Source organism: Rhizobium sp. Root274 (assembly GCF_001429245.1).
Lineage (GTDB): Bacteria > Pseudomonadota > Alphaproteobacteria > Rhizobiales > Rhizobiaceae > Allorhizobium.
The window spans coordinates 189832-301960 of the sequence record NZ_LMJE01000009.1 but is presented as its reverse complement, the minus strand read 5'-3'; the positions used below and the strand labels follow the sequence as shown (position 1 = coordinate 301960).

Here is a 112129-nt window from a genome sequence, read left to right as displayed (position 1 = left end):
CCCTCCTTCTCCTCAACCTCGATCACGTTGACATCAACGACGAGATTGCTGGCGAATGCCTGCTTTCCGGCGGCTTCGAGAGCTGCGACCGCTTCGGCGTGACGCGCGACAATGGCGTCCTGCAGGCGCTCGGTCCACTGCCCGCTGGCGTCCAGCCAGACGGCAATACCATCGGTCAAGCGGTTGGCGGTCAAGACGTGATCAACCATGGTCAGTTCCTCGCGGTTTCCAGTTCGGCCGACAGTCTCAGCCCGAGTGGTTCGGAGCGGCTGAAATCGGCGCCGGCGACAGCATCGCCGATGATTACCATGACCGGACCGGTGAGCTCCGCACGAGCCTCCAGTCCTGGCAGTTCCTTCAGGGTGCCGTGCAAAAGACGGCTGTCGCGGCGGCCGGCATTTTCGACGACAGCGACGGTCGTATCCTCGGCAAGGCCACCGGCCATCAGCCTTTCTGCGACCGAGGCGGCCACCGTGCGGCCCATATAAACGGCGACGGTGGCACCGGACAGTGCCAGGCGCGCCCAATCCGGCAGGACGTTGCCCTGCAGATCGTGCCCGGTGGTGAAGACCAGCGACGAGGAAACGCCGCGCAGGGTCAACGGCAGTTCGAAATCTGCGGCGGCGGCGAGCACCGAGGTCACCCCGGGTACGATCTCATAAGGGATGCCGGCGTCACGCAGCGCTGCCATCTCCTCTCCCGCACGACCGAAGATCAGCGGATCACCGGATTTCAACCGGACCACTCGCTTGCCCTGCCGGCCAAGGTCGACCAGCAGGTCGTTGATCTCAGACTGGGACTTCGAATGGCAGCCCTTGCGCTTGCCGACCGGAATGCGTTCGGCATCGCGGCGGCCCATGTCGACCACTTCGCGCGGGACAAGTGCATCGTAAACGATGGCGTCGCATTCCATCATCAGACGATGGGCGCGCAGCGTCAGCAGATCTTCGGCGCCCGGGCCGGCCCCCACGAGGAAAACGCGACCTTCAACGCGGTCTGCGGCGGCGCCCTTCAGGAGCCGGGTGGCCTCGCGCCGGGCCAGGCTGATCTCATCCGATTCGACATGATCGGCGACCTTGCCCTTGAAAAAGTCGCGCCAGAAGAGGCGTCGGGGCGCGCCGCGAGGCACGAGGCGATCGACGGCGCGGCGATAGGAGTTGGCGAGACGTCCAAGCTTACCGAGCGACCGCGGAAGCAGACGGTCGACATCCGCCCTGATCATCTGCGCAAGCACCGGGCCGACACCTTCGGTCCCGATCGCGACCGCAATCGGGGCGCGGTTCACAAGGGCCGGTGTGTAGAAATCGCACCAGTCCGGCTGGTCGACGGCATTGGCCGGGATGCGCGCTGACCGCGCCGCGGAAACGATCTCTCTGTCGAGAGCTGCATCGCCGGTCGCAGCGAACACGAGGCGAGCGTCCTGAACCTGGGAAGGATCGAAAGGACGCGCGACCCGTCCGATGTGCTGGCTCGCGAGAAACGCCGCATAGTCCGGCTCCGGATCAACAGCATAAGCGACGATGCGCGCCTCGGTATTCTTCAGAAGACGGACCTTGGCATAGGCTTCGTCGCCCTCGCCGAAGACGGCGACGACTGCATTCTCGACCTTGAAGAAGGCCGGGAAAACGGAAAGCTGTTTCTCGTGATCTGCCATGACTGCCCAAATTCCAGTGGGTCGCATAATGGCCTTTATAGGCCAGCCATTGAAGAAACAGAAATCCCCTACCCTCCGTGCCAGCGTATTTCTTTCCTAGGCATCCCGTTCTGGCGAGCAAAACTCACCGCAGTGGCTTCGCCTCGTTATCCCTGACTGACACCTGTGGGGAATGTGGAAAAACCTGGAGACGGCCAATCATTTTGCTTCGGCGACCGTCGCGCAGGCGTTAGAGTCGAGGCATACTGGCCCTGGAGCAACACGTGACCTCAACAGAACTCACCCGCCGACTCCTCGACGTCATCGAGCATGACATCCTCCCGCTGACTGCCAAGGGCGTTGCTGCCGGCAACAAGGTGTTCGGTGCCGCCGTGCTGCGCAAGTCAGACCTGTCGCTGGTCGTGGCCGAGACCAACAATGAGTTGGAAAATCCGCTCTGGCATGGCGAGGTGCATACGCTGAAGCGGTTCTATGAGCTCGGCGAGCGGCCGGACACCAAGGACCTGATATTCCTTTCGACGCATGAACCCTGCACCATGTGCATGTCGGCGATCACCTGGGCAGGCTTCGACAATTTCTATTATTTCTTCAGTCACGAAGACAGCCGCGACGCCTTCGCCATTCCCCATGACCTGAAAATCCTGAAAGAGGTCTTTGGGCTAGAACCGGGCGGTTACCGACGCCAGAACGCCTTCTGGCTGAGCCATGCGATGATCGAGATGGTGGCTTCCGCCAGCGACGCAGAACGGCCAGCGCTCTTCGAACAGGTGAGCCGTATCAAGGCGGCCTATGAGCGGCTGTCCGAAACCTATCAGTCCTCCAAGGACGACAACGCCATTCCGCTCAACTGAGCCATCGGCGTTTCTGGGGGGCTGCAATCGAGGATTTCTGCACATGCCAATGATCGACCATATCTCTCTCGCGATAACCGATCTTGGACGGGCACGCCGCTTCTACACGGCGGCTCTTGCGCCCCTGGGTGCGGTGGAGGTGGCGGTTACCGAAGTTTCCGCCGGCTGGGCCGTAGACGGTGCGGACGATTTTTACGTCAATCTGGTGGAGCCGGGCTCAGTCACCAACAATCCGAAGACCCACTACGCGCTCTCGGCCCCCACGAGGGCTGCCGTCGATGCATTCCATGCTGCGGCTCTGATCCATGGCGGAACGGATGATGGGGTCCCTGGCCTGCGTCCTCGATATCACCCCAACTATTATGCGGCCTTCGTCATCGATCCGGATGGACACCGCATCGAGGCTGTGTGCCATCGCGCACCCGAATAAACGAAAGCAGTTCAATGGAAGCTTCACAGGACATTTCCCGCCTACTCGAAATCATGGCAGCGCTTCGCCAGCCGGAGACCGGCTGCCCCTGGGACATCGTCCAGACCTTCGAGACGATCAAACCCTATACAATCGAGGAAGCCTATGAAGTGGCCGACGCGATCGAGCGGCAGGATCCGGACGATCTGTGTGAAGAACTCGGCGACCTGCTGCTGCAGGTGGTGTTTCACGCCCGGATTGCAGAAGAGGCAGGACAGTTCAGTTTCGGCGACGTGGTCGAGGCGATCACCCGAAAAATGATCCGCCGGCATCCGCATGTCTTTGCGCGCTCCGATGCCGATACGCCCGAGGCGGTGAAAGCGCAGTGGGACAAGATCAAGCAGGAGGAAAAGGCGGAACGGGTCGCCCGCCGCGCAGCACGCGGATCGGCCGCTGATCCGGATACCGGCTATCTCGGCTCAGTCCAGCGGTCTTTCCCGGCACTCACCGAGGCGCTGAAGCTGCAGGAGCGAGCCGCCAAGGTCGGCTTCGACTGGTCGGAAGCGGCCCCGATCCTCGACAAGATCGAGGAAGAAATCGGCGAGCTGCGCGAGGCGTTGGCTGAAAACAGGCCTGAGAAGGTCAAGGATGAGCTCGGCGATCTGATCTTCGCACTCGTCAACATCGGGCGGCATGTGGGGGCAGAACCGGAGCAGGCGTTGCGCGGGACGAATACAAAGTTTCGAAATCGATTCAAATATATTGAGACGAAACTTCAAGCAAATAGTGAGGATTTGCGCGATGCTGGCCTGGAGCGGATGGAGGAGCTTTGGCAAGCTGCCAAAGTGATCGAACGGCAGATCGGTTGAACACCCATGCGGCTCGACAAGCTTGACGTTGCCATTGCCGGAGCCGGGATCGGCGGGCTTCTTCTCGGCAGCATTCTTGCTCGTCGCGGAGCACGGGTTACCGTTTATGATCAGATGGACGCGCCCCGGCCCGTGGGCTCGGGATTCGTTCTGCAGCCGACCGGCGCGAAGGTTCTTGATGCCTTCGGACTGCTCGCCCAGGTCGCCGCTCGCGGGCGTCGCATCGAACGCATGGTCGGGCGCCTGAAGGACGGCGGAAAGCCGGTGCTCGACGTGCGCTACCGGTCGGGTCAATTCGGTATCGCTGTTCAGCGCGTCGCTCTCTTCGACGCCCTCTTTGATGCGGCACGGTCAGCCGGGGTCAATTTCGAAGCATCGGCGCGAATCGCGGACATCGAGACAAGCGCCCGGCCGCATCTGGTGACTGTCGCCGGCCAGCGCCTGCCAGACGCCGATCTGGTTGTCGATGCCATGGGGGCGAATTCCCCCCTTGGCGCGCGACCCGACACAGAACTTGCTTACGGCGCGCTTTGGGCGACCGTGCCCTTCGGGGAAACCGGACCTTTTCGGGGTAACCTGCTTGAGCAACGTTACGACCGTGCCTCCCGGATGGCCGGCGTGCTCCCGGTCGGGACCGCCCGAGAAGGAGCGCCCGAAATGGCGACCTTCTTCTGGAGCCTGCGCATTTCGGATTTTGCCGCATGCCAGAAGGCCGGCCGTGATACCTGGCTGGAGGCAGTGGGCAGCCTCTGGCCCGAGGCTGTGGCCCTCGCGGCCGTGGCCGAACCCGTCTATGCGCGTTACCGCCATCTGACGCGGCAACCCGTCATTGGACGTCACGCGCTGAAGATCGGTGATTCCTGGCACGCGACGAGCCCGCAGCTCGGCCAGGGGGCAAACATGGCATTGCTTGATGCAGCCTCGCTTGCCTCGGCACTGGTGCGGGCGGAGGATGTCTCGAGCGCCATTTCCCGGCATCTGCGGCAAAGGCAGCTGCATGTGCGCACCTACCAGCTCCTCAGCCGAGTGCTGACGCCGTTCTATCAGTCGGATAGCCAGATCCTGCCTGCCTTGCGCGATCACCTGATCGCTCCGGTGACGACTCTGCCCGGCATCCGATCCATCATCTCGACCCTGGTGACCGGCGATCTTCTCGATCCGGTTGGCCAGCTCCGGCTTTCCGAAAGCTTCGCGCACGCGGCCGGGGGCCGGCAGACGGTCTGATCGTCCATTCACAGCAATCGTCACCACGTGCCGAGCAGCGAGGATGTGACACGGTGACATGACTCGCGGTCAGGGTGGCAAAGAGCCGCTCGAAGACAGCACCGTGCCAGGGGCAGCCGGGGGTGGCAAGCGGGTTTGACCGGATTGCGAGGCGAACTACGGGCTGCCGCCACGCCTCCACGTGGCCGGAGAACCGGCCGCTTCCTGCAAAGGTCCAGGAATGGGCGGCAATGGCGCGAACGAGGATACGTGTCGAGAGACCCGGCGGCAGACGCGGCAACAGCCAACGGGCCGGCTTGGGAATACGACGCGTGAGAAGGTAGTGACCGGTGCGGTGGCCGGCGTCGGCTAGTACCTGGATTGATTCGATCGGAGCAAGGTCGTCGCAAAGGACGGTGAAAAGCCGGCGCGGTTCGGCCTCATCAAGCATGGCCTGCGGCGGGGTCGTGTAGCGATCTATCAGACCGGCGCGCTCAAACAGAGCGCGCGCCGTGTTCTCACCGAAGAGGGCCGACAGCGCCTGCCCCGTCTGAATGAGCGCGTTCGGGCCGGTCCTTGCGGTCACTGTTGGCGAACGTGGTTCTGTCGCAGAGGGCGTCTCCAGGGCCGCTGGTGACAGATCCGCATCCTCCTTTTCTGTCTCGGCCAGGCCGACCCAGGTCTCAGAGGCGGGCTTCATAGGTCTCGGCTCCGCCACCGCAGGCAAGCACCGGCTGCGCGGCGCCTGCCCTTTTTGCCTTTGCCTGACTAGCCCGATCGGCCGCCGCCTGCCAGTCGTCGAGTTGGGCAGGCGCAATCTTGCGGGACATGTCGAAGCCGAAATCGACCTTGTCCTTGGATTGCGGGCCCCAGTAATTATGCTTGCCGAGGTCGTAAAACTTGCGTTCGAAGCCGGCCTTCAGGAAGGCCTTGAGGCAGCCCAGCAGGTAGCGCCGGCGAAAGCCCTTGCCGCGCCACGGATAGTGGAAGAGCGCCTTGATCATGTAGAAGCGGCGGTAATTGTTCATCACGCGGTCGAGCAGTTCGGCGCGGTCCATGGCGTCCGGCTTCATGATCGGGGTGACGAAGTTGTATTTCGAGAAATCGAAGATCTCGACCTTGTCGCCCAGCTCCTGGAACAGCGGCGAGAAGGGCCAGGGCGTGTACATGGCCCAATTGGCGAGATCCGGGTTCCAGTCGCGCGCCATGCGATAGGTTTCTTCCAGCGTCTCCGCCGTCTCGTTTTCCAGCCCGACGATGAACTGCGCCTCGGTAAAGATGTCGGCTTCACGAAGCAACCGGATCGCCTTCTTGTTCTCGGCGACCTTGGTTTCCTTGTTGAAGCGGTCGAGCTTCAGCTGGGCGGCAGCTTCCGTGCCAAGAGAGACGTGAACAAGGCCGGCCCTGCGATAGAGGGCCAGATATTCCTCGTCCCTGATGATGTCGGTGACGCGGGTGTTGATGCCCCACTTGACCTTGTCCGGCAGGCCGCGGGCGATCAGCTCCTCGCAGAAGGCGATGAACTTCTTGCGATTGATGGTGGGCTCTTCGTCCGCGAGAATGAAGAAGCCGACCTGGTGGTCGTTGACCAGCTTTTCGATTTCGTCGACCACCTTTTTCGGATCGCGGATGCGATAGTCGCGCCAGAACTTCCATTGCGAGCAGAAGGAGCAGGTAAAGGGGCAGCCGCGTGCCATATTGGGGATGGCGACCCTGACACCAAGCGGCACATATATGTATTTCTCCCATTCGAGCAGGGTCCAGTCGGGTTCTACCGCGTCAAAGTTCTTCACCGTCGGTGCGGCGGGTGTCGCGATGATCTTGCCATCGTCGGTGATATAGGCGAGGCCCTTGATGCCTGCCCTCGCCTCTTTCAAGTTGCCGGCGGCAAGCGCCCTGGCCAATTCGACAATGATCTCCTCCCCTTCGCCGCGCACGATGACATCGACGTAGGGCGCTTCGGTCAGCACCTGCTGGTACATGAATGTCGCGTGCACGCCCCCCAGAACGCGCAGTGCCTGAGGGCAGACGTCCTTGGCTATCTCCAGGCAGCGTTCGGCCATGTAAATCGACGGCGTGATTGCGGTGCAGCCGATGAGATCGGGTTGAAGACGCCGCAGTTCCTCTCGCAGCCGATCCTCGGTCATGTCATTGGTCATGGCGTCTAGGAAATGGATGTCGGTGAAACCGGCAGACTTCAGCGCCCCGCCGAGATAGGCGACCCAGGCTGGCGGCCAGTTGCCGGCGATCTCGGCGCCGCCGGAGTGATAGTTTGGATGAATGAAGACGACGCGCATGACCACCTCCCATGTGTGTAAACTCAAGTTGACACACGGTGGGGATGGGCGGTTTGATGTGGATCAAACGATCCAACGCTGTATTGTGATGCGAGAGACTGCGAGGTGGCGCGTTTAGCGCTCCCAGTCTTCCTTGCCCGTCGGCTTCCGACTGCCGAGCTTGCGCTCAAGTTCATCGGCCTGACGGTCGGTGAGACGCACGTCGAGGCTGACGCTGCCGTCTTCGTGATCCTCGCGACCACTCACGACGGCGTTCTCATAGAGCCAGGAGATGACGGCGTGTTTGTCTGCCGGCACGGTGATCGTTGCTTCCGTCAGAACACCGGAAAGGCGCTGCGAGATGACGTCGAGAAGGGTGTCGATGCCCTCGCCGCTGATGGCGGAAACGGGCAGGACATTCTCGCGGCCGGCAGCTTTCTGAAGGATGCCGTCATGATTTTCCGGATCGAGACGATCGATCTTATTCCAGACCTCGATGATCCGTTCCGACCGTTCCTTCTCATCGATGCCGAGATCATCCAGGATGCGCAGGACGTCCGCCGATTGGGCTCCATTGTCCGGATCCGACATGTCGCGGACATGCAGGACGAGATCGGCTTCCAGCACCTCCTCCAGCGTCGCGCGGAAGGCGGCGACCAGATGGGTCGGCAGATCGGAGATGAAGCCGACGGTGTCCGACATGATCACCGTGCGGCCATGCGGCAGCTTCATCCGGCGCAGCGTCGGGTCGAGCGTCGCAAACAGCATGTCTTCGGCGAGCACGCCCGCACCGGTGATGCGGTTGAACAACGTCGATTTGCCGGCATTGGTATAACCGACCAGTGCGACGATCGGATGGGGAACCTTGCGGCGCTTGGCACGATGGAGCTGGCGAGTGCGGACCACCTGTTCGAGCTCGCGCTCAAGCTTGATGATCTTGTCCTGCAGCATGCGGCGGTCGGCTTCGATCTGGGTTTCACCCGGACCACCCATGAAGCCTGCACCACCGCGCTGACGTTCCAAGTGCGTCCAGGAACGTACGAGTCGACCCTTCTGATAGTTCAGATGCGCGAGTTCGACCTGCAGCGTGCCTTCCTTTGTGGAGGCGCGGCGGCCGAAGATTTCGAGGATCAGGCCCGTGCGATCGATGACCTTGGCGTTCCATTCCTTCTCGAGATTGCGCTGCTGGACCGGGGTGAGCGGATGATCGACAATCACGAGACCCGCATCGAACTCGTCGAGCAGAGCCTTCACCTCGGCGATCTTGCCCGATCCCATCAGCGTTGCCGGACGCGGCTGGTTGACCGCAACGATCAGCCCCTGGACGATGGTCAGATCAATGGCGCGGGCAAGGCCCATGGCCTCTTCGAGGCGCGCATCGTTCGAGCGGCTCGGGGCCGGTGGCGCGCCTTCGGGCAGCGGCTGCGGCCGTCCCTGCTTGAGGACCGGGACAATGACAATCGCCCGCATGTCATCCCGGGGCTTTTCGTCCTCCGGGATGATCGAATCGTTCTTTGTATCTCGGCTTGTGATGATCTCAGTCCTGTCCGGAAGCGTTGTCTTCGCTCTCGAACATCTGCATCGGCTGGCCCGGCATGATGGTCGAGATGGCGTGCTTGTAGACCAGCTGTGAGTGGCCGTCGCGACGCAGCAGAACGCAGAAGTTGTCAAACGACGTGACGACACCGGTCAGCTTGACGCCGTTGATCAGGAAGATCGTCAGCGAGATCTTCTGCTTGCGTACGGTGTTGAGGAAAAGATCCTGCAGGTTCTGAGAACGTTCCGCCATGGCGCCGCTTCTTTCTTTCTTGCCGGTCTTTTTCGACCGGTGTGATTATTGTTCTTGCTGGCAAGGTGGGGAATAGGTCCCCTCGCCCCTCCACCGGAACAAGGTGGTATCAAATCACCGTCTTTTCCGCAACGTCGAAAAAGGCGGATCGGATACGCTCCGACATGGCACCCGGATGGCCGTTGCCGATCGTCTGGCCATCGATCTCGACGATCGGGAAGCAGATGCTGGTGGCAGCGGTAATGAAGACTTCGCGGGCCGCGAGCATTTCCTCGCGGGAGAATTCCCGCTCCGCAACCGCTATCCCCAGTTTTTCCGTCACATCCATCAGGCCGGTGCGGGTAATGCCGCGCAGGATGCCGTGTTCGGCTAAACGAGTGACGAGCACACCGTTCTGGTCGACAATCCAGACATTGGTGGCAGCCCCTTCCGTCACCATGCCACGGGCATCGATGTAGATGGCCTCCTGGGCACCCTTCTCCTTGGCCGCCTGACGCGCCATGGCATTGGGGAGCAGGCCGACCGTCTTGATATCGACCCGGTCCCAGCGATTGTCCGGCAGGGTGATCGCCTTCAATCCGACTTCGTTTTTCTTTGCGATGATCGATGGATCGGTGATCTTGGCGGTGATCACCAGGCTTGGCGGCGTATCGGCAGAGGGAAAGACATGGTCGCGGCGGGCAACGCCACGGGTCACCTGAAGATAGAACAAGCCATTCTTCACCCGGTTACGTCGCGCCACCTCGCGGATGACCTGGGTGAGAGCCGCCCGGCTCATCGGGCTTTGCATTCGCAGTTCCGAGAGCGAACGGTCGAGGCGATCAAGATGCCGGGTGAGATCGACAATCACGCCGTGGCGGATCTCGCAGACCTCGTAGACACCGTCAGCAAACTGGTATCCACGATCCTCGATGTGAACCGCCGCTTCCGAATGGGGGAGATAGCGTCCATTGACATAGGCAATCCGGGGCATGGGGAAGTGACCTCTAGAAATACTGGATCGATACGCGGAAAAGCTGCTCGACATGCCGCACGGCGTCCGCGGCAGCAAAGAGCACGACGCGATCCTTGGCCTTGATGCGGGTATCACCACTGGGGCGCAGAACCGTCTTGTCGCGGTAAATCGCGCCGATGCGCAGTCCCGGCGGCAGTTCAAGGTCGCGGAACGATTTGCCGACGAGCGGCGAGGTTTCCAGCGCCTCTGCCTCGATTACCTCGGCCTTGCCCTTCTGCACAGCATAGACGGCGCGAATGCGGCCTTTGCGGACATGCTGGAGGACGCGCGATATTGTCACGGCACGCGGGTTGATATAGGCGTCGATGCCAATCGAGCCGGCAATGTCGTGGAAAGACGGGCTGTTGATCAGGGCCATGCCGGACTTGCAGCCGAGGCGCTTCGCCATGGCGGCACTGAGGATGTTGGTCTGATCGTTGTTTGTCAGCGTCACCATCAGATCCGCATCCTGGATGTCAGCCTGATGGAGGATGTTCTGGTCGAGTGCAGACCCGTGCAGCACGATTGCATCGGGCAGCTGGTCAGACACCGAAAGCGCCCTGTCACGGTCGTTTTCGATGATCTTCAACCGTGTCTTCGGCGACATCTGGCCGATAGTGCGGGCGACGTAGTGGCCGATATTTCCCCCGCCGGCGATAACGATCCGGGCGGCTTCCTGCTCCTCGTGGCCGAATAGGCCGAGCGTACGGCGGGCATGATCCTTCTGGCAGATAACATAGGCGAGATCGCCGACCTGCAGATGGTCCTGCGAGCGTGCAACCAAAAGCTTGCCGTTGCGCCATATGGCGCAGACGGTCGCCATCAGGTCGGGAAACAAGTCGCTCAACTGATTGAGCGGCGTGTCGACGACCGGGCAGTCCTCCATGCATTCGATGGCAAGCATGGCGATATGATCGTCGGCGAAGCGGACGATGTCAGTTGCTCCAGGGAACGAGATGCGGCGGAGCACCATCTTGCCGACCTCGATCTCCGGCGAAATCGTCACGTCGATCGGCAGGTTGTCTCGGCTGAACAGGTCGGAGTATTCCGGCAGCAGATAGTTCTGCGACCGGATACGGGCGATCTTTGTCGGCACGTTGAACAGAGAATGCGCCACCTGGCAGGCGGTCATATTGATCTCGTCATAGAGGGTGACCGCGATCAGCATGTCGGCCTGGTCAGCGCCTGCGCGCGCCAGTACGTCCGGATGGGCGCCGTGACCCACATAGCCGCGGACGTCGAGCGTCTCGGTGATGTGGGTAACCAGCGACGCGGACGTATCGATGACGGCAACGTCATTGTCTTCCTGCGACAGCCGCTCCGCGATCCCGTAGCCGACCTGCCCCGCACCGCAAATAATGACCTTCATGGCATGTTTCCTGCGCTCGCCCGATCGGCAGACCGGACTCGTTTGCCTCGGTTATACGCCAAGCGATTTGAGTTTGCGATGCAGAGCGGAACGCTCCATGCCGACGAATTCAGCCGTGCGGGAAATGTTGCCACCGAACCGGTTGATCTGGGCGATCAGATAATCCCGCTCGAACATTTCGCGAGCTTCGCGCAGCGGCAGCGTCATGATGTGGGTGTCGTTGCTCGCCGATACCTTCGGCAGCATGTCGGAGAGATCCTGCGGCAGCATTTCCGCGGTGATCGCCGATTCGGGGCTGTCGCCCTGGGCGAGGATCATCAGACGCTCGATGTTGTTGCGCAGCTGCCGGATATTGCCCGGCCAGTCATTCGCCTGCAGAACAGCCATGGCGTCCTCGCCGATCTTGCGCTGGCGGATGCCGGCCTGTTCGGAAATCTGGCGCATGAACATGTCGACGAGGAAGGGGATATCCTCGCGCCGCTCGGCAAGTGCCGGCACCTTGACCGGGACAACGGCCAGGCGATGGAAGAGATCCTCGCGGAAACGGCCCTCGGCGATCATGCCCTCGAGATTATAGGCGCTGGACGAAATAATGCGCACGTCGACCTTGACGCGCTTCGACCCGCCGACACGCTCGAACTGCTGTTCGACAAGAACGCGGAGGATCTTGTTCTGCGTCTCACGCGGCATTTCGCCGATCTCGTCCAGATAGAGGATGCCGCGATGGGCCTCTTCGAGGGCGCCGATGCGCCTCGGCTGGCCAGGCGTTCCCTCGGTGCCGAAGAGTGCCACTTCCATGCGATCAGGGGTGATCGCCGCAGCATTCAGCGACACGAAGGGGCCGCCCGAACGGCTGGATCGCTTGTGGATCATGCGCGCCACGAGCTCCTTGCCGGAGCCGGAGGGGCCGAAGATCATGATTCGGCTGTTGGTGGGCGCGATCTTCTCGATGGTCTGGCGCAATTGCGAGACGGCAACCGAGGTACCGATGAGCTCCACCGCATCGCCCGTACGGCGCTTGAGGTCCGAGACCTCACGTTTCAGCTTGGAATTCTCCAGCGCGCGCTCGGCAATCAGGATTAGGCGGTCGGCCTTGAACGGCTTTTCGATAAAGTCGAAGGCGCCGCGCTTGATCGCCGATACGGCCGTTTCCACATTGCCGTGGCCGGAGATCATCACCACGGGCAAGTCAGGGTGGCGCAGCTTGATCTCGTCAAGCAACGACAGGCCGTCCAGGCGGCTGCCCTGCATCCAGATATCGAGGAAGACGAGACGCGGCACGCGATCGGATATGGCGGCCAGCGCGCTGTCGGCATCATGGGCCGTGCGGGTTTCGTGGCCTTCGTCGCTCAGGATGCCGGACACGATCTCGCGGATGTCCTCTTCGTCGTCGACTACCAGAATATCAGAGGCCATAGACCTTTTCCTTGTCGTTCTCGCTATCAATGGCCGTCGTCTCGGCGCGGGGGAGGATGATCCTGATCATCGCGCCCCTGCCCCGGTCGAAATCGGCCGGAGCATCATGCAGCTCGAGTTGTCCGCCATGCTCTTCAATAATCTTCTTGACGATGGCGAGACCGAGGCCGGTGCCCTTCTCTCGCATTGTCATATAGGGTTCGAGGATCCGGTGCCGGTTCTCGGTCGGCAGGCCGCGGCCATTGTCGATGACGTCGACCGCAAAGCGGTCATGGGCATGATCGAAATAGGAGCGGACGAGGATCTTTCCCTTGCCAAGCTCTTCGACAGGCACCGCCTCAATCGCCTCGACCGCATTCTTGACGATGTTGCTGACGGCCTGAGCCAGCATGCGGGCGTCGAAACTGCCCTCCAGCGGCTCGTCGCCAAAGTCACGCTGGAACTCGATCTCCGCACTGCCGATTTCCCTGAGGAATACGGCGTCTGTGAGGATCTCGCGCAGGTCGGCCCGCTGTTTGGCTGGCTTTGGCATGCGCGCAAAGGCCGAGAACTCGTCGACCATGCGGCCGATATCCTCCACCTGTCGGACGATGGTATCGGTGCACTGGTTGAAAACCGCCTTGTCGTCTTCGGCAATCTGCTTGCCATAACGGCGCTTGAGGCGCTCTGCGGACAGCTGGATCGGGGTCAGCGGGTTCTTGATCTCGTGGGCAATGCGCCGTGCCACATCGGCCCAGGCGGTCGAGCGCTGGGCCACCACGAGGTCGGTGATGTCGTCGAGGGTGATGACATAGCTGTCTTCGGAACCTCTCGTTTCCTCGCGGGTCACCTGAACGTTCAAGGTGCGTTCCTTGCCGCCCCGGATCATGTTGATCTGCTCGCGGTATTCGCCGCGATGGCGCACCGTCGCTTCGGTGAGCACGCGATCAACCTCGGGTGCGACGAGCGAGAGTTTTTCACCGATCAACTGGTCGGACGGCAGGGCGAGGAAGAACTCGGCCGAGGGATTGACGATGGTGACAATGCCATTGTCCTCCACCCCGATGACGGCTGCGGTGACACCGGATAGCACAGCCTCGATAAAGCGTCGGCGGTCATCAACCTCATCCTTCGCTTCCAGAATTTCGTCGCGCTGCGAGCGGATCTGCGACACCATCTTGTTAAAGGTGCGCGACAGGCTGCCGACGTCGCCATCGGCGGCGCGCACTGGGACAAGGACGTTCAGATTGCCGGATGCGATGCTGTCGGCAGCACCGATCAGCAGGCGGATCGGGCGGACGATGCGGTCGGCGACGGCGATGGCAGTCCAGATGGCAGCGAGCAGCACGATGAGCGCAAAGCCGAGATAGAGGATGGCGAAGGCGATCTGCAACGTCGTTCGGCCATCTTCCATCGACTGGTATTCGGCGTTGTTTTCTTCCATCAGGCGCATGGCCTGCATGACCTTCGGGTCTACAGCTCGGATCGTATAAAGGAATGTGCCCGAGATGGAATCGAGCTTGATGATCGCGCCGACGAGGTTGGTCACCCCTGGCGGGATGAGCGTCGGCTGACCCGCAGCTGCACTTTCAAGTGCGTCGCGCGGGATGGCTGGCAGCGGCTTTTCCGTCTCGATATCGGCCTTGGTGATGGCCGAGCCATCTTCGCGTACCAGGAAGGCACCCAGCATGCCGCGACCGCGCGCCTGACGGGTCATCAGTTCGACGAAGCCGGTGCGGTCCAGATAAAAGAGTGCGCGGTTCCGCTCCAGGTCGTTCGCCATAGAGATCGCCTGACCCTGCAGGTAGCTGGCATTTTCCAGCATATAGGCTTGGGCGACGTTCATCGATGACGATACGATCGACTGGGTGCGGATCGAGAACCAGCGGTCGAGACCGACATTGAGCGTAATGGATGCGAAGATTGCAACCAGGATAGCTGGCGTGATGGCGATGACCGAAAACAGTGCGACGATGCGCACATGCAGCCTGGCTGCGGCACGCCCTCTGTTGCGCGCCTTGAACAGGCGCAAAACTTCCCGACCGATCAGGAACATCAGGCCGACGATGAACAGAGAATTGATGACGGCAGACGCCACGAGCACGCGTGAGGTCGGCTCGATCGGTGTCAGACCCAAGAGAATCGGCAGAGTGAAGCTTGCGCAGAGCAATGCGCCACCGGCGAGCAGCAGGCCAGGCAGCGCAAAGGATGCCCTGCGGTCCTGCGCCATCGCCGCTTCAACATCGGCGGCGGAGGCTCTCCTCACCCTTGCCATTCATTTCCCCCGGATCCGCCTAAAGCGGATGTCTTCACGATGTCCGACCTGATGGCCGGTACTTCTTGTTGTGCTGCACGACGACAGCGCCGGCCAACCCAAAGGTCAGACGGCGGTTGCGGTGACACGTGGCTTTTGAGCAACGCAATGTGGCGAAATTGCAACGGAGCCCGTCGCGATGTCAAGCCGAACGGGAACTGCGATAGACCGAGACGCCAAGTTCACGGATCTTCTTGCGGAGCGTGTTGCGGTTCAGGCCGAGGAGGTCGGCTGCCTTGATCTGATTGCCGCGGGTGGCGGTCAAAGCCGCGAGAATCAGCGGATACTCCATCTCGGTCAGCACCCGGTCGTAAAGGCCGGACGGAGGCAGCGCTTCGCCGAAGGAGGCGAAATAGGTCCGCATATTCTCTTCCACCGCCTGGGAGATGGTCATGGTGCCGCTGACGACACCGACCTTGGCGATCGGGCTGTCGGAAATGTCGGCGCGCAATTCCTGTTCGACGACTTCGCGGGCGATCACGTCCTGTGGATAAAGCGCCATCAGGCGGCGCACGACGTTTTCCAGTTCGCGGACATTGCCGGGCCAAGCATAGGACTTCATCACTTCCAGCGCTTCCTGATCGAAGCGCTTGGCGTCCAATCCTTCCTTTTCGCCCTGCTGAATGAAGTGGCGCACGAGATCCGGGATGTCTTCTGCCCGATCCCGCAGCGGCGGGAGGCGCAGCGGCACGACGTTCAGCCGGTAATAGAGGTCCTCGCGGAACAGGCCCTGGTTGATCGACTGCTTCAGGTCCTTGTTGGTCGCAGCGACGATTCGTACATCGGTGCGGATCGGGGTTCGGCCGCCGACCGTCGTGTATTCACCCTGCTGCAGGACGCGCAGCAGTCGGGTCTGGGCATCCATCGGCATGTCGCCGATTTCGTCGAGGAACAGGGTGCCGCCTTCGGCCTGTTCGAAACGGCCGGTCGAGCGGGTCTGGGCACCGGTGAAGGCGCCCTTCTCGTGGCCGAAGAGTTCCGATTCGATCAGATCACGCGGGATGGCGGCCATGTTGATCGCGACGAAGGGGCCGTTGCGGCGCTTGCCATAGTCGTGGAGTGCCTTGGCAACCAATTCCTTACCGGTACCGGACTCGCCGGTGATCATCAGCGTCAGGTCCGTCTGCATCAGGCGGGCGAGCACGCGGTAAATTTCCTGCATCGCAGCCGAGCGACCGACCAGCGGCATGCCGTCCTGCATGTCGTCGTCGAGACGAGCCGGACGCTTCTTTGGCTCCGACAGTGCTCGGCCGATAATGGCGATCAGTTCGGTCAGATCGAACGGCTTTGGCAGGTAATCATAGGCGCCCTTCTCCGACGCCTTGATGGCGGTCATGAAGGTGTTCTGGGCACTCATGACAAGAACCGGCAGATCCGGACGTGCCTTCTTAATGCGCGGCAGAAGGTCAAAGGCGTTTTCATCCGGCATCACGACGTCGGTGACGACGAGGTCACCTTCGCCAGCGGAGACCCAGCGCCAGAGTGTCGCGGCGTTTGAAGTGATCCTCACATCATAGCCTGCCCTGCTCAGCGCCTGGTTCAGCACCGTGCGGATCGCAGCATCATCATCTGCAACAAGGATGGTCGCCGTCATCAGTTCGTTCCCGTGGAATTGGAAAGTGGCGCATCGTCGAACGCCGTCTCTTTCGACATGGGCATGAGGACCCGGAAGGTGGTGCGGCTCGCCTGGCTGTCGCATTCGACGATGCCGCCATGGCCGCCGATGATCTTCGCCACGAGGGCCAGGCCCAGGCCGGAGCCATTGGTCTTCGTCGTGATGAACGGATCGAAGAGATGCGGCAGAAGGTCGGACGGCACGCCGGGGCCGTTGTCATGGACGCAGAATTCGAGCGGCAGCGAAATCTTTTCGCGCGAGCCGGCAACCGAGAGGCGAATGCCGGGACGGTAAGCGGTCGTCAGCTGGATCTCGCCATCCGACCGCTCGCCGATCGCTTCCGATGCGTTTTTCACGAGGTTGAGGAAGACCTGCACCAGTTGGTCTCTGTTGGCAAACACCGGCGGCAGCGAGGGGTCGTAATTCTCGGTGATGCGGATGTTGCGGGCGAAGCCCGCCTTGGCAACCGCCTTCACCTGATCGAGTACGGAATGGATGTTGATCGATTGACGATCGACCGGCCGCTCGTCGGAGAAGACTTCCATGCGGTCGACGAGGGAAACGATGCGGTCCGTTTCGTCACAGATCAGGCGGGTAAGCGCCCGGTCTTCGTCTGTCACCGCTGTCTCGAGGAGCTGGGCTGCCCCGCGAATGCCGGAAAGCGGGTTCTTGATCTCATGCGCCAGCATGGAGGCAAGACCGGTGACGGAGCGAGCCGCTGCGCGATGGGTGAGCTGGCGATCGATCTTGTCGGCCATGGAGCGCTCCTGGAAGACGACCACGACATTGCCGGGCTGCCCGAGAACTGGCGCAACATAAAGGTCGACCAGCTTTTCCTGACCGAGACGCGGCGACGACAGGTCGACGCGGTATTCATTGACCGGCGCACGGCGCTCGCGCACCTGCTCGATGAGGGACAGGAGCGGACTGCCGAACGGAATGAAGGTGGAGATGCGGTAGCGTGCCAGATGAGACGCGCTGGCGCCAAAGAAGGCTTCCGCCTCCCAGTTGGCAAAGGCGATATGGCCGTTCGCATCCACCATCACCACCGGGTTCTGGATGGCATTCAGTACGGCCATGGCAAGACCGTTGCCGCTGCTGCCGGTGTGGTCGTTCGCCGTCATGCGGCCTCCTGTCTGGAGCCGGCATCACCGCTGGCCGAGAGCGCTTGCTCCAGAGCCTTTGCAACGAAACCGGCGTCCTTCGATGTCATGATTGCGGCCTTGGTTTCGCTCGCAAGATCGGGGGCGTGGCGATCCAGGTACCACCCGAGATGCTTGCGCGCATGGCGTACGCCGACGTCGGCGCCGTAATGCTCCAGCATCATCTTATAATGGTCGACGACGAGGCCGGGGATCTCGGACGCATCAGGGCCAGCATGCCCGGCGAGCACACCGGCATGCCAGGGCCTGCCCTGGCAACCACGACCGACCATCACCGCATCGGCGCCGGAGCGGCGCAGGATCTCGTGGGCATCCTCGACCGTCTCGACGTCGCCATTGGCGATCAGCGGAATGCGGATTGCATCCCGGACGGCTGATATCGCGTCCCAGTTCGCACGCCCCTCGTAGAACTGCATGCGGGTGCGACCATGCACGGTCACCAGCTGGACGCCTGCGGCTTCCGCCCGAGCGGCAATATCGGGCGCATTCATCGAGGTCTCGTCCCAGCCGAGACGCATCTTGACGGTCACCGGGATTTTTACGGCCTTGACCGTCGCCTCGATCAGGGAGAGCGCATGATCTGGCTCGCGCATCAGGGCGGAACCGGCATAACCGCCAATCACCTTCTTCGCCGGGCAGCCCATGTTGATGTCGATGATGTCGGCTCCATTGGCCTCGGCGATGATGGCCGCGTCTGCCAGCCATTTCGCTTCACGGCCGGCGAGCTGCACCATATGCGGCGTGAGCCCAGCCCCCTTCAGCCGCGACCAGCTTTCGGCGGCGTTGAAAACAAGTTCGCGGCTTGCCACCATCTCGGTTACAACGAGCCCCGCACCGAAACGGAACGCCAGCTGGCGAAACGGCAGGTCGGTTACGCCGGACATCGGCGCAAGCACGATCCGGTTCCGGATCGGAACGGAGCCAATGCTGAAGGGCGTGTCCAACGCGACGGAAACCAAATGATTATCTTTCAGGCAAAGAGCGCATTTGCATGATTTTTAGACAGTTGGCTCACGCTTGCCAAGAGGCAAAGCTCACGCATCGACAAAAAATCGCGCAAATGCTGGAAAAGCCGATGCCGAGCCGATAGAGCACGGTTGCGAAAATAATGTGTCATGGACCAGGCGGGGCGATGGAGCAAGAGCTGAGCGGAACAATCGGGGTCGTGGTCGTGGCTGCCGGACGCGGAGAGCGCGCTGGTGCCTCGGTCGAGGGGCCGAAGCAATATCGCCGCATTGGCGGAAAGCCGGTCATCTGGCACACTCTCAAACGGTTTTGCGACTGGCCCAAATCCGGCCCGATCGTTGTCGTCATCCACCCCGACGATCGGGTCCTGCTCGATGCCGCGGTCGCCGATCTCGGCGACAGTCGTGAGCTCGTCGTGGTGACCGGAGGGGCAACACGGCAGGAGTCCGTGCTGAAGGGATTGCAAGCATTGCGGGGTCGCAGTGTTGATCACGTGATGATCCAGGACGGTGTCCGGCCTTTTGTCGATGTGGACCTGCTCGACAGGATTGCGGTCGAGCTTGCCTCTGGAAAAGCCGCCGTCCTCCCTGCCCTTCCCGTCTCGGACACGATCAAGCGCGGCGACAAAACCGGCGTCGTAACCGGAACCGTTCCGCGCAAGGATCTCTATGCGGCCCAGACGCCGCAGAGTTTCCATTACGAGACCATCCTCAAAGCCCATGAACATGCAGCGACCGATCAGGCGACCGACTTCACCGACGACGCCTCGATTGCGGAATGGGCGGGTATTCCGGTGCATCTGGTCGAAGGCTCGATCGACAATGTCAAACTCACCGTGCAAAGGGACATCGCCATGGCGGACGAGAAATTGAGGGGCGCGACCCTGCCAGATGTCAGGACCGGAAATGGCTATGACGTGCACCAGCTTGAAGCGGGCGACGGGGTGACGCTTTGCGGCATTTTCATCCCGCATGATCAGAAGCTCAAAGGCCATTCCGACGCGGATGTCGCGTTGCATGCGCTGACGGACGCCCTGCTGGCGACCTGCGGGGCCGGCGATATCGGCGATCATTTCCCACCCTCGGACATGCAGTGGAAGGGGGCGCCGTCGCGGATCTTCCTGGAGCATGCAGCAAAGATCGTTCGAGACGCCGGCGGCACGATCATAAATGTAGATATTTCGCTTATTGCCGAAGCACCTAAGATCGGACCGCATCGCCAAGTCATGCGGGAAAAGTTGTCGGACATCCTCGGCATCTCGCTTGACCGCTGCTCGGTGAAGGCGACGACCAACGAGACGATCGGCTTTGTCGGTCGCCGTGAGGGGATTGCGGCGATTGCCACGGCGACAGTGGTGTATCGGGGAGCGGATTGATGGGGATTTACCCGACTGACATCGAACAAGCTGCGGCGGCGATCCTCGCGGCTTATCGCGACCGCGGCTGGATGGTCGCCACGGCAGAATCCTGCACCGGTGGCCTGATCGCAGGGGCGCTGACGGAAATTGCCGGCTCTTCGGCCGTCGTCGACCGCGGTTTCGTCACCTATACCAATCAGGCGAAGATGGATCTGATAGGTGTATCGGCTTCGACACTAAACGTCTTCGGGGCTGTCTCGAAAGAAACCGCGTTGCAGATGGCGCATGGGGCGCTGATGCGGTCCGATGCCGAGATTTCGATCGCGGTCACGGGCATTGCCGGGCCGGGTGGCGGATCGGTCGAAAAACCCGTCGGGCTCGTCCACCTCGCCCTCAAGTCCCGTCGCGGGGTCGTCGATCATCGGGAGATGCGCTATGGCGACATCGGACGCGACCAGGTGCGGCTAGCAACTGTCAGAACCGCCCTCGACATGCTGTTGAAGGCCGCTCAGGCGCCGGCGTAGATCTTGTCGGCGCGGGTCTCGAAAGCTTCGGAGAACATGCGGAAGGCGCGGTCGAACATCGAGCCCATCAGGGCGCCGAGGATGCGGTTCTTGAACTCGTAATCGATGAAGAAGTGGACCGCGCATCCGCCATCGGCCGCCTCTTCGAATCGCCAGCGATTGTCGAGATATTTAAACGGACCCTCGATGTATTTGACGTCGATCGTCCGCTCGGACGGCGTGAGCAGGACCTGCGTGGTGAACGTCTCGCGGATCGCCTTGTAGCCGACCGTCATATCGGCCAGCAGCAGCTCCTTGCCGTCGCGTTCGCGGCGCGAGCGGATGGTCAGGGCTTCGCAGAGCGGCAGGAATTCCGGATAGCGCTCGACATCTGCGACGAGCGCATACATGCGGTCTGGCGAGTGCTTGACGAGGCGGCGGGTTTCAAACTGAGGCATGATCCGGACTTAATGAGGAAGCCCCGCAAGATCAAGCAGCTGCGCCATTTCGCCATGGGATTTGAGGGTAATGACGGGCACGGTGGGACCGTGTTTTTCAATCTCGTGGATGATCATCGGGGCAAAGCGACGTTCGAAGTTCCAGATATAGGAAAGGAATTCGCGGTTGGGCCTTTTTTCGACGCAGCCGTCCGCCATCTCGGGGCGATGCTTTCCGACGAATTTCGCCGCCCGCCGATAGACACCGATGAGGCAGCGCCAGCGCGGGAGCCGCACCCAGATGACAAGATCGGTGCGAGGCAGGCGGAGGTCGAAGCTTGAAGGGTTGGTGCCGTCCATGAGCCACGCCTCTGCCTCAACGATCTGCGAAATAATCTCCCTCTGCTCTGCCCTGGGACGCTGGACCCAGCCTGCCAGCCAGAAGACCTCCCGATCCATCGGATGGTAGGGTAGATCGAGTGCCGTGGCAATTTTGCGGGACAAGGTCGACGTGCCGCCGCCGGAACAGCCAATCACGAGGATGCGGCGGGCATGGCGCAAGTGGTTGGCAGCATGTTCGGTAATCTTAATGTCGCGCATCGCCACCATCCAAAAGATCTACAGATTCGAATTTGGTCGGCGGATTTTTGACTTTTTATGCAAACGCGAGCAAGTTTGTCACACAGGAGGCGGGCGTATGGCCAAGCTGAACATCGGGCTACCAGATAACATGCAGAAGTATGTCGATGAGCAAACCAACAGTGGTCGCTTTGCTGACAGCGACTGCTATATTCACGATCTGATCAGACAAGATCAGGATCGGCAGTTGAAAATCGCTGCAATGCAGACCTTGGTCGATGAGGGGATCGCAAGCGGCGAGAGCGACGAAAGCATGCAGGACATTCTCCGTTCACTGAAGGAGAAGCGGAGTAAATCTGCTTGAGCTACCGGCTCACTCGAAGAGCCGCTGACAACATTCGCGAGATATATCGCCGCGGAACAGAGATCTTCGGAGAGGCGCAAGCCGAGGCCTATCATCTCCATCTAGAATACGTGTTTGAGCTTATCGCCGACAATCCGCAAATCTCGCCGGAGCGGACTGAAATTACGCCTCCAGCCCGCGTTCACCCAGCAGGATCGCATCTCGTCATCTATCGCCTCAAGGACAATGGCGACGTCATCATTATCGCTGTGCCAAATGCACGCGCGGATTGGCAGGACAATTTCGGGTAGCCGCTCAGACCCTGACGAGCAGCTTTTCCCGCGCCGCCTTCAACCGGGCGAAATCATCGCCTGCGTGGTGCGACGAGCGCGTGAGCGGGCTCGACGAGACCATCAGGAAGCCCTTGGTATAGGCGATGTCCTCGTAGGACTTGAATTCCTCCGGGGTGACGAAACGCTCGACCTTGTGGTGCTTGCGGGTCGGCTGAAGATACTGGCCGATCGTGAGAAAATCGACGTCGGCGGAACGCAGGTCGTCCATCAGCTGCAGGACTTCGTTCCGCTCTTCTCCGAGGCCAACCATGATGCCTGATTTGGTGAACATGGTCGGGTCGAGTTCCTTCACCCGCTGCAATAGACGCACCGAGTGGAAGTAGCGCGCGCCCGGGCGGACGGTCAGATAGTTTCCGGGCACCGTTTCCATGTTGTGGTTGAAGACGTCGGGCTTGGCGGCGACGACGCGCTCCAGGGCACCGGGTTTCTTGAGGAAGTCCGGGGTGAGGATTTCGATGGTCGTTTGCGGCGATGCGGCGCGGATCGCCCAGATCACCTTTTCGAAATGCTCTGCGCCTCCGTCGGCCAGATCGTCGCGGTCGACGGAGGTGATAACCACATGTTGCAGGCCCATCTGGCGGACCGCCTTGGCGACGTTTTCCGGCTCTTCCAGGTCGAGCGCGTTCGGCTTGCCGGTTGCGACGTTGCAGAAGGCGCAGGCGCGGGTACAGATCTCGCCCATGATCATGAAGGTGGCGTGCTTCTTGTCCCAGCACTCGCCGATATTCGGGCAACCCGCTTCTTCGCAGACCGTGACCAGCTTGTGAGAGCGGACGAGGTCACGGGTCTCGTGGTAGCCCTTGGACGTCGGCGCCTTGACGCGGATCCATTCCGGCTTGCGCAGCACTTCGGTATCGGGCTTGTGCGCCTTTTCCGGGTGGCGGACGCGTTTCTCGTCGGCGGTGGCCGGAATGAGGTTCGTCCTGTCGAGAATGGTGACCATGGTAGAAACCCTGTCTCGCCGCGACGCGGCTTTCTGGTTTAGCGCCGAACGAGCTTCGCTATGAAGAGGAGGATGCTTGCGCCGACGAAGCTTGTGATCAGGTAGCCGAGCCAGTCGCCTGCCACAAAGATGCCGAGACGGCGGAAGATCGCGGCAGCAATGACCGCGCCGATGATCCCGATGATGATGTTCATGATAACGCCGAAGCGCATGTCCATGAGCTTGCCTGCAAGCCAGCCGGCGAGACCGCCGAAGAAGATCGTCGCGAGAATACCGACTTCAAACCCTGCCACGGCGTTATCCTTTTCAAACATTCAGGTGGAACCTGCCGACGATATAGGCGGCACGGTTCCGTTTCACAACCGGCTCAGGCGTTGAGCACCCGGCCATAGGCGTCGAGCACGCTTTCCTTCATCATTTCCGACAGGGTCGGATGCGGGAAGATCGTGTGCATCAGTTCTTCTTCCGTCGTTTCCAGGTTCATGGCGACGACGAAGCCCTGGATCAGCTCGGTCACCTCCGCGCCGACCATATGCGCGCCGATCAGTTCGCCGGTCTTCTTGTCGAAGATCGTCTTGATCAGGCCCTGGTCTTCGCCAAGCGCGATCGCCTTGCCATTGGCGTTGAAGTTGTAGCGGCCGACTCGGATCTCGCGACCCTCGGCCTTCGCCTTGGCTTCCGTCAGTCCAACAGAGGCGACCTGGGGGTTGCAATAGGTGCAGCCCGGGATCTTGGCCTTGTCCATCGGATGCACGCCGGGCACGCCGGCGATCTTCTCGATGCAGATGACGCCTTCATGCTCGGCCTTGTGGGCGAGCATCGGCGGGCCGGCAACGTCACCGATCGCATAGAGACCCGGCACATTGGTCTTGCCATAGCCGTCGATAACGATGCAGCCGCGATCGGTCTTCACGCCGAGCGCTTCGAGGCCAAGGTTCTCGATATTGCCCTGGACGCCAACGGCGGAGATCAGGCGGTCAGCCGTGATCGTTTGGACCTTGCCATCCTTGGTCTCGACATGGGCGGTAATGGAGTTTGCCCCCTTCTCGACCTTAGAAACCTTGGCATCCGTGATGATCTTCAGGCCGCGCTTTTCCAGCTGCTTGCGGGCGAAGGTGGAGATTTCCACGTCCTCGACCGGCATGATGTTGGCCATCAGCTCGACCACGGTGACATCAACGCCCATTGAGCGGTAGAAGGAGGCGAATTCGATGCCAATCGCGCCGGATCCCATGACGACCATGGACTTCGGCATGAAGTCCGGCTTCATCGCTTCGAAATAGGTCCAGATCAGCTTGCCATCCGGCTCAATGCCTGGAAGCGCACGCGGGCGTGCGCCGGTGGCGACAATGATGTGCTTGGCGGTGTAGGTACCCTCGCCCAGTACGCCCTTCGGGATCGGATTCTGCGGCTCGACGACGGGCTTCGTCATCTTGCCCACGACGACTTCGCCGGGCTTGGAAAGCTTGGCTTCGCCCCAGATGACGTCGATCTTGTTCTTCTTCATCAGGAAGCCCACGCCGCCATTCAGGCGGGCGGAGACGCCGCGCGAACGGGCAACGACATCCTTGACGTCTGCCGTCATCGTGCCGTTCAGCGTCAGGCCATAGGCCTTGGCGTGATTGGCATTGTCGAGCACCTCGGCCGAGCGCAGCAGCGCCTTGGTCGGAATGCAGCCCCAGTTGAGGCAGATTCCACCCAGATGCTCGCGCTCGACGATCGCGGTCTTCAGGCCAAGCTGGGCGGCTCTGATAGCGGTGACGTAGCCGCCGGGGCCGGAGCCGATGATGATGACGTCGTAAGCATTCGACATGGGTGCTTCCACTCCTCGGTTATACGGACCTCCGTGCGGCTGTTGCCGGAGGTCCGGTGTGGGACTGGAAGCGAGACCCTCAGGCTGCGGGCGTCTCGGCTTCCGGTTCGTGACGAACCAGCATCCCGTAGATTTCATCCTTGAGCTGCATGCGCTTCTTGCGAAGTTCCACAATGTGGAAGTCGTCTGCAGGCTCGATATCCGTCTCGGCGCGGTGGATCACTCCGTTGACCTCATGATAGGTCTCGAACAATCTGGCAAAATGCCCATCCGTTTCCTTCAGATGGCGCATCAGCGCGACGTGTTCCGGGAATTCTGCTGCCAGTTCGTGCGGTGTGTTCGACATGATCCCATCTCCTCTTTTCGGGTTGATGGGCTCAGGTTAGACGCAGCGCACAAGACCTCCTTGATTTTGATCAACGCGCCCTGACGGAGAGTGCCGGACGCGGCATTTCTTCAAAGACCGAGCATCATCCGGACGATCGGCTCCAGACCGCGTCCGATCGCTCGGGTATTTTCCGTATCGAGATGAATGCCATCCAGCGGGGTGGTCTCGGCGACAGATCCCGCGTCGAAAAAGGCACATCCGGCCTCGTCCGCCGCATCACGATACATGCTGGCCAGCATGCTACCTTCACCCACCGAATGGTTGAACATGGCGCCAAAAACAGAATTGGCGGTTTCCCGGATCGGCGGCGGCGCAACGATGAGAACCTCCGGATCCTCGAAGCCGAAGCCCCAGTCATGCTTTTGTACAAGCGTTACCAACCGCTTCACGCCACTTGTCGCACCAATCGCGGTGCCCTGAATACCGCGTTTCAGATCATTGGTCCCCAGCATGATGATTACAAGATCGATCGGCTTGTGCGTTGCCAGGACCGTCGGCAGCACCTTGGCGCCATTGCGCTCGCAGTCGGCCAGATGGTCGTCATAGGCAGTGGTGCGGCCGTTCAAGCCTTCGGCGATCACCCGAACCCCATGGCCGAGTGCCTTTTGCAAGACGCTCGTCCAGCGATCCTCATGGGCATGACGACCCAGGTGTACCGGGTCGTATCCCCATGTCAGGCTGTCGCCATAAGCGAGAACGGTCTTCATCGCACCGCTCCCTCGTCAGACGAGCATGCCCATCGGGTTTTCGATGTAGCGCTTGAAGGCGCCGAGCAGTTCGGCCCCGAGCGCACCGTCAACGGCGCGGTGGTCGGTCGACAGCGTCACGGTCATGACGTTTGCCACCTTCATCTCGCCATTCTTCACCACGACGCGCTCCTCGCCAGCGCCGATCGCCAGGATCGTTGCATGCGGCGGGTTGACGACGGCGGCGAAGTTCTTGACGCCCATCATGCCCATGTTGGACACGGCGGTGGTGCCGCCCTGGTATTCTTCAGGCTTCAGCTTGCGTTCCTTGGCGCGCTTGCCGAGGTCCTTCATCTCGTTGGAGATGGCGGACAGGGTCTTCGTCTCGGCCTTACGGATGATCGGGGTGATCAGGCCACCGGGGATCGAGACGGCGACGCCGACATCGGCATGCTTGTGCTTGACCATATTGCTGTCGGTCCAGGAGACGTTGGCATCGGGCACATCGCGGAGCGCCAGCGCCAGAGCCTTGATCACCATGTCGTTGACCGAGAGCTTGTAGGTCGGCGCACTTTCCTTGCGAGGCGCGGCGTCGTTCAACTGGGCGCGCAGAGCCAGCAGCGCATCCAGTTCGCAATCCACGGACACGTAGAAATGCGGGATGGTCTGCTTCGATTCCTGCAGGCGCTTGGCAATCGTCTTGCGCATGCCGTCATGCGGCACGAGATCGTAGGAGCCCGCCTCGAACAGCTTGAGTACGGCTTCTTCGGATGCGCCCTTGGCAAGAGCCGGTGCCGGCGCTGCCGCAGTTGCGGGAGCCGCTGCCGGAGCCGGAGCCGATTTGGTGCCACTGGTGCTGACGGCCTTTTCGACGTCGCTCTTGACGACGCGGCCCTTCGGACCGGAACCCGAGACGGCGCTGAGATCAAGACCGGCTTCCTTGGCGAGGCGACGGGCCAGCGGGGACGCAAAGACGCGGTCGCCGGAGGACGCTGCTGCCGGAGCAGCGGTCTGCGCCGGGGCTGCGGCCGGAGCAGCAGCCGGGGCCGGAGCAGCTTCCGCCTTCGGTGCTGCCGGAGCAGAACCGCCGCCGGCAGCGGCGGCAGCCACGTCTTCGCCATCGGCGGCGAGGATGGCGATCAGGGCGTTGACCTTCACGGCTTCGGTGCCGGCTGGAACGACAATCTTCGCCACCGTGCCTTCATCGACCGCTTCGACTTCCATGGTCGCCTTGTCGGTTTCGATCTCGGCGATGACATCGCCTGATTTGACCTTGTCGCCTTCCTTGACCAGCCACTTGGCCAGATTCCCCTCTTCCATCGTCGGAGAGAGCGCCGGCATGGTGATGTTGATCGGCATGGACCTACCCTCCCCTTACTTGTAGCAGACGGTCTTCACCGCCTGGACCACTTCGCCGACATTCGGCAGAGCGAGCTTTTCGAGGTTTGCCGCGTAAGGCATCGGAACGTCCTTGCCGGCGATCGTGAGGATCGGCGCATCGAGATAATCGAAGGCCTGCTGCATGACGCGGGTGGCGATTTCCGTGCCGACGGACGACTGCGGATAGCCTTCCTCGACGGTGACCAGACGGCCGGTCTTCTTGACCGATTCGATGACTGTCGGCAGATCCATCGGACGGATGGTGCGCAGGTCGATCAGTTCGACGTCGATGCCTTCCTTCTCCAGTTCTGCAACAGCCTTGACCGAATAGGTCATGCCGATGCCCCAGGAGACGATCGTGACGTCCTTGCCGGTCTTGTGGATGCGTGCCTTGCCGATCGGCAGGACGAAATCGTCGAGCTTCGGAACCTCGAAGGACTGGCCGTAGAGGATCTCGTTTTCGAGGAAGATGATCGGGTTCGGATCGCGGATCGCGGCCTTGAGCAGACCCTTGGCGTCGGCGGCCGTATAGGGCATGACGACCTTGAGGCCCGGGATCTGGCTGTACCAGGCGGCGTAATCCTGGCTGTGCTGGGCGGCGACGCGGGCAGCAGCCCCGTTCGGGCCACGGAAGACGATCGGGGCACCCATCTGGCCGCCGGACATATAGAGCGTCTTGGCGGCCGAGTTGATGATCTGGTCGATCGCCTGCATGGCGAAGTTGAAGGTCATGAACTCGATGATCGGACGAAGCCCTGCCATGGCAGCACCGACGCCAACGCCGGCAAAGCCGTGTTCGGTGATCGGGGTGTCGACGACGCGGCGTGGGCCGAATTCGGCCAGCAAGCCCTGCGTGATCTTGTAGGCGCCCTGATACTCGGCGACTTCTTCACCCATGATGAAGACGTCAGGGTTGGCGCGCATTTCTTCGGCCATGGCTTCGCGCAGGGCTTCACGCACCGTCATCGTCACCATTTCAGTGCCGGCCGGAATATCCGGATCGGCAGCCACATCGACCTTCGGCGCTGCCGGGACGGTGTTGTCGGCCTTGGAGGACGGCTCTTCCGCGGCTTCGCGTGCCTTGCCGCCGGTGGCGTCAGCGGTCGCAGCCGGTGTGTCGGCATCCTTCTTCGGCGCGACGGCCGCATCGGCGCTTTCGCCATCCTGAAGCAATACGGCGATTGCCGTGTTCACCTTGACGTTTTCGGTACCGGCGGCAATCAGGATCTTGCCGAGCACGCCTTCGTCCACGGCTTCGACTTCCATCGTCGCCTTGTCGGTTTCGATTTCAGCGATCACATCGCCGGACTTAACGGTGTCACCTTCCTGCTTGACCCACTTGGAGAGGGTACCCTCTTCCATGGTCGGAGACAGGGCGGGCATGAGGATTTCGATCGGCATGGGTTCCCTCCCCGATTACAGCAGGATGTCGGTGTAGAGCTCGGATGCATCCGGCTCCGGATCGGCCTGGGCGAAATCGGCCGAGTCAGCGACGATGTCGCGAACATCCTTGTCGATTGCCTTCAGCTCGTCCTCGGTCGCCCAGCCCTTTTCGAACAGACGCGCACGCACCTGTTCGATCGGATCATGCTCGGAGCGCATCTTCTGCACTTCGTCCTTCGAACGATACTTGGCCGGGTCCGACATGGAGTGACCACGATAACGGTAGGTCTGCATCTCAAGGATAACCGGGCCCTTGCCGGCGCGGCAATGTTCAACCGCTTGGTCGGCTGCCGCCTTCACCGCGCGCACGTCCATGCCATCGACCTGGATGCCCGGGATATTGAAGGACACGCCGCGCTGGGAGAAATCGGTCTGGGCCGAAGCGCGCGAAACGGATGTGCCCATGGCATAACGATTGTTCTCGATGATGTAGATCACCGGCAGGTTCCACAGGCGAGCCATGTTGAAGCTCTCGTAAACCTGGCCCTGGTTGGCAGCACCGTCGCCGAAATAGGCGAGCGAGACATTGTCATTGCCGCGATACTTGTTGGCGAAGGCGAGACCCGTGCCGAGCGACACCTGGGCGCCGACGATGCCATGACCGCCGTAGAAATTCTTTTCCTTGGAGAACATGTGCATGGAGCCGCCCTTGCCCTTGGACAAGCCGCCCCGACGCCCGGTCAGTTCCGCCATGACACCGCGGGCACTCATGCCGCAGGCCAGCATGTGGCCGTGATCGCGATAGCCAGTGATGACCTGATCACCCTCCTTCAGCGCCATCTGCATGCCGACGACGACTGCTTCCTGACCGATGTAAAGGTGACAGAAACCGCCGATGAAGCCCATGCCGTAGAGCTGGCCGGCCTTCTCCTCGAAGCGACGGATCAGCAGCATCTCGCGATAGGATGCGAGCTCCTGCGCCTTGTCGAATTCGGCGACGATACCGGTGGCGAGTTCTTTTTTGGCAGGCTTGGCCGAAAGCTTCCGACCGGTCGCAGTCGCGGGTTTGCGCAGCGCCATTCATCCCTCCCGTGGGTTATGGTGGTCTATTGTTGAAGCTAGAATAGGGAAGAAAGTCGGCATCCGCAATGCCAGAAATGCATAGGTCATATTCATGCCAAGAATATGATTCCAAAGCAAAAATCAGAATTAACCAGATCTCGGTTTATCAGAAATAGGTGTTGAAGATGACGATTTCATCCGGACGCGACATGTTGAGCTGATAGCGCGCCTTTTCGTCGATGATATCTTCGTCCAGCGAGCCATCGCTTAGGAGGCTCACTTCCTTTTCGAGCTGTGTACGCTGCTTGACCAGCTTGTCGAGTTCAGCGCTTCGGGCCGCCTGCAGGCGATCGAATTGCTGACCGGCCTTCAGGCCGTAGTCGCCATGGATCGAATGATAGCCGAAATAGGAGAGGAACGCGATGGTAATGGCAGGAAGGGCAAAACGACCATATTTCTTCTTCTTGTGATGCCTGGTCCACATACCGACAACTGCCTTGAAACGCATGACTTTCCGTCAAACTAGCGACTATGTCTTAACCGATCGTTGACCGCGATTGCCGTGCATGAAAAAGCCCGCGTCGGAGGTCCGACGCGGGCTGATCTTTTGTCCGGTCCGTCGCGATCAGCCGCGCAGGATGGAGGTCCCTGCATAGACCGCCTGGGGCCCAAGCTCTTCCTCGATGCGGATAAGCTGGTTGTACTTCGCGGTGCGGTCGGAACGGGCGAGCGAGCCGGTCTTGATCTGACCGCAGTTGGTGGCAACCGCGAGATCGGCAATCGTCGAGTCTTCCGTTTCGCCCGAGCGGTGCGACATCACGGCCGTATACGCGGCGCGGTGTGCGGTCGAGACGGCATCAAGGGTTTCCGACAGAGAACCGATCTGGTTGACCTTGACGAGGATGGAGTTGGCCACACCCATCTTGATGCCGTCGCGCAGACGGGCGGAGTTGGTGACGAAGAGATCGTCACCAACCAGCTGGATCTTCTTGCCGATCTTGTCGGTCAGCGACTTCCAGCCGTCCCAGTCGTCTTCCGCCATGCCGTCTTCGATCGAGAAGATCGGGTACTTACCAGCAAGCTCGGCAAGGTATTCGGCCATGGCTTCCGGCTCAAGCGTGCGGCCTTCGCCTTCGAGAACGTATTTGCCGTCCTTGAAGAATTCGGTCGAGGCGCAATCGAGGGCGATATGCATGTCTTCGCCCGGACGGTAGCCAGCCTTCTCGATCGACTTCATGATGAAGTCGAGGGCGGCCGGAGCGGAAGCGAGACCCGGCGCAAAGCCACCTTCGTCGCCGACATTGGTGTTGTGGCCGTCGGCGGCGAGCTGCTTCTTCAGCGTGTGGAAGACTTCCGAGCCCATGCGAACGGCGTCGCGGATGGTTTCGGCGCCGACCGGCACGATCATGAATTCCTGGAAGTCGATCGGGTTGTCGGCATGAGCGCCGCCATTGATGATGTTCATCATCGGGACGGGCAGAACATGGGCGTTCGGACCGCCGACGTAACGGTAGAGCGGCAGGCCTGCCGACTGGGCCGCAGCCTTGGCGACAGCGAGCGAGACGCCGAGGATCGCGTTGGCGCCGAGGCGGGCTTTGTTCGGCGTGCCGTCCAGCTGGATCATCAGGTTATCGATCTGGATCTGGTTTTCCGCTTCGTGACCACCGATCGCATCGTAGATTTCACCGTTCACGGCTTCGACAGCCTTTTCGACACCCTTGCCGAGATAGCGCGAGCCGCCATCGCGCAGTTCGACGGCTTCATGCGCTCCTGTCGAGGCGCCCGAGGGAACAGCCGCGCGGCCAAAACTGCCGTCTTCGAGATAGACGTCGACCTCGACGGTCGGGTTGCCGCGGCTATCGAGAATCTCGCGGCCGATGATGTCGGTGATGGCGGTCATGTTCGCTCCCTGGTGACGGAAATTGGACAAGGCTCGAAAGGCGGTCACCGGGCATGAAGCCTCTGGACCCGCCTGTGAGTCATCCTCTCTTATCCGATGATCGGGAAAATACAATGACGGATCGGGCGCGTCGTAAAGGAAATCTAATCGATTTAAACAAGGGTCGCCGGCACTTCGTCGCGTTCAACCGATTGAAGCGCCGGCAAACCCGGTTAGACGGCCTTTGCGATGGTGTCGAAGGCTATCAGTTTTTCGAGCAAGGGGCGCATGTTGTCGATCTGGACCATGTTTGGACCGTCCGAGGGCGCATTGTCCGGGTCCTGATGAGTCTCGATGAAGAGGCCGCCAACACCGACAGCGACGGCTGCACGGGCGAGCGTCTCGACGAATTCGCGCTGACCGCCCGAGGAGCCACCCTGCCCGCCCGGCTGCTGCACCGAATGGGTGGCGTCAAAGACGACAGGCGCGCCCATGGCCGCCATGATCGGCAGCGAACGCATATCGGAGACGAGCGTGTTGTAACCGAAGGAGGCGCCCCGTTCGCAGAGAAGGACGTTCGGATTGCCGCTGGCGTTCAGCTTGTTCAGCACGTTTTTCATGTCCCAAGGGGCGAGGAACTGGCCCTTCTTGACATTGACCACGCGCCCAGTCCTGGCCGCGGCGACCAGAAGATCGGTCTGCCGGCAGAGGAAGGCCGGGATCTGCAACACGTCGACGGTCGGGGCGACGGCTGCGCACTGTTCCTCGGTATGGATGTCTGTCAGGACCGGAATGCCGTATTCCTTCTTGATATCGGCAAAGACCTCCATCGCCTTTTCCAGCCCGATGCCACGTTCGGCCGAGAGCGAAGTGCGGTTCGCCTTGTCGAAGGAGGACTTGTAGACCAGCCCGAGACCCAGTTCGCGGCAGAGTTTGACAAGGCGACCGGCAATCATGAAGGCGTGGTCGCGGCTTTCCATCTGGCAAGGGCCGGCGATGAGCGCGAAACGGCCCTTCTGCGAGAACACGGCCTTGCCCTGGCCTTCACCGACGATGACTTCCGAATTGGTAGAAACGGTCATTTCGACTCCTCAAAGGCGTAGGCGACGCCCTGCCCTGGCTGCGGCGCCACGATCAGTCGGGCGCCGATGGTTTGATATGCGATGCCATTAGCAGCGAGGCAACGTGCTGTCACGCCGAGATCACGGCTCCCGAGCACGACCGCAGCCCCCAGCATGCCGCGCTCCGCTTGCGGAGCCGCAAGCCCATAATGGGCAGACAACCCTTCAGGCGTGAGGACGTCCACCGTGGCATTGGCTGTTTTCATCGACAGGCCGAAAGAATGGGCGGTGATGTCGCGCTGATCGAGTACCGCTTCCAGAAGATACTGGAAGTCGCTGGGGTTGTGTTCAGAGAGCACGATGCGAGTGAGGCCGATTGCGGCATTGGCGTGGACCTGCAATGTCCCGCGATCTACGGGCAGAGGGTTTACGCGCTCACAGGAAAAGGCGAAGAAATCCGGCGACCTCAGATCTGCGGCGAAGGCCAGCTTGAACGCCGCTTCCGCCGCGCGCCCATCCGGGAAGCGGAACTGGCGCGAAAACCCCAACATCTCACCGCCGGACAGACCTTCTGCAACGAAACGGGCATGGTCCGCTCCGGCATCTGACGTTTTCACGACGATGGCCGACTGGCCTTCGCCGCGACGAAACTGATAGGCCAGATGGCGGGCGACGAACACGTTGCCGGTGCGAGCAGCCTCCAGGCAATCCTCACGGCTTCCGACGGCCAGCGGCTCCAGATAGGTGTCGTCAGCGAAAAAGACACAGGCATTCCGGGTGCCAAAAGGGTGCGTGGCATCTGCAGCCACGGTAAAGCCGAGTCGGGTCAGGCGCTCGCGGGCGGTGTCGAGATCGGCGACCGGCAGCACGAGATGATCAACGGCACGGGGAGATTGGGAGACATGGGACATGAATGACGCTCTCTTCTCACATGCAGTTAAGGCTGGTCAGACTGTTTTGTAAGGGCCTCGATCGACTGCCGGAGTGCGTCGATCTCGGCCCGCGTCTCACGCAGCTCCTTCAGCACCTGCTCGTCGATCTTGTGATGCAGCGCCAGAACCTCGATCTCCGCCTTGAGATTGATCTCGTAGTCCTTCGCCGCCATGAAACGGTCCCGTTCGGCCTGGCGGTTCTGGCTCATCATGATGATCGGTGCCTGTATGGCCGCTATCATCGAGAGGATGAGGTTCAGGAAGATGAAAGGATAGGCGTCAATAGGGCGAGTCGACAGAATCACCGTATTGAGGACAACCCAAGCGACCAAAAAGAGCATGAACCCGATGATGAAGCTCCAGGAGCCGCCGACGCGGGCAATCCCATCCGCCAGACGCTGACCGAAGCTCGAACCGGCCAGGAAATCCTCGCCGGCATTGGTCGAGACCGTGCGTCGCTCCCGCGCTTTCTTCAGAACCTTTTTCTCTGCCGACGAAAGTTCATCAACCTGCTTGCCGAGCAAGGTCTTTTCCAAATCTTTCAGCATGTTGAACGTCTCACTGGTTCTTCTCGGGGGATCGAAAGCGTAGCGCCCGTTGGAAGGCAAACACATGGACAACGCGCTTCATGGCTTTCTCACGACACGGACGAAGAGGGCTATCGCATTTTCGCGTGGGTTGTTCACGGAAATTTATCCACTTGCGGAACACAAATGGAACATATAGTGTCTGTTCTGGATTTGTTTCACCAATTGGGGCTCTACCTATGCTGACGCGCAAGCAACAGGAACTGCTTCTCTTCATTCACGAGCGGATGAAAGAGTCGGGCGTGCCGCCTTCGTTCGACGAGATGAAGGATGCGCTCGATCTCGCTTCGAAGTCGGGCATCCATCGCCTGATCACCGCCCTTGAGGAGCGAGGCTTCATCCGCCGCCTGCCCAACAGAGCGCGCGCGCTCGAAGTCATCAAGCTGCCGGAAGCCTATACACCGAGCCTGCAGCCACGCCGTGGCTTTGCACCGAGCGTCATCGAAGGCAGCCTGGGCAAAGCACCGCCGCCGCCCCCTGCCCGCACGCCGCCAGCAGAGCAGACCTCTTCAGTGAGCGTTCCGGTGATGGGTCGCATTGCAGCCGGTGTGCCGATCTCGGCGATCCAGAACAATACCCATGATATCACCGTGCCAGCCGAGATGATCGGCTCGGGCGAGCATTACGCGCTGGAGGTCAAGGGCGATTCGATGATCGATGCCGGCATCCTCGACGGCGATACGGTGATCATCCGCAATGCCTCGAATGCCAATCCCGGCGACATCATCGTGGCACTCGTCGACGACGAAGAAGCCACGCTCAAGCGCTTTCGCCGGCGTGGCGCCTCGATCGCACTTGAGGCCGCCAATCCGGCCTATGAAACGCGCATCTTCCCGCCGGACCGTGTCAAGATCCAGGGCAAACTGGTGGGCCTGATCCGCCGTTATCACTGAAAGTGGAGATGGCCGTCGCTTGACGGCTCCACGGCCTTCAGTTCGAGGGCTTGCGGCGGTGCGGGGATTTCTGTTTCGTGCTGGCTCTCCGTCACACCCGTTCGCCAGTCGTATAGTCGGTGCATGGTCCAGGGGCGAGGCTGTCCGGCGAAGGCGGCGGTGACATTGATCTGGTTCTCGCCGGGTTCTCCGAGTCGGAGTTCCATGGCGCCGGAGCTTCGCAGTGTCGTTTCGCTGATGAAACGCGCGCCCGAGCGGCAGCCTTTCATGCGGCTGCGGGCCGCAAGGATCACAATGTCGGCGAGGTCGCAGGCAAAACCTGCGAGATCGGCGCGATCAAGGGTCACCACCTTCCAGCTGCCGGATATCATGGTGGCACAGGCGCCACGGATACAGGTAAAGGCGTCAGACTTTGCTGCTCCTATCAGTTCCGTGAGAGTTTGCCGGGCCTGCTGGCTTGTCTGCTGATCCCAGCTCTTGCCGTTTTTCCAGTCTGCCGGTGGCGGCAAGACGGGCGATTTCAACTGGATTGGCGGCTGGTTGCGGGTGAGAGCGAGCGCCGGTTGCCATTGATCAAAGAGAAATGCCGGCGGTCGGCTTCGGTTTGTGGCGAGGACTGTCACCTCGCCCTCCCCCTTTCCCTTCGGCCAGAAGCCGACCAGACGGCCGTCTTCGCTGATGAAGAGATCCGCGGGCGTGTCAGGCGGGCGGACAGTTGCAGCGGCGAGTGTGATCGCCAGCAGCAGAGTGCCGGCGTGGCGCAGCCAGGTATGGAGCAGCGTCATGAGCAGGAGCGCGATCACGATCAGGATTGGAAACCAGTCAGGCTGTCGCGCGACAAGCACCCCGTCCCCCCAGCCGGCGACCGTATGGGCTACCACGAGGACCAGATCCAACCCCAGGCCCATGATCCAGAAGAACGGCGCATCAATGCCGAACGGCATGAGCAGCATGGCAATGAAGCCTGCCGGCATAACGACGACCGAGATTAGCGGCATGGCCGCAAGATTGGCTTCGAGACCATGGGTCGACAGGCGGTGAAAATGGGTAACGGCGAAGATCGCCGTCGAGAGCCCGCCGATCAGCGAGGTCGCTAACGTGCCCCCGATGAACTTGACGATGAAGCTGGCAAGTTTGGCAACAGGAGACTTCGGAGCGGGCCAGATCGAGCGTGGCCGGGCTCTCCAGCCGGAATAGCCGGCGATCAGTGCCGCCGTCGCGGCAAAGGACATCTGGAAACTCGGCCCCATCACCGCCGATGGCTGTGCAATGAGGATCAGGGTCGCTGCCACGGCGAGATTGCGTAGGCTGATCGCCGGCCGGTCGATGAGAACGGCCATCAGCATGACTGCTGTCATCAGGTAAGCCCGAAGCGCGGACACCTGATAGCCGGAAATGAGGACGTAAGCGGTCGCCGCAAGCAAGGCACCAGCGGCAGCGACTTTCTTGATCGGATAGCGTTGCGCCACCGTGGGCATCAGGCAGAGCAAGCCGCGCAACCCGACGAAGAAGATCCCGGCGGCGAGCGCCATATTCAGGCCGGATATCGCGGTGATGTGCGCCAGCCCCGACAATCGCAAGGCGTCTGTCGCTTCCTTCGACATCGACCGACGCTCGCCCGTGATGATCGAGGCGGCAAATGCCCCCGTATCGCCGGGCAAGACTGCGTGAATACGATCGGAAATCCGATCCCGCAGTGAGAATAGCGCCTGGTCGAGCCTCATCCAGAAGCCGCCGTCGGTGAGAGATGCGGCCACTGCCGGCTGAGGCGCACCTATGAAAAATCCGACCGCGCCGATGCCGGCAAAGTAGCTTTGAAAGGCGAAGTCGTTCAGGCCCGGCAAGGCAGGGCCCGATGGCGGAGAAAGCCGCGCCCGACCGGTCAAGGCGTCTCCGATCTTCAAGGGCTGGTGCCGGCTACGGGCCAGCAACGAAACCCGCTCCGGCGGACGCCTGAGGATCGGGTCCTCTGTCTGGAGAAGTCTGACGACGTAGCGCCACTCTCCGCTTGCTCCCGCCTCGCGGCGCTCCACCACGCCTGTTACCTTGGCCAGGACAGGACTGTCGAGGATGGTGGTGGAGGCGCGCCATGTTTCAGTCGCTGCGAGAGCCATGCCGGCGAGAACCAGTAAGCCGGCCACAGAGACAAAGCGACGCACGGTTCCTGCCAGGCTCATCACAACTGCCAGCAAGGCTATCGATGACAGGACGATGAGCACCGACGCTGCGGGCGGAACCGGCAGGCTGAACCAGAAGACGGCGCCGAGTCCGAGACAGACAGGTACGAAAAGGAACACATGCCCTTGCTCGATTTCGCGGGAGACAGCCTTTGCCGTCGCGCCTGGCAATCGGCTGATCTGGTCAACCGCTCGCGCGAGCGTTCCACCCGTCGGTCGGGTCGAGGGCGGCAAGGTTTGGCGGGCATGCCACAGGTCTGGCCACGCTTGACCAGAGGCAGGAATCGGTGACGCCTCCCCTTTCAGATCAAGCTTGCCTTCCAGCAGATCCACCACGTGGCCCAACCCCGCAGAGGCGGCGACAAACGCCGTCGAAGACGACAGTAATCCATTCGCGGGAGACAATCAAAGCGTGTGAATTCGCGACGCAGGAGCCGACCTGCTTGCATTGAATCGATTAGAACCGTTCGGTTCGATCGTCGCTGTTTTCGCAACGCACAATTTGCCCTTTGGATAGCTTGGCATTAACTTCCGTATCATATAGCTACATCAACACGCTTCACCGATGGCGGCTTTTTGGAGACGCCTTCCCGCCAATTCCGGAGGATTAGCATGACGGACAAAAGCGCTTCTTTGAAACTCGGGGACAAGACGGTCGAATTGAGCGTCAAGGGCGGCACGATCGGCCCTGACGTTGTCGACATCGCTGCCCTTTACAAGCACACCGGCGCCTTTACCTATGACCCGGGCTTCACCTCCACCGCGTCCTGCGAGTCCAAGATCACCTATATCGACGGCGACGAAGGCATTCTGCTGCATCGCGGCTATCCGATCGAACAACTCGCCGACAAGGGCGACTTCCTGGAAGTCTGCTACCTGCTGCTTTACGGCGAACTGCCGACGCCGGCACAGAAGAAGGACTTCGACTACCGCGTCACGCACCACACCATGGTGCACGAGCAAATGAGCAAGTTCTTCTCCGGCTACCGCCGCGACGCCCATCCGATGGCCGTCATGGTTGGTACGGTCGGCGCGCTCTCCGCTTTCTATCACGACTCCACCGACATCACGGATCCGCATCAGCGCATGGTCGCGTCGCTGCGGATGATCGCAAAGATGCCGACGATCGCTGCGATGGCCTACAAGTACCATGTCGGCCAGCCCTTCGTGTATCCGAAGAACGATCTCGATTACGCGTCGAACTTCCTGCGCATGTGCTTTGCCGTGCCGTGCGAAGAGTACAAGGTGAACCCGGTTCTGGCCCGCGCCATGGACCGCATCTTCATTCTGCATGCCGATCACGAGCAGAACGCCTCGACATCGACTGTCCGTCTTGCCGGCTCCTCGGGCGCCAACCCGTTCGCCTGCATCGCGGCTGGCATCGCCTGCCTCTGGGGCCCCGCCCATGGTGGTGCTAACGAAGCAGCGCTCAACATGCTGATGGAAATCGGCTCGGTCGACCGCATTCCCGAATACATCGCCAAGGCCAAGGACAAGAACGACCCGTTCCGCCTGATGGGCTTCGGTCACCGGGTCTACAAGAACTACGATCCGCGCGCCAAGATCATGCAGAAGACCATGTACGAGGTCCTCGAAGCGACCGGCCACGGCGACGACCCGCTCATGAAGGTGGCACTCGAGCTCGAAAAGATCGCGCTCAACGACCCCTACTTCATCGAGAAGAAGCTCTATCCGAATGTCGACTTCTATTCGGGTATCACGTTGCGCGCGCTCGGCTTCCCGACGACCATGTTCACCGTTCTTTTCGCGCTGGCCCGCACCGTCGGCTGGATCGCGCAGTGGAACGAAATGATCGAAGATCCGCAGCAGCGCATCGGCCGGCCGCGCCAGCTCTACACCGGCGCCCCGAAGCGCGACTACAAGCCGATCACCGATCGCTGATCGAAGAGCGTCTCCTGACACATCAAGGGCCGGCACACCGCCGGCCTTTTTTTGTGCGCGGTTTTAGGTGGACGCGGCCGGTCCATCGCGGAGGATCGCCTCCCTGCCTCCGCCAGAATGCCTGAAATCTCGCTCTTCGGGCATGTGCTCTTCATCACTTTGCCGTGCCATCGGGGGCGAAAGCGCTTCGCGCCTCTTTTCGGCCCGATACGCCTTCAATTCCATCGATCTTTGATTTAAGGAAGTCCACCCGCTTCGCCCGAGGCGAAGATCAGTCAAGAGGTTCATGCGTCCCGATGCTCGTCATTTTGAGAAAAGTTTCCCAAACCCTGTTCGCCAAGATCCTGCTGCTGCTTCTGGTGGCGTCGTTCGGCGTGTGGGGCGTTTCGGCTTCGCTGTTCACCAGCAATTCCGATACGGTGGTGGCCGTGGGCGATCAGACGGTCTCGACGCAGGACTTCGCGTTCGCCTATCAGCGTCAGGTGGCCGATCTCAGCAGGCGCTTCGGGACCCAGCTGACCACCGAGCAGGCCAAAGCCTTCGGGGTCGAATCCCAGGTATTCTCCCAGCTCGCGGCAGGGGCTGCTCTCGACCAGCTCGCCGTTGACATGAATCTCGGCCTTTCGCAGGATCGTCTGGCGCAGTTGATTGCCGATGACCCGGCGTTCAAGAACTCGGCCGGCAATTTCGACCGGGCACTGTTTACGTCTCGTTTGCGCAATTCGGGGCTGCGCGAGAACGACTACATCAACGAACGTTCAAAGGTCGCCATCCGCAGCCAGATCGTCGATGCGACGGCTGACGGTTTCGTCGCGCCGAAGGTGCTGGTCGATGCGATCAAGGACTATCGCTACGAAAACCGCGACATCAATTACCTGCTGCTGACCAATGCCAATATCGATCCGATCAAGGCGCCAGACGATGCAACGCTGCAGGCCTGGTTCGATACGACGAAGTCGCGTTACCGGGCGCCTGAGTTCCGCAGCTTCACCTATGTGAAACTGGAACCGGCCGATATCGCGGACAAGTCTGCCGTCACCGAAGACCAGATCAAGGCCGATTACGAGCGTCGCAAGGCGACTTACGAGATCGCCGGCACGCGCACTATCGAGCAGCTTTCGTTCGAAACCCGCGAGCTGGCTGACGCTGCCGCTGCGGAACTCGCCAAGGGGACGAGTTTCGATCAGCTGGTGACCGACCAGGGCAAGACTGCGAGCGATGTTCTGCTCGGCGACTTCTCCAAGGACCGGCTCCCGGATGTCACACTGGCGGATGCGGCCTTTGCAGTTACGGCTGAGGGCGGCACGACGCCGGTGGTCGAAGGCGCGCTTGGCCCGGTCATTCTGCGCATCACCAACATCAAGGAAGGCCGCACCCGGAGCCTGGACGAAGTCCGGGAAGAGATTAGGGAGGCGCTTGCCGAATCGGCCGCCGTCGCCGACATCACGACCGTTCACGACCAGTTCGAAGATCTGCGCGCCGGCGGCTCGTCGCTCAAGGAAGCCGCCGACCAGCTGAAGCTGAAGAGTGCGATGGTGACCGATATCGACCGCCGCGGGCTCGACATGCGCGAAACCGAAGTGGCGGGCATTCCGGAGCGTGACGCGCTGCTGGCCGAGGTTTTCCGCACCGACATCGGCGTCGAAGCGCTTCCCGTCAATCTCGGCAATAACGGTTACATCTGGTTCGACGTGACGGACATCAAGGCGGAACGCGATCGTGAACTGGCGGAAGTGCGTGAAAAGGCTGTTGCTGACTGGACGGCAGAGCAGCAGCGGATTGCATTGGGCGCCAAGGCTGAGAGCCTGCGCAAGCGCGTCGCTGATGGCGGCAAGCTGGAAGACATCGCAAGCGAACTCGGCCTTGCCGTCGAAAGCAAGGCCGGCATCAGCCGCCGTATGGAAGATGCAGTCCTTGGTGCCGCAGCCATAACCGCCGCCTTTAGCGGTCCCGAAGGAACGGTCACGACCGCATCGGGCGGCGACCCGGCAACCCAGATCCTGCTGAGCGTTACCGCAGTCCGCGATCAGGCAGCCGGCGGCGTACTGAGCAACGAGGACGAGCAGATCGTCTCGATGGCCAATGCGGCCGGCGACGACATCCTCGACCAGATGGTCAGCCAGTTGCAGGCGCAATACGGCGTGACGTTCAATCAGGCGCTGGCCCAGCAGGCCATCGTTCGCTAACGCCGACGTCAGGGGGAGCACGTCCATGTCCGGGTTGAAACCCTTCATCGCGAAGATCGCGAGCCGCCAGCCTCTGACCCGTCAGGAGGCCAGCGATGCGTTCGAGATCCTGATGTCCGGCGAAGCCAGCATGGCACAGGTTGGCGGCTTCCTGATGGGCCTGCGCGTGCGTGGCGAAACCGTCGACGAAATCGCCGGAGCCGTTTCGATCATGCGCCAGAAGATGGTCGTGGTCGACGCGCCCGAGGATGCCATCGACATTGTCGGGACCGGCGGCGACGGAACCAATACCTATAACATCTCGACGCTTGCCGCGATCATCGTGGCCGGTGCCGGGGTGCCGGTTGCCAAGCACGGCAACCGGGCGCTGAGCTCCAAATCCGGTACGGCCGATGCGCTGTCCCAGCTCGGGGTGAAGCTCGATATCGATCCCCAGACCATTTCCCGCTGCATACGCGAGGCCGGGATCGGCTTCATGTTCGCTCAGTTGCACCATCCGGCCATGCGCCATGTCGGTTCGGCACGTGTCGAACTTGGTGCCCGGACGATCTTCAACATTGTTGGCCCGCTTTCGAGCCCTGCGCGCGTCAAGAAACAGCTCTTCGGGGTCTATTCGCCCGAATGGCTGGTGCCGGGCGCGGAGGCTCTTCGCGATCTCGGTCTGACAAGCGCCTGGGTCGTGCACGGGAACGGCCTTGATGAGCTGACGAATACGGGGCCGTCCCTGGTCGCTGCGCTGAAAGATGGTGAGATCTCGACCTTCGAACTGACGCCGTCGGATTTCGGCGTCGAAACTGTAACGCTTGATGCCATTCGCGGCGGAGATGGCGCCGTGAATGCTGCGGCTCTCCGCGACGTGCTCGGCGGCGCGAAGACGGCCTATCGGGATGTGGCGCTCTGCAATGCCGCAGCCTCTTTGATCGTTGCCGGCAAGGCGAAGGATGTGACCGAAGGCATGCACCTCGCCAGCCAGTCGCTGGACAGCGGCAGTGCTGCCCGGGCGCTGGAGAAGCTGATCGCCATTTCCAATTCCGCCACTCAGGACTAAGCTTGCCATCATGACCGACATCCTGAAGCGCATCGAAACCTACAAGCGGGAAGAAATTGCAGCAGCCAAGGCCGCCGTCTCGTTGTCTGAACTCAAGGACCGCATCGCCGCCGAGGAGGCGCCGCGCGGTTTTCATCGTTCCCTGATCGAGGCGCGGGACGAAGGCCGCTTCGGGCTGATCGCCGAGATCAAGAAGGCGAGCCCCTCCAAGGGTCTCATCCGTCCCGATTTCGATCCGCCGGCACTTGCGGCCGCCTATGAAGCCGGAGGTGCTGCCTGCCTCTCCGTGCTGACGGACACGCCGAGCTTCCAAGGCGCGCCAGACTTCCTGACGGCGGCCCGCAAGGCCTGTTCGCTTCCGGCCTTGCGCAAGGACTTCATGTTCGACGCCTATCAGGTCTATGAGGCGCGCGCCTGGGGTGGTGATTGCATCCTGTTGATCATGGCCTCGCTGTCTGACGGAGAAGCCGCCGATCTGGAAGCTGTCGCATTCGAACTGGGCATGGATGTGCTGATCGAGGTGCATGACGCGGAGGAGATGGAGCGGGCTCTGAAACTCAAGTCACCGCTTGTCGGCATCAATAACCGCAATTTGCGCACCTTCGAGGTCAGCCTCAGCGTCAGCGAGGAATTGGCGGCCATGGTGCCTGCGGACAGGCTGCTTGTCGGCGAAAGCGGCATTTTCACCTTCGAAGACTGCCAGCGGCTTGAGACATCCGGGATCACGACCTTCCTCGTGGGCGAAAGCCTCATGCGCCAGGACGATGTCTCGGCTGCAACCCGCATGCTGTTGACCGGCAAGTCCGGCGCGCTGGCGGCGGAATGACCGCCGCATCCCCAGGCCTCACGCATATCGGCGCCTCCGGCGAGGCGCATATGGTCGATGTCTCGGGCAAGGACGACACGGTGCGGGTGGCCGTCGCCGAAGGCTTCGTGAAGATGAAGCCGGAGACGCTGACGACGATCCTTGAGGGTAACGCCAAGAAGGGCGACGTGATCGGGACAGCGCGGATCGCCGGGATCATGGCGGCAAAGCAGACGGCCAGCCTCATTCCACTCTGCCATCCGCTGATGCTGTCGAAGGTTACCGTCGACATCACCGAAGATCCAGAACTTCCCGGTCTTCGTGTCGAGGCGACCGTCAAGCTCACCGGCAGGACAGGCGTCGAGATGGAGGCACTGACTGCCGTCTCTGTCACCTGTCTCACCATCTACGACATGGCGAAAGCCGTCGACAAGACGATGGAAATCGGCGGCATCCGCGTGTTGGAAAAAAGCGGCGGCAAGTCCGGTGACTTCCGCCATCCGGAGCGGGGCTGATGTCGCTTCTGCCGGTTGAAGATGCACTGGCGCGGCTTCTCGGCGGAGCGCTTCCGATTGCCGAGGCGGAAGAGGTGCTGCTCCACGATGCGAACGGGCGGGTTCTCGCCGCTGACCTCGCTGCGCGGCTGACCCAGCCACCTTTCAACGCCTCGGCGATGGATGGCTATGCGCTTCGCGCAGAGGACGCCGCAGAGGTTGGAGCGGTACTGACGGTGATCGGCGAGTCGGCAGCCGGGCATGCCTTTGCGGGAAACGTCGGCATGGGCGAGGCGGTACGTATCTTCACCGGCGCGCCCGTGCCGGAGGGTTCAGACAGCGTCCTCCTGCAGGAAGACGCCGAGAAGCTTGACGATGTGCGTATCCGGACCACCTTCCCTGTCACGCATGGTCGCCACATTCGCCCGAGAGGACAGGACTTCGCCGAAGGCGATGTTTCACTTTCCGCTGGCACCCGTCTCGACTTCAGCCATCTGACACTGGCTGCGGCGATGAACCATAGTCGCCTCACCGTCTTCCGCCGTCCGCGCATCGCGATCCTCGCCACCGGCGACGAACTGGTTTCACCGGGTACTGTGCCAGGCCCGAGCCAGATCATCGGTTCCAACACCTTCGGGATTGCCGCACTCGCAAGAGACAACGGCGCTGATGTCATCGATCTCGGCATCGTGCCCGATGACCGCCCGACGCTGCTTTCAACTGTCGAAGGCGCGCGGGGCAGCGGTGCGGACGTTTTGGTGACGTTAGGGGGCGCATCCGTCGGCGACCACGATCTCGTTCAGTCGACGTTGATCTCCGCCGGCATGGAACTCGATTTCTGGCGGATTGCCATGCGACCGGGAAAGCCGCTGATGGTCGGCAAACTTGGCGACATGCAGGTGCTGGGACTTCCCGGGAACCCGATCTCCAGCCTCGTATGCGGGCTGCTCTTCCTGGAGCCGCTGCTGTGCCGTCTCGGTCATCGCTCGCCGCCTGATCGCATGCGGCAGGCGCGACTGACGGCGGGGTTGGCCGCCAATGACAAGCGGCAGGATTATGTTCGCGCCAGCCTGACCTTTGGGACTGACGGAGCGCTCCAGGTCACGAGCTTCGGCAAACAGGATTCGTCAATGATGCGGATCTTTTCTCAGTCCGACTGCCTGATCGTTCGGCCTCCAAACGCTCCTGAAGTCGATGCCGGAGACCTCGTGCCGGTCATGCTGCTGCGGCCTTGATCTGGCCATCGCTCCGACCTTCACAAACCCACCAGCAGAGACCAAACGAAAAGACCCGGCACATGGCCGGGTCCTTGTTTCGATCGTCAGGCTGATCTCTCACACCAGACGCGTCTGCTCCAGGGCTGCCCCGATGAAGCTTGCAAACAGCGGGTGCGGATCGAGCGGGCGCGACTTCAGTTCCGGATGGTACTGAACGCCGATGAACCACGGATGGTCGGGGTATTCGACCGTTTCCGGCAGCAGACCGTCGGGCGACATGCCCGAGAAGACCAGACCGCAGGATTCGAGGCGATCCTTGTAGTCGACGTTTACTTCGTAGCGGTGACGGTGACGCTCAGAGATGTCTGTGGAGCCGTAAATCTCGGAGATCTTCGTGCCCTTCTTGAGGGCCGCCTTGTACGCGCCAAGACGCATGGTGCCGCCGAGATCGCCGACCGCCGAACGCTTTTCGAGTTCGTTGCCCTTCATCCACTCAGTCATCAGGCCAACGACGGGTTCTTCGGTCTTACCGAATTCGGTCGAGGAAGCCTTGTCGATGCCGGCAAGATGACGCGCCGCTTCGACGACCGCCATCTGCATGCCGAAGCAGATGCCGAAGTAAGGCACCTTGCGTTCGCGGGCGAACTGGGCCGCCAGGATCTTGCCCTCGGAGCCACGCTCGCCGAAACCGCCGGGGACGAGGATACCGTTGACCTTTTCAAGCCACGGGGCCGGATCTTCCTTTTCGAAGATTTCCGACTCGATCCATTCGAGCTTGACCTTCACGCGGTTGGCGATGCCACCGTGGTAAAGGGCTTCGATGAGCGACTTGTAGGCATCCTTGAGGCCGGTGTACTTGCCGACGATCGCGATCGTGACTTCGCCTTCCGGCGTATGGATGCGGTTGCAGACCTCTTCCCAGGCGTCGAGACGCGGCTTGGGGGCCGGTTCGATACCGAAGGCGGCCAGAACCTCGTTGTCGAGGCCTTCCTTGTGATAGGCCATCGGCACGTCATAGATGTTGGCAACGTCGAGCGCCTGGATCACGGCGCTTTCGCGCACGTTGCAGAACAGGGAGAGCTTGCGGCGCTCGGCCTGCGGGATCTCACGATCCGCGCGGACGAGCAGAATGTCGGGATGAATACCGAGCGCCTGCAGTTCCTTGACGGAATGCTGCGTCGGCTTGGTCTTCAGTTCGCCGGCTGCCGGGATGTAAGGCATCAGGGTCAGGTGGACATAGACGGCGGTGCCGCGCGGCAGGTCGTTACCGAGCTGACGGATCGCTTCCATGAAGGGCATGGCTTCGATGTCGCCGACGGTGCCGCCGATCTCGCAGATGACGAAATCGTACTCGTCATTGCCCTCGATGACGAAATCCTTGATCTCGTTCGTGACGTGCGGAATGACCTGGACGGTTGCGCCGAGATAGTCGCCGCGGCGTTCCTTGTCGATGATGTTCTTGTAAATGCGGCCGGTGGTGATGTTGTCGGTCTTGGTGGCCGAGCGCCCGGTAAAACGCTCATAGTGGCCGAGGTCGAGGTCGGTTTCGGCACCGTCATCGGTGACGAAGACTTCGCCGTGCTGAGTCGGGCTCATGGTGCCCGGGTCAACGTTGAGATAGGGGTCCAGCTTGCGCAGACGCACGCGGTAACCCCGTGCCTGCAACAATGCTCCGAGTGCCGCGGCCGCAATTCCTTTACCGAGAGAGGAAACCACGCCGCCAGTGATGAATACATATCGCGCCATGGGCTTCACCGGATACCGTTTCAGATTCGATTCCGCCAGCCCAAAATGGCGTCACGCACAATTTTCATGGGCGGCGGCGGAATGCAGACAAAAGAAAACCGGCGGACCCTGGAGCCCGCCGGAGCGATGAGATGCGGTCCGATCAGTTGTTCGGAACAGCGTTCGGATCTGCAGGGGCCGGTGCCGGCGCAGCAGGCGTCGTCGTCGCCGGAGCCTGGGTCGCAGGTGCAGCAGCACCCGGAAGCTGGTCGAGAACGCTGCCACCGCCCTGGGTCGTACCATTGGCGGCCGGGATCCGATCAAGGATATCGGTCGGCTTTGATTCGTAGCGGGCGAGGATGCCGAGTGCCAGCGAGATGGCAAAGAAGAGGGTTGCCAGGATCGCCGTCGTGCGGGTCAGGGCATTGGCCGTGCCGCGAGCCGACATGAAGCCGGAACCGCCACCGATACCGAGACCGCCGCCTTCCGAGCGCTGGATGAGGACGACGCCGATCAGGGCGACGACGACCATGAGGTAGATAACGAGCAATACGGTCTGCATGGAATGTCCATCCTGCCCGAGACGGGCAAAATCAATGAGGTTGGCGGGTCTTTACATGAGAGAAGCGGGCTTTGAAAGCCCCTTCCACGCTTTTCAACCTTTCGGCCTCAGGCGGTGAGTTCCTCATAGACACGGTATATGGCGAGGAAGTCCGATGCCTTCAAGCTCGCACCGCCGATGAGGGCACCATCGACATTCTCGACAGCCATCAGTTCGCGCGCGTTGGAAGGCTTCACGGAGCCACCATACAGCAGGCGCATCGCCTTGCCCTCGGTACCAAAGCGCTTCACCAACTCGCCCCGCATGAAAGCATGGGCTTCGGCCACATCGGCCGTTGTCGGGGTCAGGCCCGTTCCAATTGCCCAAACGGGTTCATAGGCGATGACCGTACGCTCGGCCTTCGCGCCATCCGGAACCGAGCCGGCCAACTGGCGCTTCAGGATATCCAGCGTCTGGCCGGACTTGCGCTCGTCCGCCGTCTCGCCAATGCAGATGACAGCCGTCAGATCTGCAGCATAGGCAGCTTCCGCCTTGGCGCGCACCAAATGGTCAGTCTCCGCGTGATCGGTCCGGCGCTCTGAATGGCCGACGATCACATGGGTGCCGAAGCAGTCGGCGATCATTTCAGCCGAGATGTCGCCGGTATGAGCGCCAGACGCGTTCTGATGGCAGTCCTGGGCACCGATCTGCAGCGGACTGTCGGTGCAAAGCGCGGTCGCGACATAGAGAAGCGTGGCGGGCGGGCAGATCAGGGTTTCAACCTTTTCGGCCAGCGGCCCCTGCACGCCTTCTGCGATCGCCTTGATCTGGTCGAGCGACGCCCGCGTTCCGTTCATTTTCCAATTGCCCGCGACGAGCGGACGAACATCCGGTGTCATGTGTTTTCAAGCCCCTGCGTTTCATCGGGGACTAGCAAATCTGAGGATGAAAGGAAAGATTGCACCGCAAAATAGGCCGCATTAACGGGCGACATGGTGAAAATGTGAACCTCACTTGCCGGAGTCTTCAGCAGAACGCGGGCTAGCTGACCGCCGAAATGCCGTGCTGTCCCGCTATTGCAGGAGCCAGTTGAGGATGGTGCGCCAGTCCGACATGCGCACCGGTGTCCCGTGCGAGCCCGTTTCATACAGCGTAAAGCGCACAGGCTCGCCGGCCTTGCGCAATGTCCGGTAAATCGCAATCTGGTCATTGGCGGCGTAGACGCTGTCTCTGCTGCCATGGGTGAACCAGATCGGCAGTTTCGCCTTGGCGGCAACCGATTTCGGCAATTCCGGATCGGGCGCGCCACCGAGGATCGCCATGCCGGAGAGATGGCTGACGGCCTTCGCATCGCGCGAAATGCCCCAGCATATGAAGCTTCCCATGGAGGCACAGGCGAGCACGACCGGTCGGCCGCCCGACTGAGTGGAGGCATGCTCGATCAGGCCTGCTATCTCGGCGACCCCGGTCTCGTCGAAGCTTTGGACAGAGGGTGCGTAATAGGTCCCGCCATTGTTGGCGGCGAGGTTCTTCAGGCGATTGAAATTGCCGCCGAAGGTGATGTCGTTCATTCCAAGCCGGCGATCCCCTCCCCGGCCGTGAATAAAGATTACGGTGAAGGCCTGACCGCTGTCTTTGCCAACCCGCGCCAAGTCGAGCGGCCCCGCTGCAAGCGGCAGCGTCTGGTTCTCCTGCACTCGTCGAACCTTGAGCGACACGTAGACATCCTTTACGCGCCGTTCAGGAATACTGTCGCGACCGTTGATGTCGCGCATCTCGTCATAATCGATGCGGGTAAAATCTCCGCCATCGGCGGTTTCAAGAACAGTCTGGGCGGAGAAAAGATCATCCTTGTAAGGCGCCAGAGCTTCGGCATGGACGTTTGCCATAAACAGAAACGGAAAGAGAACGCAGGAAATCGCCGCAGTGCGGAAATGAGCTGTGGACATCTGCATGGAAGATGGGTTTCCTCTCGGCTCACGCTTGCCTTCGCGAAATGCGCCACGCAAAGCTGGCCCGAATTCAACATGCGCCGGCTGTCTGGCCCTTCGCGCCTGCCCTGCCTTTCTGGCACAATCCGACCGATTCGCAGACGCGATCAGCCAGGTGCAGCGGCGTTCTGAAGGTGCCGACAAACCGGCTTGATCATCAACAGAGTATCGAACGACGCCATGGACGACAACGATCTCTTTTCGGCAATGCCGATCCCGACCAAGGTTGATGCTGAACCTGTGGCGGCGCCGGCGCGTGTCGCGCGCCCTGCTCCGCCGGCCTCGGCACCGGCTTCACCGGCTGCCACATCCTCTGGCGACGAATACGGCGCGTCCTCCATCCGGGTGCTCGAAGGCCTGGAGCCGGTCCGGATGCGTCCGGGGATGTATATTGGCGGCACCGATGAAAAGGCGCTGCACCACCTCTTTGCCGAAGTCATCGACAACTCGATGGACGAAGCGGTGGCCGGCCATGCCAATTTCATCGACGTGCATCTCGATGCGCAGGGCTTCCTTACCGTGACCGACAACGGCCGCGGCATCCCGGTCGAACTGCATCCGCAGGTTCCGGGCAAGTCGACGCTTGAAGTGATCATGACCAAGCTGCATGCCGGCGGCAAGTTCGACGGCAAGGCTTATGAGACGTCCGGCGGTCTGCACGGTGTCGGCGTGTCCGTCGTTAACGCGCTGTCCGACCTGCTTGAGGTCGAGGTCGCACGCAATCGCAAGCTCTATCGCCAGACCTTCTCTCGCGGCGTGCCGCAGGGTGGGCTCGAGGAACTCGGCGAAGTCCATAATCGCCGCGGGACGCGCGTGCGCTTCCATCCCGATCCGCAGATCTTCGGCGATCATGCGAAGTTCGATCCGGGTCGGATCTTCCGCATGGCGCGGTCCAAGGCCTATCTGTTCGGCGGCGTCGAGATCCGCTGGTCCTGCGATCCGGGCATGGTGCCGGAAGGCGGAGACATCCCGGAGAAGGCGGTCTTCCACTTCCCCGGCGGTCTGAAGGACTATCTTGCCGCCACCCTCGGCAAGGACTTCACCGTTACCCGCGAGATCTTTGCCGGCAAGACGGAAAAGACCGGCGGCCATGGCGCTATGGAATGGGCCGTGACCTGGTATGGCGGCGATCCGGCTCTGCATTCCTATTGCAATACGATCCCGACACCCGAGGGCGGAACGCATGAAGCGGGCCTGCGCATTGCGCTCACCAAGGGCCTCAAGAATTACGCCGAACTGACGCAGAACAAACGGGCGCAGCAGATCACCACCGACGATGTGATGATCTCCGCCGTCGGCATGCTTTCGGTCTTCATCCGCGAGCCGGAATTCGTCGGCCAGACCAAGGACAAGCTCGCAACCGTCGAGGCCCAGCGTATCGTCGAAAATGCGCTGCGTGACCCCTTCGACCATTATCTCGCCGACAACCCGAACGAGGCGGCGAAGCTGCTCGACTGGGTGATCGAGCGTGCGGAAGAGCGCCTGCGTCGCCGCAAGGAAAAGGAAGTCAACCGCAAGACGGCCGTGCGCAAACTGCGCCTGCCCGGCAAGCTGGCCGACTGCGCCCAGAATACGGCCGAAGGCGCCGAACTCTTCATCGTCGAAGGTGACTCGGCCGGCGGCTCGGCGAAGCAGGCGCGCAATCGGTCCAACCAGGCGATCCTGCCGCTGCGCGGCAAGATCCTGAACGTCGGCTCGGCCAGCCGCGAAAAGCTGATGGCCAACCAGCAGATCGCCGACCTCATCCAGGCGCTTGGCTGCGGTACGCGGACGAAATATCGCGACGAGGATCTGCGTTATGAGCGCATCATCGTCATGACCGATGCCGACGTCGACGGCGCCCATATCGCCTCGCTGTTGATCACCTTCTTCTATCAGGAAATGCCGGAGCTCATTCGCGGCAATCATCTCTATCTTGCGGTGCCGCCGCTCTATGTCATCCGCCAGGGTGCCAAGACCGTCTATGCCCGCGACGACGCGCATCGCGCCGAGCTGATGGAGACTGTCTTCAAGGGCAAGAAGGTCGAGATCGGCCGCTTCAAAGGTCTTGGCGAAATGATGCCGGCGCAGCTGAAGGAAACGACGATGGATCCGGCGAAGCGGACGCTGCTGCGCGTCGGGATCGACGATGTCGACTTCGAAGGCACGCGCGATGCCGTGGATGCGCTGATGGGCACCAAGCCGGAGGCGCGTTTCCGGTTTATCCAGGAACGTGCTGCGTTTGCGGAAAATCTGGATATCTGATGACAGGCATGCCCCGCTGCGACGATGGTCGCGGCTTGTGTCCCGCACGATAATGCCCCATATGCAGGGGCATTAGGCAGAGGGGCGCAGACGATTGTGAGCCAGGTCGATCAACAGAACCCGCAAAAGGGGCCGCGCTGGCTCGGTCAGGCGACGGCCAACCGCATAGCTTTGATCACGCCGATCTCCATGGCTCGCTGGCTGCTGGTCCTGATCGGCATTGCCGCGATCTATTTCTTCCATGGGTTTGTCGTACCGGTGCTGGCCGCACTCGTTGTTGCCTTCGCAAGCTGGCCGCTCTATCGCCGCCTCCTCAACACTGTCAACGGCAACACAACCATCGGCGCCACCTGCGCCATTCTCTTCATTCTCGCCTTCCTCGTCATCCCTATCGGCATTGCCATCAGCTATGCGGTGGAAGAGGTCCGCCAGTGGATCACCTGGGCGCTGGAAGCGAACAGGATGGGCGCACCGCCACCGGCCTGGATCACAGCGCTGCCTTGGGCTGGTGAATGGCTTGCGGAGAAGTGGCGCCTGCATATCGGACCACCCGGCTCGATCGGCGAAATGATCCAGATCGTCAGCGGCGCGAATATCGGCAATATCTACCGGGCCGTGATCGCTGCCGGTGACGGGCTCTTCCATCTCGTCCTGACCCTGCTCTTCATGCTGATTGCGCTCTTCTTCGTCTACCGCGACGGCGCCAGCTTCGCGCGTCAGCTCGACCTCCTGGGCGAGCGGATCCTCCCCAATCGCTGGGAGCGCATTTCTCGCGTGGTCCCAGCCACCATCAGCTCGACCGTGACAGGCATGACGCTGATCGCGATCGGCGAAGGCATCGTGCTCGGGATCGCCTACTGGCTGGCCGGCGTTCCCTCGCCGGTGACGCTTGGGGTCATTACCGGCATCATGGCGCTCATTCCCGGTGGCGCGCCTCTGTCGTTCACGCTCGTTTCGATCTATCTCGCCGCCAGCGGCCACGTAATCCAAGGAGTTGCGCTTCTGATCTGGGGTTCCGTCGAACTGTTCATTGTCGACAAGACGGTCCGCCCGCGGCTGGTCGGCGGGCCGATCAAGCTGCCTTTCCTGCCCACCTTCTTTGGTCTGGTGGGCGGCGTGAAAACCATGGGGTTCCTCGGGCTATTCATCGGCCCGGTCCTCATGGCCCTGCTGGTTTCGATCTGGCGGGAGTGGATCCGCGAAGTCGAACTGTCGGAAGACCTTCCCTCCGATGCCGGGGCATTTTCAGAACCGGCCATGGCTTATCCGGACACTCCTGATGCGTCGGCGACCCCGGCCAGACCACGCAAGATCTCCGTTCCCTGATAGGGCGGTCTCCGCCTGTGTGATGCTGCGTACGGCCATATTGGGCCAGCGGGATTATTGTCGCGATCACGCAGGCCTTGTTTTGGCTTCATTCCTTGTGTCCCGTCGCATCCGCCATCCACAGGAGCACCTTAACCAATGAAGACCGCCCTGATCATGATGACGATCCTCGGCTGTGACGACAGCGTCAATCAATGCCAGTTCGTCGAGACGCCGCCGGAGCGATTCGTGTCGATCGAACTCTGCGATGCGGCATCCGAGTCGGTTCTTTCGCGATACGGCAATATCGGATTTCCGACTGCGGTCGCAGTCTGCCAGGCGCCACCGCCTGATATCGCCGATGCCGTCGAAGCCTCGGCAAAGGCAAACGCCGATGCGGCGGCCATAGTCACAGCGAATCCTGAACTGACCGAGGAGCACAAGACATTGACGGCACGGGCAATCGACACCATCCGTGAGGTGCTGCCAGGCCGTGCGCAGTTCAAGATGATCTTCGAGACGCCGATCCATGTGGTATCGGACAGTTATTCCTGGGTCGCAAAGAAGATCATTCCCTGAGCCCTCGCGGCTCAGGCCGCAGCAAGCGCCAGACCGCTTGCGTAATCGCGGGCAAGACGACGCTCTTCGGCGATCGCAAGCCTCTCTACCATATCAAGCAGGGCGCGAGCCGTATCGCTCAGACCCGTCTGTTCGCGGTGCCGCGCAATCAGGCGATGGGCGATGTTATCCAGCTCAAGTCCATGGGCGGACTGGATGAGGCTCCGCCACTGCGTGATCGCGTCGACGAAAAGCGGGCTGATCTCGCGGGAGAGGCCTGTTGATTCGAGGAGCGCGCGGACGGCATGCAACCGTCCCGTGGCAAGGATGGCGCGAACACGACGTTCGTCGAGCCCGGAGATCGATTCGACGGCAGCGGCGAAGAAATCGGTACGACCGGCACAGAGCGCATGCATCAGGAAGGCAGGCGTCAGGCGCCCGGCATCGCGCAGTTGATCCGTCAGGTGGCGCAATTCGTCGCCATGAACATCAGAAAGCAGAGCGACCGTCGCGCTGTCGCTGGCTTCACGGGCGATCCGTTCGATGCGGCGGCTGCCGATTGCGCCGATCACGAGCCCTGAGCCAGACAGCGCTTCGGCGACGAATTGTACCAGCAACTGGCGCAAGCCTGCGGAGAGGTCGTCACGCTCCAGAAGCAGGGCGCGGATACGTTCGTCGCGTCCATGTCTTTCGGCAATGCGGCGCAACGTGAAAGGTGTGAGGCGAGCACCGGGGTTCTCAAGCAGGACTTCCAGCTCTGCGGCATCACCGATCTCGGCCAGCGCTGCGGCCACACCGACGCTCACGGTCCCGCGGGCGGCGACGAGTGCACGAGTTTCCACGGTTCCACGGCCTGCAATATCGACCAGGTCGGCATCGGTGAGCACCGGCGACAGAAGAATGACGGTGGAGGCGATTTCTGGTTGGTCTTCCGACAAGGAGACCATGATCGCACGCGGAGCGCGGGGCTCAGCGGCAAGCACTTCCGCCAGAGCCAGCCGCACTCGGGGCGACGGATCATCCAGGAGATAGGTCATGGCCACCTGCGCTGCCTGGCGCTCTTCCGCGGACATTTGAGATGTCAGATAAGCGCGAGCAAGCGCGTTGGCAGCCTTGGCCCGCTCTTGCGTTCTAGCGGTTTCGACCCATCTGAGAAATGCGGCAACGATCACAGTCAGACCCACTCGCTACGGACACGCACCGGATGATCCCGGTCACGAAGACCCTAGCGCCAAAGTCTTTAAGAAACGTTCACCACGTTCATTAACCACTGCCCCGCTGGTTCGGGCGGGCGAGTTCGATCAATGGGGAAATGCCGGCATAATCCATGTAACCGGCGCGCATGATGGGATCGGCCAGTCCGAGATCGAACCGTCCATTGCGAATCACGCTTCCATCGATGTGGATGCCCATGACCTGACCGAAGACCACGTGGCTGTCGGTGTCGGCACCATCAATGTCGGGCAGCGTCGTGACCATGGTGACACGGCATTCGAGCACGGCGACTGCCTCGCCCACATAGGGTGCATCGACCACGCGGCCATCAAGAGCCGTCAATCCGGCGAGGGTAAACTCGTCCGTGCCATAGGGGACCGGTGCCGAGGACAGGCTCATCTTCTCGAGCAGTGCGCGACTGACAAAACTCGTGGTGAAGACGCCCGTCTCTTCCACGTTGCGAAGACTGTCCTTGCGGCCGCTCGACGAGAACATCACCATTTTCGGTCGGTCGCCGACCGCGTTGAAGAAGGAATAGGGCGACAGGTTGCGACTGCCGTCCCTGCCTTTCGTGCCGATCCAGCCTATGGGTCTCGGCGCGACGATCGCCTTAAAGGGATCGTGCGCCATGCCATGAGCATTGCTAGCGGTATCGTAGAACATCACGCCTCGTCGCCCTGCCAGGTGACGACGTCGGACAAAGCAGGACGTGGCCGCTCGACGATCGGGAAGTCGGTCGAGCCGATATGAATGAAGCCGGCGACCTTCTCGCCGGGTTTGACGCCCAGAAGCGGATAGGCACGTTCGTCAAAGGCGAACCATTCCGACAGCCAGTTGGAGACGTAGCCATAGGCGTTGGCGGCCATCAGAAGATTGAGGCAGACGGCACCGGCGGACATCACCTGCTCCCATTCGGGTATCTTGAAATGCGGGGCAGCCTTGGAGACCACTGCGATGACAACGGGGGCGCGGGTAAAGCGGCTGCGCTCCACCTGGATCATTTCCTCGGACAGCTCGGGGTTCTTCTCAAGCGCCATGGCAAGCAACGCCTCGCCGATTCGAGCGCGCTCTTCGCCGCGATAGACAATGAAACGCCAGGGAGCGAGCTTGCCGTGATCGGGAACCCGGACGGCCAGAGAGAGTATCGATTCGATTTCCTGGCGGTCGGGGCCGGGCTCGCGCATCTGATAGGCCGGGACAGAGCGGCGAACAGCCAGATAATCGAACAGTTTGATGTCATTTCGCATAGATGATAACCCTTGTCGGCCTGTGGGAACAAAGCCCGTCTTGAAATTGCCACGGCATTCGGTTTGAAGTTGCCGTCATTGGGAAGGAAGTCAACAGACAGTGCATCGCATGACCTGCCAAGGAATTCTCGCCCGGATCGTCGTCGGGTTTTGCGTAGCCCTCACGGCTGCGCCCGAGAGCCGTTCGCAGGAAGCGTTCGATACGTTCAAGCAGTTGAACGGTTCGACCAAGATGCCGAAGCTCAAGGCCTTCTCCGCGCCCGGTGCCGAAGCGCTTGCCCCTGTCAACCAGAGCCGCAGCGTCAAGCTGGAAGCTAAGCTGACAGCCAAGGGCGACGCCATGCAGCATGGGCTGTCCTGGCGGGTCTTCAGCCCCATCCCCGGCGCCGACGGCAAGCTGCCTTTGCTTGCCAGCGCCGAAGGCGGATCGGCAGCCTTCCAGCTCGCTCCCGGGGACTATTTCGTCAACGTTTCCTTTGGCCGCGCCGGCGCCACGAAGAAGCTCAACGTTCCTGCAGTCGGCGATGTCGAAGAGCAGGTAATGGTGCTGGACGCGGGCGGACTGACGCTCAGCGCGGTGTCCGGCGCTGATTCGCATATCCCCGACAAGCAGCTCAGCTTTGACATCTACTCGTCCGAAGTTCGTGAAGACGGCGAACGTGGTCTGGTTCTCGCCGACGTCAAGCCGAACACCATCGTTCGGCTGAATGCAGGCACCTATCATGTCGTTTCCGAATACGGATCGGTGAATGCGGTGGTCCGCGCCGATATCACGGTCGAGGCTGGTGAACTTACCGAGGCGACGATCCAGCACCGCGCGTCGCAGGTGGGTTTCAAGCTGGTCTCCGAGCCGGGCGGCGAAGCCATCGCGGATACGGCCTGGTCTGTTCTGACATCGGGCGGCGACATCGTCGCGGAAAGCGTCTCCGCTTTTCCAGTCATGGTGTTGTCCGAGGGGCAATATACGGTTGTCGCGCGCAACAAGGACAAGATCTACCAGAAGGATTTTGAGGTCGCCGCCGGTAGCAATATCGACGTCGAGCTGCCGCTGACCAACTGAATTGAGATCAGGCCGCCTTGCGGAAACGTCGCCGCTCGACGGGCGCCATGCTGAAGACGGCGCCGAAAAGACGGGCCAGCAGGTCCTTGCGGTCGACAAGCGCGCTCAACTCTTCCCAGCTCATCATCGGCCCGACACGGGCAGAAATCGCCGAACCGGACAATCGGCGGAATTCGCGAATGAGGAGGGAGACGCGCAGGGTGAGCGAGATCTTGCTTGCCAGATGGAACAGCCGTCCGTTCTGTCCCTCGAAATAAACAGGCACGACATTGGCCTTGGCTGCCTGAATGAGCTTGGCCGGGAACATCTTCCAGGGCAGGTCTTCCGCCCTGCCAAAGCCTTTCTTCGCCGTGGCCACGCCACCGGCCGGGAATATCACCACCGTGACGCCCTCCTTCAGCAGACGCAGCGCCTCATGGCGGGTCTGCATGTTGATGGCGAGCGCCTCCTTGGTTTCCTCAAAAGAGACCGGCAGCGAGTACGGCGCCATTTCCGGCACCTTCAGCAATTCGTTGTTGATCAGCACACGGAAGGGACGACCGAGCTGTTCGGCCAAGGCCAGCACTGCAATGCCGTCCCCGATGCCGAAAGGATGATTGGCCACCATGACAATCGGACCGTCCGGAATATGCTCCGGTGGCCAGCTGCCCTGCACCTTCAGGTCGACATTGATGAGATCGAGCATCTTGCCGAAGACGCGGTCCGTCTTGCCGACGATGTCGTTTCGCCAGATCTCGTAGAGCCGCGTGTAGCGGTCCCGGCCCGAGAGGCCCTCGATCGATCGGATGAACCAGCGCTTCAGCTTTGGATCGCGGGCGTTGGCATAGGACAGTTCATTGAACTTCACGAAGACACCTCGATGGCCTGACGACAATCATGATTCTGTCATATGCACATTTGATGACAGGTGTCTGACAGGAACCTGAAGATCCCGCCAGACACCCCGTCTTCAGATCTTGCGGTTGGCCAGCTTGCGCTTGACGTCCGGGGGGGTTGCTTCGCCCGCCAGCACCGCCACCGCCTCGACCAGCGGCATCGAGACCTGCTCCTGCGAGCCCAGACGACGGATGTTGACCGTCTTCTCTTCCGCTTCGCGCTTACCGCAGACGATGATCACCGGAACCTTGGTCACAGAGTGTTCGCGGACCTTGTAATTGATCTTCTCGTTGCGGAAGTCCGTCTCGACCTGGAGACCGGCATCGCGGAGCTGCTCGGCGACTTCACGACCATAGTCGTCGGCATCCGAGGTGATCGTTGCGACCACGACCTGAAGCGGTGCGAACCAGAGCGGCATGTGGCCAGCAAAGTTCTCAATCAGGATGCCGAGGAAGCGCTCCATCGAGCCGCAGATGGCGCGGTGGATCATCACCGGCTGCTTCTTTTCCGACTTGTCGTCGATGTAGAAGGCGCCAAAGCGTTCCGGCAGGTTGAAATCGACCTGGGTCGTGCCGCACTGCCATTCACGGCCGATGGCGTCGCGCAGCGTGTATTCGAACTTCGGACCGTAGAAGGCACCCTCGCCCGGCAGGATGCCGGTCTTAATGCGACCACCCGACTGTTCCTCGATCTGCTTCAGGACCTCCATCATGATGCTTTCGGCGCGATCCCAGAGATCATCGGAGCCAACGCGCTTTTCCGGACGGGTCGAGAGTTTTACGACGATCTCGCCAAAACCGAAGTCCTCGTAGACCGAGAGGATCAGGTCGTTGATGCGCAGGCATTCCGCCGCCATTTGCTCTTCCGTGCAGAAGACGTGCGCATCGTCCTGGGTGAAGCCGCGCACGCGCATCAGGCCGTGCAGCGCGCCGGAGGCTTCGTAGCGGTGCACATTGCCGAATTCGGCGAGGCGGACCGGCAGCTCACGGTAGGATTTCAGCCCGTGCTTGAAGATCTGCACGTGGCCCGGGCAGTTCATCGGCTTCAGCGCGAAGATCTTCTGATCGGCTTCTTCATCGTCCGGATGGGTGAAGGCATGCGCCGATTTCACGGCGAACATGTTTTCCTGGTACCAACCCCAGTGGCCTGAGGTCTCCCAGAGCGACTTATCGAGCACCTGCGGCGCGTTGACTTCCTGATAGGTGCCGTCGAGACGACGGCGCATATAAGAGGTCAGCGTCTGGAACATGCGCCAGCCCTTGCCGTGCCAGAAGACGACGCCCGGGCCCTCTTCCTGGAAATGAAAGAGATCCATTTCGCGGCCGAGCTTGCGGTGGTCCCGCTTTTCGGCTTCCGCCAGAATGTGCAGATAGCGGTCCAGCTCTTCCTGTTCGGCAAAGGCCGTGCCGTAGATTCGGCTCAGCATGGTGTTGTTGCTGTCACCGCGCCAATAGGCGCCGGCCACCTTCATCAGCTTGAAGGCCATGCCGATCTGGCCGGTGGACGCCATATGCGGACCTCTGCAGAGGTCGAACCAGTCGCCCTGATAATAGATCTTCAGATCCTGGTCTTCCGGGATCGCGTCGACCAGTTCGACCTTGTAGGCCTCGCCCTTGGCGGCAAAGACTTCCTTGGCCTTGTCACGCGACCAGACTTCCTTGGTGAAGGGCTTGTTGCGCTGGATGATCTCCTTCATCCGCTTCTCGATCTTGGGCAGATCGTCGGGGGTGAAGGGCTCAGCCTTGGCGAAATCGTAATAGAAGCCGTTCTCGATCACCGGCCCGATGGTGACCTGGGTGCCGGGCCACAGTTCCTGCACCGCCTCCGCCATCACATGCGCCGCATCGTGGCGGATGAGTTCCAGGGCGCGCGGATCGGTGCGGGTGACGATCTCGATCCGACCATCTGCGATGGGGTCGGAGAGGTCGCGTACGGTGCCGTCGAGCGCGATCGCGACAGCCTTCTTGGCAAGCGACTTGGAAATCGATTCAGCGACCTGCGCACCGGTCGTGCCGGGGGCGTATTCGCGGATGGAACCATCGGGGAAAGTGAGAGATACGGAAGCGGACATGTTCTGTCTCCTGATCCAGTCCCGCCAACGAATGCGGGTGGTGAAAGGGGCGGGCTTGAACCCGCGATTTACCGGCGCTCCTTAGGACGAAAGCGCTGTGGAGTAAAGGATCTTGCTAGGCGGGGTCGAGCTTCCAGAAGTCACGCGCTTCTGGCACAAAACCCGCCAGAAGCCGTTCGAAGGCTCTGGCATCCACATGCCGTTTCAGACTTTCCGCGACATCTTCCACGGCGGTCTCCGTCGAGAGGTTGTGATCGTGGCGAAAGGCGCGGATCTCCTTCTGCAGTTCGTCGCGCGCAACAAACGGCAATTGTGGCTCGTCCAGACGCCAGTCGCTGACGAAGATCGCCCGCAAGACCGGCGGCAGGACGCCTGCGAAGGCGATCGCCTCGGCTACCGTCAGGCGACGGCGAAAGACGTAAAACACCGCCTGGAGCATGGTATAGGCCTGATGGGACGAGGTCAGCATCGAGGTGGTGACGAGGTCTTTCATGAAACGATCGAAGTCGGCCGAGGCCTGGCGATATTCAAGGGGCATCGGCATGTCAGGTACTCCGGGCCAGTATTTCCACTGGTTGACCGGAACGACAGCGTGGCTGATTCGTCAAGTCAGTGGGCAGCCTGCCGACCAACGCGCCAGAAGCGCCATGGTGCGTACCAGCGCAGCGGTGGCGACAGGGTCTCGGGCACAGGATCGACGCCCCAGGTGCCACCCGGGCCGCAACGCATGACGCGAAACAGCGTCAGCCAACCGCCGGACCAGAGGCCGTGGCGCGCCAAGGCTTCATAACCGTATTCCGAACAGGTGGGCATATGACGGCAGGAACTGCCGATGATGCTCGACACGGTCAACTGATAGAGGCGGATGAAGCCCATCCCGAAGATGCGGCCGGGGGTTTTCCGAAAATCGCCGCCCCAGTTTCGCCCGCGCGGACGCGCAACCTCGTGGCGGCATTCGGGGCCGTTACACATTCTCAGCTCGCCTCGGCCGTGCGATTGCCATGCTCGATCTGGTCGAGACAATCGACAACGGCATCGAAAGTCAGCATGGTTGAGGCATGACGGGCCTTGTAGTCGCGTACCGGTTTGAGGAACCGCATATCCTCGAACCGCCCGCTTGGCCCCTCGCCTCCTTCTTTCAGCATGGCGAGCATATCGAGCCGCGCGGCACGAAGTTCATCGGCTGTCGAGCCAACAACATGGCGTGCCATGATGCCGGACGAGGCCTGCCCCAGGGCACAGGCTTTGACTTCGTGGGCGAAATCCGACACCACACCGTCTTCGACTTTCAGAGAGACCTTGACCCGGGAGCCGCAGAGTTTGGAGTGTTTCTCTGCCGTGGCTTGAGCATCCGGCAAGGTGCCGATGCGGGCGATATTGCCAGCGAAATCCAGAATTTTGGCGTTGTAGATGTCGTCCATGATCAATCCGCGCTGTTGCTCAGTTCGTATATAGGGATGAATGAGGGCTTTGCCGTCCCCATGATGTCGCAGATCGCCTTTTTCTCAGCTTCATGTCTCACTATATCGGATAGGCCGGCCTGCGACAAATAACGGAAACGCCGCCCCAGGCGTTTTCATGCCCCCGCAATTTTCGTGAACGGACTTGCATTATGAGCCGCATTGCGCCTTTACAGTCGAGAAAAGCCAAACACGCGGCCGACACCGATCGGGACCGGGAGACCAAAGGCATGGATGCCATCGTCAAAAAACTGCCGGCCGATCTGCGGCGCCCGACACGCGAGGAAGCCGAGGCAGCGGTTCGCACGCTTTTGCTTTGGGCCGGCGACAATCCCGAACGTGAAGGCCTGCTCGACACGCCCGCCCGGGTTGCCAAGGCTTACGGCGAACTTTTTTCGGGGTACGAGGTCGATATCGACGAGGTCCTTGGCCGGACCTTCGAGGAGGTCGGCGGCTATGACGATATCGTGCTGGTGCGTGATATTTCCTTCTTCTCCCATTGCGAACACCATATGCTTCCCGTGATCGGCAAGGCGCATGTTGCCTATTTGCCCAAGGGTCGCGTTCTCGGTCTGTCGAAAATCGCACGGGTGGTCGATGTCTTCGCCCGTCGCCTGCAGACCCAGGAGAACATGACGGCACAGATCGCCCAGGCGATCGACGAGACGCTGCAGCCCCGCGGCGTGGCCGTGTTCGTTGAAGCCGAGCATATGTGCATGGCCATGCGCGGCATCCAGAAAACCGGGTCAACGACCCTCACCACCACCTTCACCGGAGCCTTCAGGGACAATGCTGCCGAGCAGGCGCGCTTCATGTCCATGGTGCGCCTCCGGTAAGACTGAATCGAGTGATATCCATGCCAGCCATCACATTTGACAGCCCCTCCTCCGACAAGGCTCTTCTCGAAGAAGGCCTGGCCTTTACCCCCAAGTTCGATGCGCATGGACTGGTCACGGCCGTGGTGACAGACGCGCGCGATGGCGAATTGCTGATGGTCGCCCATATGAACGCAGAAGCGATTGCGCTCACGCTCGAAACCGGCGTCGGCCATTACTTCAGCCGCTCCAGGGGCAAGATCTGGAAGAAGGGCGAAAGCTCCGGGAACCTGCAGACGGTCAAGGAAATCCGGGTCGATTGCGATCAGGATGCCCTGTGGCTGAAGGTCGAGGTCGCCGGCCATGACGCCACATGCCATACCGGTCGCCGCTCCTGTTTTTACCGCACGGCCAGCCTCGACGACGGCAAACCGGCATTGACCATTGCCGACGACCACCGTCATTTCGACCCCGACGCCATTTACGGCGCGTGAGGACCGGCATCGCTCTAACGAATTCGTAAGCATACAGTGTCGTAATGGCATTCGGAGTGTTCAGCGAATGGGGTATGCGGAGATGCTGAACTGGAATTTGATGGCAGGCGGCGGCGCCAATCTGGCGCAACCGAATAGGGATGGTGCGGCCAGCACATCGGGGCCGCCAGCACCCACGGAGACCCGTAGCAAGGCCAGGGTGGCGCTCGCACTCGGCGGAGGTGCTGCGCGCGGATGGGCACATATCGGTGTTTTGCGCGCACTCGACGAGGAAGGCATCGAAGTCGGCATGATCGCGGGCACGTCGATCGGGGCGCTGGTCGGCGGGTGCTATCTCGCCGGAAAGCTGGACGAGCTTGAAGCCTTTGCCCGATCGCTCACCATGCGGCGGATCGCTTCTCTTCTCGACCTGACGATCGGCGGCGGCGGCCTGCTCGGCGGCATGCGGCTGACGAAACGGATGCAGGAGCATCTCGAAGGCCTGACCGTCGAACAATTGCCAAGACCCTTCGTCGCGGTGGCTTCCGAGCTGAACAGCGGCCATGAAGTCTGGATCGATGGCGGCAATCTGATCACGGCGCTCAGGGCATCCTACGCGCTGCCCGGCATCTTCGAGCCGGTCCGCTGCAACAATCGCACCCTGATCGATGGCGCATTGGTCAATCCCGTGCCCGTCTCCGTCTGCCGCGCCTACGAGCAACCGCTGGTGATGGCGGTCAACCTGCATTACGATCTCTATGGCCGATCGGCCGTTGTCAAACACAAGGCGTCGGCACCCGCCGACCAGCCCCCCGAGACCCGCGCACCGACCAAGGTCGGCCTCACCGGTGTTATGGTCCAGGCTTTCAATATCATCCAGGACCGCATTTCCCGCGCACGACTCGCGGGGGACCCGCCAGATCTGGCACTTCATCCCCGGCTGAGTGATATCGGGCTTTCCGAATTCCATCGGGCTGGCGAAGCGATCGAACGTGGCTATGAAGAGACAAAGGCACGCGTCACGGAAATCCGGCGCATGCAGGAGGCCGTGCTGCGCTAGAGAAATGCGGGCGGGCATGTGCCGCGCCCGCTTCTCCGCATCAAGGCGCCGATCAGCCGGCGATATAGGCCTTGATATGTTCGGCCTCGGCTTCGATCTCGCGGATGCGAGACTTCACCACGTCACCGATCGAAATGATGCCCGACAGTTTGCCATTGTCTTCCACGGGCACGTGGCGGAAACGCCGGCTGGACATCATCTCCATCAGCTCATCCACCGTCGTCTCTTCGCGGCAACGATAGACATTGGCTGTCATGAAGCTGGAGACGGGTTGGTCGAAGGCGTCGCGGCCGGCAGAGCCGAGGGCGCGCACGACATCGCGCTCGGTAAAGATGCCGACGATCCTTTTTTCCACACCGACCACGACGACGGCACCGATCTTATTGTCGTCGAGGACGCGCGCGGCTTCGCCGAGCGTGACGCTCGGGCTGATTGTGATGACGTTACGGCCTTTCTGCTCGAGTATGCTTCTGGCTGATGCAGGCATGGTTTCCTCCTCGCATTGGACGCTAGGCGCGCGCCGGCCCCTCCCCGGGCAACGCATGAAAATGGTGCCCGTTAATCAAGTAGAATGCAATATGTGGATTGGCAGGGGCGGTTTTACAGGTGACGGCGGTCGAAAAGCCGGAAGCCGAAAAACCCCATGAGGAAGCCGCCAATATGGGCATCCCAGGCAATGGCGCCCGCATCGGGTCCCATCAACGGCAGTCCGAAAGCGATCGCCACGTTGCCAAAAAACCAGACGAGGATGAAGATCAAGACGGTGCGGTCCGACAACGCGGCTGGAATGCTGAGCAGCGGCGGCTCGCGGCCGGCAGAGCCCCGGCCGGTACGCAGCCGTCCACCAAAAGCGAAGCGGCAAGCCGCCCCCATCAGTGCCGAGATGACACCGGACGCTCCGACCATGACGGACGACTCCCCCCAATTCACAGCCGCGTGCAGCCCTGCCGCGGCGACGGCCGAGACGATCCAGAAGACAATGAAACGCACTTCGCCGATGCGCCGGCAAACTGGCGTACCGAAGGCTGCGAGCCAGAGACTGTTGAATGCGAGATGCTGGAAGCTGCCATGCAGCAGCGAATAGGTGACCGGTGACCACAGCCAGGCAAGATCCTGATCACCCAGTGGATAAACATAACGCAGCGGCACGAAGGCAAACTGGAACGTGATCCAATCGTTGACGTCGCTTGAAAAGACGAGCGCCTGCAAAGCATAGATGCCGCAGACCAGCGCCAGCGCGACCAAAACCCCCGCGGGCAGATTGAAGATCGGCGGATTGGTTTCACCACGGGCCGTTTGCACCGTCGGGAGCGCTGCCGTCTCCTGCGTGTGCTCTCGCTCATTCCCGCCGCTTTCGTCCGAGCGAAGATTATCGTCCGACATTTGCGGGCTCCCGTGCTGGTTGGAGCTTCCTGTTAAACGACTATGCGCACCAGTGAAAGCCCTGCCGCGGAAAGCGCGGGACACGCGCGGGGCGGGAAAGCAAACGATATGTTAACGGCTGGCGGTCTAAGGTTCCATCGTAGAGGATAGACAGACAGCTCATGATGTATTCTTCGCAGGCCAGTCACAGCAATACGATTGCCTCGCCGGGGCAGCAACGCGCCTTCCAGCGCGTAGCGGTCAACCTGCAAGGCCGGCTGATGCTTGCCAATTACGAGGAATATGTCTGCAAGGTCGTCGACATGTCGCCCGGCGATGCGCGTTTCGTTTGCGCCGGCTGCCCCCGCCCCAATGAACGGGTCATTGCCTATATCGATCATCTCGGGCGCCTGGAAGGCAGCGTTTCCAAAGTCACAGAAGACGGGTTCATCATCGAACTGACGGCGACGGCGCGCAAACGCGAGAAGCTTGCAGCGCAGCTGACCTGGATCGCCAACAAGCACGAGCTTGGTCTTCCCGAAGACCGTCGCCACGACCGACTGACCCCGCGGCAGGTATTGACCGAGCTGACGCTAGAGGACGGCAAGAGCTATCCGTGCCGTCTGATGGACCTTTCCCTTTCGGGTGCCGCCGTCGATATCGACATTCGCCCACCGATCGGCACACCAATCCGTCTCGGCAACATGCGCGGCCGCGTCGTGCGCCACTTCATGGAAGGTGTCGCGATCGAGTTCCTGTCGCTGCAGTCGCGAGAAGCGCTCACCGAATTCCTCTGAACCGAACCTACGGCCATATGAGCAAGGCGCCTTCGAACACGAATGGCGCCTTTTTTCATTCTGTGCCCGCCTTGCGGGCCGAACGCCGTTTCAAATCCGCACAGAATTGAAAAAATAATTTTTGGCCCAAAGTTGCCGCGCGCCCGTCATTTGCTTCGATTTCGAAGCGCGATCGGAGCAACCAAGGCCAGGATTGTGCCTTCGCAAGACCCCCCCATCCCGGGTCGCGCCGTTGCACCGCAGACTGGAATATCGCCAACCATCTGATTTTGCTACGTTGTTGATGGTTTCCGTCAGGCCGATTGTTCCAGACCCATAAAATACCGCGAAAATTTTCGTCGAACTTGCATCGGATTTAAGTCAAAGTTGGCTTAAATACATTGAAATATAGATTCGAAATATCCTCTTGTTATACTCAAATACGCGCGCCACTTTTCGCGGTCGATCAAAATATTTCTGTCATTACTGCCTCCATCACCAGGAGACAAACAATGACAACAAAGAAAACTCTCGGTATTGGATTTATGGCGACCGCCTTTGCTGGAGCTCTTGCCCTGCAAGCTCATGCGACGCCAGCCAACATGCAGGTCGTCGGCAAGGCCAACCCGCCGATCGGCCATTACGAATTCTGTCAGACCTATCAGTCGGAATGTGCCGGCAGCTTTAGCGACACAGGCCCGCTCGGCCTGACCGAGCCGCTGTGGAAAACGATGCTGGAGGTCAACTACACCGTCAATTCGTCGATCACGCCACTGACCGACATGGAGATTTACGGGGTGGAAGAGCGCTGGGCCTATCCGCGCACCGTCGGCGACTGTGAAGACTTCGCGCTGCTCAAGCGCAAGATGCTGATCGATCGCGGCTTCGACCCAAGCGACCTGCTGCTGACTGTCGTTCTGCAGCCCAATGGTGAGGGTCACGCCGTCTTGACCGTGCGGACCGACCACGGCGACTTCATTCTCGACAACATGCGCAACAAGGTTCTGCTATGGTCGGATACTGAATACACCTACCTCAAGCGCCAGTCGTCCACGGAGCCCAGCCGCTGGGTCAAGCTCCAGGACGGACGTGCGAGTTACGTAGGTTCCGTGAATTCGAACTGATCACTGACGTTCTGCGTATTGGCCCGGTCCGCCCCCCGCATACCCGTCCCCCGACCGGAGCCATATGAGCCGATCCCGTCCAACCGGGATCGGCTCTCTTTTTGCAGTCAGCGTGCGTTAACCTTGACTTAACCATAATCGGCGAATGCTGAGCGGAGGCGATTGCTGCGCCCTGCGCAGCACGGACGGGAGCGGCACACGATGCAAAATGGGGCGGGCGGCGCAAGCGCCACCGAGGAGACGCCACTCCTCTCTCACCGTTTTCTCCTGATTTCTGTTTTAGTCATCGCCTTGCTGGCCTTGGCCTCGCTCGCCATCAACATCTATGGACGCCTTTATGGTGCGCAGCTGGCTTTCGCAGGCCACAGCGACAGCCTAGAGGTTTACGACATCACCATTGGCCGCGACCTTATTCACCTCACCGCCAACACCATCCGTTTCGAGCCGCAGCGCCGCACTGGAGCCACTGAGCGGGTGGACCTCCAGCTGCACTGGCCGTCCATGGAAGGATACAGCCATGCCCGACGCCTCGCCTTCGATGACATTGGACAGGTACAGCCCCTGATTTTCCTGCAGATTTCCCAAAGCACGATGTCGCGCGACATGTCCGGGAGGGTTGAGCCGATCTACCGGCACCTGTTGACGGGTCCGACGGAAGCTGCGCCTGCGGGGCTTCAGCTGCACCATTTCAAACCCGGGACGGGCTTCGAAGGTGAGGTGCTCCTGACCGGCGAAGCCACGGATGGCGGCGTCTACGCCATCCGCTGCCTGATTCCCACGGATGACAAACTGGCGAGCAGCAGCGACTGCCAGCGCGACATTCATGCAGGCGAAGATCTCTCAGTCCTCTACCGGTTCTCGAGCCGCCTGCTGCCCGACTGGAAACAGATCGACGATGCGGTGCGCAGCTTTGTCGAGCAACGCGCCGAAGCCGCGCACCCGGTGGGGACGACTAAAAAGCCGTAGAGCCCGTCAACAAAGCATTCATCATAAACCTCTTGGTAACGCCCGCACCCTAAAGTCGCATCGAATGGTCGCGACCGGGGGATAGCGCCCGGTTTGAAATGCAATGTTCGAAGAGTAACGTGGTGCATAAAATTTTCGGAACCCTCACCTTCGCCGCTCCAATCCGTCGAGTCATGGTCGCCATCGCCGCGGTCCTGTTCGCCACGCTGGCGACGACGTCTGGTGCGAATGCCGCGAAATATGCGGGCGTTGTCATCGACGCCAAGACTGGCAAGGTCCTCTACAGCGAAGACGCTGACAGCCTGCGCTATCCGGCATCGCTGACGAAGATGATGACTCTCTACCTCACCTTCGAGGCGCTGGAATCCGGTCGCATCTCCCTGAATAGCAAGGTTCCGATTTCGAAGAATGCAGCCAAGGAGCCGCCGTCCAAGCTTGGCGTCGGCGCCGGGAAAAGCGTGACCGTCGAACAGGCGATTCTCGCTCTCGTGACCCGCTCTGCCAACGACGTCGCCACGGCGCTCGGCGAATATCTCGGGGGCTCCGAGCAGCGTTTCGCCCAGCTGATGACTGCCAAGGCCCGCAGCCTCGGCATGACGAAGACCACGTATCGCAACGCCCATGGCCTGCCCAACACGGCCCAGATGACGACGGCGCGTGACCAGGCCCGCCTCGGCATCGCGCTTCGTCAGCACTTCCCCCAGTATTACGGCTATTTCTCCACCCGCAGCTTCACCTTCGGCAAGCAGACGATCGGCAACCATAATCGACTGGTTGGCACGGTTCGCGGCGTGGATGGCATCAAGACCGGCTATACGGGCGCTGCCGGCTATAACCTCGCAACGTCCGCCCAGGCGGATGGTCGCTCCATCGTCGCCGTCATTCTCGGGGCCTCGTCGGGCGCCCGGCGCAACGCGCAGATGACCGCTCTTGTCCAGCGTTACCTGCCGCAGGCCTCCTCGGGTCGGGCTTCGGGTGACCTCGTTGCCAAGGTCCAGACGCCAGTCGCCGCAGAGCCTGCCCCGGTTACAGCCTCCCTCGATGTCGGACATCCGAGCCTGCCGCAGACCGGCCCGATGCCGGACCCGCGCTACACGGGTGCCGCACAGGCAGCAGCGTCCGCCTCGGCCTATCTCGCGCCGCCTGCCGGCAATGCCGCGACAGCTGCGCTGGGTGCCATGCATCCCGTTGCACCGGCATCGAATGGTTCTGTACCCGTGCCCCAGCCGGCGCCCGCCTACATGCCCGACACGGGCGCGATGGTCGAGCCTGCAGAGCCCACCGCTTCGCTTGCCGCAGCCGCTGCGACGCCTCAGGATGTCGACACGGTCACCACGGCCTCAACCAAGCCGTCTTCCGGCTGGATCGTTCAGATCGGCACATCGCCGGACAAGGCGCTTGCCACGGAACTCCTGCGCAAGGCGCAAGAGAAAGGCGGTCAGGTATTGCGTTCCGCCACCCCCTTTACAGTCGCGTACAATGCCGGCCCACAGACGATCTATCGCGCGCGCTTCGGAGGTTTCGACGCGCAGAAAGATGCTGTTGACGCCTGCAAACAGTTGAAACGCAAAGGCATCGGCTGCTGGGCTGCCGCCCAGTAATCCACCGATCAAACCTCGATTTGTATTGTGTACGAGGATAATAAGATGGCTTCGAAAGACTTCAGGATCGATAAGGTCGAAGACCAGGACAATGGGGGTATGCTTCCCGTCTCGCATGTCCTTCATCCTCTGCACGAGGCGGCGTTCCGGCTGGCGGAAATCGGCAATCGAGACAAGCGCTCCAAGACGAAGGACCTGATCGGTTTGCTCCTGTCGCATGGTGCCCGCGCGTGGCGCTACTCGCAGCCCGAAGCCAATATCCATCTCCATGTCTCGGCCCAAGCCGGGCGCTTCCCGGTCATCCTTCGCCTCCGCTGATCAAAGGAGCGCGTGATGCCGGTCTATGCCCTTGGCGAAAAACGACCCCAGCTGCCGGGGTCCGACGCTCACTGGATCGCGCCGGGTGCGCAGGTTATTGGCGATGTGCTCGTCGGCGAAAATGTGGGCATATGGTTCAATGCTGTTCTGCGCGGCGACAATGACCCGATCACCATTGGCAAAGGCACAAATATTCAGGACGGCGTGATGGTCCATACCGATCTCGGCTTCCCGACCGCGATCGGCGATGGCTGTACGATCGGCCACCATGCCATCATTCATGGCTGCACCATCGGCGACAATTCGCTCATTGGCATGGGTGCAACGGTGCTGAACGGCGCGGTGATCGGCAACAACTGCCTTGTCGGCGCGAATGCCCTGGTCAGCGAAGGCAAGATTTTTCCGGACAATTCTCTGATCGTCGGCGCGCCGGCCAGAGTGGTCCGGACCCTCGACGACAGCGCCGTCGCCCGGCTCCGGCTCTCGGCACAAAACTACGTGCTCAATTGGCAACGATTCCAGAGCGATCTGGAGCTGATCTGAGCATCAGGCTGCACAGGCAGCGCAGAGCCCGCGGATCTCGATCGTCGTCTTTTCCGGCTTGAACTTCGACCGGGTCGTGATCGCGCTCAGGTGATGGTCGACCTCGTGGTCGTGGAACTCCGTCACCTGACTGCATTTGTTGCAGATCATGAAGGCGACGGTGCCGTGGCCGGCACATCCCTCATGGGGATGGGCACAGGCGACGAAGGCATTGAGGCTCTCCAGACGGTGGACCATCCCGAATTCGACCAGCTTGTCGAGCGCGCGGTAGACCTGCAGCGGCGCGCGGAAGCCGTGGTCGCGCAGACGGTCTAGCAGGGTGTAGGCGGAGAGCGGACCATCGGCCTCGACGAGACTGTCGAAGACGAGCGACTGGTTGCGGGTCAGATCGGTGTGGGACAACTTGGCCATGGGGTCAACCTCTCGGACGGTCGTCAGCCGCCGCCAGACGTGGGCGCGGCAACAGGCTGATCAGGAAGAGCAGAAGGGCCGCAACGACGATCGAGGGGCCGGAGGGGGTGTCATAGGTCAGGGAGCCGAACAGCCCGATGACCACGGCAATGGCACCGAGCAGTGAGGCGATCAACGCCATGGCCTCCGGCGAGACGGCAAAGCGACGAGCCGCCGCCGCCGGGATAATGAGCAGCGACGTGATCAGCATAATCCCGACGATCTTCATCGCGATCGCGATCACCAGAGCCATCAGCAGCATGAAGACGATGCGGGCGCGCTCCGGGTTCATGCCTTCGGCTTCGGCCAATTCTGCATTGACGGTGCCGGCGAGCAGCGGCCGCCACAGATAAACAATGAGCGCCACAACAACGGCGCCGCCAAGCCAGACGATCGCCACATCGGTCGGCGTAACCGCGAGAATGTCGCCGAAGAGGAAGGCAATCAAATCGAAGCGGACCCAGGACATGAAGGCGACCATCACCAGCCCGATCGCGAGCGTCGCATGGCTGAGGATCCCGAGCAGCGCGTCGGCAGAGAGACCCTGGCGCTTCTGCAGGACGATGAGCACAAGCGAGACCAGCGCTGCGACGACGAAGACACTGACCATCAGGTTGAGTGAAAAGAACAGCGATAGCGCCACGCCAAGCAGCGCCGAATGCGCCATCGTGTCACCGAAATAGGCCATGCGCCGCCAGATGACGAAGCAACCGAGCGGACCCGTGGTCAGCGCGAGGCCAATTCCGGCCAGCATGGCGCGAATGAAGAAATCATCCAGCATGGCCGTGCTCCTCCGCCTTGTCAGCATTTCGCCCCACTCCGTGGCCGTGATCGTGATCATGGTCGTGAGCATGATCATGATGAGCATGGTGGTCATGACCATGGAGGTGATGGTCGCTGGCATCACCCGCGGATTCCCCGTGATGGTGCCCATCATCCGGGTGGCAATGATCCGTGATGCTGCCGTCGCCATGCAACACGCGACCGTCTGGCAAATGGGTATGGTCGTGGTCGTGGCTGTAGACGGCGAGCGTCCGGCTCGCCTTGTCGCCGAACAGGCGCATATATTCCGGGCTGCTGCTGACGGCCGCCGGTGTGCCGCGACAGCAGACATGGCCGTTCAGGCAGATGACAGTGTCGGTTTCGGCCATGACGATATGCAGATCGTGGGATATCAGAAGGATGCCGCAACCGGTCGCATTGCGGATCGAGGTGATCAGGTCGTAAAGCGCAATCTCGCCGGAGAAGTCGACGCCCTGGACCGGTTCATCGAGCACGAGGATGTCGGGCTTGCGAGCCATGGCCCGGGCCAGCAGCGCGCGCTGGAATTCACCACCCGACAGATGCTGGACTTCGGCGCCGGCGAGGTGGCGAATGCCGACGGCGTCGAGGGCGCGGTCGATTTCATTGGCACCGAGCGGCGCCGTCAACGTCATCAGGCGGCGGACGGTGAGCGGCATAGTCCAGTCGACAGCGAGCCGTTGCGGCACGTAGCCAACCCTCAGGCCTGATTTGCGCGTGACGCGCCCTTCATCGGCGCGCAGGATGCCGGTTGCCATCTTGGCGCTGGTGGATTTGCCCGAGCCATTGGGCCCAATCAGGGTGACGATCTCGCCGGGGCGGACGGAGAAGTCAACGCCGCGCACGAGCCAGCGTCCATTGCGATAGACCCCGGCACCCACCAGCGATACCAGCGGCTCCGCATCCCGTGTTTTCAAGCCTGCCATACAATTCTCAGAGATTTGCTGTTGCGGATAGCTATGCCACACGTTATAGCATTACGCAATCGACGTAATAGTATTACATAACTGCTGTGAAGGACGTCTCGATGATCCCTGCCCGCCTCGGATTGACCGCTTCGGTCGCCGTCCTGCTCCTCTCGCCCGCCATCGCCATGGCGGAGCCGCAGGTCGTGGTGTCGATCAAGCCCATCCATTCGCTGGTCGCCTCGATCATGAAGGGCGTCGGCGAACCCTCATTGGTGGTCGAAGGTGCCGCGTCCCCGCATACCTATACGTTGAAGCCATCCAATGCGCGCGCGCTTGAGAATGCCGACCTCGTCTTTTGGGTCGGTCCGGGACTGGAAGCCTTTTTGGAGAAGCCGCTTGAGGCACTTGCCGGCAAGGCCAAGGTGGTCGAACTTGAGGATGCTCCGGGCCTCAACAAGCTGCCCTTCCGCGAAGGCGGCGCCTTCGAAGCGCATGATCATGGCGAACATGCAGACGGGGATCATGCTGAGGGTGAACACCACGATCATAACGCTGATGCGGCCGAAGCTCATGCGGGCGAAGGCCACAACCATGACGCGGATGAACACCATCACGCTGCAGACGGCGAAGAAGAGCATGAACAAGAGGAGGGACATGACCACGAGCATGGTGGCACCGACATGCATCTCTGGCTCGATCCCGGCAATGCGAAGGCCATGGCAGCGGTCATTGCGACCTCGCTGATCGAGGCCGATCCTGCCAACAAGGCAACGTATGAGGCGAACACGGCAGCACTTGATGCCGAGCTTGACGCCCTCGACAAGGAGATCGCGGCCCAGGTCGCGCCCGTTGCCGACAAGCCTTTTGTCGTGTTCCACGATGCCTATCAGTATTTCGAGAAGCGCTATAAAGTCCGCGTCGCAGGCTCCGTGACCGTCAGCCCGGAGACCATGCCGGGTGCCGAGCGCCTGTCGCAGATCCACGCCAAGATCGCGGAGCTGGGCGCCGCTTGCGTCTTCGCCGAACCGCAGTTCGAGCCGAAGCTGATCAACGTCGTCACGGAGGGAACGAACGCCAAGTCGGGAACCTTGGATCCCGAAGGCGGGGCGCTTGCCGAAGGGCCGGCGCTCTACGGTCAGCTGATGCGCAACCTCTCGACCTCAATTGTGAATTGCCTGTCGCAATAACCCCTCCTCCCCCGGACGAGAAGGCGGGGCTTCGGCCTCGCCTTTTTCCTGTCCTGCTGACGATGGGAGGCGCGAAACATAAAGCGATGCGGACAATCAGAGGAACGCCGTATCCGTCGAAGATCGAGGCTCAGAGCCGCCCGCGTCGATGTAAAAGCGAAAGTACCAGCTCCGCCCCCGCCTCCCCCGATGGCACGTCGGTCTGCAGCCTGCTCCAGACATCGTCATAACCGGCCAGCATGGTGGCGCGCTGGGGGGTGTCTGTCGAGAGGCGCTCGGCCCAGCGCACCAGGCTTGCCGGGCGCAGCACGTCGTTGAAATATTCGGGGACGATGGCGTAGTCGGCAATCAGATTGGGAAGCGCGCCCGTCCAGACCTTGATCCGGTTGGCGAGCGTCCGGATGATCCAATCCCCTTTATATGTCGAGACGACAGGAACATGGGCGAGCGCCAATTCCAGGATGACGGTGCCCGAGGCGGCGATTGCTGCATCCGCCTCCTCGAAAGCCTGCCACTTGGCTGCCTCGCCCAACAGGATTTGAGGCCGGATACTCCAGGATGCCGTGACCTCCCGGACACGGGCCTCCTGGCGGGACACTGTCGGCAGGAGGAAGCGGGTATCACCGTTGCGCGCGACGAATTCTTCCATGGCCTTCCCAAAGACCGGCAGAAGCACGGAAATCTCGGCGCCACGTGAGCCAGGCAGGAGCAAGATTGTCCGCTTCTCACCGGCGGGTTTCGGCGCACGGGATCTCCGCACAGAGCGTACGCGTAGGATGTCGGGGTGGCTTGCCAGACGGTGGCCGATGAAATGCGTCTTCGGGCCGCCCAGGCGCTCCATCACGTCGGGTTCGAAGGGCAGCACAGCCAGCACTTCGTCGACATAAGGGAGCATGGCCGTAGCGCGGTATTCCTTCCAGGCCCAGACGCTCGGGCAGACATAATTGACCACCGGCAGATCCGGCAGGCGCTTTCGCACCTTCTTGGCAACCCGATGGGTGAAATCCGGGCTGTCGACGATCAGAAGCAGATCCGGCTTTGCCGCAATGATTGCTTCTGCGGTGAGAGAGATCAGCCGGATCAGTCGCGGCAGTTTCGACAGTACCTGGGTGATGCCCATGATCGACAGCTCGGAGAAGTCGAAAAGCGAGCGGAGCCCCTGCGCTTGCAGCCCGTCACCCCCGACACCAACGAGTTCGATCGGCCCGGCATGTCGCTTTTTCAAGGCCGCGAGCAGATCTGCACCAAGCAGGTCACCGGAGACTTCACCAGCAATGACGGCGATCTTTAGAGGCTTCTCGCTCATCAGGCCTTGCCCTTTCCCGTGCGCTCGATGCCGACGACGAAGAGACCGGCCGCGTCCGCGGCAGCGATCATCGCCTCGCGCTCGACCACCAGGGCCCGTCCCGCCTCGACCGCGATGCCGGCAAGACCTGCAGCTCTTGCGTTTTCGATAGTAGAAACCCCGATGGTCGGCAGGTCGGCGCGCAGGTCCTGTTGCGGCTTGCACAGCTTGACGATCACGCCCTTGCGGCGCTGGGAGATCCGTCCTTCGGCACGGAGGCCCGCAACTCGGGCCAGCATGGCATCCGTTCCCTCGACGCCCTCAAGCGCAACGATCCGGCCCCCGACGCTGACGGCGCCCTGCCCCACGTCCAGACGCCCCAGTGTTTCGGCGGCATCGCCGGCGCGCTGGATATCTTTCAGGTCGTCCGCAGAGGGGCTGACCTTTCCAAGAGGACCAATCGTTGCCAGCAGTCCTGGCAGAATTTCATGCGCGCCGAGCACCTCGCAGCCCTGCGCCTCGATCAGGGAAATAACCATGCGCAGCACAGCGTCGTCGCCACCGGCAAGCAGTGTCTTCAGCGCCATTGGCAGTTTGAGAATAGAGCGGAGATTGACCCTGATCTCGCCGAAGGCCGGGCGTTTTCTGACAGCGCCCGACATGACGACGCGGCCGATACGATGCTTTTCGAACAGGGCAGACAGCCCCGCCATGTCACCGACGCCGACGATCGCATTCTCATAGGACTGCCAATCACCGTCCGCCTCGTTCTTCAGGCGTAAAATCAAAGGGTCTTCGCCTGCCGCGCGCGCGGCTTCGGCCAGAAACAGCGGCAGTTTGCCACCACCGGCGATAATGGCGAGGCGACCTTTCGATGCCAGGCCTTGCGTTGCGCTGGCGGACGTCATGGCGTCAATTCTTGCCGCGATGGGGCGACGATAGTGCCCGGTCACTTTCGGCGGCAATGAAATCAAGAATTTGGATCACCTGCGGGCAATCGAGATAGTCTTCGCGGATCGCGGCGGCATTGGCACGCGCCGAACCCTCGCCTTCGAAGATCTGTTTGAAGGCGCGGCGGACCTGATGAATGACCGCGCGCTCAATCCCTGCGCGCGTCATGCCGACGACGTTCAAGCCGCCGAGGATGCCGGGATTGCCGTTCAACATGCCGTAGGGAATGACATCGTAGCTGACGGCCGACAAGCCACCAATGAAAGCGTTGCGACCGATCCTAGTAAACTGGTGCACGGCGCAGCCGCCGCTCAGGATCACGTAATCCTCGACCCGCACATGGCCGGCCAGCATCACATTGTTTGACAGGATGATGTTGTTGCCGAGGATGCAGTCATGGGCGACATGCGAGTTGGCGAGAAACAGGCAATTGTCGCCGACACGCGTGATCCCGCCACCCCCGACCGTGCCGCAGTTCATCGTCACACCTTCGCGCATGGTGCAGTTTGCACCCACGATAAGGCGGGAATCGTCCCCTGCCTCGTGGAGGCTCTGCGACACGCCACCGATCACCGCCATCGGAAAGATCCGGCTATTGGGACCGATCTCCGTCAGGCCGCTGACCACGGCGTTCGAAATCAGTTCCACGCCGTCCTTCAGAGTGACGCGCGGGCCGACATGGCAGAATGGACCAATGCGCACATTCTCGCCGATGACGGCGCCAGCCTCGACGACCGCCATCGGATGGATCACGGCAGTGGCGGCAATCGTGCTCATTTCGCATCCTTGCGCATGATCATCGCGCCGATATCGGCCTCCGCCGCCAACTGGCCGTCGACCTTGGCATCGCAGTGGAACTTCCAGATATTGCCGCGCTGCTTCTGCTTCACCACGTGGAATTCGACGCGGTCGCCGGGAACAACGGGCTTGCGGAAGCGGGCATTGTCGATGGTCATGAAGTAGACGAGGTTGCCGCCCTCACCTTGTTTACGGGCGCAGATCGCACCGGCCGTCTGGGCCATGCCTTCGATCAGCAAAACACCCGGCATAATCGGTGAATCCGGGAAGTGTCCGGTAAAATGAGGCTCGTTGGCCGTGACATTCTTGATGCCGATCGCCGAATCGTCACCGTCGATTTCGATGATCTTGTCGACCAGCAGGAAGGGATAACGATGCGGCAGGAGCTTCATGATCTCCAGGATATCAGCCGATCCTAATTCGGCCTTAGCGGCGTCAGTCATTGCTGGCTCCCTTGTCCTTGGCGCGGCTGTCATAGCGGCTCAAAGTCTCGGCCACCTCGCGCAGATAATCCTTCAACGGGCGGGCCGGGATCCCGCCATATTTCTCGCCCGGAGGCACGTCGGCCAGGACACCGCTCATGGCAGCAATCTGCACGCCGTCGCCGATCTTGATGTGACCGTTCACGCCAGCCGCCCCACCGATCATCACGCCATCGCCGATGACCGTGCTGCCGGCTATTCCAACCTGACTGACGATGCCACAGTGGCGGCCAATGCGGACGTTGTGACCGATCTGGACCAGATTGTCGATCTTCGTGCCCTCACCGATGACCGTGTCATCCATGGTGCCGCGGTCGATCGTGGTGTTGGCACCGATCTCGACGTGATCCTGGATGATGACACGCCCGACCTGGACGATCTTCAGCATGCCGCGCGGACCCGGCGCATAACCGAAACCATCCTGGCCGATGCGGGCACCGTTGTGGATGATGACATTGTTGCCTATCAGGGCGACTTGAATGGTCGCGCCCGCTGCGATCGTGCAGTCCCGGCCGATGCGAACGCCGGGCCCGATCACCGCACCCGGTCCAATGCGGGTGCCGCTGCCGATCTCGGCATGTGCACCAATCACGGCCAGCGCCTCAACCTCAACCCCCTCTTCCAGCCTTGCGGTCGGATCGATATGGGCGGCGGGCGATACGAGCGTCTTTTCGCTCATCATCCGAACCGGGCGGAGGCCTTCCGGATGCAGCAATGCACCCGCCAGCGCAAACGATGTCTGTGCGCTTTTCGCCACAAGCACAGGGATGTGCTGCGGGATGAGCGACACGAGCGCCTTTTCACAGAATATCGCCGATGCACTGCAGCTGAGAAGATCATCGCGGTTGCGACGGGACAGGATATAGCAGACATCGCCCGCTTTGGCGCGGGCGACGGGCGAGACCGACCGAATGATCGTCTCGCCCTGCGTCTCATCCGTCAATTCCGCCCCCGTATGGGCTGCAAGTGCAGCCAGGGTAACCCCGGCATGGGGCGGAAAGAAATGGTTATGCTCCATCAGAAAACGCTCCAGAACGTCAACCTGTCAGCAGTTCTGGACCGCTTGTCTTAGAACTGGTTCGCCATGCTGAACCGGAATTCCTGCGTGTCGTCGAAGTCTTCCTTGGCGACAGGAACAGCATAGTCGAAGCGAAGCGCGCCGAAGGGCGAATTCCACAGTATGCCGGCGCCAACCGACGCGCGGATCGACATGCCGGTACCGAGAGCCGTACCGTCTCTCGCCAGTTCGCTGCCGTAGAGAGTGCCGGCATCTGCGAACACTGCGCCACGGAATCCAAGGTCTTGCGGAACCGCTGGCAGCGGGAAGGTCGCTTCAGCAGAAGCGGTGAAGTAGGTTGTACCGCCGATAGCATCGCCATCCTGGCGCGGACCAATACCGCTGTTGGCGAAGCCACGAACTTCCTTGCCGCCGATCTTGAACTGATCGAAGACATTCAGGTTATCACCGAGCGCGACCACGTGACCGGCCGAACCCGAGAGCGAGCCGACGACATCGAGCTCGTCAGACAGCGTGTAGAACATCTTGGCGCGGACATAGGCCTTGTAGAAGTCCGAATCGCCACCGAGACCGGCATATTCCTGCGTGAAGCTGGCATAAATGCCTTCATGCGGGTTCTGACGATCGTCGACCGTATTGTAAACGATTGAGTGACCGAGGATCGACTGGGTCCAGGTGCTACCAACGATGGCATCGATATAAGGATCCGCCACTTGGTTATCGACGCCGCCCGGCGAATTATCAGCGCCGAATGCACCGTCCTCGATGTAATCGATCTGCTTGTATGTATAGCGCAGCGTTGTTGCGATGTCTTCCGTGATCGGCGCCGTCACGCGAACCGTCGCGCCCTGCTCCTCGTAATCGTATTCCGAGTTGCTGCTGGTCGCGCTCTTGAAGACATCGAAGCCGGCAGCCAGACGGTAACCGAGGAAGTAAGGCTCGGTGAAGGAGAAGTTGTAGGTCTGCGTGTCGTCGAAACCACCGCCGGCGGCAACGCGGATGAACTGACCGCGACCGAGGAAGTTCTTTTCCTCGACCGAGGCTTCCAGAACCACACCGCCGTTGTCGACCGAGTAGCCGGCGCCGATGCCGAACGAGCCGGTCGGCTGGTCCTGCACGTCCACCACGACCACGACGCGGTCCGGCGAGCTGCCAGCCTGGGTCGAGATGTTGACCGACGAGAAGAAGCCGAGGGCTTCGAGGCGACGCTTGGCGCGGGTGATGGTTTCCTGGTTGAAGGCGTCGCCTTCGGAAATGTCAAACTCGCGGCGGATGACGTAGTCACGGGTGCGGGTGTTGCCCCGCACTTCGATGCGCTCGACATAGGCGCGTTCACCCTGATCCACCAGGTATGTTACGCCGATCGTGTTGTTTTCGAAGTTGCGGTCGCCACGCGGAACGACACGAGCAAAGGGATAGCCGGCCGACGAAACGCGGCGGGAAATGGCTTCCATCGACTTCTGCACGTCGCGGGCGCTGTAGGTGCTGCCTTCGCGGGTTTCAACGAGGCCCTGAAGCTGGGCAGCATCGACACCATCAACGGTCGATTCGACGGAGACAGCGCCGAACCTGTAGCGCTGACCTTCATCAACCGTGATGTTGATCGTGTACTCGTTGCCAGCCTCGTTCAGGACGGCTTCCGAAGAGATCACGCGGAAGTCGGCGTAACCGTGGTTGTAATAGAACTGGCGGAGAGCCTCTTCATCGGCGCGCAGCTTGTCTTCGTTGTAGACATCCTTGCGCGTCAGGAAGGACAGCATGCCCGATTCCTTCGTCTGCAATACGGAAGCGAGACGACCGTCGGAATACGCATTGTTGCCGCTGAAATTGATGGTGCTGATCTTGGTGCGCTCGCCTTCGTTGATGACGAAAGCGAGGTTGACGCGGCCTTCGGCAACCGGAACGACCTGGGTCGTTACTTCAACGTCACTGCGACCAATCGCGGAATAGGCTTCCTTGATGCGCTGGATGTCGGAACTGATCAGGCTGTCGGAATAAGGACCCTGAGGCTGCGTCTGGACGATGCCGACGAGCTTGTCATCCTTGATCTTGCGGTTGCCGTTGAAGACCACCTGATTGATCAGCTGGTTCTCGGCGACGGTCACGATCAGCGTGCCGCCAGAAACGGAAATCTGGACATCGGAGAAAAAGCCGGTGGCGTAAAGACGCTTCACGGACTCGTCGATGTCGGCGTTGGTGAAGGACTTGCCAGGCTGGATGGAGAGGTTCGAGCGAACGGCCTCAGGCCCCACCCGCTGCGCCCCGCGCACGTCAACCCGCTGAATGACGGCAGCCTGAGCTGCGACAGCCGAGGCCATGACGGCAACACTTGCGCCCGTAGACACGATACCAGCAGACAGCGCGACCGCCGACACTGCGTTCAAAAATCTTGAACCAGCCTTCATGTGTGTACTTTACCTTCTTCAATTGCCCCGCAGTCGTAACCCCGACTCCGGCCCGTGTGTGGTTTTAGCGGGTTTTACCCTACAAGCAAGACTGCGCGTTAATTTCTGTTTACTTCATTTGAATCCGTGGCCCAATCGCCACTATCAATTTGAAACATCGTAAACAAATCCTTCCGCCCGTTGCAAGGACGACGCTCAGCCTATCAACCGGCTGATATCGTTCCAGGTGGCAAATACCATCAGGGAGAGGATCATCGCCAGACCGATGCGGAATGCAACCTCCTGCGCCCCCTGACCCATCGGCCTCCCGCGCACTGCTTCAATCGCGTAGAGAACGAGATGGCCGCCGTCAAGGACCGGAACTGGCATCAAGTTCAAAAGCCCCAGCGAAACCGAAAGAACCGCTGCCAGATTTAACAGAGCGATAACGCCCAGTGTCGCCATTTCACCAGACGCCTGGACGACGCGCACCGGACCGCCCAGCTGATCGGCATTCATCCGGCCGGCGAACATGTTGCCGATATAGTCAAAGGTCCCGGTCACGATATGGCCCGTCTGACGGATCCCCTCCCACACGGCCTGCAACGGCGACAGCTCGACAATGCGGAAATTGCTTGCCTTCTGATCGGTAATGATGCCGATCTGACCTACTTCCATCGAGTTGCCGAAGCGATCGGTGTTGATGGCCCGCTTGGGAACGATGCCGAAATCGAGTTGCTGCTCACCGCGCCGCACCGTCACCGTGACCGGCACCTCGGGGCGCATGGTGATGTAGCGCACCACATCATCGAAGGTCTCGATCTTGCGACCGTCCAGAGCGATGAGTACATCTCCCCGCTCGATCCCGGCTGCCTCTGCGGCGCTCCCCTGTTTCAGGTCGGCGACGACGGGATCCGATACCGGCTTGCCCATGGTGCCAAACATGACCGCGAAGATAACGATGGCGAGAAAAAAATTGGCGATGGGGCCGGCGGCAACCGTGACGGCACGCTTCCAGAGCTTGGCCCCGTTCAGCGTTTGCGCCTTCTCCGCCTCGGTTAAGTCTGCAATAGCGGAGCCATCGGGCATGCTGGCGGCGTCGGCATCCCCAAAGAACCGGACGTAACCGCCAAGCGGAATTGCAGAAATTTTCCAACGGGTTCCGTGGCTATCGGTAAAACCGACCAGTTCCGGACCAAAGCCCACCGAGAAGGCGAGCACCCGGATGCCCGACAGCCGTCCGGCCAGATAGTGTCCTAACTCATGGATGAAGACGAGCAGGGACAAAATGAGGATATAGGGAAGAATATATCCGCCGAGAAAGCCCAGAACTGTGCTCATGTGATCCCTTGTCCCAATTCGTTTTGCCGCCGCGGTCGAGGCTTATGCCCCCTCGCCCGTGCCCTCTCGATCGTCAAAGGCCGAAGAGGAAGGCGCCCATGGATACCACGGACTGGCTTGCGCCCGCAGAGAAAGCTATTGCGAGGAAGAACGCCGCAAAACAGGCAAATACAAGACCATCGACGCGATCCATGACGCCGCCGTGTCCAGGAATGAGATTGCTGGAATCCTTCACCCCGAAACGGCGCTTAATGAAGGATTCGAACAGATCGCCAATCTGGCTTGCAATCGACAGCGAAAGCGCGACGAGCACGATCCAGATACCCACATCGTGGAAATGCGCCATGGCGACGACGTAGCCGCCGACCACCCCCGCCACGGTTCCGCCTATCGCGCCTGACCAGGTCTTACCAGGCGAGATGCGCGGAGCAAGCTTCGGCCCGCCGATCGCACGACCGACGAAATAGGCCAAGATGTCGGTGGCCCAGACAACGACGAAAACAAAGAGCATGGCAACGAGGCCAAGCGAATCGTCACCGCGGATCGCGGCGAGCGAGATGGCGCTCAGGCCCGCATAGAAGAGCCCGCCCGGATGCCACCAGCTGACCCTGCGCAGCAGGGCCGGAATGGCTGCTGTGATGACGAGGCCGGCAAAGAGCGGCACAGTGAAATCTGCGGACCCGACCAGCATGTTCAGGCAGACCAGCGCCATGGCGAGCCAGCCGAATGAATTCGACCGAAGGCTCGTTTCAGCCAGGCGTGTCATTTTGGACCACTCGTAATAGACGAGAAGACCGATGGCAGCCGCGAGAAGCCGAAACGCCATGCCGCCAGCCCAGGTCGCCGCCAGCACCACGATCACCATGACGATCGCCGAATAGATGCGCAGTTGAAGCTCGCGAGAGATCGACAAGGTCATGAGCCGACCGCCACGACTTTATTCGAAAGGCCGCCGAAGCGCCGATCACGGGCGGCATAACGCTCCAAGACCGTATCGAAGACCGCAGCCGTAAAGTCCGGCCAGAAATCTGGCACGAACATCAGTTCCGCATAGGCCGACTGCCAGAGGAGGAAATTCGACAGGCGCTCTTCACCGCTGGTGCGGATAACGAGGTCGGGATCGGGAATGCCGGCCGTATCGAGACTATCGTTGATCTTCTGCGCATCGATATCACGGGGATCGAGCCGACCGGCCTGCACCTCCCGAGCGAGGCGCGCAGCAGCTCTGGCGATCTCGTCGCGCGAACCGTAATTGAAGGCGATGACCAGGGTCATTCCGCAGTTCTCAGCCGTCCGCTCCTCGGCCTCCAGCAGCAGCGAACGGATGTCCTCGCGCAGGTTGACCTTGTCGCCGATTATGCGGATGCGTACGCCTGCCTGATGCAGATCGGCTAGGTCGCGGCGGATAAACGCTTTCAGCAGGCCAAAGAGCTCGTTGACCTCGGCCTCCGGTCGGCGCCAGTTCTCGGAGGAGAAGGCGAAGAGCGTGAGGAAGCCCACGCCGGCCTCGCGGGCCGCCTTAACGGTCTCGCGGACCGTCTCGACCCCCTTGCGATGGCCGAAGGTGCGCGGCAGGCCCCGTGCATTCGCCCAGCGACCATTGCCGTCCATGATGATCGCAACATGCTGGGGTACGATGCGCTGTGATGCTCTCGACATGGGCTCCGATCCGGACGGCGATGGAAATGGTTTAAACGAACGACTCTCGCTTAAACCTGCATGATTTCCTTTTCCTTGTCGGCGAGCAAGCGATCGACGTCGACAATCGTGTCGTCCGTCATCTTTTGAACCTTGTCCGACAGGGAACGGCTGTCATCCTGGCTGATGGAACCGTCTTTTTCGCCCTTTTTAAGGCTGTCCATGCCATCGCGGCGGACGTGGCGAATCGCCACCTTGGCCTTTTCTGCATATTCGTGTGCGACCTTGACGAGCGACTTGCGGCGCTCCTCGTTGAGTTCTGGCAGCGGAATGCGCAGGTTCTGGCCGTCCATGATCGGGTTGAGGCCGAGATTGGCTTCGCGGATCGCACGGTCGACGGCATTCACCATCGACTTGTCCCAGATCGAGACACCGAGCATACGCGGCTCCGGAACGGTCACGTTCGCCACCTGGTTCAACGGCACGCGCGATCCATAGGCCTCGACCATGACAGGGTCGAGAATATTGGCCGAAGCGCGCCCAGTGCGCAGCGAGGCAATATCGCTCTTGAATGCATTGATGGCGCCGTCCATGCGGCGCTTGATGTCGTTGAGATCAACCCCTGCGGTCATCATGGTTCTCCCATTGCTCGTTCAGCCGGCAGCCCGTTCAGCGGGCGCCCATGGTTATTGGATCAGTTGTCGGTGACGATGGTCATGCGACCGGCGCCAGAGAGGATTTCTCCGAAGCCACCCTTCTCATGGATCGAGAAGACGATGATCGGAATGTGGTTTTCACGAGCAAGCGCCACCGCAGCCACGTCCATCACGGCGAGGCCCTTCTGCAGAACCTCGTCATGAGTCAGGCTGTCAAAACGGGTCGCTGTCGGATCTTTCTTCGGATCGGCGGAGTAGATGCCGTCCACCTGTGTGCCCTTGAAGATGGCCTGCGCGCCGATTTCTGCGGCACGCAGGGCTGCAGCGGAATCGGTGGTGAAAAAGGGGTTGCCCGTGCCGCCAGCGAAGATCACCACCCTGCCCTGCGCCAAATGGTGCAAGGCGGCGCGCTGCGAGAAGCTCTCGCAGATTTCCGGCATGGCGATCGCCGAAAGGACGACGGTGTCGATGTCGAGCTTGCGCAGCGAGGTGGCAAGGGCCAGCGCATTGATGACGGTCGCCAGCATGCCCATGTGGTCGCCCGTCACCCGGTCACCACCCTTGGAGGCTACGGCCACGCCACGGAAGATGTTGCCTCCGCCGACAACGACGCCGACTTCGACGCCCATGCGGCGGGCTTCGGCGATGTCACCGGCGATCCGATCGGCCACAGCGACGTCGATACCGAAGCCCTGGCTTCCCATGAGGGCCTCACCGGAAGCCTTGAGGAGAACGCGTGTGAACAATGGCTTGGCGGTCATGTGTGCTCCCGAAATCAATTCAGTGCCGGATACACGAAGGGCATCGCGTTGTCACGCGATGCCCGATGTTTTCCCTCGAAAGGAGTGGCTGGATCAGCCCTTGGCGACAGCAGCCACTTCGGCTGCGAAATCGCTTTCTTCCTTTTCGATGCCTTCGCCGAGAAGCAGACGTGCCATGCCGGTCACTTCGATCGGTGCACCGGCATCCTTTTCGGCAGCCTTGATGGCGTCGCCGACGGTCAGGTCCGGGTTGATGACGAAGGCCTGCGACAGCAGAGCGACTTCTTCGAAGAACTTGCGCATGCGGCCTTCAACCATCTTTTCGATGATGGCGTCCGGCTTGCCCGAAGCGCGCGACTGCTCGATGAAGACGTTGCGTTCACGCTCGGCGACGGCAGCATCGACTTCTTCCGAACGGATGGCGAGCGGGTTGGTCGCAGCAATGTGCATGGCAACCTGGCGGCCGATGGCGGACAGAACGTCCTTGTTGCCGGTCGACTTCAGGGCAACGAGAACGCCGAGCTTGCCGAGGCCTTCAGAGGCAGCATTGTGGACGTAGGTCGCAACAACACCGTCTTCGACCGAGAGCTTGACGGCGCGGCGCAGCGTCATGTTCTCGCCGATATGGGCGATTGCGTCCTTGATGGTGTCGGTGACAGTCTTGCCGCTGGCCGGATAGGTGGCCGCGCCGATGGCTTCGACCGAACCGTCTGTGCCGATGGCAACGGAGGCCACGCCACGGACGAGGTCCTGGAAGGCATCGTTACGGGCAACGAAGTCGGTTTCGGAGTTCACTTCGACGACAACAGCCGAGGTGCCGTTGCCGTTGATGCCGATCAGGCCTTCGGCTGCAGTGCGGCCCGACTTCTTGTCGGCCTTGGCGATACCCTTGGCGCGCAGCCAGTCGATGGCGGCTTCGACGTCACCGTCGTTCTCGATGAGAGCCTTCTTGCAATCCATCATGCCTGCGCCGGACTTCTCGCGCAGTTCCTTAACCAGTGCTGCAGTGATTTCAGCCATTGTGTGCCTCTTGTCTGTTCAAGCGATGCGCCAGACGATCATGATCCCGGAGCATGCTGTTTGGGGGACGAAATGTACCCGGAAGTGTGACAACGTGATGAAGCAGGTCACCACGAAAACCTTGAGCGCATTCGGGACCACATCAGTGACAGGTCGCCGGAATTGCGAGGCCGCCCGAGGCTCAACTGAGCGTCCGGGCGGCCGTATCCCTTGACGGGTGCGGCGGATCAGATCCGCCGCGTTCGAAGCATCAAGCTTCGGCTTCGGTCTCGAGAGCCGGCTCGATCGGAGCTTCGGCGGATGCGCCGATGTCACGACCGGAAGAGCCCTGCTGGCGAGCGATGCCGTCGATGGCAGCGCGCGAGATCAGGTCGCAGTAGAGCGAGATGGCGCGCGAAGCGTCGTCGTTACCCGGGATCGGGTAGTCGATGAGGTCCGGATCGCAGTTCGAGTCGATGACAGCAACAACCGGGATGCCGAGGCGCTTGGCTTCGTCGATCGCGATCTTTTCCTTGTTGGTGTCGATGATGAACATCAGGTCGGGAACGCCGCCCATGTCACGGATACCGCCGAGGGCCTTGTCGAGCTTTTCGCGCTCGCGCTCAAGGTTCAGACGCTCCTTCTTCGAGTAGCCGGAGGCTTCCGAGCTAAGGATTTCGTCGAGCTTGCGCAGGCGAGCGATCGAGTTCGAGATGGTCTTCCAGTTGGTCATCATGCCGCCGAGCCAGCGGGAGTTGACGTAGTACTGGGCCGAACGCTTGGCGCTGTCGGCGATGATTTCCGAAGCCTGACGCTTGGTACCGACGAACAGAACGCGGCCACCACGAGCAACGGTGTCGGACACGACCTGCAGGGCGCGCGACAGCATCGGGACGGACTGAGCCAGATCGATGATGTGGATGTTGTTACGATCGCCGAAGATGTACGGCTTCATCTTCGGGTTCCAGCGGTGAGTCTGGTGACCGAAGTGAACGCCAGCTTCCAAGAGCTGACGCATGCTGAAATCAGGCAATGCCATGCCTTTGTCTCCTTTTCCGGTTTAACCCCCGCGAAGCAAACAGCACCCCTTGCGGGGATGCCACCGGGCGGAAAACTCAGGATTTCTCCCTGAACTTCCCAAGCTTCGCGTGTGGAATGATGCGGCCCATACAGGGGTCGCGGCACAAAATCAAGCCTTTGCCCGAGAGTTCAGGCAAGAAGGCCGGAATTCCTCACTTGCAGTCGCCGTTCGGGGGCCCGAGCACTTCCAGCTTGGTCAGCTTGCCCGCCAGGACGAAGTCACCGTAGTCGAGCGTCAGATCACGGGTGACGCCATTTTCGTAGAGTTTGAAGGACTGGCTATAGATCGGCAACTGATCACCCTTCTTCTTCTCGTCGAAATAGGCGATGGACACGGGCCAGTAATCGCTCGAGCCGAAGGGGGCCACGGCTTTCGCTTCGGGATCGGTATCGACGGATTTCTGCGGGGCACCAACAATGGTCGTGGTCAGAAATGTCTGGTCGCCATCCTCGGAGCCGTCGAAAATGCGCGATTCGAAGACGCGCTCGCCCTTGCGAGCTCTCGCGATCACTTCCAGCATGTGTTCTGCCGGAAAGCGGCTGTTCGCCAGTTCCAGTTCCCGCTGATTGGGACCGGTGAGTTCGATCGTCACCTTGTCGCCGGCCTCGGCTGCAGCTCCGCTCACGTCCTTGTCGAGCTGGTCGTCGGTGAAGGACTTGTTGTCGAAGCGAAACTTTCCAGCGCTCACGTCCTCGAAAGTGTTCGAGCGCTGGTCGGTGACGCGCACACCGTCGCCGACATCAATGCGGGTGACAAAGCGGAACTGGGTGTTGAAGCCCTTGCAGGACGAGCCTGAGAACTCATAGACCATGCGACCGCGCACGCCCTCGATACCGGAGCGGTCGGAGGCTTCCTTCAGAAATATGTCGTAGACGGCGCGATGCGGCACAAGGCCGATCGTGGCAGCCGCAGCCTGCCCGGCAGCCGTGCCGGCGGCGAGGGTCAATGTGGCGGCGAACGCCATACGCAAAGGAAACATCGACAACCTCCTGTTGGACTCGTCGTCGATGTTATAAGAACACATCCGGCAAAAGCGAGACATGCTTTTCGTCGCCAGTCGTTTCTCACCTCTTTTCAACAATCCGGGATTTCGCCATGTCCGATACCATCGACAGCCGCCTTGCAGCGCTGGGAATCACCCTTCCCGAAGCCGCCGCCCCTGCTGCCAATTACGTCCCCTTCGTGATCAGCGGAAACCTGCTTTATCTCTCCGGCCAGTTGCCGATTGAAGGCGGAAAAGTGGCGGTCCTTGGACTTGTGGGGTCTGACGTGGCGCTCGCCGACGCACAGCGTGCCGCTGAACTCTGCGCGATCAACATCCTGGCACAGGCCAAAAGCGCGCTTGGTGGCGATCTTTCGCGCATCACCCGGGTGATCAAACTGAACGGCTTCGTTGCCTCCGCGCCCGGCTTTACGGAGCAGCACCTCGTGATCAATGGCGCATCGAACCTGATCGCCAATGTTCTGGGCGAAGCCGGCAAACATGCCCGTGCCGCCGTCGGCATGGCCGCCCTTCCGCTCAATGCTGCGGTCGAGATCGATGCGATCCTGGAGATTGCCCTGTGAGCGGTGTCGACTGGATCAAGGACGTGCCGGTCGCCCATCGCGGCTATCACGACATGAACAAGACGGTTTGGGAAAACACCCTGTCGGCATTCTCGCGGGCGATCGAGGCCGGTTTTGCCATCGAATGCGATATCCAGCTCTCCTCCGACAGCGTGCCCATGGTCTTTCACGACCACGACCTGCAGAGGCTCTGCGGTCTTGCGGGCGAAGTTCGGGAGCGCACGGCCGGCGAGTTGAAGATGCTGTCGATCGGCGGCACTAAGGACAAGATCCCCTCGCTCCGCCAGATGCTCGACCTCGTCAAAGGCCAGGTGCCGCTGGTCATCGAGCTTAAGGGCATCGATGCGGAACAGGACGATGGCTTCGTCGAAAGCGTGCTGGAAGTGCTGGAAGGCTATGAAGGCAAGGTCGCTCTGATGAGCTTCGACTATCACCTGCTGCGCGCCCTGAAGCACGTCGACTGCCCCTACCCGGTCGGGCTGACGGCCGAAGGCGTGAAGCCCGAAGTGCTGGAAGCGCATGCCGAGGCCATGGCGCTCGGACTGGACTTCACCTCCTATTGCGCCGCCCATTTGCCGAACCCCTTCGTCACTGCCCTGCGTGAAAAAGGCACACCCGTGATTACCTGGACGGTCAGGGATGAAATCATGCGGGAGCGCACCTATACCTATGCAGACCAGATGACGTTCGAAGGTTTTGACCCGCGCGTAGCGCCGGCTTTGGCCTGAGACTGACACGCACAGGGAGATCCATGGCAGACGAGGTGACTGTCCGCATTGCCGGCTCCTTCCAGGAGATCGATCCGGCCGATTGGGCTACGCTAGCCGGCACATCGCGGGCCGGTGCCGGTTACAACCCCTTCGTCTCCCATGACTTTCTTTCGGCGATGGACGAGTCCGGCTCGGCTGTGGCCGAGACCGGCTGGATGGGCCATCACCTGCTGCTGGAGGAAGACGGCCGCCTGATCGGGGCGGTCCCTTGTTATCTCAAGAACCACAGCCAGGGCGAATATGTCTTCGACCACGGTTGGGCCGACGCCTATCAGCGGGCGGGCGGGCGCTATTATCCGAAGCTGCAGGCCTCGGTGCCGTTCACCCCGGCTACGGGGCCAAGACTGCTGGTCAAGCATGGAGAGGATGTGGAGCGGGTCTCCGGCCTTCTTGCCGAGGCGCTGTCCCAGGTCACGCGCAAGATTGGCGCCTCATCGGCGCATGTGACGTTTCTTCCGCAAGGGGAGCTAGCTTCCCTAACGGAAGCCAATTTCCTGCATCGCACCGACCAGCAGTTCCATTTCATCAATCGGGGCTATGCCAACCACGAGGCGTTCCTGGCCGAACTCTCCTCATCCAAACGCAAGAACCTGCGCAAGGAGCGGCGGGCGGCCCTGGAGCATGGCATCAGCATTGACTGGCTGACTGGCCGCGATCTGACCGAAGAGATCTGGGATCAGTTCTTCCGCTTCTATATCGACACCGGCAGCCGCAAATGGGGGCGGCCTTACCTTACCCGCCAATTCTATTCGCTGATTGGCGAACGGATGGCCGATGACGTGCTTCTTGTCATGGCCAAGCGCAACGGTCGCTATGTCGCGGGCGCGATCAACTTCATCGGTGCCGACGCGCTCTATGGTCGTCACTGGGGCTGTATTGAGGACCATCCCTTCCTGCACTTCGAGGTCTGCTACCACCAGGCGATCGATTTCGCGCTGTCGAAGGGTCTTGCCCGGGTCGAGGCCGGCGCCCAGGGGGAGCACAAGCTGGCGCGGGGTTACGAGCCCGTCACCACGCATTCCGCCCACTATATCGCCCATCCGGGACTTCGCCGGGCCGTTGCCGACTATCTCGAGCACGAGCGGCGGGAGGTCGCGCAGATGAGCGACTATCTTGGCGAGCACACACCCTTCCGGAAAGGCGAGCGTCCGCCGCGCGAGGGCGAGGAATTCGACGGTTGACGGCTGAACTGCCGACTTGATGGACAGGACGGACTGCCGCTAACTGGTACTATGATATGAGGAGAGATGAATGACCGCGTATGATCCCAACAACATTTTCGCCAAGATCCTGGCTGGCGACATTCCGTCGGTGACGCTGTACGAGGATGAGGACACGCTGGCCTTCATGGATGTCATGCCGCAGGCGCCGGGCCATTTGCTGGTGATCCCGAAACAGGGTTCGCGCAATCTGCTCGATGCCAATCCCGCCGTCCTCGCAAAGCTCCTGCCCGTCGTGCAGAAGCTGGCCAATGCCGCCAAGGAGGCCTTTGACGCGGATGGTGTCTATGTCGCCCAGTTCAACGAGGCAGCGGCCGGCCAGACCGTCTACCACCTGCATTTCCACGTCATCCCGCGTCATGACGGGCTGCCGCTCAAGCCCCATACGGGCGGCATGGAGAACATCGACGTGCTGAAGGCCAATGCCGAGAAGATCAGGGCCGCGCTCTGAGAGACCCGGCCCCTCTCGGCTGACCTTCATCACAGGATCAGCCGAGAATACGACCGAGAAGTGCCAGGACACCGATACTGGTCGCGATCAGCGCGATCACTCCGAGCATGCCGGGCGCCGCGCCGAACCAGCCTCCGCCACGGCTTCGCGCAACATCCTCAGGCAGCACCTTGAACCTCGGCGGGGCGCCATGCTTCAACCGGCGGAAACGCAGGACTCGGGCCATTCCACTTTCCCTTGATCAATCAACGGCCTCGATCTGGGGAAACGAAAGCGGCATTTCCAGTCCCTACACTCTCCTGTGATCGCGATCGATCCTAGAGCCAGAGCAGACCGGCACCAAGGATTGCAAGGGGGACGATGACGCCGACAATCGCCCTTTGCCCTGAGAGCAGGAAGGCGGCAAAGCCGAGGGCGGTGGCCATGAGCCTCAACCAGAGCGGCGATGCCTCCAGCACACCGGTCGGGAAGACGACGAGTTTCGTCGTCACGGCCATCACAAGGGCGGTGGCCACCGCCCTCACCCAGTTGAGGATTTCCGACCCCTCCTGCAATCTGTTGCCGGCCAGCACGCCGAGCCAGCGCCAAAGGTCCGTCGCCAACCAACCGGCGACGAGAACGACCAGATAAGGCCAGTACTCCGCCATCACACCACCTCTTCGATCGAAACGGCCGGCTCCGGCTTTGGAGAGTCCTGCGTCTTGCCGGCTCGGATGACGAAACGGTCGAAGAGATAGGCGAGCGTGCCGCCGCCGAGACCCGCCACCAGGATATCGAAACCGGGCATCACAACTGCCAATAAGGGGCCGGCAATGGCGCCGACAACGAACGCGACCTTGACCACCGATTGTCGGCCCGTCGCCCAGATCGAGGCGATGAAATAGGAGGGCGTTAGGAAGAATAGGAGACCGGCAACAACGGGCGGAAAGCTGGCGACCAAGCCGTAACAGATGCCAACGAGCGCTGTGTTGATCGCCACGAGGGTGATGCCAAAACCGGCGAAATAGCCCACACGGCCTTCAAGCGGTACGTTCTTGAAGCTGCCCATGGCGAAAACCCAGGCGGTGATCGCGACGAAGTGGGAGAGGAACAGCAGCAACCAGGTCGGCGTGCGGCTGGTGCGCATTTCCGGCACGAGCGAGGCCACCATCGGCATGAGCCGGATGGACGAGAGGGTAACGGCCAGAAAAATCGCTAAAAGATTTGCGCCGCTGGTCATGGTGCCGATCAAGATCATCTTGGCGGGCAGTGCCCAGACTGTCGCCGTCATGAACATCGCTTCACCCCGGGAAACGCCAGACTGCAAAGCGAAGGCCGCAAAGCCGACGAAGGAGATCATCAGGATGAGCGCGGGCAGGCTGAACAGGCCGCGCATCCCGGCAAGGAACCAGCGGCTTTGGGACACGTCACGTTCGGCTGCAGGCATAAGGAACACTCGGGTTCAAACACAGATGTGCCGGGCACAAGGCCCGGCACGGTCTTATCGGTGGTAAAAGCCGATGCGCTCTACTTCTTCTTCGGCACCTTCGGCACGGCGCTCCGCTTGGCGGGTGCCGGCGCGGCATCGATCACGGCTACATCGCCATCGTCTTCAACCGCCGCGGCTTTCGGCGTGGGCTTGCGCTTTGCCTTGGAAAGCTTGGCCGTCGCCACTTCGACTTCCGGCTTCGGCTTCACGGGCGCCGCTTCGGCGAGGCATTCAAGATCGAGCACCTCGTCTCCGGTCTCGTCCTTCTTGACGCCGACCTTGACCACGCCACCCTTCTTCAGCTTGCCGAAGAGAATCTCGTTGGCGAGCGGCTTCTTGATGTGCTCCTGGATGACGCGGGACAGCGGCCTCGCGCCCATCTTTTCGTCGTAACCCTTTGTCGCAAGCCAAGCGATAGCGGGTTTCGAGAGGTCGAAGGTGACATTGCGCTCGGACAGCTGAGCTTCCAGCTGCATGACGAACTTCTGCACGACCTGGTGGATGACCTCTGTGGGCAGAGGCGCAAACGGGATCGTCGCGTCCAGACGGTTGCGGAATTCAGGCGTGAACAAGCGGTTGAGCGCCTCCTCGTCTTCACCAGTGCGCTTGGACGAGCCGAAGCCAATCGCCGACTTCGCCATCTCCGATGCGCCCGCATTGGTCGTCATGATCAGGATGACATTGCGGAAGTCAATCTTCTTGCCATTGTGGTCGGTCAGCGAGCCGTGGTCCATGACCTGCAACAGGATGTTGTAGATATCCGGATGTGCCTTTTCGATTTCGTCGAGCAGCACGACGCAATGCGGGTGCTGATCGACGCCATCGGTCAGGAGACCGCCCTGGTCGAAGCCGACATACCCCGGAGGTGCACCGAGCAGGCGCGATACCGTGTGCCGCTCCATGTATTCCGACATGTCGAAGCGCAGAAGCTCGACTCCGAGCGACGAGGCCAGCTGCTTTGCCACTTCGGTCTTGCCGACGCCGGTCGGGCCAGAGAAGACGTAAGAGCCGATCGGCTTGTTCGGTTCGCGCAGGCCCGCACGGGCGAGCTTGATCGACGTCGAAAGCGCCTCGATCGCCTTGTCCTGGCCGTAGACCACGGAGCGCAGTTCCTTCTCCAGGTTGGCGAGAACCATCTCGTCGTCCTTGGACACGGTCTTGGGCGGGATGCGGGCCATCGTTGCGATGGTGGCTTCGATTTCTCGTTCGGTAATCAGCTTGCGGCGCCGCGAGGCCGGCAGCAGCATCTGGGCTGCACCCGTCTCATCGATGACGTCGATGGCCTTGTCCGGCAGCTTGCGGTCCGAAATGTAGCGTGCCGAGAGCTCGACCGCCGACTTGATCGCTTCGTTGGTGTAACGAAGCTTGTGATAGTCCTCGAAATAGGGCTTCAGGCCCTTCATGATTTCGATCGCATCATCGATCGACGGCTCGTTGACGTCGATCTTCTGAAAGCGGCGAACGAGGGCCCGGTCCTTCTCGAAGAACTGGCGATATTCCTTGTAGGTGGTCGAGCCGATGCAGCGGATCGCGCCCGAAGACAGAGCCGGCTTCAGCAGGTTCGACGCGTCCATCGCACCGCCGGAGGTGGCACCGGCGCCGATCACCGTGTGGATCTCGTCGATGAAGAGGACGGCACCCGGGTAATCTTCCAGTTCTTTGACGACCTGCTTCAAACGCTCTTCGAAGTCACCGCGATAGCGGGTGCCGGCGAGGAGTGTACCCATGTCAAGCGAGAAGATCGTGGCATCGGCCAGCGCTTCCGGCACCTTGCCTTCAACGATGCGCTTGGCGAGACCTTCGGCGATCGCCGTCTTGCCGACGCCGGGATCACCCACATAGAGCGGATTATTCTTGGAACGGCGGCACAGGACCTGGATCGTGCGGTTCACTTCGTCGTGACGGCCGATCAGCGGGTCAATGCGACCGGTTTTCGCCTTTTCATTGAGGTTGACGCAATAGGCCTTCAGAGCCTCCTGCTTGCCCTTGGCAGAGCCCTCCTCCGGCTCACGTCCGGACGGCTTCGCCTCAGGCTCACCATCCTCGGCACCACGGGCGGGGCGAACCTGCGAAGCGCCGGGACGCTTGCCGATGCCGTGCGAGATGTAATTGACCGCGTCGTAACGGGTCATCTCCTGTTCCTGCAGGAAGAAGGCCGCATTGCTTTCACGCTCGGCGAAGATGGCGACGAGCACGTTCGCACCGGTCACTTCTTCACGACCCGAGGACTGGACGTGGATGACGGCCCGCTGGATGACGCGCTGGAAGCTCGATGTCGGCTTGGAATCCTCGTCATACCCCGTGATCAGGTTGGCCAGATCGTTGTCGACGAATTCCAGAACCGTCTTGCGCAGAGTGTCGAGATTGACATTGCAGGCACCCATCACGGCCGCTGCATCGGCATCATCGATCAGAGCCAGCAGAAGGTGTTCGAGCGTCGCATATTCGTGGTGGCGCTCATTGGCGTAGGTCAGGGCCTGGTGCAGCGCTTTTTCGAGGCTGGGGGAAAATGTTGGCACGTCTGATCCTCACTTCTTTTCCATGACGCATTGAAGCGGATGTTCATGCTGCCGGGCGAAATCCATCACCTGTGAGACTTTGGTTTCAGCGACTTCGTAGGTGAAGACACCGCATTCCCCCACGCCATGATTATGAACATGCAGCATGATGCGGGTGGCAGCTTCCCTGTCCTTTTGAAAAAAGCGCTCCAGGATATGGATCACGAATTCCATCGGGGTGTAGTCGTCGTTCAGAAGCAGGACACGATACAGATCTGGCTTCTTCGTCTTCGGCTTGGTGCGCGTGATGACCGACGTGCCCTTGTTGGCATTGTCCCCGTCACGCTGGCTCTGCATGAAGACCGGCTTAGCGATCATTTCAGTTCATTCTCCGTTGTCCGGCCGGTTAGCCGTTACGCATCGGTACGGACGAACACTCAGCACAGTAAGGTAGTTCATAATTCGGTGATTTTAAGCCCCCCGAACGACCGCGACGACGATTTGTCCCACGGGGCGGAAAACCAAGGAAATTCGAACCAATAGGTTATACCAGCAACCAAAAATGACAAGACCGGCCGCGCGGGGCGCGGCCGGTCTCGCATGGTACACGCAAGCTTGGATCAGGCAGCAGCCGGGACTGGCGTCAGGCTGCGGCTGAACGGAGCCTCGTAAGGCTTGTAGAGGGTCTTTGCGAGTTCGGCATACATCTCCCCGAGCTTCGTGGCTTCGGCGACGAAGCTTTCATACGAGGACTTGAAGAACGTAGTCTGCAGCTCGAAGGCTGCTTCCGGACTCTTCACCGCTGTGAGCGCCTCGACGTAAGAGGTCATGTCCTGGAAGGACTTCTTCGAATAGTCGGTCGCCTCGGCCGCGATCGACTGGAACCCCTTCGTGATTTCCGAATAGTTCTTCATCATGGCGTCCATGGCTTCTTTGCTCTTCTTGCTGGCGTCGTCGATATTGAACATGTCAGCGTACTCCTCTTCGCTTCATATCAGTGATAATGAAGATAGCACTTGCAGCATGACGGTCAAGTGAATTTGTGCGCCGCACAACGTCCTTTAGTTGCATGCCATGATAAAACAAAGGGCCGCCTTCAAACGGGCGACCCTAAGTTACTGCCAATCCGAGAAGGCACGCCGGCGCCCTCAATCGCAAGTTTCAACGGAAACTCACAGATCGACGTCGAGGATGGCCATCGAGAAATTGTAGGAAAGTTCGCCGTCTTCCTCATCCTTGAAGACCACGCCGAGAAACTCCTCACCGACATACACTTCGGCAGAGTCATCCTTGCGCGGACGTGCCTTGACGGTCATCGTCGGGTTCAAGGTCCGCTTGAAATAAGCGTCCAGTTTCTTGATCTCATCAGGCTTCACACTGCGTCTCCATCGGATGTTTTATGAATTGCGCCGCTTCTGACACGGCTTTTCCGCCGATGTAAAGACGCAAAGGAAGGTTTGCCCAAGCAGACGGCGCGCAGGCAAACGGGGGAATCAAGGCTGTCCGATCAATCTTCCGAAACGATCATCTGGTCCATCGATCGGGCAGGCTCGGCGCAGCCAGCTTCGCCGACGACGCGCGCCGGCACCCCTGCAACCGTTGTGCAGCGGGGCACTGGCTTCAGCACGACAGAACCGGCCGCGATGCGCGAGCAACTGCCGACCTCGATGTTGCCGAGAACCTTGGCGCCTGCCCCGATCAACACGCCGTCGCCGATCTTCGGATGGCGGTCCGCCCCCTCCTTACCGGTGCCACCGAGCGTCACGCCATGGAGGATCGAGACATTGTCTCCGATCCGCGCCGTTTCACCCACGACAAGGCCGGTCGCGTGGTCAAGGAAGATGCCCTTGCCGATGCGCGCGGCTGGATTGATATCGGTCTGGAAGATGCTGGACGAACGGCTTTGCAGGTAGAGAGCAAAGTCGCGGCGGCCATTGTTCCACAGCCAGTGCGCCAGACGATGCGTCTGGATCGCGTGGAAGCCCTTGAAATAGAGAACCGGCTCCATGAACCGGGTGCAGGCCGGATCGCGATCGTAAACGGCCTGGATGTCGACCCGCAGAATGGTGGTCCATTCCGGCCAATCTGCCATCATCGCCTCGAACGCCTGACGCAGCACGATCGCCGGCAGATCGGAATGGTCGAGCCTTTCGCAGATGCGATAGATCACGCAGTCTTCGAGGGAGCGATGGCTGAGCACGGTGGCGTGAAAGAAGGCGGCCAGCATCGGATCACGATCCGCAGCCAGGCGGGCTTCCTGCCGCAGGCTGTCCCAGATCGGGTCCATCGACGTGACAATCTCGCTCTTGAGAACGTCATTATGTGCGACCATTGCCGGTCTCCTCGTTCATACTTGCAGGCTATTATATAGCCCAACCCGCATTGAACTCAAATGGGCACACGCATGAAACAATCCAGAGCATTCGCAAACGGTCAGATCGAGGTGACGAGTGCGGCCGGTGTCGGGTTGCTGCAGATCGTCAACCCGACGCGTAAAAATGCAATCACCGCCGCCATGTGGCGGGCCATTCCCGAGGCGGTGCATTGGCTGCATGTGGAGGCCCAGGTGCGGGTCATCCTGCTTCGTGGAGCGGGCGCGAAGGATTTCAGCGCCGGCGCAGACATTTCGGAATTTACCGAATTACGAAAAGATGCTGCGACGGCCCGAGTCTACGAGGCGTCCAACAGCCGCGCCTTCGCCGCGATCCGGGAAGCTCCCGTGCCCGTGATTGCAGCCATCAGCGGCATCTGCTACGGCGGTGGCTTCGGGCTTGCGGCAGCCGCAGACTTGAGGATCGCCACCGAAGATGCCGTGTTCGCGGTTCCTGCGGCACGCCTCGGTCTCGCCTATCCCGCCGATGCCGTGCAGGATTTCGTTCGGGGCCTCGGCAGTCAGATGGCGCGACGCGCCCTCTTCACCGGGGCGAGCCTGACAGCCAAGGAACTGCATACCTGCGGCTTTCTCAGCGAGATCACGTCGACAGACGCGCTCGACGCACAGACACTGACGCTGGCCGAGGCCATTTCACAGAACGCTCCCCTATCGCTCAGAGCGTCGAAGCTAGCGCTCAGAGCCGTCGAACTCTCCGACGAGGACATGCTGCGCGAGGCTGAGATCCTCGGCGCGCAGACATTCGACAGCGCCGACTACGCAGAAGGCCGGGCGGCCTTCGCCGAGCGACGTCGCCCGGTCTTTACCGGCAAGTGACGGATCAGCGGCCAGCGAGTTCTGCGTAGAATTCCAGCACGGCCTTCTTGAACACCCGGTCGCCCACCGCCAGCATGTGATCACGGTTCGGTATATCGAGTGCACGGGCATTCGGCATCAGAGCGGCGAGTTCTGCCGGAGAACCGGCAATGTCGTCTTTGGTGCCCACGCCGATCAGGGTCGGCAGATCGACTTTGGCGATATCTTCTGGCCGGACCAGGTCGCGCGAGGTGCGGATGCAGGCAGCGAGCGCCAGCCGATCGGACTTGGTCTGATCGGCAAAGGCGCGGAACATGCGGCCCCTCTCGTGGCTCACGTCGTCGAGCGACGGCGCGAGCAAGGCATCCGCGATGGGATCCCAGTCGCCGACCCCGTCGCACATGCCGATACCCAGACCACCGAAGACCAGGGATCGGACACGGTCGGGATGTTCGACCGCCAGGAACGCAGAGATGCGAGCCCCCATGGAATAGCCTATCACATGGGCATCCGGCAGGCCGAGATGGCTCAGAAGTGCCGCCGCATCACCCGCCATCGAAGAAGGATGATAGGCTTCTGGATCATGCGGCTTGTCGCTTGCTCCATGGCCGCGATTGTCGATCGCGATGACGCGATAGCCGGCATCTCCCAAGGTCCGCAGCCAACCCGGATAGACCCAGTTGACGCTGGCGGACGAGGCGAATCCGTGGATCAGCAGCACCGGCTCGCCGGCGGGATCACCGTCGTCGAAATAGGCCAGTTCGAGGCCGTCGTTGTGGAAACGGGAAAAAGCGGGAGCATCGAGATTCATGCAAAGATCCTGTTTGGCCGGGCCGGCATCCTTAGTGATTGTGCCGCTGACATCAATTGCCGCAGGGGCATTTTCTGTGGGTGCGGCGCCGCATTGGCACTACACATTTGTTGAGGAGGACGTTATGGTCGCGCGCAAAATCACGAGCATTTCGCGGAGTTTCCCATGGCCGGTCACAGCATTCCCCACTTCCAGAACGACGGCGGTCACCAGGTGATCGAGATCGGCGTGAAGGAATTCATGTGCACGGGCGCCTCCTCTCCCTTCGACCACCCACATATCTTCATCGACATGGGACATGACAACGAGAAGGTCTGCTCGTACTGCTCGACCCTCTTCCGCTACAATCCGGCGCTCAAGGCCGAGCAGACCAACCCGCCGGGCTGCGTCTTTCACGTGAAGGCGGCGTAAGCGGCGTCACGATCGGCATCATTTCATGTCCATCACGCACGCCACCATCGTCGGAGCCGGGGTGGCGGGCCTGACGACTGCGCTCTCGCTCGCCGCCAAGGGCATCTCAAGCGACATCATCGAGCAGGCCCCGCAACTGGGTGAGGTGGGCGCAGGCCTGCAGCTTTCACCAAACGCCACCCGCGTGCTCTCTGCCTTGGGCGTTCTCTCAGACATCGAGAAACATTGGCTGGAGCCGCGGACGATCCGGCTTGCGTCGGGTCGCGACCTCAGAAGCCTCGCCGACTTGCCCGCCGGCAAGTTTGCCCGAGACCGCTGGGGAGCCCCCTACGGCGTCCTGCACCGCTCGACCCTGCAGCAGGCGCTGCTGCGGGCCGTCCTCAACCAGCCTCTGTGCAAGCTTCATCTCGGACGACGCATCGACGGCGTCGGCGCGGAGGCGTTAGCGCATGTGACAGGTCGGCGACCGGATCTGGTGGTCGGCGCGGATGGCGCCTGGTCCGTGGCGCGAGATGCTGTTCCGGGCAGCCCAACGGTCAGCTTCTCGGGAAATATCGCCTGGCGCTTCACCATATCATCGGCGGCAGCACCCGGCTTTCTGTCGCGCAGCGGCGTCACCGCACATCTCGGCCCACGCGCCCACCTGGTCAGCTATCCGCTGAATGAGATTGATGGCTTCAACCTTGTGGCGATTGCCGCCGGCACCAGAAGCGACGAAAGCTGGGCGCTGCAGGCCGATGCGGCGCGGCGTGCCATGCTGCTCGACCAGTTTTCCGGCTGGCACCGCGACATCCGCACAGTCCTTGCAGGCGCCGACAACCCGACCTTCTGGCCGCTCTACCAGGCCTCCGAGGGGCTCTGGCAGAACGGATCAGACACGGTGCTGATCGGTGACGCGGCCCACGCGATGATGCCGTTTTCGGCGCAAGGGGCTGCGATGGCCATCGAAGACGCTTTCAGCCTGGCTCATCATGTTTCGAAAGGCGCCCTGCCCGCAGCCCTTGCCCGCTTCGAGACGGAGCGCAAGGCGCGCGCTGCCCGGGTCAAGGCGCGCGGCGATTTCAACCGCTTCGCCTATCACGCCCGCGGTCCCTTTCGCATCGGTCGCGACATCGTGCTGTCGTTGCGCTCACCGGAAAGTCTCGCCGCCGATCTCGACTGGCTCTATGGCCATAAGATCGGCGACTGAGCGTTCTGTTCGTTAGACTGCCGCCGACGCCGCGAAGCCGCGTTGCAGGTCGGCGATGATATCCTCGATATCCTCCAGCCCGATCTGCAGGCGGATCACGGCGCCGTCCTTATGACCCTTGCGGATCTTGCGATCGTCCAGGTGGACGAGGACAGCCAGGCTCTCATAGCCGCCCCAGGACCAGCCCAGGCCGAAGAGCTGCAGCTCATCAAGGAAGGCATGGGCCTTCGGCTTGATCTTCTCCGGGGAATCCGCCGCCAGCACGAAGGAGAAGACGCCGGAGGCGCCCTTGAAGTCGCGCTTCCAGATCTCGTGGCCGGGGAAGCTCGGCAATGCCGGATGCAGAACGCGGGCCACAGCGGTCTGTCCCTCCAGCCACTCTGCAACCTTAATCGCCGAGCGGAAATGATGCTCGAGGCGCAGGTTCATGGTCCGAAGGCCACGCAGGATCTGATAGGCATCATCAGGCGCGCCGCAAATGCCCATGGCGCCATGTGCCTCAAGGAGCTTCGGCCAGTGCTTGGCGTTGGCGGAAACAGTCCCCATCAGAATGTCGGAATGACCCGATGGATATTTCGTCGCGGCATGGATCGACACGTCGACGCCGAAGTCGAGCGGCTTGAAATAGAGCGGAGTGGCCCAGGTATTGTCCATCGTCACCACGCAGTCGTGGCTGTGAACGACCTCCGTGATTGCCCTGATATCCTGCATTTCAAAGGTATTCGAGCCCGGTGCTTCCGTGTGCACAAGCCGGGTATTGGGTCGCATCAGACTTTCGATTCCGGCGCCGATTTCGGGATCGTAGTATTCCACCTCGACGCCCAAACGGGTGAGCATCGTGTCGCAGAAGTGGCGGCAGGGCGAATAGACCGAATCGACGATCAGAGCGTGGTCTCCGGCAGATAGAAAGGCGAGGAATGGAATGCTGATGGCCGCGAGGCCCGAGGGCACGAGGATCGTTCCCGCCGATCCTTCCAGTTCGTCGATCGCAGCACAAAGTGCATCTGTGGTCGGCGTGCCGCGGGTACCGTAGGTGTAACGCTGGGTGCGCGTTTCCATGGCACGCGCATTGGGGAAGAGCACCGTGGAGGCGTGCACGACCGGTGGATTGACGAAACCGTGGTAGTCGGTCGGATCATAGCCGCCATGGCACAATTTCGTGTTGGTTCCGGCCGTCGCCAGCCATTCTCTGCTCTTGCTCATAACGGATGATCCCTGATGCTTGATCCGTCGTTCTTGCCGCTCCCCAATCGGCAGGTCAAGTCGGGTCAGAGATCGTGACGACCACACTTTGCCATGCACTCAGCGCAGGGGAAACCAAGGGGTTGGGCGTGAAATTCAGCACAAACCCGCACTTAAACAGGTTTTTTGCCCATTTCGTGGGCGAAGATGTCAAAATACGACAGTTTGCGGCAAATTATGGCTTAAAGACTTGACCCTGCAACCATTTCCGACTGTGATAGCCTCGCTTGCTCCGGGAGGCCCGCAAGCCGATGAGCGCCGCCGGGCGAAACTTGGCCGGATGCCGTCGATGGCAAAAACAAGAGAATAAGGTTGGGAAAAATGAAAAAGACACTTCTGTCTGCAGCGATTGGCGTCGCTGCCGTCGGCTTTGGCGCAGTGGCAGCGCAGGCTGGTACGCTCGATGACGTCAAGGCCAAGGGCTTCGTCCAGTGCGGCGTCAACGGCTCGAACCTCGCCGGCTTTGGCGCCCAGGATTCCTCGGGCAACTGGACCGGCCTCGACGTCGACCTTTGCCGCGCTGTTGCAGCCGCCGTCTTCGGCGATGCCACCAAGGTGAAGTACACCCCGCTGTCTGCCAAGGACCGCTTCCCGGCCCTGCAGTCTGGCGAAATCGACGTTCTGGCCCGTAACACCACCTGGAGCGCCAGCCGTGACTCGCAGCTCGGCTTCGACTTCCGCGCCGTCAACTACTACGACGGCCAGGGCTTCATGGTCACCAAGGCTCTGAACGTCAAGTCGGCTCTGGAGCTGTCCGGCGCTGCCGTCTGTGTCCAGTCCGGCACCACGACCGAACTCAACCTCGCCGACTACTTCAAGGCCAACGGCATGGAATACAAGCCGGTCGTCTTCGAAAAGCAGGAAGAAGTTGACGCTGCCTACCAGTCCGGCCGTTGCGACGTCTACACCACCGACCAGTCGGGCCTGTATTCGATCCGCCTGTCGCTCGCCAACCCGGCCGATCACGTGATCCTGCCGGAAATCATTTCGAAGGAGCCGCTTGGACCGGCCGTTCGCCAGAACGATTCGAAGTGGTTCGACGTGGTTTCCTACGCCCACTACGCCATGATCACGGCTGAAGACTTCGGCATCACCCAGGCGAACCTGGACGAGATGACCAAGTCTGAGAACCCCGACATCAAGCGCTTCCTCGGTGAGGAAAAGGACCAGACCATCGGCAAGGACCTCGGTCTCGATGAAAAGTGGGCCTACAACATCGTCAAGCAGGTCGGTAACTACGGCGAATCCTTCGAGCGCAACGTCGGTCAGGGCAGCCCGCTCAAGATCGAACGCGGCCTGAACGCTCTGTGGTCCAAGGGCGGCCTGCAGTACGCTCCGCCGATCCGTTGATCCCATGACCATGCAGGAAGGCGCCACGGCGCCTTCCTGTCCAAGACCATAGAAGACTTCATAAAAAACGCCGGCCCAATAACAAAAATAGGGCTTTGGTACAGGGGATAGGTATATGGCAGTTGACGCTGCAGACCGGGGCGGAGCCGCGCGCTCCGGGACCTCGTTGCTTTATAATCCCGCCGTGCGTCAGTTCGTCTATCAGGCGCTGACCGTCGTCTTCGTGATCTGGCTGTTCTGGTATGCCGGCACCAATGCCGCAGCAAACCTCGCCCGTGCGAACATGACTGCCGGCTTCGACTTCCTGAGCAGCCGCGCTGGCTTCGACATCGCCCAGACGCCGATCGAATACTCCAGCGATTCCACCTATATGCGCGCCTTGATGCTGGGCCTGGTGAACACGCTGATCGTCGCCTTCACCGGAATCATCACCGCCACCATCATCGGTCTGCTTGTCGGTATCGGACGCCTCTCCAACAACTGGCTGATCGCGCGCATCTCGACCGTCTATGTCGAGGTTTTCCGCAATATCCCGCCGCTGCTCGTCATCTTCTTCTGGTACAAAGGCGTGCTATCGCTGCTACCGGATGTGAAGCAGTCGCTGTCGCTGCCGCTGTCCGTTTTCGTCAGCAACCGCGGCATCTACATGCCGGCACCGGTGTTCGGCGAAGGCATGATCTTCGTGCTCGCGGCTTTCGTCGTCGGGATCATCGGCGCCGTCTTCTACAGCCGCTGGGCGACCCAGCGTCAGCTTGCGACCGGCATCCGCCCGCCCGTTCTGCTGATCAATCTTGCGCTGACCCTCGGCTTGCCAATTCTTGCTTTCCTCGCGATCGGCGCGCCGGTCACCTTCGACATCCCCGAGCTTGGCAAATTCAACATGCGCGGCGGCACCGTCATCGGACCGGAATTCCTGTCGCTCTACATGGCGCTCTCCTTCTACACTGCCGCCTTCATCGCCGAAATCGTGCGTGCGGGTATTAGTGGTGTGTCGAAGGGGCAGTCCGAGGCAGCAGGGGCCCTCGGTTTCCGCTCCGGCCTCACTACGCGTCTGGTGATCCTGCCGCAGGCGCTTCGGATCATCATCCCGCCACTCACCTCGCAATATCTGAACCTGACGAAGAACTCGTCGCTGGCGGTCGCCATCGGCTATGCGGATCTGGTCGCCGTCGGCGGCACGATCCTCAACCAGTCGGGGCACTCGATCGAGATCATCGCGATCTGGATGCTGATCTATGTGTCGATCAGTCTTGCGACCTCGCTGTTCATGAACTGGTTCAACGCCAAAATGGCCTTGGTGGAGCGCTGAGATGAGCAAAGACATTTCCTATCTCCGTCGCGAGTTTCTGCCGGCGCTGCCGGCACCGAGCTCTGACAAGAGCGCGATCGGCTGGATCCGCAAGAACCTGTTTGCGACCCCGCTCGACGGCCTGATGACGGTCGTCTTCGGCGCGATCATTCTGTGGTTTGTCCTGTCCGTCTTCGACTGGCTGTTTATTTCAGCAGTCTGGTCCGGCGACGGGCGGGCCGCCTGCGCCACCCTTGTTCAGGGGGGCACCCAGCCGGACGGCTGGAGTGGAGCCTGCTGGGCCTATGTCGGCGACTGGTTCACCCAGTTCATGGTCGGCTCCTATCCGCGCGACCAGCTGTGGCGGCCGATCCTCATCGCCCTGCTGTTCGTCGGCTTTCTCGTTCCGATGCTGATTCCGAAGGTCCCCCTCAAGGGCACAAACGCGATCCTTCTGCTCGTGGTCCTGCCGATCCTTGCCTACATCATCCTGCTCGGCGGCTCCTTCGGTCTCAGCCATGTCGAAACCTCGCTCTGGGGCGGGTTGATGGTGACCCTGATCCTGTCCTTCGTGGGCATTGTCGTGTCGCTGCCATTCGGCATCATGCTGGCACTGGGCCGTCGGTCCCAGATGCCGATTATGAAGGCGGCCTGCATCGGCTTCATCGAACTCGTGCGCGGCGTGCCGCTGATCACGGTTCTGTTCATGGCGAGCGTGCTTCTGCCGCTCTTCCTGCCGCCGGGCGACAATATCGACAAGTTCCTGCGCGCGCTGGTCGGTGTCTCGATCTTTGCGTCTGCCTATATGGCGGAGGTTATTCGTGGTGGCCTGCAGGCCATTCCGAAGGGCCAGTACGAAGGTGCCGACTCGCTCGGCCTGAACTACGGGCAGAAGATGGTCTTCATCATCATGCCGCAGGCGATCAAGCTCGTGATCCCGGGCATCGTCAACACCTTCATCGGCATGTTCAAGGACACGTCGCTGGTGTCGATCATCAATATGTATGACCTTCTCGGCATCGTGAAAGCCAGCTTCGGCGATGCCCGCTGGATCACGCCCGTGACACCATTGACCGGCCTGATCTTCGCTGGTTTCGTATTCTGGATTTTCTGCTTCGGTATGTCGCGTTATTCTGCTTTCATGGAACGACATCTCGACACCGGCCACAAGCACTAGGACAAGGGGAATAAACATGGCTGAAGCCACCGCCGCAAAGATGGCCGTCTCAGATACCGATGTCGCCGTCGAACTGATCAACATGAACAAGTGGTACGGCGATTTTCACGTGCTGCGCGACATCAATCTCAAAGTGATGAAGGGCGAGCGCATCGTCATCGCCGGCCCGTCGGGTTCGGGCAAGTCGACGATGATCCGCTGCATCAACCGCCTGGAGGAGCACCAGTCGGGCAATATCCTGGTTGATGGCATGGAACTAACCAACGACCTGAAGAAGATCGACGAAGTGCGCCGCGAAGTCGGCATGGTTTTCCAGCACTTCAACCTTTTCCCGCATCTGACGATCCTCGAAAACTGCACGCTGGCGCCAATCTGGGTGCGCAAGATGCCGAAGAAGGAAGCCGAGGAAGTGGCGATGCACTTCTTGAAGCGCGTCAAGATCCCGGAACAGGCGAACAAATATCCGGGCCAGCTCTCCGGCGGACAGCAGCAGCGTGTGGCAATTGCGCGCGCACTCTGCATGAAGCCGAAGATCATGCTCTTCGACGAGCCGACTTCGGCACTCGACCCGGAAATGGTCAAGGAGGTGCTCGACACCATGGTTGGCCTTGCCGAAGAAGGCATGACCATGCTCTGCGTCACCCATGAAATGGGCTTTGCCCGCCAGGTTGCCAACCGCGTCATCTTCATGGACCAGGGCCAGATCGTCGAACAGAATTCGCCCGCTGAATTCTTCGACAATCCGCAGCACGAGCGCACCAAGCTCTTCCTCAGCCAGATCCTGCACTGATATCAGCCACGACAGTTTAAGACAGAAAGGCCCGCTGCGTGCTGCGCAGCGGGCCTTTCTGTTGCAGTGGCGCCTGGTTTGGCCTCAACCACACCAGGACTGATTCGGGGCGAGACGTGGTTTTGCCAATCCCTCCGAGACAAGGATTGAACCAAGCGAACGGCCTTCGCGGGTGACCACCCGCATCGCGGATGCGCCGGCCGAAAGCGGCTGCCCCTTCAAGACCTCGATGTCGAACTTTCCGCGGTTCAACAGTTCACGCAAACGCACTTTGGCGGCAAAGCCACGGTCGCGTTCCTGCTGGCAGGCCGCCTTGTCGGTTGCGGGTGCCGTGATGTCAGCAAGGGTGATCCGTGTCTTGGCAAACCAGAACGTGTCGCCATCGACGACGCAGTTGTCGAGGCCGGAGGTTCCGCAGAAATAGAAGCGACCCTTGAAGTCTTCCCCCGTAAGCGCAGAATTGGTCGCCGCCAGAGCAACAGTTTTCACGTCCGGGACCGGCGTCTTTGCAGCACCCACAGCCGCCGGGGGAACCGGCGCTTTGGCGACACCCACCAGAGTTTGCACTGCGGCGCTTTGCGTCGTCGCGTGAGGTTTACGTTCCGCCCGCCCTGCCGCTGGCCGGTCGTCGGCCAGCAAAGGCGCCACCTGTCTCACCACGGCCTGCCGATTGTCGTAAAGAGCGATGCCGCCGGCCACGAGGGCCAGAATAAAGATCCATTGCGTCATGCCCTGCCCGGCGGACGCTGAACGGTTGGACTTGCGGCGCTTCGATGGGGCGCGGCGGGAACTGGCTGTGCGACTGGACATGGTTAACCTCTCGTAAGCGCCATCATGACGTCGAAGGGTTTCCGAAAGGTTGGCACAAAGAAGAAATGCAGCGGGTCCCGCCGCTCGCCACAGAATTTTTTGTCGGCAAATGAACGACAAAAAGGCCGGGGTCATCCCCCGGCCTGATGGTCACGTTTTCAGCTACGTCCTGAACTGATTACTCTGCGACGCACTTCGGATCAGCAGTGGTATAGTTGTCAGCAGGCTTCTGGCCGGCCGGGCACTGCGCTTCACCGCCCGAGCTCGCACCATTGCCGGAACCGCTTGCCGTGCCAGCGCTGCCGTCATCGCCGGGCGAGCCGCCCGGTGCGGCTACATCACCGCTCGTTGGGCCGCTATCGGACGAGTCGGTGCCTGCGCCGCCGTTGTTGCCGGTGCCGCCGTTCGTGTCTTGGGCCAGCGATACCCCCGTCATGCTCAAGGACAGGACTGCTACAGTCGCCAGGATCTTCATCATCGTTCTCACTCCCTGTGTTCGATGCGTTGACAGGGACTTAACCTCGGAACGCGCTTAGGGTTCCTGTTCCATTACGGAAATCCTCGAACCCAGATGCGCACGCCTGCAGGAAGGCCTTGGACCAGCCAGGGATTAATTGATGACAAAAAATGGACAAACGAGAGCATGGCGATCCCTGTAGGGCTCGAACCTACGACCTAGTGCTTAGAAGGCACTTGCTCTATCCAGCTGAGCTAAGGGACCGTGCAAAAAGCAGCGACTTAGACCTCAATGGGTCCAGGGCTGCAGACGGTTGAAACGGAAATTGTCCGTATAGGACACGGTCTGGCGCTTGGCTTCCTTGGGCAGAATCACGCGGTATTCGATGCCTTCGCGATTCGCATAGGCTTCCGCCTGCTCCAAGCTTTCGAAGGTCAGCTTGACCTGCTGGCGTGTATCGCCCGAAGTCGTGTAGCCCATCATCGGATCGATCTTTCGCGGCGCCGACTGGTCGAACTCCAGAACCCAGAGATGGGTCTTGGCCTTGCCTGACTGCATGGCGGTCTTTGCGGGGCGGTAGATCTTCGCAGACATGGTCTCTATCCATCTCCAGAACGTAGACGGCGAGCCAACCCACCGCCGGGAACGCAACCGCCAAGGGAAGGCGGGAATTTCATTGCTGGTCGGAGTGGAGAGATTCGAACTCCCGACCCTCTGGTCCCAAACCAGATGCGCTACCAGGCTGCGCTACACTCCGTTCCAGCAATGATGCCGGAATACACGGTTCACCCCTCAGCCGCAACCTCAAAAACGCGCTTTACCCGGACCGATTTCGTTAAGAAATTCGGAGTCATGGCGCCTTGGCGGCTGGCAGCGCGAGCGGCAGCACAAGACGCGCACCCGAGGTCAGGCCGACTTCTGCAGCCCGACCGCCACGGATCTCCAGCGCGTAGCGAACCGGCTTGCCGGAGCCGACGATCGCCTCGGAAAACGGCGTCGTCTTCTCGGCCACACGCACGACAAGCCCCGCTTCATCAATGAAGACCATATCAAGAGAGAGCGGGGTATTGGCCATCCACATGGTCACCATCCGCGTCTCTCCAAAGTCGAAGAGCATACCGGCGTCATCGGCAAGCGATTCGCGTTCCATCAGCCCCCGGGCGCGCTGTTCGGCGGTGAGCGCCCATTCGACTTGGAAGTCGACACGCTTGCCCGCCTTTGTCACAAGGGTAAGGCTTCCCTTTTCGAAAGCGATCTCGGCCTGCGTCGGCAGAACAAGGGCGAAAAAGACGAAAAGCGCCACGAAGGCGCTTGTCATGGTCTGGAAAAAACGGCGCATCGGCTCAGTGTGCTCGTGCCGCAGGACCCGGATTGTCCGGGTGGATTTCGGCGGCCATGAGGCCCTTGTCGCCCGGTCCGAAGCGGACGAGGACCGTCTGCCCGGGGCGCAGCTCGGTCAGGCCGAAGCGGCGCAAGGTCTCCATATGGACGAAGATATCCTCCGTCCCCTCGCCGCGGGTCAGGAAGCCGAAGCCCTTGGTGCGGTTGAACCATTTGACCAGGGCCCGCTCGAGACCGCTGGTCGGCGTCACCTGGACATGGGTGCGCATGGGCGGCATCTGCGAGGGATGAATGGCGGTGGACTGGTCCATGGATAGGATACGGAAGGCCTGGTAGCCGCGATCACGCTTCTGGATCAGCGCGACGATGCGCGTGCCTTCGAGAATGGTCTGATAGCCGTCGCGCCGCAAGCAGGTCACATGCAAAAGAACATCCTGCATGCCATTATCCGGAACGATAAAGCCGAAGCCCTTCGCCACATCGAACCATTTGACGACGCCGGTGATTTCAATCAAATCGACGGCTTCGCCGGACAGTTCCTCGAAACCATCGAGCCCCTTCGATGAAATCCTGTCCGCCATTTCCCCAAGCCCCTCGAAAACGCGTCACATTGCTCAGTCAACTGATTCTTGAGAGTCAGATTAACATTTCGTCAACGGATCTGCGCAAGCCCTAGTTTCGTCTATACCCAACTGCTTTGCAGGATCAGCCTTGCCCGAGACTGGTGCTTGTTCCATATCCATGGCCTCACAGGAGGGTAAATCTATGCGTTATCTACACACCATGGTCCGGGTGAAGGACCTCGACGCTTCGCTGCACTTTTATTGCGAGCTGTTCGGACTGAAGGAAATCCGTCGCTACGAAAATGAGAAGGGCCGCTTCACTCTGGTCTTCCTCGTCGCCGATGGCGATTACGACCAGGCCAAGGAGACGATGTCACCCTGTCTGGAGCTGACCTATAACTGGGATACGGAAGACTATACTGGTGGGCGGAATTTCGGCCACCTCGCCTACGAGGTCAACGACATCTATGCCATCTGCCAGAAGCTGATGGACAATGGTGTTACCATCAACCGCCCGCCGCGCGACGGCCACATGGCGTTTGTGCGCTCGCCGGATGGGATCTCGATCGAGATTCTGCAGAAGGGCGCGGATCTCGCGCCGGCGGAACCGTGGGTCTCCATGCCGAACACCGGCGCCTGGTAAACCGCCTCGCGCAAGTTTGCAGCTCTAGAACGGGCTCCGAAACGAAAGCGTCGCCACCGTGCGGCGCTTTCCCTGTCCTCCCTTGTGAGACGGACAACGGAGCCGATCATGACAGACACCTTCATTCGTAGCAGCACGGGCCTTCGAACACTCGCGATTCTCAGCGGGCTGATGCTCGGTTCCTGCCAGACCAATGCCGGGGACATTCTCGCGACCGGCGCTATGGAAACGGCGGAAACGGCGCCTTCGGGCACACCGGGTTACGTCGATCCCCAGGTCACGACTGGCGCCCAGCGCATCGCTGCGGCAGACAAGGCGCTTCCGCTTACCGAGGGCCCTGCCCACCTCAAGCGCAAGCCGGTCCCGCTCGCCGCTGCCTATACAGATATTGCCGAACCGCCGCCGGAAGTCCTGGCCCTGCAGCAACAGGCAGCTTCCGGCCAAAAGGCCCCGTCGCAGGATCTCGGCGCGCTGGAGCCGACCACCGTCCAGTCTGGCAAGAACAGCGTCTTTTCTGCCGGTCGGTCTCAGCCGGCAAGTGATGTCTCCGTCCAGACAGTACCTCAGGTCAGTCAGCCACAGCCGCAAACGGTTGCGAGCGCGGCGGAGCCAGTGACGAGCCTCGTTCCTGGAAACATGCCGACGCTCGGTGTCAATGCGATGAGCAAGAGCCTGTTCAGCCCGTCCGCCGAGCAGCAGCAAGCCTTGGTGGCTCCGGAACCACTGGCCGCTTCGGCAGCCGTTCCGGCCGCAGAACCGGATAACGGACCACCGGTCCTGCACAAGCTTTCCGACCCCCGCCCGAAGCGTAAGATGCTCGCGCTCAGGGAACCGACAGGGGTACTTCCGCCGGTTCAAGCAGGTGCGGCGGCTGTACCAAACCGCGTTCAACTGACGCCGGCGCAACTGGCGGCCATGGGCGCCGTGCCCGAGTCGCCGGCGGACGGTGAAACGGTTGCAGCCACCGCGCCGGAGGCCACGGATTTGTCGACGGCGAAGAAGAAGAAGTGGTTGCCATCGCTTTCCGAGCTGCTGAAAGGCGGCTCCAAGGCAAAGACGCAGGTTCCCTGATGCGCTGTACTAATTGCGGACGGGTCCGCTAAGTGTCTGATTTAGAAAAGCATCTATAAAACGGCTTGGCGACTCTGGTAGACTGTCACTTTTCTGCAAAAAACCGCGTTGCCCGGCTTGCGGTCTTTCCCCTGTCTGACTATAAGAGCGCCACGAAGCGCAGGCGCCCTTCGTCTATCGGTTAGGACACCAGATTTTCATTCTGGGAAGAGGGGTTCGACTCCCCTAGGGCGTGCCACTTCGATCTCCCACAACATCGCTAAGTCGTTGTAAACCGGCACAATTGCTGCTTCGGATCCGCCTCTATCATTTGCGACCGGCGTTTCAAAATTTGTCTCGCTCGATTGCAAATTTCCGCTTGCGGAGCAAAATCCCCCTGACTATAAGGGCGCCACCGAAGCGCACGCGCCCTTCGTCTATCGGTTAGGACACCAGATTTTCATTCTGGGAAGAGGGGTTCGACTCCCCTAGGGCGTGCCA

At 61.1% G+C, this 112129-nt stretch carries 117 protein-coding genes and 4 tRNA genes (1 of these 121 cut by a window edge); 44 read left to right on the top strand and 77 right to left on the bottom strand.

Annotated features, from left to right (window positions below):
* Positions 1-209 carry the 5' portion of a DUF2849 domain-containing protein gene (locus tag ASE36_RS19175; protein WP_062283772.1) on the bottom strand. It extends 106 nt beyond the left edge of the window, so 209 of the gene's 315 nt are visible here — the first part of the coding sequence; the start codon lies at positions 207-209; the stop codon falls past the left edge of the window.
* Positions 210-211: 2 nt separating this feature from the next.
* Complete coding sequence (gene cysG, locus ASE36_RS19170) at positions 212-1654, bottom strand: siroheme synthase CysG (RefSeq protein ID WP_062283769.1); 1443 nt, start codon at positions 1652-1654, stop codon at positions 212-214.
* Between the two features lie 263 nt (positions 1655-1917).
* Between cysG and ASE36_RS19165 the strand changes: the two genes are divergently transcribed.
* The 4 genes from ASE36_RS19165 to ASE36_RS19150 are packed head-to-tail and all read left to right on the top strand — an operon-like array spanning position 1918 to position 5007.
* On the top strand, positions 1918-2505 hold the full coding sequence (locus ASE36_RS19165; protein ID WP_062283766.1) for a deaminase: 588 nt from the start codon (positions 1918-1920) through the stop codon (positions 2503-2505).
* Positions 2506-2554: 49 nt separating this feature from the next.
* Entirely contained in the window at positions 2555-2935 is a 381-nt protein-coding gene (locus ASE36_RS19160) for a VOC family protein (RefSeq protein ID WP_062283763.1), read from the top strand.
* Positions 2936-2949: 14 nt separating this feature from the next.
* Positions 2950-3783, top strand: a complete 834-nt coding sequence (mazG, locus tag ASE36_RS19155) for a nucleoside triphosphate pyrophosphohydrolase (RefSeq protein ID WP_062283759.1) — start codon at positions 2950-2952, stop codon at positions 3781-3783.
* Between the two features lie 6 nt (positions 3784-3789).
* Positions 3790-5007, top strand: a complete 1218-nt coding sequence (locus tag ASE36_RS19150; protein ID WP_062283755.1) for an FAD-dependent oxidoreductase — start codon at positions 3790-3792, stop codon at positions 5005-5007.
* On the opposite strand, the gene bchJ is transcribed toward ASE36_RS19150, so the two are convergent.
* The 11 genes from bchJ to dusB form a co-directional block, all read right to left on the bottom strand.
* A complete protein-coding gene (gene bchJ / locus ASE36_RS23305) occupies positions 4907-5686 on the bottom strand; it encodes a bacteriochlorophyll 4-vinyl reductase (RefSeq protein ID WP_062283752.1) in 780 nt (259 codons plus the stop codon). The two genes, ASE36_RS19150 and bchJ, sit on opposite strands and share 101 nt — an antisense overlap.
* Positions 5670-7283, bottom strand: coding sequence for a magnesium-protoporphyrin IX monomethyl ester anaerobic oxidative cyclase (gene bchE / locus ASE36_RS19140; protein WP_062283747.1), 1614 nt, complete (start codon positions 7281-7283; stop codon positions 5670-5672). The genes bchJ and bchE overlap by 17 nt, the downstream gene beginning before the upstream one ends.
* Positions 7284-7397: 114 nt before the next feature.
* On the bottom strand, positions 7398-8732 hold the full coding sequence (hflX, locus tag ASE36_RS19135; protein WP_062283742.1) for a GTPase HflX: 1335 nt from the start codon (positions 8730-8732) through the stop codon (positions 7398-7400).
* Between the two features lie 67 nt (positions 8733-8799).
* Entirely contained in the window at positions 8800-9051 is a 252-nt protein-coding gene (hfq, locus tag ASE36_RS19130) for an RNA chaperone Hfq (RefSeq protein ID WP_007604043.1), read from the bottom strand.
* A 109-nt stretch (positions 9052-9160) separates the two neighbouring features.
* A complete protein-coding gene (locus tag ASE36_RS19125) occupies positions 9161-10024 on the bottom strand; it encodes a D-amino-acid transaminase (protein WP_062283739.1) in 864 nt (287 codons plus the stop codon).
* 13 nt (positions 10025-10037) lie between these two features.
* Positions 10038-11414 (bottom strand): Trk system potassium transporter TrkA, encoded by a 1377-nt coding sequence (trkA, locus tag ASE36_RS19120; RefSeq protein ID WP_062283736.1) that lies wholly within the window; start codon positions 11412-11414, stop codon positions 10038-10040.
* A 51-nt stretch (positions 11415-11465) separates the two neighbouring features.
* On the bottom strand, positions 11466-12830 hold the full coding sequence (locus ASE36_RS19115; RefSeq protein WP_062283732.1) for a sigma-54-dependent transcriptional regulator: 1365 nt from the start codon (positions 12828-12830) through the stop codon (positions 11466-11468).
* On the bottom strand, positions 12820-15084 hold the full coding sequence (locus ASE36_RS19110) for a sensor histidine kinase NtrY-like (protein WP_062283727.1): 2265 nt from the start codon (positions 15082-15084) through the stop codon (positions 12820-12822). Before ASE36_RS19110 ends, ASE36_RS19115 begins: the two co-directional genes overlap by 11 nt.
* Positions 15085-15265: 181 nt before the next feature.
* Complete coding sequence (gene ntrC / locus ASE36_RS19105; RefSeq protein WP_062283723.1) at positions 15266-16717, bottom strand: nitrogen regulation protein NR(I); 1452 nt, start codon at positions 16715-16717, stop codon at positions 15266-15268.
* On the bottom strand, positions 16717-17862 hold the full coding sequence (locus tag ASE36_RS19100) for a two-component system sensor histidine kinase NtrB (RefSeq protein WP_062283720.1): 1146 nt from the start codon (positions 17860-17862) through the stop codon (positions 16717-16719). Before ASE36_RS19100 ends, ntrC begins: the two co-directional genes overlap by 1 nt.
* Positions 17859-18875, bottom strand: coding sequence for a tRNA dihydrouridine synthase DusB (gene dusB / locus ASE36_RS19095; protein ID WP_062283717.1), 1017 nt, complete (start codon positions 18873-18875; stop codon positions 17859-17861). The genes ASE36_RS19100 and dusB overlap by 4 nt, the downstream gene beginning before the upstream one ends.
* A 158-nt stretch (positions 18876-19033) precedes the next feature.
* Here dusB and ASE36_RS19090 point away from each other — a divergent pair, with 158 nt between their 5' ends.
* Together ASE36_RS19090 and ASE36_RS19085 are read left to right on the top strand one after the other, a co-directional pair.
* Positions 19034-20242, top strand: a complete 1209-nt coding sequence (locus ASE36_RS19090) for a bifunctional 2-C-methyl-D-erythritol 4-phosphate cytidylyltransferase/2-C-methyl-D-erythritol 2,4-cyclodiphosphate synthase (RefSeq protein WP_062283711.1) — start codon at positions 19034-19036, stop codon at positions 20240-20242.
* Complete coding sequence (locus ASE36_RS19085) at positions 20242-20748, top strand: CinA family protein (protein WP_062283708.1); 507 nt, start codon at positions 20242-20244, stop codon at positions 20746-20748. Before ASE36_RS19090 ends, ASE36_RS19085 begins: the two co-directional genes overlap by 1 nt.
* Here ASE36_RS19085 and ASE36_RS19080 read toward each other — a convergent pair.
* Both ASE36_RS19080 and ASE36_RS19075 read right to left on the bottom strand, forming a co-directional pair.
* Positions 20733-21185, bottom strand: coding sequence for a type II toxin-antitoxin system RatA family toxin (locus ASE36_RS19080; RefSeq protein ID WP_062283703.1), 453 nt, complete (start codon positions 21183-21185; stop codon positions 20733-20735). The two genes, ASE36_RS19085 and ASE36_RS19080, sit on opposite strands and share 16 nt — an antisense overlap.
* A 9-nt stretch (positions 21186-21194) precedes the next feature.
* Positions 21195-21764 carry an AAA family ATPase gene (locus tag ASE36_RS19075; RefSeq protein WP_062283700.1) on the bottom strand — a complete coding sequence of 190 codons (570 nt, stop codon included), beginning with the start codon at positions 21762-21764 and terminating at the stop codon, positions 21195-21197.
* A 97-nt stretch (positions 21765-21861) separates the two neighbouring features.
* On the opposite strand from ASE36_RS19075, the gene ASE36_RS19070 reads away from it, so the two are divergent.
* Together ASE36_RS19070 and ASE36_RS19065 are read left to right on the top strand one after the other, a co-directional pair.
* Positions 21862-22107 (top strand): type II toxin-antitoxin system ParD family antitoxin, encoded by a 246-nt coding sequence (locus tag ASE36_RS19070; protein WP_062283696.1) that lies wholly within the window; start codon positions 21862-21864, stop codon positions 22105-22107.
* Positions 22104-22397 (top strand): type II toxin-antitoxin system RelE/ParE family toxin, encoded by a 294-nt coding sequence (locus ASE36_RS19065; protein WP_062283691.1) that lies wholly within the window; start codon positions 22104-22106, stop codon positions 22395-22397. Before ASE36_RS19070 ends, ASE36_RS19065 begins: the two co-directional genes overlap by 4 nt.
* A gap of 4 nt (positions 22398-22401) precedes the next feature.
* Here ASE36_RS19065 and lipA read toward each other — a convergent pair whose 3' ends face one another.
* The 13 genes from lipA to ASE36_RS19000 form a co-directional block, all read right to left on the bottom strand.
* Complete coding sequence (gene lipA / locus ASE36_RS19060) at positions 22402-23382, bottom strand: lipoyl synthase (protein ID WP_062283688.1); 981 nt, start codon at positions 23380-23382, stop codon at positions 22402-22404.
* A 38-nt stretch (positions 23383-23420) separates the two neighbouring features.
* On the bottom strand, positions 23421-23696 hold the full coding sequence (locus tag ASE36_RS19055; RefSeq protein ID WP_062283686.1) for a GlsB/YeaQ/YmgE family stress response membrane protein: 276 nt from the start codon (positions 23694-23696) through the stop codon (positions 23421-23423).
* Between the two features lie 53 nt (positions 23697-23749).
* Positions 23750-25195: a dihydrolipoyl dehydrogenase gene (gene lpdA / locus ASE36_RS19050; protein WP_062283684.1), complete on the bottom strand. Its 1446-nt coding sequence runs from the start codon at positions 25193-25195 to the stop codon at positions 23750-23752.
* 79 nt (positions 25196-25274) lie between these two features.
* The gene (locus ASE36_RS19045; protein ID WP_062283681.1) at positions 25275-25541 is read right to left on the bottom strand and encodes a YdcH family protein; all 267 of its coding nucleotides are present in this window, start codon (positions 25539-25541) and stop codon (positions 25275-25277) included.
* Positions 25542-25651: 110 nt separating this feature from the next.
* Complete coding sequence (locus ASE36_RS19040) at positions 25652-26290, bottom strand: SGNH/GDSL hydrolase family protein (RefSeq protein WP_062283679.1); 639 nt, start codon at positions 26288-26290, stop codon at positions 25652-25654.
* A 15-nt stretch (positions 26291-26305) separates the two neighbouring features.
* The gene (locus ASE36_RS19035; protein WP_062283677.1) at positions 26306-27628 is read right to left on the bottom strand and encodes a pyruvate dehydrogenase complex dihydrolipoamide acetyltransferase; all 1323 of its coding nucleotides are present in this window, start codon (positions 27626-27628) and stop codon (positions 26306-26308) included.
* A 15-nt stretch (positions 27629-27643) separates the two neighbouring features.
* Positions 27644-29050 carry a pyruvate dehydrogenase complex E1 component subunit beta gene (locus ASE36_RS19030; protein WP_062283675.1) on the bottom strand — a complete coding sequence of 469 codons (1407 nt, stop codon included), beginning with the start codon at positions 29048-29050 and terminating at the stop codon, positions 27644-27646.
* A 15-nt stretch (positions 29051-29065) separates the two neighbouring features.
* Positions 29066-30112 carry a pyruvate dehydrogenase (acetyl-transferring) E1 component subunit alpha gene (pdhA, locus tag ASE36_RS19025; RefSeq protein WP_062283672.1) on the bottom strand — a complete coding sequence of 349 codons (1047 nt, stop codon included), beginning with the start codon at positions 30110-30112 and terminating at the stop codon, positions 29066-29068.
* Positions 30113-30260: 148 nt separating this feature from the next.
* Complete coding sequence (locus tag ASE36_RS19020; RefSeq protein ID WP_062283918.1) at positions 30261-30578, bottom strand: FtsB family cell division protein; 318 nt, start codon at positions 30576-30578, stop codon at positions 30261-30263.
* A gap of 141 nt (positions 30579-30719) precedes the next feature.
* Entirely contained in the window at positions 30720-31994 is a 1275-nt protein-coding gene (eno, locus tag ASE36_RS19015) for a phosphopyruvate hydratase (RefSeq protein WP_062283669.1), read from the bottom strand.
* Between the two features lie 212 nt (positions 31995-32206).
* Positions 32207-33055: a 3-deoxy-8-phosphooctulonate synthase gene (gene kdsA, locus ASE36_RS19010; protein WP_062283666.1), complete on the bottom strand. Its 849-nt coding sequence runs from the start codon at positions 33053-33055 to the stop codon at positions 32207-32209.
* The gene (locus tag ASE36_RS19005) at positions 33052-33945 is read right to left on the bottom strand and encodes a VOC family protein (RefSeq protein WP_062283663.1); all 894 of its coding nucleotides are present in this window, start codon (positions 33943-33945) and stop codon (positions 33052-33054) included. Before ASE36_RS19005 ends, kdsA begins: the two co-directional genes overlap by 4 nt.
* A gap of 26 nt (positions 33946-33971) precedes the next feature.
* A complete protein-coding gene (locus tag ASE36_RS19000; protein WP_062283659.1) occupies positions 33972-34514 on the bottom strand; it encodes a DUF1003 domain-containing protein in 543 nt (180 codons plus the stop codon).
* Positions 34515-34732: 218 nt separating this feature from the next.
* Here ASE36_RS19000 and lexA point away from each other — a divergent pair, with 218 nt between their 5' ends.
* Entirely contained in the window at positions 34733-35446 is a 714-nt protein-coding gene (lexA, locus tag ASE36_RS18995; RefSeq protein ID WP_062283656.1) for a transcriptional repressor LexA, read from the top strand.
* Here the strand turns inward: lexA and ASE36_RS18990 are convergent.
* The gene (locus tag ASE36_RS18990) at positions 35440-37743 is read right to left on the bottom strand and encodes a ComEC/Rec2 family competence protein (RefSeq protein ID WP_244474801.1); all 2304 of its coding nucleotides are present in this window, start codon (positions 37741-37743) and stop codon (positions 35440-35442) included. The two genes, lexA and ASE36_RS18990, sit on opposite strands and share 7 nt — an antisense overlap.
* 492 nt (positions 37744-38235) lie before the next feature.
* Between ASE36_RS18990 and gltA the strand changes: the two genes are divergently transcribed.
* The 6 genes from gltA (at position 38236) to glp (ending at position 45293) form a co-directional block, all read left to right on the top strand.
* Positions 38236-39525, top strand: coding sequence for a citrate synthase (gltA, locus tag ASE36_RS18985; RefSeq protein WP_062283650.1), 1290 nt, complete (start codon positions 38236-38238; stop codon positions 39523-39525).
* A 296-nt stretch (positions 39526-39821) separates the two neighbouring features.
* On the top strand, positions 39822-41711 hold the full coding sequence (locus tag ASE36_RS18980; protein ID WP_062283648.1) for a peptidylprolyl isomerase: 1890 nt from the start codon (positions 39822-39824) through the stop codon (positions 41709-41711).
* A 25-nt stretch (positions 41712-41736) separates the two neighbouring features.
* A complete protein-coding gene (trpD, locus tag ASE36_RS18975) occupies positions 41737-42759 on the top strand; it encodes an anthranilate phosphoribosyltransferase (protein WP_062283644.1) in 1023 nt (340 codons plus the stop codon).
* A 10-nt stretch (positions 42760-42769) separates the two neighbouring features.
* Positions 42770-43585 (top strand): indole-3-glycerol phosphate synthase TrpC, encoded by an 816-nt coding sequence (gene trpC / locus ASE36_RS18970; protein WP_062283641.1) that lies wholly within the window; start codon positions 42770-42772, stop codon positions 43583-43585.
* A complete protein-coding gene (moaC, locus tag ASE36_RS18965; protein ID WP_062283639.1) occupies positions 43582-44079 on the top strand; it encodes a cyclic pyranopterin monophosphate synthase MoaC in 498 nt (165 codons plus the stop codon). The genes trpC and moaC overlap by 4 nt, the downstream gene beginning before the upstream one ends.
* Positions 44079-45293 (top strand): gephyrin-like molybdotransferase Glp, encoded by a 1215-nt coding sequence (gene glp, locus ASE36_RS18960; protein ID WP_062283637.1) that lies wholly within the window; start codon positions 44079-44081, stop codon positions 45291-45293. Before moaC ends, glp begins: the two co-directional genes overlap by 1 nt.
* 99 nt (positions 45294-45392) lie before the next feature.
* Here the strand turns inward: glp and ASE36_RS18955 are convergent, their stop codons facing one another.
* The 4 genes from ASE36_RS18955 to ASE36_RS18940 all read right to left on the bottom strand — a co-directional run bounded on the left by ASE36_RS18955 (position 45393) and on the right by ASE36_RS18940 (position 49496).
* The gene (locus ASE36_RS18955) at positions 45393-47030 is read right to left on the bottom strand and encodes a CTP synthase (RefSeq protein ID WP_082511222.1); all 1638 of its coding nucleotides are present in this window, start codon (positions 47028-47030) and stop codon (positions 45393-45395) included.
* Between the two features lie 133 nt (positions 47031-47163).
* Positions 47164-47562, bottom strand: a complete 399-nt coding sequence (gene secG, locus ASE36_RS18950) for a preprotein translocase subunit SecG (protein ID WP_062283633.1) — start codon at positions 47560-47562, stop codon at positions 47164-47166.
* Between the two features lie 107 nt (positions 47563-47669).
* Positions 47670-48440, bottom strand: coding sequence for a triose-phosphate isomerase (gene tpiA / locus ASE36_RS18945; protein ID WP_062283631.1), 771 nt, complete (start codon positions 48438-48440; stop codon positions 47670-47672).
* A 174-nt stretch (positions 48441-48614) separates the two neighbouring features.
* A complete protein-coding gene (locus tag ASE36_RS18940) occupies positions 48615-49496 on the bottom strand; it encodes a dienelactone hydrolase family protein (protein ID WP_062283629.1) in 882 nt (293 codons plus the stop codon).
* Positions 49497-49712: 216 nt separating this feature from the next.
* Between ASE36_RS18940 and parE the strand changes: the two genes are divergently transcribed.
* From parE to ASE36_RS18925, 3 genes are all read left to right on the top strand, one after another.
* Positions 49713-51776, top strand: a complete 2064-nt coding sequence (gene parE, locus ASE36_RS18935; protein ID WP_062283626.1) for a DNA topoisomerase IV subunit B — start codon at positions 49713-49715, stop codon at positions 51774-51776.
* A gap of 96 nt (positions 51777-51872) precedes the next feature.
* Positions 51873-53102, top strand: a complete 1230-nt coding sequence (locus ASE36_RS18930; RefSeq protein WP_082511220.1) for an AI-2E family transporter — start codon at positions 51873-51875, stop codon at positions 53100-53102.
* 138 nt (positions 53103-53240) lie between these two features.
* Positions 53241-53660 (top strand): hypothetical protein, encoded by a 420-nt coding sequence (locus tag ASE36_RS18925; protein WP_062283623.1) that lies wholly within the window; start codon positions 53241-53243, stop codon positions 53658-53660.
* Positions 53661-53671: 11 nt separating this feature from the next.
* On the opposite strand, the gene ASE36_RS18920 is transcribed toward ASE36_RS18925, so the two are convergent.
* The 3 genes from ASE36_RS18920 to ASE36_RS18910 all read right to left on the bottom strand — a co-directional run bounded on the left by ASE36_RS18920 (position 53672) and on the right by ASE36_RS18910 (position 56101).
* Positions 53672-54811, bottom strand: coding sequence for a DUF2336 domain-containing protein (locus ASE36_RS18920; RefSeq protein WP_082511232.1), 1140 nt, complete (start codon positions 54809-54811; stop codon positions 53672-53674).
* A 91-nt stretch (positions 54812-54902) separates the two neighbouring features.
* Positions 54903-55517, bottom strand: coding sequence for a flavin reductase family protein (locus ASE36_RS18915; protein ID WP_062283616.1), 615 nt, complete (start codon positions 55515-55517; stop codon positions 54903-54905).
* Positions 55517-56101 carry a nitroreductase gene (locus ASE36_RS18910; RefSeq protein WP_062283613.1) on the bottom strand — a complete coding sequence of 195 codons (585 nt, stop codon included), beginning with the start codon at positions 56099-56101 and terminating at the stop codon, positions 55517-55519. The genes ASE36_RS18915 and ASE36_RS18910 overlap by 1 nt, the downstream gene beginning before the upstream one ends.
* 109 nt (positions 56102-56210) lie before the next feature.
* On the opposite strand from ASE36_RS18910, the gene ASE36_RS18905 reads away from it, so the two are divergent.
* Complete coding sequence (locus ASE36_RS18905; RefSeq protein WP_062283610.1) at positions 56211-57161, top strand: hypothetical protein; 951 nt, start codon at positions 56211-56213, stop codon at positions 57159-57161.
* Positions 57162-57168: 7 nt separating this feature from the next.
* On the opposite strand, the gene ASE36_RS18900 is transcribed toward ASE36_RS18905, so the two are convergent.
* The 5 genes from ASE36_RS18900 to ASE36_RS18880 all read right to left on the bottom strand — a co-directional run bounded on the left by ASE36_RS18900 (position 57169) and on the right by ASE36_RS18880 (position 61529).
* Positions 57169-58008: a lysophospholipid acyltransferase family protein gene (locus ASE36_RS18900; RefSeq protein WP_062283606.1), complete on the bottom strand. Its 840-nt coding sequence runs from the start codon at positions 58006-58008 to the stop codon at positions 57169-57171.
* A gap of 102 nt (positions 58009-58110) precedes the next feature.
* Entirely contained in the window at positions 58111-60108 is a 1998-nt protein-coding gene (gene thrS, locus ASE36_RS18895; protein ID WP_062283603.1) for a threonine--tRNA ligase, read from the bottom strand.
* 115 nt (positions 60109-60223) lie between these two features.
* Positions 60224-60652 (bottom strand): DUF2267 domain-containing protein, encoded by a 429-nt coding sequence (locus tag ASE36_RS18890; RefSeq protein ID WP_062283599.1) that lies wholly within the window; start codon positions 60650-60652, stop codon positions 60224-60226.
* Positions 60653-60717: 65 nt separating this feature from the next.
* Positions 60718-61080 (bottom strand): membrane protein insertion efficiency factor YidD, encoded by a 363-nt coding sequence (gene yidD, locus ASE36_RS18885; RefSeq protein ID WP_062283594.1) that lies wholly within the window; start codon positions 61078-61080, stop codon positions 60718-60720.
* Between the two features lie 2 nt (positions 61081-61082).
* On the bottom strand, positions 61083-61529 hold the full coding sequence (locus tag ASE36_RS18880) for an iron-sulfur cluster assembly scaffold protein (RefSeq protein WP_200945193.1): 447 nt from the start codon (positions 61527-61529) through the stop codon (positions 61083-61085).
* 269 nt (positions 61530-61798) lie between these two features.
* Between ASE36_RS18880 and folE the strand changes: the two genes are divergently transcribed.
* The 3 genes from folE (at position 61799) to ASE36_RS18865 (ending at position 63916) form a co-directional block, all read left to right on the top strand.
* Positions 61799-62404 carry a GTP cyclohydrolase I FolE gene (gene folE, locus ASE36_RS18875; protein WP_062283591.1) on the top strand — a complete coding sequence of 202 codons (606 nt, stop codon included), beginning with the start codon at positions 61799-61801 and terminating at the stop codon, positions 62402-62404.
* 20 nt (positions 62405-62424) lie between these two features.
* A complete protein-coding gene (gene hisI / locus ASE36_RS18870; protein ID WP_062283588.1) occupies positions 62425-62877 on the top strand; it encodes a phosphoribosyl-AMP cyclohydrolase in 453 nt (150 codons plus the stop codon).
* A gap of 82 nt (positions 62878-62959) precedes the next feature.
* Positions 62960-63916 (top strand): patatin-like phospholipase family protein, encoded by a 957-nt coding sequence (locus ASE36_RS18865; RefSeq protein WP_062283910.1) that lies wholly within the window; start codon positions 62960-62962, stop codon positions 63914-63916.
* Positions 63917-63968: 52 nt separating this feature from the next.
* Here ASE36_RS18865 and ASE36_RS18860 read toward each other — a convergent pair whose 3' ends face one another.
* A complete protein-coding gene (locus ASE36_RS18860; protein ID WP_062283585.1) occupies positions 63969-64403 on the bottom strand; it encodes a CBS domain-containing protein in 435 nt (144 codons plus the stop codon).
* A gap of 113 nt (positions 64404-64516) precedes the next feature.
* The gene (locus tag ASE36_RS18855) at positions 64517-65299 is read right to left on the bottom strand and encodes a rhomboid family intramembrane serine protease (protein ID WP_082511218.1); all 783 of its coding nucleotides are present in this window, start codon (positions 65297-65299) and stop codon (positions 64517-64519) included.
* Positions 65300-65463: 164 nt separating this feature from the next.
* Here ASE36_RS18855 and ASE36_RS18850 point away from each other — a divergent pair, with 164 nt between their 5' ends.
* The 6 genes from ASE36_RS18850 to ASE36_RS18825 all read left to right on the top strand — a co-directional run bounded on the left by ASE36_RS18850 (position 65464) and on the right by ASE36_RS18825 (position 70606).
* Entirely contained in the window at positions 65464-66075 is a 612-nt protein-coding gene (locus ASE36_RS18850; RefSeq protein WP_062283581.1) for a PilZ domain-containing protein, read from the top strand.
* A gap of 491 nt (positions 66076-66566) precedes the next feature.
* On the top strand, positions 66567-67178 hold the full coding sequence (locus ASE36_RS18845) for a transglutaminase-like cysteine peptidase (RefSeq protein WP_062283578.1): 612 nt from the start codon (positions 66567-66569) through the stop codon (positions 67176-67178).
* Between the two features lie 201 nt (positions 67179-67379).
* Positions 67380-68144 (top strand): hypothetical protein, encoded by a 765-nt coding sequence (locus ASE36_RS18840; protein WP_062283575.1) that lies wholly within the window; start codon positions 67380-67382, stop codon positions 68142-68144.
* A gap of 173 nt (positions 68145-68317) precedes the next feature.
* Positions 68318-69745 carry a D-alanyl-D-alanine carboxypeptidase gene (locus tag ASE36_RS18835; RefSeq protein ID WP_062283570.1) on the top strand — a complete coding sequence of 476 codons (1428 nt, stop codon included), beginning with the start codon at positions 68318-68320 and terminating at the stop codon, positions 69743-69745.
* Positions 69746-69844: 99 nt separating this feature from the next.
* On the top strand, positions 69845-70063 hold the full coding sequence (locus ASE36_RS18830; protein ID WP_062283903.1) for a hypothetical protein: 219 nt from the start codon (positions 69845-69847) through the stop codon (positions 70061-70063).
* 15 nt (positions 70064-70078) lie between these two features.
* Positions 70079-70606 carry a gamma carbonic anhydrase family protein gene (locus tag ASE36_RS18825; RefSeq protein WP_062283567.1) on the top strand — a complete coding sequence of 176 codons (528 nt, stop codon included), beginning with the start codon at positions 70079-70081 and terminating at the stop codon, positions 70604-70606.
* Positions 70607-70609: 3 nt separating this feature from the next.
* Here ASE36_RS18825 and ASE36_RS18820 read toward each other — a convergent pair whose 3' ends face one another.
* The 3 genes from ASE36_RS18820 to ASE36_RS18810 are packed head-to-tail and all read right to left on the bottom strand — an operon-like array spanning position 70610 to position 72783.
* Entirely contained in the window at positions 70610-71017 is a 408-nt protein-coding gene (locus tag ASE36_RS18820; RefSeq protein WP_200945192.1) for a Fur family transcriptional regulator, read from the bottom strand.
* Positions 71018-71021: 4 nt separating this feature from the next.
* Positions 71022-71837, bottom strand: a complete 816-nt coding sequence (locus ASE36_RS18815) for an iron chelate uptake ABC transporter family permease subunit (RefSeq protein ID WP_062283564.1) — start codon at positions 71835-71837, stop codon at positions 71022-71024.
* A complete protein-coding gene (locus ASE36_RS18810; RefSeq protein WP_062283560.1) occupies positions 71827-72783 on the bottom strand; it encodes a metal ABC transporter ATP-binding protein in 957 nt (318 codons plus the stop codon). Before ASE36_RS18810 ends, ASE36_RS18815 begins: the two co-directional genes overlap by 11 nt.
* 104 nt (positions 72784-72887) lie before the next feature.
* On the opposite strand from ASE36_RS18810, the gene ASE36_RS18805 reads away from it, so the two are divergent.
* Positions 72888-73952 carry a zinc ABC transporter substrate-binding protein gene (locus ASE36_RS18805; RefSeq protein ID WP_413813670.1) on the top strand — a complete coding sequence of 355 codons (1065 nt, stop codon included), beginning with the start codon at positions 72888-72890 and terminating at the stop codon, positions 73950-73952.
* Between the two features lie 130 nt (positions 73953-74082).
* Here the strand turns inward: ASE36_RS18805 and lpxB are convergent, their stop codons facing one another.
* The 14 genes from lpxB to ASE36_RS18735 all read right to left on the bottom strand — a co-directional run bounded on the left by lpxB (position 74083) and on the right by ASE36_RS18735 (position 88325).
* A complete protein-coding gene (gene lpxB / locus ASE36_RS18800; protein ID WP_062283554.1) occupies positions 74083-75258 on the bottom strand; it encodes a lipid-A-disaccharide synthase in 1176 nt (391 codons plus the stop codon).
* On the bottom strand, positions 75258-76145 hold the full coding sequence (locus ASE36_RS18795; RefSeq protein WP_062283550.1) for an LpxI family protein: 888 nt from the start codon (positions 76143-76145) through the stop codon (positions 75258-75260). The genes lpxB and ASE36_RS18795 overlap by 1 nt, the downstream gene beginning before the upstream one ends.
* 4 nt (positions 76146-76149) lie before the next feature.
* Positions 76150-76965, bottom strand: coding sequence for an acyl-ACP--UDP-N-acetylglucosamine O-acyltransferase (lpxA, locus tag ASE36_RS18790; RefSeq protein ID WP_062283547.1), 816 nt, complete (start codon positions 76963-76965; stop codon positions 76150-76152).
* Positions 76962-77429 (bottom strand): 3-hydroxyacyl-ACP dehydratase FabZ, encoded by a 468-nt coding sequence (gene fabZ / locus ASE36_RS18785; protein ID WP_062283542.1) that lies wholly within the window; start codon positions 77427-77429, stop codon positions 76962-76964. Before fabZ ends, lpxA begins: the two co-directional genes overlap by 4 nt.
* Positions 77422-78486, bottom strand: coding sequence for a UDP-3-O-(3-hydroxymyristoyl)glucosamine N-acyltransferase (gene lpxD / locus ASE36_RS18780; RefSeq protein WP_062283539.1), 1065 nt, complete (start codon positions 78484-78486; stop codon positions 77422-77424). Before lpxD ends, fabZ begins: the two co-directional genes overlap by 8 nt.
* Positions 78487-78536: 50 nt before the next feature.
* Positions 78537-80891, bottom strand: a complete 2355-nt coding sequence (gene bamA, locus ASE36_RS18775) for an outer membrane protein assembly factor BamA (RefSeq protein WP_062283536.1) — start codon at positions 80889-80891, stop codon at positions 78537-78539.
* Positions 80892-81086: 195 nt separating this feature from the next.
* Positions 81087-82211 (bottom strand): RIP metalloprotease RseP, encoded by a 1125-nt coding sequence (gene rseP, locus ASE36_RS18770; RefSeq protein ID WP_062283533.1) that lies wholly within the window; start codon positions 82209-82211, stop codon positions 81087-81089.
* A gap of 73 nt (positions 82212-82284) precedes the next feature.
* Positions 82285-83118 (bottom strand): phosphatidate cytidylyltransferase, encoded by an 834-nt coding sequence (locus ASE36_RS18765; protein ID WP_062283895.1) that lies wholly within the window; start codon positions 83116-83118, stop codon positions 82285-82287.
* Positions 83119-83126: 8 nt separating this feature from the next.
* On the bottom strand, positions 83127-83870 hold the full coding sequence (locus ASE36_RS18760) for an isoprenyl transferase (protein ID WP_062283529.1): 744 nt from the start codon (positions 83868-83870) through the stop codon (positions 83127-83129).
* A 50-nt stretch (positions 83871-83920) separates the two neighbouring features.
* Positions 83921-84481 (bottom strand): ribosome recycling factor, encoded by a 561-nt coding sequence (gene frr, locus ASE36_RS18755; protein WP_062283526.1) that lies wholly within the window; start codon positions 84479-84481, stop codon positions 83921-83923.
* Between the two features lie 62 nt (positions 84482-84543).
* Positions 84544-85266 carry a UMP kinase gene (gene pyrH, locus ASE36_RS18750; protein WP_062283523.1) on the bottom strand — a complete coding sequence of 241 codons (723 nt, stop codon included), beginning with the start codon at positions 85264-85266 and terminating at the stop codon, positions 84544-84546.
* Positions 85267-85359: 93 nt separating this feature from the next.
* The gene (gene tsf, locus ASE36_RS18745; protein ID WP_062283519.1) at positions 85360-86286 is read right to left on the bottom strand and encodes a translation elongation factor Ts; all 927 of its coding nucleotides are present in this window, start codon (positions 86284-86286) and stop codon (positions 85360-85362) included.
* A 250-nt stretch (positions 86287-86536) separates the two neighbouring features.
* A complete protein-coding gene (gene rpsB, locus ASE36_RS18740; protein ID WP_062283515.1) occupies positions 86537-87304 on the bottom strand; it encodes a 30S ribosomal protein S2 in 768 nt (255 codons plus the stop codon).
* Positions 87305-87497: 193 nt separating this feature from the next.
* Positions 87498-88325 carry a cell envelope integrity EipB family protein gene (locus ASE36_RS18735; RefSeq protein ID WP_062283511.1) on the bottom strand — a complete coding sequence of 276 codons (828 nt, stop codon included), beginning with the start codon at positions 88323-88325 and terminating at the stop codon, positions 87498-87500.
* 116 nt (positions 88326-88441) lie between these two features.
* On the opposite strand from ASE36_RS18735, the gene ASE36_RS18730 reads away from it, so the two are divergent.
* The 4 genes from ASE36_RS18730 (at position 88442) to ASE36_RS18715 (ending at position 91353) form a co-directional block, all read left to right on the top strand.
* Complete coding sequence (locus ASE36_RS18730; RefSeq protein ID WP_062283507.1) at positions 88442-88912, top strand: RidA family protein; 471 nt, start codon at positions 88442-88444, stop codon at positions 88910-88912.
* Positions 88909-89640: a glycerophosphodiester phosphodiesterase gene (locus ASE36_RS18725; RefSeq protein WP_062283503.1), complete on the top strand. Its 732-nt coding sequence runs from the start codon at positions 88909-88911 to the stop codon at positions 89638-89640. Before ASE36_RS18730 ends, ASE36_RS18725 begins: the two co-directional genes overlap by 4 nt.
* Before the next feature lie 23 nt (positions 89641-89663).
* On the top strand, positions 89664-90863 hold the full coding sequence (locus tag ASE36_RS18720) for a GNAT family N-acetyltransferase (protein ID WP_062283500.1): 1200 nt from the start codon (positions 89664-89666) through the stop codon (positions 90861-90863).
* A gap of 70 nt (positions 90864-90933) precedes the next feature.
* The gene (locus ASE36_RS18715; protein WP_062283496.1) at positions 90934-91353 is read left to right on the top strand and encodes an HIT family protein; all 420 of its coding nucleotides are present in this window, start codon (positions 90934-90936) and stop codon (positions 91351-91353) included.
* A gap of 37 nt (positions 91354-91390) precedes the next feature.
* Here ASE36_RS18715 and ASE36_RS18710 read toward each other — a convergent pair whose 3' ends face one another.
* The 8 genes from ASE36_RS18710 to cysE all read right to left on the bottom strand — a co-directional run bounded on the left by ASE36_RS18710 (position 91391) and on the right by cysE (position 97651).
* A complete protein-coding gene (locus tag ASE36_RS18710; RefSeq protein WP_062283492.1) occupies positions 91391-91579 on the bottom strand; it encodes a hypothetical protein in 189 nt (62 codons plus the stop codon).
* Positions 91580-91670: 91 nt separating this feature from the next.
* A complete protein-coding gene (locus ASE36_RS18705) occupies positions 91671-92003 on the bottom strand; it encodes an AzlD domain-containing protein (RefSeq protein WP_062283489.1) in 333 nt (110 codons plus the stop codon).
* Entirely contained in the window at positions 92000-92779 is a 780-nt protein-coding gene (locus ASE36_RS18700) for an AzlC family ABC transporter permease (protein WP_062283485.1), read from the bottom strand. Before ASE36_RS18700 ends, ASE36_RS18705 begins: the two co-directional genes overlap by 4 nt.
* Positions 92780-92859: 80 nt before the next feature.
* Complete coding sequence (clpA, locus tag ASE36_RS18695; RefSeq protein ID WP_062283482.1) at positions 92860-95340, bottom strand: ATP-dependent Clp protease ATP-binding subunit ClpA; 2481 nt, start codon at positions 95338-95340, stop codon at positions 92860-92862.
* A 9-nt stretch (positions 95341-95349) separates the two neighbouring features.
* The gene (gene clpS, locus ASE36_RS18690; RefSeq protein ID WP_062283478.1) at positions 95350-95697 is read right to left on the bottom strand and encodes an ATP-dependent Clp protease adapter ClpS; all 348 of its coding nucleotides are present in this window, start codon (positions 95695-95697) and stop codon (positions 95350-95352) included.
* A 242-nt stretch (positions 95698-95939) separates the two neighbouring features.
* The gene (locus ASE36_RS18685; RefSeq protein WP_062283474.1) at positions 95940-96287 is read right to left on the bottom strand and encodes a phasin family protein; all 348 of its coding nucleotides are present in this window, start codon (positions 96285-96287) and stop codon (positions 95940-95942) included.
* Between the two features lie 204 nt (positions 96288-96491).
* On the bottom strand, positions 96492-96695 hold the full coding sequence (locus tag ASE36_RS18680) for a DUF3126 family protein (protein ID WP_062283471.1): 204 nt from the start codon (positions 96693-96695) through the stop codon (positions 96492-96494).
* A 131-nt stretch (positions 96696-96826) separates the two neighbouring features.
* A complete protein-coding gene (gene cysE, locus ASE36_RS18675; RefSeq protein ID WP_062283468.1) occupies positions 96827-97651 on the bottom strand; it encodes a serine O-acetyltransferase in 825 nt (274 codons plus the stop codon).
* A 72-nt stretch (positions 97652-97723) separates the two neighbouring features.
* Between cysE and ASE36_RS18670 the strand changes: the two genes are divergently transcribed.
* Positions 97724-98527 (top strand): enoyl-CoA hydratase-related protein, encoded by an 804-nt coding sequence (locus ASE36_RS18670; RefSeq protein WP_062283891.1) that lies wholly within the window; start codon positions 97724-97726, stop codon positions 98525-98527.
* Between the two features lie 4 nt (positions 98528-98531).
* Here ASE36_RS18670 and ASE36_RS18665 read toward each other — a convergent pair whose 3' ends face one another.
* On the bottom strand, positions 98532-99317 hold the full coding sequence (locus ASE36_RS18665; RefSeq protein WP_062283464.1) for an alpha/beta fold hydrolase: 786 nt from the start codon (positions 99315-99317) through the stop codon (positions 98532-98534).
* Positions 99318-99482: 165 nt separating this feature from the next.
* Here ASE36_RS18665 and ASE36_RS18660 point away from each other — a divergent pair, with 165 nt between their 5' ends.
* Both ASE36_RS18660 and ASE36_RS18655 read left to right on the top strand, forming a co-directional pair.
* Entirely contained in the window at positions 99483-99728 is a 246-nt protein-coding gene (locus ASE36_RS18660; protein ID WP_062283461.1) for a zinc-finger domain-containing protein, read from the top strand.
* Positions 99729-99753: 25 nt separating this feature from the next.
* The gene (locus ASE36_RS18655; protein ID WP_062283457.1) at positions 99754-100917 is read left to right on the top strand and encodes an FAD-dependent monooxygenase; all 1164 of its coding nucleotides are present in this window, start codon (positions 99754-99756) and stop codon (positions 100915-100917) included.
* A gap of 12 nt (positions 100918-100929) precedes the next feature.
* Here ASE36_RS18655 and ASE36_RS18650 read toward each other — a convergent pair whose 3' ends face one another.
* Positions 100930-102120: a cystathionine beta-lyase gene (locus tag ASE36_RS18650; protein ID WP_062283454.1), complete on the bottom strand. Its 1191-nt coding sequence runs from the start codon at positions 102118-102120 to the stop codon at positions 100930-100932.
* A gap of 360 nt (positions 102121-102480) precedes the next feature.
* On the opposite strand from ASE36_RS18650, the gene ASE36_RS18645 reads away from it, so the two are divergent.
* From ASE36_RS18645 to ASE36_RS18630, 4 genes are all read left to right on the top strand, one after another.
* Positions 102481-103509 carry an amino acid ABC transporter substrate-binding protein gene (locus ASE36_RS18645; RefSeq protein WP_062283451.1) on the top strand — a complete coding sequence of 343 codons (1029 nt, stop codon included), beginning with the start codon at positions 102481-102483 and terminating at the stop codon, positions 103507-103509.
* A 115-nt stretch (positions 103510-103624) separates the two neighbouring features.
* On the top strand, positions 103625-104818 hold the full coding sequence (locus ASE36_RS18640) for an amino acid ABC transporter permease (protein WP_062283448.1): 1194 nt from the start codon (positions 103625-103627) through the stop codon (positions 104816-104818).
* A 1-nt stretch (position 104819) separates the two neighbouring features.
* On the top strand, positions 104820-105974 hold the full coding sequence (locus tag ASE36_RS18635) for an amino acid ABC transporter permease (protein WP_062283443.1): 1155 nt from the start codon (positions 104820-104822) through the stop codon (positions 105972-105974).
* 16 nt (positions 105975-105990) lie between these two features.
* Positions 105991-106764, top strand: a complete 774-nt coding sequence (locus ASE36_RS18630; protein ID WP_062283439.1) for an amino acid ABC transporter ATP-binding protein — start codon at positions 105991-105993, stop codon at positions 106762-106764.
* Positions 106765-106848: 84 nt separating this feature from the next.
* Here the strand turns inward: ASE36_RS18630 and ASE36_RS18625 are convergent, their stop codons facing one another.
* From ASE36_RS18625 to ASE36_RS18595, 7 genes are all read right to left on the bottom strand, one after another.
* Positions 106849-107574, bottom strand: coding sequence for a thermonuclease family protein (locus ASE36_RS18625; RefSeq protein WP_062283436.1), 726 nt, complete (start codon positions 107572-107574; stop codon positions 106849-106851).
* A 178-nt stretch (positions 107575-107752) separates the two neighbouring features.
* Positions 107753-108052, bottom strand: coding sequence for a hypothetical protein (locus ASE36_RS18620; RefSeq protein ID WP_062611355.1), 300 nt, complete (start codon positions 108050-108052; stop codon positions 107753-107755).
* 166 nt (positions 108053-108218) lie between these two features.
* A tRNA-Arg gene (locus tag ASE36_RS18615) sits at positions 108219-108295 on the bottom strand.
* Positions 108296-108319: 24 nt separating this feature from the next.
* Positions 108320-108625 carry an ETC complex I subunit gene (locus ASE36_RS18610; RefSeq protein WP_062283429.1) on the bottom strand — a complete coding sequence of 102 codons (306 nt, stop codon included), beginning with the start codon at positions 108623-108625 and terminating at the stop codon, positions 108320-108322.
* Between the two features lie 86 nt (positions 108626-108711).
* A tRNA-Pro gene (locus tag ASE36_RS18605) sits at positions 108712-108788 on the bottom strand.
* Between the two features lie 93 nt (positions 108789-108881).
* The gene (locus ASE36_RS18600) at positions 108882-109370 is read right to left on the bottom strand and encodes a DUF192 domain-containing protein (RefSeq protein ID WP_062283426.1); all 489 of its coding nucleotides are present in this window, start codon (positions 109368-109370) and stop codon (positions 108882-108884) included.
* Between the two features lie 4 nt (positions 109371-109374).
* Positions 109375-109953, bottom strand: coding sequence for a cold-shock protein (locus tag ASE36_RS18595; protein WP_062283423.1), 579 nt, complete (start codon positions 109951-109953; stop codon positions 109375-109377).
* Positions 109954-110137: 184 nt separating this feature from the next.
* Between ASE36_RS18595 and gloA the strand changes: the two genes are divergently transcribed.
* The 4 genes from gloA to ASE36_RS18575 all read left to right on the top strand — a co-directional run bounded on the left by gloA (position 110138) and on the right by ASE36_RS18575 (position 112129).
* Positions 110138-110578, top strand: a complete 441-nt coding sequence (gloA, locus tag ASE36_RS18590; protein ID WP_062283418.1) for a lactoylglutathione lyase — start codon at positions 110138-110140, stop codon at positions 110576-110578.
* 108 nt (positions 110579-110686) lie between these two features.
* Positions 110687-111649: a hypothetical protein gene (locus ASE36_RS18585; protein ID WP_062283414.1), complete on the top strand. Its 963-nt coding sequence runs from the start codon at positions 110687-110689 to the stop codon at positions 111647-111649.
* A 163-nt stretch (positions 111650-111812) separates the two neighbouring features.
* Positions 111813-111887: transfer RNA gene (locus tag ASE36_RS18580), tRNA-Glu, on the top strand.
* A 167-nt stretch (positions 111888-112054) separates the two neighbouring features.
* Positions 112055-112129 (top strand) — tRNA-Glu (locus tag ASE36_RS18575).

What these genes read in the sequence shown, in the direction of transcription:
- cysG (WP_062283769.1), bottom strand. Translation starts at nt 1,654, where the DNA reads ATGGCAGATCACGAGAAACAGCTTTCCGTTTTCCCGGCCTTCTTCAAG.
- ASE36_RS19160 (WP_062283763.1), top strand. Translation starts at nt 2,555, where the DNA reads ATGATCGACCATATCTCTCTCGCGATAACCGATCTTGGACGGGCACGC.
- mazG (WP_062283759.1), top strand. Translation starts at nt 2,950, where the DNA reads ATGGAAGCTTCACAGGACATTTCCCGCCTACTCGAAATCATGGCAGCG.
- ASE36_RS19150 (WP_062283755.1), top strand. Translation starts at nt 3,790, where the DNA reads ATGCGGCTCGACAAGCTTGACGTTGCCATTGCCGGAGCCGGGATCGGC.
- bchJ (WP_062283752.1), bottom strand. Translation starts at nt 5,686, where the DNA reads ATGAAGCCCGCCTCTGAGACCTGGGTCGGCCTGGCCGAGACAGAAAAG.
- bchE (WP_062283747.1), bottom strand. Translation starts at nt 7,283, where the DNA reads ATGCGCGTCGTCTTCATTCATCCAAACTATCACTCCGGCGGCGCCGAG.
- hflX (WP_062283742.1), bottom strand. Translation starts at nt 8,732, where the DNA reads ATGCGGGCGATTGTCATTGTCCCGGTCCTCAAGCAGGGACGGCCGCAG.
- hfq (WP_007604043.1), bottom strand. Translation starts at nt 9,051, where the DNA reads ATGGCGGAACGTTCTCAGAACCTGCAGGATCTTTTCCTCAACACCGTA.
- ASE36_RS19125 (WP_062283739.1), bottom strand. Translation starts at nt 10,024, where the DNA reads ATGCCCCGGATTGCCTATGTCAATGGACGCTATCTCCCCCATTCGGAA.
- trkA (WP_062283736.1), bottom strand. Translation starts at nt 11,414, where the DNA reads ATGAAGGTCATTATTTGCGGTGCGGGGCAGGTCGGCTACGGGATCGCG.
- ASE36_RS19115 (WP_062283732.1), bottom strand. Translation starts at nt 12,830, where the DNA reads ATGGCCTCTGATATTCTGGTAGTCGACGACGAAGAGGACATCCGCGAG.
- ASE36_RS19110 (WP_062283727.1), bottom strand. Translation starts at nt 15,084, where the DNA reads ATGGCAAGGGTGAGGAGAGCCTCCGCCGCCGATGTTGAAGCGGCGATG.
- ntrC (WP_062283723.1), bottom strand. Translation starts at nt 16,717, where the DNA reads ATGACGGCGACCATCCTTGTTGCAGATGATGATGCTGCGATCCGCACG.
- ASE36_RS19100 (WP_062283720.1), bottom strand. Translation starts at nt 17,862, where the DNA reads ATGACGGCGAACGACCACACCGGCAGCAGCGGCAACGGTCTTGCCATG.
- ASE36_RS19090 (WP_062283711.1), top strand. Translation starts at nt 19,034, where the DNA reads ATGGAGCAAGAGCTGAGCGGAACAATCGGGGTCGTGGTCGTGGCTGCC.
- ASE36_RS19085 (WP_062283708.1), top strand. Translation starts at nt 20,242, where the DNA reads ATGGGGATTTACCCGACTGACATCGAACAAGCTGCGGCGGCGATCCTC.
- ASE36_RS19080 (WP_062283703.1), bottom strand. Translation starts at nt 21,185, where the DNA reads ATGCCTCAGTTTGAAACCCGCCGCCTCGTCAAGCACTCGCCAGACCGC.
- ASE36_RS19075 (WP_062283700.1), bottom strand. Translation starts at nt 21,764, where the DNA reads ATGCGCGACATTAAGATTACCGAACATGCTGCCAACCACTTGCGCCAT.
- ASE36_RS19070 (WP_062283696.1), top strand. Translation starts at nt 21,862, where the DNA reads ATGGCCAAGCTGAACATCGGGCTACCAGATAACATGCAGAAGTATGTC.
- lipA (WP_062283688.1), bottom strand. Translation starts at nt 23,382, where the DNA reads ATGGTCACCATTCTCGACAGGACGAACCTCATTCCGGCCACCGCCGAC.
- ASE36_RS19055 (WP_062283686.1), bottom strand. Translation starts at nt 23,696, where the DNA reads ATGTTTGAAAAGGATAACGCCGTGGCAGGGTTTGAAGTCGGTATTCTC.
- lpdA (WP_062283684.1), bottom strand. Translation starts at nt 25,195, where the DNA reads ATGTCGAATGCTTACGACGTCATCATCATCGGCTCCGGCCCCGGCGGC.
- ASE36_RS19045 (WP_062283681.1), bottom strand. Translation starts at nt 25,541, where the DNA reads ATGTCGAACACACCGCACGAACTGGCAGCAGAATTCCCGGAACACGTC.
- ASE36_RS19040 (WP_062283679.1), bottom strand. Translation starts at nt 26,290, where the DNA reads ATGAAGACCGTTCTCGCTTATGGCGACAGCCTGACATGGGGATACGAC.
- ASE36_RS19035 (WP_062283677.1), bottom strand. Translation starts at nt 27,628, where the DNA reads ATGCCGATCAACATCACCATGCCGGCGCTCTCTCCGACGATGGAAGAG.
- ASE36_RS19030 (WP_062283675.1), bottom strand. Translation starts at nt 29,050, where the DNA reads ATGCCGATCGAAATCCTCATGCCCGCCCTGTCTCCGACCATGGAAGAG.
- pdhA (WP_062283672.1), bottom strand. Translation starts at nt 30,112, where the DNA reads ATGGCGCTGCGCAAACCCGCGACTGCGACCGGTCGGAAGCTTTCGGCC.
- ASE36_RS19020 (WP_062283918.1), bottom strand. Translation starts at nt 30,578, where the DNA reads ATGTGGACCAGGCATCACAAGAAGAAGAAATATGGTCGTTTTGCCCTT.
- eno (WP_062283669.1), bottom strand. Translation starts at nt 31,994, where the DNA reads ATGACCGCCATCACCGACATCATCGGCCGCGAGATTCTCGATAGCCGC.
- kdsA (WP_062283666.1), bottom strand. Translation starts at nt 33,055, where the DNA reads ATGACCGTTTCTACCAATTCGGAAGTCATCGTCGGTGAAGGCCAGGGC.
- ASE36_RS19005 (WP_062283663.1), bottom strand. Translation starts at nt 33,945, where the DNA reads ATGTCCCATGTCTCCCAATCTCCCCGTGCCGTTGATCATCTCGTGCTG.
- ASE36_RS19000 (WP_062283659.1), bottom strand. Translation starts at nt 34,514, where the DNA reads ATGCTGAAAGATTTGGAAAAGACCTTGCTCGGCAAGCAGGTTGATGAA.
- lexA (WP_062283656.1), top strand. Translation starts at nt 34,733, where the DNA reads ATGCTGACGCGCAAGCAACAGGAACTGCTTCTCTTCATTCACGAGCGG.
- gltA (WP_062283650.1), top strand. Translation starts at nt 38,236, where the DNA reads ATGACGGACAAAAGCGCTTCTTTGAAACTCGGGGACAAGACGGTCGAA.
- ASE36_RS18980 (WP_062283648.1), top strand. Translation starts at nt 39,822, where the DNA reads ATGCTCGTCATTTTGAGAAAAGTTTCCCAAACCCTGTTCGCCAAGATC.
- trpD (WP_062283644.1), top strand. Translation starts at nt 41,737, where the DNA reads ATGTCCGGGTTGAAACCCTTCATCGCGAAGATCGCGAGCCGCCAGCCT.
- trpC (WP_062283641.1), top strand. Translation starts at nt 42,770, where the DNA reads ATGACCGACATCCTGAAGCGCATCGAAACCTACAAGCGGGAAGAAATT.
- moaC (WP_062283639.1), top strand. Translation starts at nt 43,582, where the DNA reads ATGACCGCCGCATCCCCAGGCCTCACGCATATCGGCGCCTCCGGCGAG.
- glp (WP_062283637.1), top strand. Translation starts at nt 44,079, where the DNA reads ATGTCGCTTCTGCCGGTTGAAGATGCACTGGCGCGGCTTCTCGGCGGA.
- secG (WP_062283633.1), bottom strand. Translation starts at nt 47,562, where the DNA reads ATGCAGACCGTATTGCTCGTTATCTACCTCATGGTCGTCGTCGCCCTG.
- tpiA (WP_062283631.1), bottom strand. Translation starts at nt 48,440, where the DNA reads ATGACACCGGATGTTCGTCCGCTCGTCGCGGGCAATTGGAAAATGAAC.
- ASE36_RS18940 (WP_062283629.1), bottom strand. Translation starts at nt 49,496, where the DNA reads ATGCAGATGTCCACAGCTCATTTCCGCACTGCGGCGATTTCCTGCGTT.
- parE (WP_062283626.1), top strand. Translation starts at nt 49,713, where the DNA reads ATGGACGACAACGATCTCTTTTCGGCAATGCCGATCCCGACCAAGGTT.
- ASE36_RS18925 (WP_062283623.1), top strand. Translation starts at nt 53,241, where the DNA reads ATGAAGACCGCCCTGATCATGATGACGATCCTCGGCTGTGACGACAGC.
- ASE36_RS18915 (WP_062283616.1), bottom strand. Translation starts at nt 55,517, where the DNA reads ATGTTCTACGATACCGCTAGCAATGCTCATGGCATGGCGCACGATCCC.
- ASE36_RS18910 (WP_062283613.1), bottom strand. Translation starts at nt 56,101, where the DNA reads ATGCGAAATGACATCAAACTGTTCGATTATCTGGCTGTTCGCCGCTCT.
- ASE36_RS18905 (WP_062283610.1), top strand. Translation starts at nt 56,211, where the DNA reads ATGACCTGCCAAGGAATTCTCGCCCGGATCGTCGTCGGGTTTTGCGTA.
- thrS (WP_062283603.1), bottom strand. Translation starts at nt 60,108, where the DNA reads ATGTCCGCTTCCGTATCTCTCACTTTCCCCGATGGTTCCATCCGCGAA.
- ASE36_RS18890 (WP_062283599.1), bottom strand. Translation starts at nt 60,652, where the DNA reads ATGCCGATGCCCCTTGAATATCGCCAGGCCTCGGCCGACTTCGATCGT.
- yidD (WP_062283594.1), bottom strand. Translation starts at nt 61,080, where the DNA reads ATGTGTAACGGCCCCGAATGCCGCCACGAGGTTGCGCGTCCGCGCGGG.
- ASE36_RS18880 (WP_200945193.1), bottom strand. Translation starts at nt 61,529, where the DNA reads ATGGACGACATCTACAACGCCAAAATTCTGGATTTCGCTGGCAATATC.
- folE (WP_062283591.1), top strand. Translation starts at nt 61,799, where the DNA reads ATGGATGCCATCGTCAAAAAACTGCCGGCCGATCTGCGGCGCCCGACA.
- hisI (WP_062283588.1), top strand. Translation starts at nt 62,425, where the DNA reads ATGCCAGCCATCACATTTGACAGCCCCTCCTCCGACAAGGCTCTTCTC.
- ASE36_RS18865 (WP_062283910.1), top strand. Translation starts at nt 62,960, where the DNA reads ATGCTGAACTGGAATTTGATGGCAGGCGGCGGCGCCAATCTGGCGCAA.
- ASE36_RS18860 (WP_062283585.1), bottom strand. Translation starts at nt 64,403, where the DNA reads ATGCCTGCATCAGCCAGAAGCATACTCGAGCAGAAAGGCCGTAACGTC.
- ASE36_RS18855 (WP_082511218.1), bottom strand. Translation starts at nt 65,299, where the DNA reads ATGTCGGACGATAATCTTCGCTCGGACGAAAGCGGCGGGAATGAGCGA.
- ASE36_RS18850 (WP_062283581.1), top strand. Translation starts at nt 65,464, where the DNA reads ATGTATTCTTCGCAGGCCAGTCACAGCAATACGATTGCCTCGCCGGGG.
- ASE36_RS18845 (WP_062283578.1), top strand. Translation starts at nt 66,567, where the DNA reads ATGACAACAAAGAAAACTCTCGGTATTGGATTTATGGCGACCGCCTTT.
- ASE36_RS18840 (WP_062283575.1), top strand. Translation starts at nt 67,380, where the DNA reads ATGCAAAATGGGGCGGGCGGCGCAAGCGCCACCGAGGAGACGCCACTC.
- ASE36_RS18835 (WP_062283570.1), top strand. Translation starts at nt 68,318, where the DNA reads ATGGTCGCCATCGCCGCGGTCCTGTTCGCCACGCTGGCGACGACGTCT.
- ASE36_RS18830 (WP_062283903.1), top strand. Translation starts at nt 69,845, where the DNA reads ATGCTTCCCGTCTCGCATGTCCTTCATCCTCTGCACGAGGCGGCGTTC.
- ASE36_RS18825 (WP_062283567.1), top strand. Translation starts at nt 70,079, where the DNA reads ATGCCGGTCTATGCCCTTGGCGAAAAACGACCCCAGCTGCCGGGGTCC.
- ASE36_RS18820 (WP_200945192.1), bottom strand. Translation starts at nt 71,017, where the DNA reads ATGGCCAAGTTGTCCCACACCGATCTGACCCGCAACCAGTCGCTCGTC.
- ASE36_RS18815 (WP_062283564.1), bottom strand. Translation starts at nt 71,837, where the DNA reads ATGCTGGATGATTTCTTCATTCGCGCCATGCTGGCCGGAATTGGCCTC.
- ASE36_RS18810 (WP_062283560.1), bottom strand. Translation starts at nt 72,783, where the DNA reads ATGGCAGGCTTGAAAACACGGGATGCGGAGCCGCTGGTATCGCTGGTG.
- lpxB (WP_062283554.1), bottom strand. Translation starts at nt 75,258, where the DNA reads ATGAGCGAGAAGCCTCTAAAGATCGCCGTCATTGCTGGTGAAGTCTCC.
- ASE36_RS18795 (WP_062283550.1), bottom strand. Translation starts at nt 76,145, where the DNA reads ATGACGTCCGCCAGCGCAACGCAAGGCCTGGCATCGAAAGGTCGCCTC.
- lpxA (WP_062283547.1), bottom strand. Translation starts at nt 76,965, where the DNA reads ATGAGCACGATTGCCGCCACTGCCGTGATCCATCCGATGGCGGTCGTC.
- fabZ (WP_062283542.1), bottom strand. Translation starts at nt 77,429, where the DNA reads ATGACTGACGCCGCTAAGGCCGAATTAGGATCGGCTGATATCCTGGAG.
- lpxD (WP_062283539.1), bottom strand. Translation starts at nt 78,486, where the DNA reads ATGGAGCATAACCATTTCTTTCCGCCCCATGCCGGGGTTACCCTGGCT.
- bamA (WP_062283536.1), bottom strand. Translation starts at nt 80,891, where the DNA reads ATGAAGGCTGGTTCAAGATTTTTGAACGCAGTGTCGGCGGTCGCGCTG.
- rseP (WP_062283533.1), bottom strand. Translation starts at nt 82,211, where the DNA reads ATGAGCACAGTTCTGGGCTTTCTCGGCGGATATATTCTTCCCTATATC.
- ASE36_RS18760 (WP_062283529.1), bottom strand. Translation starts at nt 83,870, where the DNA reads ATGTCGAGAGCATCACAGCGCATCGTACCCCAGCATGTTGCGATCATC.
- frr (WP_062283526.1), bottom strand. Translation starts at nt 84,481, where the DNA reads ATGACCGCAGGGGTTGATCTCAACGACATCAAGCGCCGCATGGACGGC.
- pyrH (WP_062283523.1), bottom strand. Translation starts at nt 85,266, where the DNA reads ATGACCGCCAAGCCATTGTTCACACGCGTTCTCCTCAAGGCTTCCGGT.
- tsf (WP_062283519.1), bottom strand. Translation starts at nt 86,286, where the DNA reads ATGGCTGAAATCACTGCAGCACTGGTTAAGGAACTGCGCGAGAAGTCC.
- rpsB (WP_062283515.1), bottom strand. Translation starts at nt 87,304, where the DNA reads ATGGCATTGCCTGATTTCAGCATGCGTCAGCTCTTGGAAGCTGGCGTT.
- ASE36_RS18735 (WP_062283511.1), bottom strand. Translation starts at nt 88,325, where the DNA reads ATGTTTCCTTTGCGTATGGCGTTCGCCGCCACATTGACCCTCGCCGCC.
- ASE36_RS18730 (WP_062283507.1), top strand. Translation starts at nt 88,442, where the DNA reads ATGTCCGATACCATCGACAGCCGCCTTGCAGCGCTGGGAATCACCCTT.
- ASE36_RS18720 (WP_062283500.1), top strand. Translation starts at nt 89,664, where the DNA reads ATGGCAGACGAGGTGACTGTCCGCATTGCCGGCTCCTTCCAGGAGATC.
- ASE36_RS18715 (WP_062283496.1), top strand. Translation starts at nt 90,934, where the DNA reads ATGACCGCGTATGATCCCAACAACATTTTCGCCAAGATCCTGGCTGGC.
- ASE36_RS18710 (WP_062283492.1), bottom strand. Translation starts at nt 91,579, where the DNA reads ATGGCCCGAGTCCTGCGTTTCCGCCGGTTGAAGCATGGCGCCCCGCCG.
- ASE36_RS18700 (WP_062283485.1), bottom strand. Translation starts at nt 92,779, where the DNA reads ATGCCTGCAGCCGAACGTGACGTGTCCCAAAGCCGCTGGTTCCTTGCC.
- clpS (WP_062283478.1), bottom strand. Translation starts at nt 95,697, where the DNA reads ATGATCGCTAAGCCGGTCTTCATGCAGAGCCAGCGTGACGGGGACAAT.
- ASE36_RS18685 (WP_062283474.1), bottom strand. Translation starts at nt 96,287, where the DNA reads ATGTTCAATATCGACGACGCCAGCAAGAAGAGCAAAGAAGCCATGGAC.
- cysE (WP_062283468.1), bottom strand. Translation starts at nt 97,651, where the DNA reads ATGGTCGCACATAATGACGTTCTCAAGAGCGAGATTGTCACGTCGATG.
- ASE36_RS18670 (WP_062283891.1), top strand. Translation starts at nt 97,724, where the DNA reads ATGAAACAATCCAGAGCATTCGCAAACGGTCAGATCGAGGTGACGAGT.
- ASE36_RS18665 (WP_062283464.1), bottom strand. Translation starts at nt 99,317, where the DNA reads ATGAATCTCGATGCTCCCGCTTTTTCCCGTTTCCACAACGACGGCCTC.
- ASE36_RS18660 (WP_062283461.1), top strand. Translation starts at nt 99,483, where the DNA reads ATGGCCGGTCACAGCATTCCCCACTTCCAGAACGACGGCGGTCACCAG.
- ASE36_RS18655 (WP_062283457.1), top strand. Translation starts at nt 99,754, where the DNA reads ATGTCCATCACGCACGCCACCATCGTCGGAGCCGGGGTGGCGGGCCTG.
- ASE36_RS18650 (WP_062283454.1), bottom strand. Translation starts at nt 102,120, where the DNA reads ATGAGCAAGAGCAGAGAATGGCTGGCGACGGCCGGAACCAACACGAAA.
- ASE36_RS18645 (WP_062283451.1), top strand. Translation starts at nt 102,481, where the DNA reads ATGAAAAAGACACTTCTGTCTGCAGCGATTGGCGTCGCTGCCGTCGGC.
- ASE36_RS18640 (WP_062283448.1), top strand. Translation starts at nt 103,625, where the DNA reads ATGGCAGTTGACGCTGCAGACCGGGGCGGAGCCGCGCGCTCCGGGACC.
- ASE36_RS18635 (WP_062283443.1), top strand. Translation starts at nt 104,820, where the DNA reads ATGAGCAAAGACATTTCCTATCTCCGTCGCGAGTTTCTGCCGGCGCTG.
- ASE36_RS18630 (WP_062283439.1), top strand. Translation starts at nt 105,991, where the DNA reads ATGGCTGAAGCCACCGCCGCAAAGATGGCCGTCTCAGATACCGATGTC.
- ASE36_RS18625 (WP_062283436.1), bottom strand. Translation starts at nt 107,574, where the DNA reads ATGTCCAGTCGCACAGCCAGTTCCCGCCGCGCCCCATCGAAGCGCCGC.
- ASE36_RS18620 (WP_062611355.1), bottom strand. Translation starts at nt 108,052, where the DNA reads ATGATGAAGATCCTGGCGACTGTAGCAGTCCTGTCCTTGAGCATGACG.
- ASE36_RS18610 (WP_062283429.1), bottom strand. Translation starts at nt 108,625, where the DNA reads ATGTCTGCGAAGATCTACCGCCCCGCAAAGACCGCCATGCAGTCAGGC.
- ASE36_RS18600 (WP_062283426.1), bottom strand. Translation starts at nt 109,370, where the DNA reads ATGCGCCGTTTTTTCCAGACCATGACAAGCGCCTTCGTGGCGCTTTTC.
- ASE36_RS18595 (WP_062283423.1), bottom strand. Translation starts at nt 109,953, where the DNA reads ATGGCGGACAGGATTTCATCGAAGGGGCTCGATGGTTTCGAGGAACTG.
- gloA (WP_062283418.1), top strand. Translation starts at nt 110,138, where the DNA reads ATGCGTTATCTACACACCATGGTCCGGGTGAAGGACCTCGACGCTTCG.
- ASE36_RS18585 (WP_062283414.1), top strand. Translation starts at nt 110,687, where the DNA reads ATGACAGACACCTTCATTCGTAGCAGCACGGGCCTTCGAACACTCGCG.